The sequence below is a fragment of the Marinoscillum sp. genome, assembly GCF_040222955.1.
In the GTDB taxonomy this organism is placed as follows: Bacteria; Bacteroidota; Bacteroidia; order Cytophagales; family Cyclobacteriaceae; genus Marinoscillum.
The window spans coordinates 230687-344725 of the sequence record NZ_JAVKCA010000011.1 but is presented as its reverse complement, the minus strand read 5'-3'; the positions used below and the strand labels follow the sequence as shown (position 1 = coordinate 344725).

110 protein-coding genes and 1 tRNA gene (1 of these 111 running past the window's edge) are annotated in these 114039 nt (G+C 47.0%); 62 read left to right on the top strand and 49 right to left on the bottom strand.

Features of this window, described 5'->3' with window-relative positions:
* Positions 1–462 precede the first annotated feature (462 nt).
* Positions 463–849: an endonuclease domain-containing protein gene (locus RIH33_RS11395; protein ID WP_406654866.1), complete on the bottom strand. Its 387-nt coding sequence runs from the start codon at positions 847–849 to the stop codon at positions 463–465.
* A gap of 262 nt (positions 850–1111) precedes the next feature.
* Between RIH33_RS11395 and RIH33_RS11390 the strand changes: the two genes are divergently transcribed.
* From RIH33_RS11390 to RIH33_RS11380, 3 genes are all read left to right on the top strand, one after another.
* Positions 1112–2197 carry a mechanosensitive ion channel family protein gene (locus RIH33_RS11390; RefSeq protein ID WP_406654865.1) on the top strand — a complete coding sequence of 362 codons (1086 nt, stop codon included), beginning with the start codon at positions 1112–1114 and terminating at the stop codon, positions 2195–2197.
* 53 nt (positions 2198–2250) lie between these two features.
* Positions 2251–3021 (top strand): DUF3667 domain-containing protein, encoded by a 771-nt coding sequence (locus RIH33_RS11385; protein ID WP_406654864.1) that lies wholly within the window; start codon positions 2251–2253, stop codon positions 3019–3021.
* A gap of 108 nt (positions 3022–3129) precedes the next feature.
* Complete coding sequence (locus RIH33_RS11380; protein ID WP_406654863.1) at positions 3130–3411, top strand: hypothetical protein; 282 nt, start codon at positions 3130–3132, stop codon at positions 3409–3411.
* A 3-nt stretch (positions 3412–3414) separates the two neighbouring features.
* On the opposite strand, the gene RIH33_RS11375 is transcribed toward RIH33_RS11380, so the two are convergent.
* The 3 genes from RIH33_RS11375 to RIH33_RS11365 form a co-directional block, all read right to left on the bottom strand.
* Complete coding sequence (locus RIH33_RS11375; RefSeq protein WP_406654862.1) at positions 3415–4140, bottom strand: HisA/HisF-related TIM barrel protein; 726 nt, start codon at positions 4138–4140, stop codon at positions 3415–3417.
* Positions 4141–4216: 76 nt separating this feature from the next.
* On the bottom strand, positions 4217–4912 hold the full coding sequence (locus RIH33_RS11370; protein WP_406654861.1) for a response regulator transcription factor: 696 nt from the start codon (positions 4910–4912) through the stop codon (positions 4217–4219).
* Positions 4899–6467 (bottom strand): sensor histidine kinase, encoded by a 1569-nt coding sequence (locus RIH33_RS11365; protein ID WP_406654860.1) that lies wholly within the window; start codon positions 6465–6467, stop codon positions 4899–4901. The genes RIH33_RS11370 and RIH33_RS11365 overlap by 14 nt, the downstream gene beginning before the upstream one ends.
* Before the next feature lie 136 nt (positions 6468–6603).
* On the opposite strand from RIH33_RS11365, the gene RIH33_RS11360 reads away from it, so the two are divergent.
* The gene (locus tag RIH33_RS11360; protein WP_406654859.1) at positions 6604–7533 is read left to right on the top strand and encodes a T9SS type A sorting domain-containing protein; all 930 of its coding nucleotides are present in this window, start codon (positions 6604–6606) and stop codon (positions 7531–7533) included.
* On the opposite strand, the gene RIH33_RS11355 is transcribed toward RIH33_RS11360, so the two are convergent.
* Both RIH33_RS11355 and RIH33_RS11350 read right to left on the bottom strand, forming a co-directional pair.
* On the bottom strand, positions 7507–8205 hold the full coding sequence (locus tag RIH33_RS11355) for a response regulator transcription factor (protein ID WP_406654858.1): 699 nt from the start codon (positions 8203–8205) through the stop codon (positions 7507–7509). The genes RIH33_RS11360 and RIH33_RS11355 overlap by 27 nt on opposite strands.
* Entirely contained in the window at positions 8202–9446 is a 1245-nt protein-coding gene (locus RIH33_RS11350) for a sensor histidine kinase (RefSeq protein WP_406654857.1), read from the bottom strand. Before RIH33_RS11350 ends, RIH33_RS11355 begins: the two co-directional genes overlap by 4 nt.
* 131 nt (positions 9447–9577) lie before the next feature.
* On the opposite strand from RIH33_RS11350, the gene RIH33_RS11345 reads away from it, so the two are divergent.
* Positions 9578–9943 carry a DUF1573 domain-containing protein gene (locus RIH33_RS11345; protein ID WP_406654856.1) on the top strand — a complete coding sequence of 122 codons (366 nt, stop codon included), beginning with the start codon at positions 9578–9580 and terminating at the stop codon, positions 9941–9943.
* 83 nt (positions 9944–10026) lie between these two features.
* Positions 10027–10101, top strand: a tRNA-Val gene (locus RIH33_RS11340).
* A gap of 10 nt (positions 10102–10111) precedes the next feature.
* Here RIH33_RS11340 and RIH33_RS11335 read toward each other — a convergent pair.
* Together RIH33_RS11335 and RIH33_RS11330 are read right to left on the bottom strand one after the other, a co-directional pair.
* The gene (locus RIH33_RS11335; protein WP_406654855.1) at positions 10112–10618 is read right to left on the bottom strand and encodes a ferritin-like domain-containing protein; all 507 of its coding nucleotides are present in this window, start codon (positions 10616–10618) and stop codon (positions 10112–10114) included.
* 78 nt (positions 10619–10696) lie between these two features.
* Entirely contained in the window at positions 10697–11158 is a 462-nt protein-coding gene (locus tag RIH33_RS11330) for a MaoC family dehydratase (RefSeq protein WP_406654854.1), read from the bottom strand.
* Between the two features lie 190 nt (positions 11159–11348).
* Here RIH33_RS11330 and RIH33_RS11325 point away from each other — a divergent pair, with 190 nt between their 5' ends.
* From RIH33_RS11325 to RIH33_RS11315, 3 genes are read left to right on the top strand one after another with little or no spacing between them, the layout of a single operon-like run.
* Positions 11349–12182 (top strand): universal stress protein, encoded by an 834-nt coding sequence (locus tag RIH33_RS11325; RefSeq protein ID WP_406654853.1) that lies wholly within the window; start codon positions 11349–11351, stop codon positions 12180–12182.
* A 5-nt stretch (positions 12183–12187) separates the two neighbouring features.
* Entirely contained in the window at positions 12188–13039 is an 852-nt protein-coding gene (locus tag RIH33_RS11320; RefSeq protein ID WP_406654852.1) for a GNAT family N-acetyltransferase, read from the top strand.
* Positions 13040–13042: 3 nt separating this feature from the next.
* Entirely contained in the window at positions 13043–15460 is a 2418-nt protein-coding gene (locus RIH33_RS11315; protein ID WP_406654851.1) for a bifunctional UDP-N-acetylmuramoyl-tripeptide:D-alanyl-D-alanine ligase/alanine racemase, read from the top strand.
* An 87-nt stretch (positions 15461–15547) separates the two neighbouring features.
* Here the strand turns inward: RIH33_RS11315 and RIH33_RS11310 are convergent, their stop codons facing one another.
* The 5 genes from RIH33_RS11310 to RIH33_RS11290 all read right to left on the bottom strand — a co-directional run bounded on the left by RIH33_RS11310 (position 15548) and on the right by RIH33_RS11290 (position 17911).
* Complete coding sequence (locus tag RIH33_RS11310) at positions 15548–15958, bottom strand: DUF6326 family protein (RefSeq protein WP_406654850.1); 411 nt, start codon at positions 15956–15958, stop codon at positions 15548–15550.
* Between the two features lie 82 nt (positions 15959–16040).
* On the bottom strand, positions 16041–16676 hold the full coding sequence (locus RIH33_RS11305; protein WP_406654849.1) for a hypothetical protein: 636 nt from the start codon (positions 16674–16676) through the stop codon (positions 16041–16043).
* Positions 16660–17151, bottom strand: coding sequence for an RNA polymerase sigma factor (locus RIH33_RS11300; protein ID WP_406654848.1), 492 nt, complete (start codon positions 17149–17151; stop codon positions 16660–16662). The genes RIH33_RS11305 and RIH33_RS11300 overlap by 17 nt, the downstream gene beginning before the upstream one ends.
* A 31-nt stretch (positions 17152–17182) precedes the next feature.
* The gene (locus RIH33_RS11295) at positions 17183–17635 is read right to left on the bottom strand and encodes a hypothetical protein (protein ID WP_406654847.1); all 453 of its coding nucleotides are present in this window, start codon (positions 17633–17635) and stop codon (positions 17183–17185) included.
* 123 nt (positions 17636–17758) lie between these two features.
* Positions 17759–17911, bottom strand: coding sequence for a hypothetical protein (locus RIH33_RS11290; RefSeq protein WP_406654846.1), 153 nt, complete (start codon positions 17909–17911; stop codon positions 17759–17761).
* 80 nt (positions 17912–17991) lie between these two features.
* Between RIH33_RS11290 and RIH33_RS11285 the strand changes: the two genes are divergently transcribed.
* Together RIH33_RS11285 and purE are read left to right on the top strand one after the other, a co-directional pair.
* Positions 17992–19131 carry a 5-(carboxyamino)imidazole ribonucleotide synthase gene (locus RIH33_RS11285; RefSeq protein WP_406654845.1) on the top strand — a complete coding sequence of 380 codons (1140 nt, stop codon included), beginning with the start codon at positions 17992–17994 and terminating at the stop codon, positions 19129–19131.
* The gene (gene purE, locus RIH33_RS11280) at positions 19128–19649 is read left to right on the top strand and encodes a 5-(carboxyamino)imidazole ribonucleotide mutase (RefSeq protein ID WP_406654844.1); all 522 of its coding nucleotides are present in this window, start codon (positions 19128–19130) and stop codon (positions 19647–19649) included. Before RIH33_RS11285 ends, purE begins: the two co-directional genes overlap by 4 nt.
* Before the next feature lie 9 nt (positions 19650–19658).
* On the opposite strand, the gene RIH33_RS11275 is transcribed toward purE, so the two are convergent.
* Positions 19659–20663 (bottom strand): TerC family protein, encoded by a 1005-nt coding sequence (locus tag RIH33_RS11275; protein ID WP_406654843.1) that lies wholly within the window; start codon positions 20661–20663, stop codon positions 19659–19661.
* A 379-nt stretch (positions 20664–21042) separates the two neighbouring features.
* On the opposite strand from RIH33_RS11275, the gene corA reads away from it, so the two are divergent.
* Complete coding sequence (gene corA, locus RIH33_RS11270; protein ID WP_406654842.1) at positions 21043–22158, top strand: magnesium/cobalt transporter CorA; 1116 nt, start codon at positions 21043–21045, stop codon at positions 22156–22158.
* Here the strand turns inward: corA and RIH33_RS11265 are convergent.
* Genes RIH33_RS11265 through gpmI form a run of 3 tightly spaced genes read right to left on the bottom strand, consistent with a single transcriptional unit; the run spans position 22155 to position 25997 of the window.
* Positions 22155–23927, bottom strand: coding sequence for an ABC transporter ATP-binding protein (locus RIH33_RS11265; RefSeq protein WP_406654841.1), 1773 nt, complete (start codon positions 23925–23927; stop codon positions 22155–22157). The two genes, corA and RIH33_RS11265, sit on opposite strands and share 4 nt — an antisense overlap.
* Positions 23924–24475 (bottom strand): hypothetical protein, encoded by a 552-nt coding sequence (locus RIH33_RS11260; protein ID WP_406654840.1) that lies wholly within the window; start codon positions 24473–24475, stop codon positions 23924–23926. The genes RIH33_RS11265 and RIH33_RS11260 overlap by 4 nt, the downstream gene beginning before the upstream one ends.
* 1 nt (position 24476) lies before the next feature.
* Positions 24477–25997, bottom strand: a complete 1521-nt coding sequence (gene gpmI, locus RIH33_RS11255) for a 2,3-bisphosphoglycerate-independent phosphoglycerate mutase (protein WP_406654839.1) — start codon at positions 25995–25997, stop codon at positions 24477–24479.
* A gap of 98 nt (positions 25998–26095) precedes the next feature.
* On the opposite strand from gpmI, the gene RIH33_RS11250 reads away from it, so the two are divergent.
* From RIH33_RS11250 to RIH33_RS11215, 8 genes are read left to right on the top strand one after another with little or no spacing between them, the layout of a single operon-like run.
* Positions 26096–26482, top strand: coding sequence for a DUF4783 domain-containing protein (locus RIH33_RS11250; protein ID WP_406654838.1), 387 nt, complete (start codon positions 26096–26098; stop codon positions 26480–26482).
* 51 nt (positions 26483–26533) lie between these two features.
* Complete coding sequence (gene nadC, locus RIH33_RS11245) at positions 26534–27394, top strand: carboxylating nicotinate-nucleotide diphosphorylase (protein WP_406654837.1); 861 nt, start codon at positions 26534–26536, stop codon at positions 27392–27394.
* 2 nt (positions 27395–27396) lie between these two features.
* Entirely contained in the window at positions 27397–27870 is a 474-nt protein-coding gene (locus RIH33_RS11240; protein WP_406654836.1) for a YcxB family protein, read from the top strand.
* 2 nt (positions 27871–27872) lie between these two features.
* Positions 27873–28346 carry a regulatory protein RecX gene (locus RIH33_RS11235; RefSeq protein WP_406654835.1) on the top strand — a complete coding sequence of 158 codons (474 nt, stop codon included), beginning with the start codon at positions 27873–27875 and terminating at the stop codon, positions 28344–28346.
* A gap of 57 nt (positions 28347–28403) precedes the next feature.
* Positions 28404–28841 carry a YHS domain-containing (seleno)protein gene (locus RIH33_RS11230; protein ID WP_406654834.1) on the top strand — a complete coding sequence of 146 codons (438 nt, stop codon included), beginning with the start codon at positions 28404–28406 and terminating at the stop codon, positions 28839–28841.
* A gap of 14 nt (positions 28842–28855) precedes the next feature.
* On the top strand, positions 28856–29365 hold the full coding sequence (locus RIH33_RS11225; protein WP_406654833.1) for a hypothetical protein: 510 nt from the start codon (positions 28856–28858) through the stop codon (positions 29363–29365).
* Positions 29365–30414, top strand: a complete 1050-nt coding sequence (locus RIH33_RS11220) for a hypothetical protein (RefSeq protein ID WP_406654832.1) — start codon at positions 29365–29367, stop codon at positions 30412–30414. Before RIH33_RS11225 ends, RIH33_RS11220 begins: the two co-directional genes overlap by 1 nt.
* Positions 30411–31028: a LysE family transporter gene (locus RIH33_RS11215; protein WP_406654831.1), complete on the top strand. Its 618-nt coding sequence runs from the start codon at positions 30411–30413 to the stop codon at positions 31026–31028. The genes RIH33_RS11220 and RIH33_RS11215 overlap by 4 nt, the downstream gene beginning before the upstream one ends.
* Here the strand turns inward: RIH33_RS11215 and RIH33_RS11210 are convergent.
* Positions 31009–32226: a DUF4105 domain-containing protein gene (locus RIH33_RS11210; protein WP_406654830.1), complete on the bottom strand. Its 1218-nt coding sequence runs from the start codon at positions 32224–32226 to the stop codon at positions 31009–31011. The two genes, RIH33_RS11215 and RIH33_RS11210, sit on opposite strands and share 20 nt — an antisense overlap.
* An 11-nt stretch (positions 32227–32237) precedes the next feature.
* Between RIH33_RS11210 and RIH33_RS11205 the strand changes: the two genes are divergently transcribed.
* On the top strand, positions 32238–33260 hold the full coding sequence (locus tag RIH33_RS11205) for an SPASM domain-containing protein (protein ID WP_406654829.1): 1023 nt from the start codon (positions 32238–32240) through the stop codon (positions 33258–33260).
* Here the strand turns inward: RIH33_RS11205 and RIH33_RS11200 are convergent.
* From RIH33_RS11200 to RIH33_RS11150, 11 genes are all read right to left on the bottom strand, one after another.
* Positions 33257–34054 carry an inositol monophosphatase family protein gene (locus RIH33_RS11200; protein ID WP_406654828.1) on the bottom strand — a complete coding sequence of 266 codons (798 nt, stop codon included), beginning with the start codon at positions 34052–34054 and terminating at the stop codon, positions 33257–33259. The two genes, RIH33_RS11205 and RIH33_RS11200, sit on opposite strands and share 4 nt — an antisense overlap.
* Positions 34051–34734, bottom strand: a complete 684-nt coding sequence (gene rsmI, locus RIH33_RS11195; RefSeq protein WP_406654827.1) for a 16S rRNA (cytidine(1402)-2'-O)-methyltransferase — start codon at positions 34732–34734, stop codon at positions 34051–34053. Before rsmI ends, RIH33_RS11200 begins: the two co-directional genes overlap by 4 nt.
* A gap of 2 nt (positions 34735–34736) precedes the next feature.
* A complete protein-coding gene (locus tag RIH33_RS11190; RefSeq protein ID WP_406654826.1) occupies positions 34737–34970 on the bottom strand; it encodes a 4a-hydroxytetrahydrobiopterin dehydratase in 234 nt (77 codons plus the stop codon).
* 14 nt (positions 34971–34984) lie between these two features.
* Entirely contained in the window at positions 34985–35245 is a 261-nt protein-coding gene (locus RIH33_RS11185; protein ID WP_406654825.1) for a DUF493 domain-containing protein, read from the bottom strand.
* Between the two features lie 49 nt (positions 35246–35294).
* A complete protein-coding gene (locus RIH33_RS11180; RefSeq protein ID WP_406654824.1) occupies positions 35295–37445 on the bottom strand; it encodes a peptidylprolyl isomerase in 2151 nt (716 codons plus the stop codon).
* 81 nt (positions 37446–37526) lie between these two features.
* Positions 37527–38813, bottom strand: a complete 1287-nt coding sequence (locus tag RIH33_RS11175; protein WP_406654823.1) for a hemolysin family protein — start codon at positions 38811–38813, stop codon at positions 37527–37529.
* A gap of 14 nt (positions 38814–38827) precedes the next feature.
* Positions 38828–38998, bottom strand: a complete 171-nt coding sequence (locus RIH33_RS11170) for a hypothetical protein (protein ID WP_406654822.1) — start codon at positions 38996–38998, stop codon at positions 38828–38830.
* Positions 38998–39546, bottom strand: coding sequence for an LPS export ABC transporter periplasmic protein LptC (gene lptC, locus RIH33_RS11165; protein ID WP_406654821.1), 549 nt, complete (start codon positions 39544–39546; stop codon positions 38998–39000). The genes RIH33_RS11170 and lptC overlap by 1 nt, the downstream gene beginning before the upstream one ends.
* A gap of 28 nt (positions 39547–39574) precedes the next feature.
* A complete protein-coding gene (locus RIH33_RS11160; protein WP_406654820.1) occupies positions 39575–40885 on the bottom strand; it encodes a tetratricopeptide repeat protein in 1311 nt (436 codons plus the stop codon).
* Between the two features lie 11 nt (positions 40886–40896).
* Complete coding sequence (locus RIH33_RS11155) at positions 40897–42156, bottom strand: hypothetical protein (RefSeq protein ID WP_406654819.1); 1260 nt, start codon at positions 42154–42156, stop codon at positions 40897–40899.
* Positions 42153–42878: a type III pantothenate kinase gene (locus tag RIH33_RS11150; protein WP_406654818.1), complete on the bottom strand. Its 726-nt coding sequence runs from the start codon at positions 42876–42878 to the stop codon at positions 42153–42155. Before RIH33_RS11150 ends, RIH33_RS11155 begins: the two co-directional genes overlap by 4 nt.
* 39 nt (positions 42879–42917) lie before the next feature.
* Between RIH33_RS11150 and RIH33_RS11145 the strand changes: the two genes are divergently transcribed.
* The 3 genes from RIH33_RS11145 (at position 42918) to RIH33_RS11135 (ending at position 46817) form a co-directional block, all read left to right on the top strand.
* Positions 42918–43964, top strand: a complete 1047-nt coding sequence (locus tag RIH33_RS11145) for an anhydro-N-acetylmuramic acid kinase (protein WP_406654817.1) — start codon at positions 42918–42920, stop codon at positions 43962–43964.
* A 63-nt stretch (positions 43965–44027) separates the two neighbouring features.
* Entirely contained in the window at positions 44028–45260 is a 1233-nt protein-coding gene (locus RIH33_RS11140; RefSeq protein WP_406654816.1) for a Glu/Leu/Phe/Val dehydrogenase dimerization domain-containing protein, read from the top strand.
* A 66-nt stretch (positions 45261–45326) separates the two neighbouring features.
* Positions 45327–46817, top strand: coding sequence for a sodium:proton antiporter (locus RIH33_RS11135; RefSeq protein WP_406654815.1), 1491 nt, complete (start codon positions 45327–45329; stop codon positions 46815–46817).
* 13 nt (positions 46818–46830) lie between these two features.
* Here RIH33_RS11135 and RIH33_RS11130 read toward each other — a convergent pair whose 3' ends face one another.
* From RIH33_RS11130 to pdhA, 4 genes are all read right to left on the bottom strand, one after another.
* Positions 46831–48141, bottom strand: coding sequence for an aspartate kinase (locus RIH33_RS11130; RefSeq protein ID WP_406654814.1), 1311 nt, complete (start codon positions 48139–48141; stop codon positions 46831–46833).
* 15 nt (positions 48142–48156) lie between these two features.
* On the bottom strand, positions 48157–48636 hold the full coding sequence (gene ribH / locus RIH33_RS11125) for a 6,7-dimethyl-8-ribityllumazine synthase (protein WP_406654813.1): 480 nt from the start codon (positions 48634–48636) through the stop codon (positions 48157–48159).
* Positions 48637–48703: 67 nt separating this feature from the next.
* Positions 48704–49405 carry a tetratricopeptide repeat protein gene (locus tag RIH33_RS11120; RefSeq protein ID WP_406654812.1) on the bottom strand — a complete coding sequence of 234 codons (702 nt, stop codon included), beginning with the start codon at positions 49403–49405 and terminating at the stop codon, positions 48704–48706.
* A 54-nt stretch (positions 49406–49459) separates the two neighbouring features.
* On the bottom strand, positions 49460–50473 hold the full coding sequence (gene pdhA / locus RIH33_RS11115; RefSeq protein ID WP_406654811.1) for a pyruvate dehydrogenase (acetyl-transferring) E1 component subunit alpha: 1014 nt from the start codon (positions 50471–50473) through the stop codon (positions 49460–49462).
* 93 nt (positions 50474–50566) lie between these two features.
* Between pdhA and recF the strand changes: the two genes are divergently transcribed.
* A complete protein-coding gene (recF, locus tag RIH33_RS11110) occupies positions 50567–51667 on the top strand; it encodes a DNA replication/repair protein RecF (protein WP_406654810.1) in 1101 nt (366 codons plus the stop codon).
* Positions 51664–51951, top strand: coding sequence for a DUF721 domain-containing protein (locus RIH33_RS11105; protein WP_406654809.1), 288 nt, complete (start codon positions 51664–51666; stop codon positions 51949–51951). Before recF ends, RIH33_RS11105 begins: the two co-directional genes overlap by 4 nt.
* On the opposite strand, the gene RIH33_RS11100 is transcribed toward RIH33_RS11105, so the two are convergent.
* Together RIH33_RS11100 and RIH33_RS11095 are read right to left on the bottom strand one after the other, a co-directional pair.
* Entirely contained in the window at positions 51948–52730 is a 783-nt protein-coding gene (locus RIH33_RS11100; RefSeq protein ID WP_406654808.1) for a DUF6048 family protein, read from the bottom strand. The genes RIH33_RS11105 and RIH33_RS11100 overlap by 4 nt on opposite strands.
* Positions 52730–53200, bottom strand: a complete 471-nt coding sequence (locus RIH33_RS11095) for a hypothetical protein (protein WP_406654807.1) — start codon at positions 53198–53200, stop codon at positions 52730–52732. Before RIH33_RS11095 ends, RIH33_RS11100 begins: the two co-directional genes overlap by 1 nt.
* 97 nt (positions 53201–53297) lie before the next feature.
* On the opposite strand from RIH33_RS11095, the gene rimO reads away from it, so the two are divergent.
* The 8 genes from rimO to RIH33_RS11055 all read left to right on the top strand — a co-directional run bounded on the left by rimO (position 53298) and on the right by RIH33_RS11055 (position 62977).
* Complete coding sequence (gene rimO, locus RIH33_RS11090) at positions 53298–54611, top strand: 30S ribosomal protein S12 methylthiotransferase RimO (RefSeq protein WP_406654806.1); 1314 nt, start codon at positions 53298–53300, stop codon at positions 54609–54611.
* Between the two features lie 3 nt (positions 54612–54614).
* Positions 54615–56174, top strand: a complete 1560-nt coding sequence (bshC, locus tag RIH33_RS11085) for a bacillithiol biosynthesis cysteine-adding enzyme BshC (protein ID WP_406654805.1) — start codon at positions 54615–54617, stop codon at positions 56172–56174.
* Positions 56175–56753: a 5-formyltetrahydrofolate cyclo-ligase gene (locus tag RIH33_RS11080; RefSeq protein WP_406654804.1), complete on the top strand. Its 579-nt coding sequence runs from the start codon at positions 56175–56177 to the stop codon at positions 56751–56753. It begins immediately after the preceding gene.
* The gene (locus RIH33_RS11075) at positions 56746–57720 is read left to right on the top strand and encodes a YpdA family putative bacillithiol disulfide reductase (protein ID WP_406654803.1); all 975 of its coding nucleotides are present in this window, start codon (positions 56746–56748) and stop codon (positions 57718–57720) included. Before RIH33_RS11080 ends, RIH33_RS11075 begins: the two co-directional genes overlap by 8 nt.
* 111 nt (positions 57721–57831) lie before the next feature.
* Positions 57832–60207: a TonB-dependent receptor gene (locus RIH33_RS11070; protein WP_406654802.1), complete on the top strand. Its 2376-nt coding sequence runs from the start codon at positions 57832–57834 to the stop codon at positions 60205–60207.
* Positions 60208–60212: 5 nt separating this feature from the next.
* The gene (locus RIH33_RS11065; protein WP_406654801.1) at positions 60213–61139 is read left to right on the top strand and encodes a DUF4249 family protein; all 927 of its coding nucleotides are present in this window, start codon (positions 60213–60215) and stop codon (positions 61137–61139) included.
* Positions 61139–62380 (top strand): MFS transporter, encoded by a 1242-nt coding sequence (locus RIH33_RS11060; protein ID WP_406654800.1) that lies wholly within the window; start codon positions 61139–61141, stop codon positions 62378–62380. Before RIH33_RS11065 ends, RIH33_RS11060 begins: the two co-directional genes overlap by 1 nt.
* A 60-nt stretch (positions 62381–62440) precedes the next feature.
* Positions 62441–62977 carry a Uma2 family endonuclease gene (locus RIH33_RS11055; protein WP_406654799.1) on the top strand — a complete coding sequence of 179 codons (537 nt, stop codon included), beginning with the start codon at positions 62441–62443 and terminating at the stop codon, positions 62975–62977.
* Here the strand turns inward: RIH33_RS11055 and mnmD are convergent.
* Entirely contained in the window at positions 62974–63648 is a 675-nt protein-coding gene (gene mnmD / locus RIH33_RS11050; RefSeq protein ID WP_406654798.1) for a tRNA (5-methylaminomethyl-2-thiouridine)(34)-methyltransferase MnmD, read from the bottom strand. The genes RIH33_RS11055 and mnmD overlap by 4 nt on opposite strands.
* Before the next feature lie 95 nt (positions 63649–63743).
* Here mnmD and RIH33_RS11045 point away from each other — a divergent pair, with 95 nt between their 5' ends.
* The 5 genes from RIH33_RS11045 to RIH33_RS11025 are packed head-to-tail and all read left to right on the top strand — an operon-like array spanning position 63744 to position 71378.
* Positions 63744–64304, top strand: a complete 561-nt coding sequence (locus tag RIH33_RS11045; protein ID WP_406654797.1) for a hypothetical protein — start codon at positions 63744–63746, stop codon at positions 64302–64304.
* Between the two features lie 19 nt (positions 64305–64323).
* Positions 64324–67632: a SusC/RagA family TonB-linked outer membrane protein gene (locus RIH33_RS11040; protein WP_406654796.1), complete on the top strand. Its 3309-nt coding sequence runs from the start codon at positions 64324–64326 to the stop codon at positions 67630–67632.
* The gene (locus RIH33_RS11035; RefSeq protein ID WP_406654795.1) at positions 67632–69128 is read left to right on the top strand and encodes a RagB/SusD family nutrient uptake outer membrane protein; all 1497 of its coding nucleotides are present in this window, start codon (positions 67632–67634) and stop codon (positions 69126–69128) included. Before RIH33_RS11040 ends, RIH33_RS11035 begins: the two co-directional genes overlap by 1 nt.
* Entirely contained in the window at positions 69125–70000 is an 876-nt protein-coding gene (locus tag RIH33_RS11030) for a substrate import-associated zinc metallohydrolase lipoprotein (protein ID WP_406654794.1), read from the top strand. Before RIH33_RS11035 ends, RIH33_RS11030 begins: the two co-directional genes overlap by 4 nt.
* A 4-nt stretch (positions 70001–70004) precedes the next feature.
* Positions 70005–71378 carry a DUF4302 domain-containing protein gene (locus tag RIH33_RS11025; protein ID WP_406654793.1) on the top strand — a complete coding sequence of 458 codons (1374 nt, stop codon included), beginning with the start codon at positions 70005–70007 and terminating at the stop codon, positions 71376–71378.
* Here the strand turns inward: RIH33_RS11025 and ispF are convergent, their stop codons facing one another.
* Together ispF and RIH33_RS11015 are read right to left on the bottom strand one after the other, a co-directional pair.
* A complete protein-coding gene (gene ispF, locus RIH33_RS11020; protein ID WP_406654792.1) occupies positions 71379–71864 on the bottom strand; it encodes a 2-C-methyl-D-erythritol 2,4-cyclodiphosphate synthase in 486 nt (161 codons plus the stop codon).
* Positions 71861–73099: a M16 family metallopeptidase gene (locus tag RIH33_RS11015; protein ID WP_406654791.1), complete on the bottom strand. Its 1239-nt coding sequence runs from the start codon at positions 73097–73099 to the stop codon at positions 71861–71863. The genes ispF and RIH33_RS11015 overlap by 4 nt, the downstream gene beginning before the upstream one ends.
* A 79-nt stretch (positions 73100–73178) precedes the next feature.
* Here RIH33_RS11015 and RIH33_RS11010 point away from each other — a divergent pair, with 79 nt between their 5' ends.
* From RIH33_RS11010 to RIH33_RS10985, 6 genes are all read left to right on the top strand, one after another.
* Complete coding sequence (locus tag RIH33_RS11010) at positions 73179–75152, top strand: thiamine pyrophosphate-dependent enzyme (protein ID WP_406654790.1); 1974 nt, start codon at positions 73179–73181, stop codon at positions 75150–75152.
* Positions 75153–75225: 73 nt separating this feature from the next.
* Entirely contained in the window at positions 75226–76722 is a 1497-nt protein-coding gene (locus RIH33_RS11005; RefSeq protein ID WP_406654789.1) for a hypothetical protein, read from the top strand.
* On the top strand, positions 76715–77074 hold the full coding sequence (gene ytxJ / locus RIH33_RS11000; protein ID WP_406654788.1) for a bacillithiol system redox-active protein YtxJ: 360 nt from the start codon (positions 76715–76717) through the stop codon (positions 77072–77074). Before RIH33_RS11005 ends, ytxJ begins: the two co-directional genes overlap by 8 nt.
* A gap of 57 nt (positions 77075–77131) precedes the next feature.
* Positions 77132–77833, top strand: a complete 702-nt coding sequence (locus RIH33_RS10995) for a hypothetical protein (protein ID WP_406654787.1) — start codon at positions 77132–77134, stop codon at positions 77831–77833.
* A 58-nt stretch (positions 77834–77891) separates the two neighbouring features.
* The gene (lipA, locus tag RIH33_RS10990; RefSeq protein ID WP_406654786.1) at positions 77892–78779 is read left to right on the top strand and encodes a lipoyl synthase; all 888 of its coding nucleotides are present in this window, start codon (positions 77892–77894) and stop codon (positions 78777–78779) included.
* Positions 78780–78932: 153 nt separating this feature from the next.
* A complete protein-coding gene (locus tag RIH33_RS10985) occupies positions 78933–81362 on the top strand; it encodes an ABC transporter permease (protein ID WP_406654785.1) in 2430 nt (809 codons plus the stop codon).
* Here RIH33_RS10985 and RIH33_RS10980 read toward each other — a convergent pair.
* The 4 genes from RIH33_RS10980 to RIH33_RS10965 are packed head-to-tail and all read right to left on the bottom strand — an operon-like array spanning position 81359 to position 85807.
* Complete coding sequence (locus RIH33_RS10980) at positions 81359–82231, bottom strand: bestrophin family protein (protein ID WP_406654784.1); 873 nt, start codon at positions 82229–82231, stop codon at positions 81359–81361. The two genes, RIH33_RS10985 and RIH33_RS10980, sit on opposite strands and share 4 nt — an antisense overlap.
* Before the next feature lie 27 nt (positions 82232–82258).
* Positions 82259–83377 (bottom strand): glycoside hydrolase family 3 protein, encoded by a 1119-nt coding sequence (locus tag RIH33_RS10975; RefSeq protein WP_406654783.1) that lies wholly within the window; start codon positions 83375–83377, stop codon positions 82259–82261.
* The gene (locus RIH33_RS10970) at positions 83374–84459 is read right to left on the bottom strand and encodes an alanine racemase (protein WP_406654782.1); all 1086 of its coding nucleotides are present in this window, start codon (positions 84457–84459) and stop codon (positions 83374–83376) included. Before RIH33_RS10970 ends, RIH33_RS10975 begins: the two co-directional genes overlap by 4 nt.
* A complete protein-coding gene (locus RIH33_RS10965; protein WP_406654781.1) occupies positions 84425–85807 on the bottom strand; it encodes a neutral/alkaline non-lysosomal ceramidase N-terminal domain-containing protein in 1383 nt (460 codons plus the stop codon). The genes RIH33_RS10970 and RIH33_RS10965 overlap by 35 nt, the downstream gene beginning before the upstream one ends.
* 116 nt (positions 85808–85923) lie before the next feature.
* On the opposite strand from RIH33_RS10965, the gene RIH33_RS10960 reads away from it, so the two are divergent.
* The 3 genes from RIH33_RS10960 to RIH33_RS10950 all read left to right on the top strand — a co-directional run bounded on the left by RIH33_RS10960 (position 85924) and on the right by RIH33_RS10950 (position 90277).
* A complete protein-coding gene (locus RIH33_RS10960; RefSeq protein ID WP_406654780.1) occupies positions 85924–86574 on the top strand; it encodes a DUF6962 family protein in 651 nt (216 codons plus the stop codon).
* Between the two features lie 73 nt (positions 86575–86647).
* Positions 86648–89650 carry a class I SAM-dependent DNA methyltransferase gene (locus tag RIH33_RS10955; RefSeq protein ID WP_406654779.1) on the top strand — a complete coding sequence of 1001 codons (3003 nt, stop codon included), beginning with the start codon at positions 86648–86650 and terminating at the stop codon, positions 89648–89650.
* Positions 89651–89653: 3 nt separating this feature from the next.
* Positions 89654–90277 carry a hypothetical protein gene (locus tag RIH33_RS10950; protein WP_406654778.1) on the top strand — a complete coding sequence of 208 codons (624 nt, stop codon included), beginning with the start codon at positions 89654–89656 and terminating at the stop codon, positions 90275–90277.
* A 2-nt stretch (positions 90278–90279) separates the two neighbouring features.
* Here RIH33_RS10950 and RIH33_RS10945 read toward each other — a convergent pair whose 3' ends face one another.
* From RIH33_RS10945 to RIH33_RS10930, 4 genes are all read right to left on the bottom strand, one after another.
* Positions 90280–91818: a YifB family Mg chelatase-like AAA ATPase gene (locus RIH33_RS10945; RefSeq protein ID WP_406654777.1), complete on the bottom strand. Its 1539-nt coding sequence runs from the start codon at positions 91816–91818 to the stop codon at positions 90280–90282.
* A gap of 65 nt (positions 91819–91883) precedes the next feature.
* The gene (locus tag RIH33_RS10940; protein ID WP_406654776.1) at positions 91884–92255 is read right to left on the bottom strand and encodes a hypothetical protein; all 372 of its coding nucleotides are present in this window, start codon (positions 92253–92255) and stop codon (positions 91884–91886) included.
* 72 nt (positions 92256–92327) lie between these two features.
* On the bottom strand, positions 92328–94151 hold the full coding sequence (locus tag RIH33_RS10935) for an ABC transporter ATP-binding protein (RefSeq protein WP_406654775.1): 1824 nt from the start codon (positions 94149–94151) through the stop codon (positions 92328–92330).
* Positions 94151–95806 carry a hypothetical protein gene (locus tag RIH33_RS10930; protein ID WP_406654774.1) on the bottom strand — a complete coding sequence of 552 codons (1656 nt, stop codon included), beginning with the start codon at positions 95804–95806 and terminating at the stop codon, positions 94151–94153. The genes RIH33_RS10935 and RIH33_RS10930 overlap by 1 nt, the downstream gene beginning before the upstream one ends.
* A gap of 91 nt (positions 95807–95897) precedes the next feature.
* Here RIH33_RS10930 and RIH33_RS10925 point away from each other — a divergent pair, with 91 nt between their 5' ends.
* The 14 genes from RIH33_RS10925 to RIH33_RS10860 all read left to right on the top strand — a co-directional run bounded on the left by RIH33_RS10925 (position 95898) and on the right by RIH33_RS10860 (position 109748).
* Positions 95898–96146 (top strand): type B 50S ribosomal protein L31, encoded by a 249-nt coding sequence (locus RIH33_RS10925; RefSeq protein WP_406654773.1) that lies wholly within the window; start codon positions 95898–95900, stop codon positions 96144–96146.
* Between the two features lie 68 nt (positions 96147–96214).
* Positions 96215–97405, top strand: a complete 1191-nt coding sequence (locus RIH33_RS10920; protein WP_406654772.1) for a GlmU family protein — start codon at positions 96215–96217, stop codon at positions 97403–97405.
* A gap of 3 nt (positions 97406–97408) precedes the next feature.
* The gene (locus tag RIH33_RS10915; RefSeq protein WP_406654771.1) at positions 97409–98533 is read left to right on the top strand and encodes an ATP-binding protein; all 1125 of its coding nucleotides are present in this window, start codon (positions 97409–97411) and stop codon (positions 98531–98533) included.
* On the top strand, positions 98533–98967 hold the full coding sequence (locus RIH33_RS10910; protein WP_406654770.1) for an ATP-dependent zinc protease: 435 nt from the start codon (positions 98533–98535) through the stop codon (positions 98965–98967). The genes RIH33_RS10915 and RIH33_RS10910 overlap by 1 nt, the downstream gene beginning before the upstream one ends.
* Positions 98964–99866: a 30S ribosomal protein S6--L-glutamate ligase gene (rimK, locus tag RIH33_RS10905; RefSeq protein WP_406654769.1), complete on the top strand. Its 903-nt coding sequence runs from the start codon at positions 98964–98966 to the stop codon at positions 99864–99866. Before RIH33_RS10910 ends, rimK begins: the two co-directional genes overlap by 4 nt.
* Complete coding sequence (hemC, locus tag RIH33_RS10900) at positions 99866–100777, top strand: hydroxymethylbilane synthase (RefSeq protein WP_406654768.1); 912 nt, start codon at positions 99866–99868, stop codon at positions 100775–100777. The genes rimK and hemC overlap by 1 nt, the downstream gene beginning before the upstream one ends.
* 35 nt (positions 100778–100812) lie before the next feature.
* Entirely contained in the window at positions 100813–101655 is an 843-nt protein-coding gene (locus RIH33_RS10895) for a peptidylprolyl isomerase (protein WP_406654767.1), read from the top strand.
* Between the two features lies 1 nt (position 101656).
* Positions 101657–102547 carry an SDR family oxidoreductase gene (locus tag RIH33_RS10890; RefSeq protein ID WP_406654766.1) on the top strand — a complete coding sequence of 297 codons (891 nt, stop codon included), beginning with the start codon at positions 101657–101659 and terminating at the stop codon, positions 102545–102547.
* Between the two features lie 85 nt (positions 102548–102632).
* Positions 102633–103076, top strand: a complete 444-nt coding sequence (locus RIH33_RS10885; RefSeq protein WP_406654765.1) for a DUF6265 family protein — start codon at positions 102633–102635, stop codon at positions 103074–103076.
* Between the two features lie 103 nt (positions 103077–103179).
* Entirely contained in the window at positions 103180–104130 is a 951-nt protein-coding gene (locus RIH33_RS10880; protein ID WP_406654764.1) for an aldo/keto reductase, read from the top strand.
* 21 nt (positions 104131–104151) lie between these two features.
* A complete protein-coding gene (locus RIH33_RS10875; RefSeq protein ID WP_406654763.1) occupies positions 104152–104727 on the top strand; it encodes an RNA polymerase sigma-70 factor in 576 nt (191 codons plus the stop codon).
* 6 nt (positions 104728–104733) lie between these two features.
* The gene (locus RIH33_RS10870) at positions 104734–105720 is read left to right on the top strand and encodes a FecR family protein (RefSeq protein WP_406654762.1); all 987 of its coding nucleotides are present in this window, start codon (positions 104734–104736) and stop codon (positions 105718–105720) included.
* Positions 105708–107339: a hypothetical protein gene (locus RIH33_RS10865; protein WP_406654761.1), complete on the top strand. Its 1632-nt coding sequence runs from the start codon at positions 105708–105710 to the stop codon at positions 107337–107339. Before RIH33_RS10870 ends, RIH33_RS10865 begins: the two co-directional genes overlap by 13 nt.
* A gap of 69 nt (positions 107340–107408) precedes the next feature.
* Positions 107409–109748 carry a TonB-dependent receptor gene (locus RIH33_RS10860; protein WP_406654760.1) on the top strand — a complete coding sequence of 780 codons (2340 nt, stop codon included), beginning with the start codon at positions 107409–107411 and terminating at the stop codon, positions 109746–109748.
* A 50-nt stretch (positions 109749–109798) separates the two neighbouring features.
* Here the strand turns inward: RIH33_RS10860 and RIH33_RS10855 are convergent, their stop codons facing one another.
* From RIH33_RS10855 to RIH33_RS10845, 3 genes are all read right to left on the bottom strand, one after another.
* Positions 109799–112453 (bottom strand): AsmA-like C-terminal region-containing protein, encoded by a 2655-nt coding sequence (locus tag RIH33_RS10855; RefSeq protein WP_406654759.1) that lies wholly within the window; start codon positions 112451–112453, stop codon positions 109799–109801.
* A 114-nt stretch (positions 112454–112567) separates the two neighbouring features.
* Positions 112568–112960 carry a hypothetical protein gene (locus RIH33_RS10850; RefSeq protein ID WP_406654758.1) on the bottom strand — a complete coding sequence of 131 codons (393 nt, stop codon included), beginning with the start codon at positions 112958–112960 and terminating at the stop codon, positions 112568–112570.
* A 17-nt stretch (positions 112961–112977) separates the two neighbouring features.
* Positions 112978–114039 carry the 3' portion of an aldehyde dehydrogenase family protein gene (locus tag RIH33_RS10845; RefSeq protein ID WP_406654757.1) on the bottom strand. Its footprint extends 342 nt past the window's final position, so only the last 1062 of its 1404 coding nucleotides appear in the window; the start codon falls outside the window, past its right edge — the gene reads right to left on this strand; it ends in the stop codon at positions 112978–112980.

Below are 114039 nucleotides of genomic sequence, written 5' to 3'. Positions count from 1 at the left end.
CATTTGTAGCTGCTTTTTTGTTTAAAAGACATCTAACTCCCCTCTTGAGTGGGGTCGGGGGTGTGTCCTTATTTTTAAGGTCATCTCCACAAAATAGGACTTGATTAAATAAGATCAAGTCAGATCGCCGGCCAAAGGTTGGCCCCGCCGAGTCCGGTCTTCCACCCTTATCAAAAGCAGTTACATTCATTTGTAGCTGCTTTTTTGTTTAAAAGACATCTAACTCCCCTCTTGAGAGGGGTCGGGGGTGTGTCCTTATTTTCTACACAATTTTTTAAAGGGCATCTCCAAAAAAATGGGACTCAATTAAATAAGATTAAGTCAGGTCGCCGGCCAAAGGTTGGCCCCGTCGTGTCCGGTCTTCCACCCTTTTCAAAAGCAGTTGCATTTATTTGTAACTGCTTTTTTTGTTTAAAGGACATCTAACTCCCCTCTTGAGAGGGGTCGGGGGTGTGTCCTTCTCTATCTGGGGGTGTGTTCTTCTCTATCCAAAATATAATTTTCTATCGTCCTCAGCACATTGTTAATGTCATGTAGTACCTCTGGATCCGCAAACCTTATTATAGTCAGCCCAAGGTTTTCCAGTGCCTTCTGTTTTGTTTCATCCCTGGCCAAGACCTCTTCAAAATTGTGGGTATAGCCATCCAACTCAATCACCAACTCCAGTTCGTAGCAATAGAAATCAGCAATATATTCTAACAACGGTTTTTGTCTGTGAAAATCATAGCCCATCATTTGTTTGCCTTTCAGGTATTGCCAAAGCCTGATCTCGCTTTTGGTGCTATTGTTTCGTAGTTGACGTGCAAGCTCTTTGAGCTTCGGGTTATATGGAATGATTTTTCGCTTCACACGCTCAAATATATCTTTATTTAGAACACACCCCTTAATCCCCTCTCAAGAGGGGAACGTCTCATATCATAGTCCTAACCTCTTGTTACCAAAGACATCTCCTAACATGACTTCTGAATGTCTGGTCCGAGTACTACTTAATCCCACGCTTACGAGCATATGGCTAGGGGTGTCTTCCTCCTGTCTCCCCTCTTGAGAGGGGGAAGCTTCTCTTACCAATTAGCTCTGTACCTCCAAAAAACCTTCCTCCATTTGATTTTTGATGACTCAACAGTACCTTGTCGGTATGTTGAAAGACCTGATTGAAAATGTATCCAACCTGTCATTTCCTGTCGTGCACCTCGTCATAGGCCTCGTGGTGGGGGTGATCATCAACTGGCTGGTCGCTATCAGTCTTACCCTCACCGTAAAAAAATCCAAATCCAATGACCTGCTGATCTTCAGGAAGAGGTGCAAAAACGCCTTCAACACGCTGGTGCCCGTGGCCTCCATTTTCATTGTCCTGAACTATGCCGAGGACACCGACACCAACCGGATCCTCATAAAAACCTTTCTCATTCTGCTCATCATCGCCTCCGTTCATTTCCTGATTCGGGTGGTATATGCCATGGAGGATATCTTCCTGGACCGATACGACATTGACAAAGAAGACAACCGCAAAGAGCGGAAGATCCTCACTCAGATCAATTTTCTCAAGAAGGTTTTCATAGTGGTCATTGTCCTTATTGGATTCGCCCTGATCCTTCTGAGCTTTGAGGAGGGCCGCAAATACGGTCAAACCCTCCTCACCACTGCGGGTGTAGCCAGTGTTATCCTCGGGTTTGCCGCACAAAAATCGATTTCCAATTTTCTGGCCGGCATCCAAATTGCCTTTACTCAGCCCATTAAAATAGATGATGCGGTGGTGGTAGAAGGTGAGTGGGGCTGGGTAGAGGAGATCAATCTTACTTACGTGGTAGTGCGAATCTGGGACTGGCGCCGGCTCATTCTCCCCATCACCTATTTTGTGGAGAAGCCATTCCAAAACTGGACAAGAAACAAAGGCGAGATCATCGGATCAGTGATTCTCCACCTGGACTATCGCACACCAGTGGAAAAGCTCCGCAGCAAGCTGGAAGAAATCCTGAAAACTGAATCCAACTGGGACGGTCAGGTGAAATCACTCCAAATCACAGACACCAAAGAATTTACCATGACTGTGAGGGCACTCATGTCTGCCAAAAATTCGCCCATGGCCTGGGACCTGAGATGCAGCGTACGCGAAAAACTCCTCACTTTCCTTCAGGAGGAATACCCGGAAAGCCTCCCGGTCCAGCGACTGGACGTTCACACTTCAGAAAAAAGATAAATTCATTCCATTCGATTTTATTTTTAGCTTTAGAGGATTGAATGCCCTCTGAAATGGAAAAATGCATCAACTGTAGCCTGGAATCGGGCGGAAACTACTGTCCCAATTGCGGTCAAAAACTCCATCTGAAGAAACTCACCCTCAGGTACATTTCTTCTGAATTCACAGATCGGTGGCTGGGGCTCGACACCAAATTTAGCCGATCTGCCTGGGGGCTGTTTTTGCATCCCGAACGGGTGATCACGGCCTATCTGAACAGAAACAGCGTCCGGTACATAGGCCCCCTTGGGTATTACATTGTGATGACCGCCCTGATGCTCATCACCTTTGAACTATTGGGTCTGGAGGTTGCGGATTTTCTCAAGTCGACCAATGAAAACCTGGGACTTCCTTCAGGCTCCGGCAGTGCCCGGCAGCTTGCTTTACAGGAAAGCATCTCCGGCTGGGTTTCGAGAAACTTTCGATTTGTGTCAGCACTTCTGATCCCGTTTCTGACCCTTGGTGTTCAGTGGTTATATCGGAAGAAAAGGAGCTTTCTGGAAAACCTGGTGATGATCACCTACCTCCAGACCCATACCATTTGGTTTCTTATAGTTGGTCTTTTCACTTTCAAGTGGACGGGATTCTGGGTGAGTCAATATATGACCATTATTTCTTTGATCTATTTTGGTTGGGCCCTGGGTCGCTTCAATGATGGGAAAATCACTTTCCGAAAGTTCCTGAAGGCACTGCTCACGTGGATCGTGAGTTACATTCTCTTTATTCTTACACTTTCCCTGATGGCCATTGTACTCGTCGTTTTCATAGGAGCTTTTAAAAAATAATCGGTTAAATCTTGCTAACCTCTAACCCAGAGCATAGATATTTCGTATTTTTACCTAAATTTCCGTGTTCTGAGAAAACTCGCTTCCATATCACTAACCGTTTTCTGTATGCTTTTGGCAAACTATGCCGACGCGAGCACTAATGAAGAAGCAAGCAAAAGCAAGAAATCCACTGAAGCGACAGCCGGAAACAATGCCGCTGAAAAGTCGGAGGAAACCACCACGGTTTCCGAAAGCACCAGCACCGGTGGTGGAATGTACCTCAATCAGAACCAGGACTCCACCAACCTCAATTCCGTTTGTAAATTCAATTTCATCTTTTACTTTATTTACAAACTAAAGTACGACGAGGAGCCTCCTGGCAACGAATACCTGAATTACGAATTTTAAGATTCAGGCTGTTTGTATAAAACCCTCCAGCTCTTTGAGTGTGATTCTGCCCTCATAGAAAGCCTTTCCAAAAATTACCCCGTAAATCCCAATGTCACGGAGCTTTTTCATGTCATCAATGTTCCGGACCCCACCACTTGCAAAAATGCACAGCTCGGGGAACTTGCGGGTGAGGTGTTCATACACTTCGAACGAAGGACCTTCCAAAGCCCCATCTTTAGAAATATCTGTGGTCTTCAGGTATTTCAGACCACGGTCATAGAAGTATTCTATGTGGGTATCTAGTGAGATTTGCGTTGCTTCCTGCCAGCCACCAATCCTGATGAGGCCATTGAGGGCATCCGCACTCAGCGAGATTTTCTCCCGGCCGTAGGACATAATCCAGTTGGCAAAAAGTTCTTTATTATTGGCAGCAATGGTAGCTGCCGCGATGCTCTCCGCACCAAACTCGAAGGCCTTAATGATATCACCATCAGTATGTAGTCCGCCGGCAAAGTTGACCTTAAGGTCGGTATGTCCTGAAATGAGCTCCAAAGTAGGATAGTTAACAGGTGAGCCCTTCTTGGCTCCTTCCAGATCTATCAGGTGTATCCGGTTTATCCCATGATCTGCAAACTGCTCTGCCACGTCCAGGGGACTAACATCATAAACTTTTTCATTGGCGTAATCACCTTGGGTGAGGCGGGTCGTCCTGCCTTTGATCACAGAGATAGAGGGTACCAGTAGCATATACCAGATAGGGGTTTTGGGTCTAAAAAAGGTGACTGATGCCGGAGCCCAGCTTAGCAAATATACAAGATGACTGCTAATTCAAATGCACCATTTTGAATCCTTCCCCATGCACAGTCAGCAACTTGAGGGAATCTTCCTCCTTGAGGTATTTTCGGAGTTTGGTGATGTAGACATCCATGCTTCGGGCATTGAAGTAGGAGTCATCTTTCCAAATTCTTTTGAGCGCCACCGTACGGGTAACCGTCTGATTGAGGTTTTCCAAAAACAGTTTCATCAGCTCATTCTCTTTGGTAGTGAGCTTCACCGGGCCGGATGGCAAATGCAGCATGTTACTCGCATACTGATACCTGAGCGCACCCACGGTAACTTCCTCTGGCAACTCACGGTCCGCATTGCTTTTGAGGGTACGATGCAGTACAGCCTTTATCCTCATCAGCAGCACTTCCATGCTAAAGGGTTTGGTGATGTAATCATCCGCACCGATTTTAAATCCTTCCAGAATATCCTCTTTCATGGACTTGGCCGTCAGGAAAATAATGGGAATTTCAGGATCTATCTCCTTGATTTCACCAGCCAGCTGAAACCCGTCCTTTTTAGGCATCATCAGGTCCAGAATGCAAAGGTCAAAGTTCCCCGGCCTGAAAATAGCAGCTCCCTCTTCCCCATCCCGGCAAAGTGTGGTTTTAAACCCCTTCAGGTTCAGGTATTCACTGAGGATCTGTCCCAGGTTTTCATCGTCTTCTGCTAAGAGTATTTTAGGTGTTTCCATGTTCGTTAGGTAAGGTGATGGTAAACTTGCTGCCCTTCCCGGGCTCACTCTCTACAGAGATGGTGCCTTGGTGAAGTTCCACCATATTTTTCACATAAGCCAGGCCAAGGCCAAAGCCCTTAACATTGTGGATATTACCGGTAGGCACCCGATAAAATTTCTGAAATATATGCGTGGTGGCTTCTTTGGTCATGCCTATGCCCCGGTCTTGTACCGCCACAGCAATGTCTCCGGCCTTATTGTAGAGGCGAATCATGATTTCTGGCGCTGCGTCTGAATACTTGTTGGCGTTGTCCAGTAGGTTCACGAGTATGTTCGTGAGGTGTGTTTTATCACCAAAAACCAATTTATTGTCGGCATTATCAATGACTTTGATTTGACCGGATCTGGCTTCCACCTGAAGTGCTGTTTTCTCTACAGCACGCTCTACCAGCTCCAGAAGGTTGAGTGATTCGCTTTTGAGCTCTATGTCGTTTCTGTCAAGGGCTGCCATTTGAAGCACCCGCTCTACCTGCTCGCCGAGCCGCTTGTTTTCATCACTTATCATGGCCAGGTACCTGTCCTGCATGCCCTGCATCTGATTGATCTCTTTGTCGCTCAACGCCTCACAGGCCAGCGAGATGGTGGCGATTGGTGTTTTGAGCTCATGGGTCATGTTATTGATGAAGTCATTTTTCATCTCCGAAAGCTTTTTCTGTCGAAGAATGGTGCGGATGGAGTAGCCAAAGGATCCCACGATGACCATGATCAAAAAGCCCGAACTCGCCATAGTCAGCCAAATCTTGCGCAACAGGAATTGCTGTTTCTCGGGAAAATCCACCACCAACCAGTTTTGTTCTCCCACCAGATCATTGGGGAAAAGGCTCGCTTTGAGCTCGCTTTTTTCAAGGGCTTTTTTAGAGGCCCGATTGTCCACCAGGAGAAATCGCTCACTGATTGGAGAGACTATGGCATAGTCAAAACTAATGTCGATCCCCCGTTCAGCAAATTCACTGGACAACAACGAATCGAGCTGCTGGGGATTAAACCTGGCCATAATAGACCGATCCGGCACCAGCATATTCTCCAGCACCTGAAAAACCATCTCTGATTTCCTGGTGGCTCTCTCCAGGCGCTCCTCCAGGAGTTGGCGCTCGGCATCCTTCATTTCCGCCTGGTGTTGCCACACCTGATGTTTGCGGTCTGACATATCCGGTATGTCACGTCCGTCAGAAGAACCTACCTGAAAGTCAAAAATAATGTCAAACCCCATGGCATCATTTCGCAGGGTATCCTTGATTACCACCGCGTCTGTGCCCTGTGGCGCGGCGCGAAACTGGTAGCTCTGAGTGCCGCCATAGGTTCTGGAGAAATAAACCGATTGATTAAAGGCATATAAGGCCTCCTGCTTTTCAAGTTTTTCAGAGACAGTGTGCAGGGCCTCAATCACATCCTTTTTGAAGCGCTCCTCATTGGCACGAATCACAGAGTCTATCCAGTACCACTGAAAGCCAATAAGGCCTAGAAGTGCCAGACTCATTAAAGTAACTACCCACCGCAACGTCGATCGCTTCATGCCTCAAATTTACGCTAAATGTGGCCGTACAGTTCGCCATTAACCATTTTTAACATTGATTAACCCCCTTTTAACAGTTGTGCACAGGCCTGCTCCGTACATTAGCCCAAGGATCAAACACATAAAGAATTCAATCATGAAACCAATCTTTACAAAACCAATGCTGGGATTTTTGCTGATGGTATTGCTCGGGCTCTATTCATCGGCACAGGAAAAAAATGATCAGGTGAAAGTGAAAATCACCAAGGATATTGAGGGCGAGACTCAGACATTTGAAAAAACTTATGCCTCTGAGGAAGAAATGAAAACGGATAAGGAATTCAAGGAATTTATGGGCGATGATGACGAGATGCGTGTCTGGTTTTCTGAAGATGCCCATGGACCCAAAATTATTGAACTGGAAAAAATGGGTGATGACCCACATCGGTTCTACTTTAAGTTTGGGGATGAGGACATGGCCCGAAACTTTCATTTTTTCGAACCGGGAGACTCTGCCACGGCCTTTGACTTTCAAATGGAAGCACTGGGAGATGAGTTGAGAACCATGGAAAAAACCATCCGAAAGCACTTCGAATCCGCAGATGGGCATCCCTCCATGGCCTTTAGTTTCGGAGATGAAGATGGTGAGTTTGACTGGCATTTTTCAGATTCTCTTTCAGCTGAAATGCGCGAAAAAATGGACAAGCTCCGCGATGAGCATCGAATTTTTTCGAGGGATATAGAGGTTCACGTACTTAAAAAAGTACAGATCAGCGGCGATGTAGATGACTTTGGTAAGAAAGGAGTCGTGAAAAGCAGCGAGCAATTGCGGCTGGATGACCTGCGCTATTTCCCCAATCCCGCTCCTGATGGAAGGTTTCACCTGCAGTTTGACACACCCCAGCCCGGTGAGCTGGCCATCAAAATTTACAACATCAATGGCAAGGAAGTATTCAACCGGTATTTTGAAAAGTATGGCGGGCGCTACTCAGAGATGATTGACCTTTCTCAGCAAAGTGAGGGCATCTACCTTCTGGAAATTAACCTGGATGGTAAGCGGCTAACCCGAAAAATTGCGATCGACTAGCGAAAATCCTACCCCATGGTGATTTCTGATCTCCAGATCGGGGTCCTCCTTCAGGTATTTGCGAAGCCTGGATATGAACACATCCAGGCTTCTTCCTTTGAAGTAATCGTTTTCACCCCATATTTCCACGAGAATGGTTTCCCGTTTTACCAGTTGATTTCTATGCTGAAGAAGCAACTTGAGCAAGTCTGCCTCCATTTGGGTAAGCTGGGCCGTGGATTGCGGACCGATTACCAACAGATTGAGCTCATCAAATCGCAAGGCCCCAAGCGCCAGATTTTTTTCCGAAACCCCTGCAGTAGTCACGGATCTTCTCAGGAAGACCCTGATTCGCTGAGTAAGTTCGGCAATGGAAAAAGGCTTGGTGATATAGTCATCCCCTCCGATCTCGAAACCCTTCAGGCGATCCTGTTCCATTGATCGGGCAGTGAGAAATAAGATTGGCACCAGGTCATTCACTTTTCTGATCTCCGTGGCCAATGAGAATCCATCCATCTTCGGCATCATCACATCTATCAGACAGAGATCCACTGATTGATTACGAAAATGTCTGAGGGCTTCATGCCCATTGGCCGCTGCCACTACAGTGAACCCCTCAGAGATGAGGTGGTCTTCGATCACAAAAGAGAGGTTAGGATCATCTTCCGCTAATAATATTCTGGGTTCACTCATGATACATTTGGAAAGGTGAGCGTGAAGGTGGTGAGATCAGGACTGCTGACTACAGTAACTTTTCCGTGCATAGATCTGGCTCCCTGGCGCACAAAATATAGCCCAAGGCCAAATCCCTTCACGTCGTGCAAGTCACCCTGATGGATTCTATAAAACTTTCTGAAAATTCTTGATCGCTCTTTGTGGGGAATTTCCCGGCCATCGTTGCTCACCTTTACCTCCAGACAACCCGCCACCTCACAAGCGTTAAACCTGACTAGCGACTCCCCATATTTAGCTGCATTGTCCACCAAATTGAAAACAATGGTCTCAAAAATCGCCGGATCCCCCAAAATAGTGCTGTCATCAGTCAGATCGATCTCCTCTATCCATCGGATAGCCGGCAGGGTGCGGAAGGGCTCCGCCACCCGGTCCAGTACTTCTTTCACCCGAACCGGCACCACAGTTTTCTCCTTCTCATAGTCCAGTACTGAAGTTTCCAACAGCTGATGTACATGCTTGTCCAGTCTGGCCAGCTCTGATCGAATGATGCGCGCATATTTTTTCTGGCGTTCTCCACTCGCTTCATTTTCCAGCACCTCCGCAGAAACCTGAAGCGTGGCTAATGGTGTTTTGAACTCGTGCGTCATGTTATTGATGAAATCCCGCTGGATTTCACTCAGCCGCTTTTGTTTGAGAATGACAAACAGTGCGTAGGTAAAAAAGATCAGGATCAGTAAAGTAAGCAATGATGTCAACTGCCATATGCCCAGGCTACTGACTATACCGGCTGTTTTCCCGGGAAAATAAATGCCAAAGTAATATTCATCATTGACCAGCTTCGGTAGTTTCCCCGTAGGCCTGGTCTTGCCGTTTTGATCCTGCATGGAGACAAAATCCCCATACACCATGCGATCTGTCTGACAATCGTACACGCCATACTCATAGTCCTGGGCGATGCTTCTTTTTTGCAGTTCTGCCTTCAGCAAATAGTCCAGTGACGAGAGATCAATCTTATAGTTGGTACGGGCTATAAAGTAATTATTGGAAAGTTGGTCGATGGGGTCGCTGGATGGAATATCGTTGCCGTTTAGCTCACAGAGAGACTCCACCACATTCCGTAGGGCCATTTGCACAGATCTGTTGAACTGTTCTTCCTGTTTGTTGATGGCCACGCTCACCCAATAAACCTGTACGATCAGTATGGCCACCATGGACAGGGTACCTAAAACCACTAAAAACCGGATTGGGGTGTTCTTCATCAACCATAAAATAACGGGATTCAGTCGGTATTAGGAAATCCTTAACAACTCATTAACAATCATTAGGAATCCATTAACAGCATTTTAAGCAGGGACCATAGACTTTTGATCAAACCAAAAAAAGTAAAATTATGAGAAAAATTACGCTCACCATTATGCTCGGAATTGCAGTAGCTGCGATTGCCTCAGTAAGTCCGCTCACCTGGAAATCAACTACCCTGGACCTGGGAACGGTGAAAGCCGGCACGTCACAGGCCATCGCCTTTGAGTTTACCAATGAGTCTGAAAGCCCCGTATATATCCAGGAAGCCAAGGGTTCGTGCGGATGTACCAAAGTGGAGTATCCCAGGGAAGCCATCGCTCCGGGGTCCACAGCCTCTATTACAGCCTCCTTTCAGTCCTCTAAGGTGGGGATGTTCAAAAAGAACATCAAAATCAAAACCTCAACTTCTGATGAGTATACCTATTTGTACTTTTCGGGAGAGGTAGTGCTCTAAGGCCAAATAATTAAAAACCGGGCGGGTGCCCGGTTTTTTTATACCAGTTCTTATTCTATTTTTGTCCCCACGGTTTTCTACCCGGGAAGTTAGCTCAGTTGGTTTAGAGCATCGCCTTGACAGGGCGGGGGTCGCTGGTTCGAATCCAGTACTTCCCACTACATTTCTTTAGTTCAGTTGGTAGTTGTAGGCTTTTCTGTCCACCTCACCATCTGCCAGCATGGCCAACTGCCGGTCTATCTTTTTTTCCAGCTCCACCAGCAAATGCAATTTGGAAGCATCGCCATACAGCCCCATAATGTTGGCATAAGTGGCCACAGCTCCATAGGAAGCAATTTTGAAGTGAATAATATGTTGCAGGCTAATGATGATGGCGGCATCCTTCACCTCAGGCGTAGCACATCGCTCCACAATGTCCAGGGTCTGCTCCTCCATGAGCCGTATGGTCTCATTTTTTTCACCCCGCTTTTGCATAAAGAGGTCATTGAATACCTGCTTCAGCACCCAGTGGTTGTCATCTGTGGTACGCTGATATTTGGTAATTAGCTTGACGAGCAAGTGATTGCTTGCCTGTAGTCGCATCTGCTCCAGAAAACTGACAAGCTGTATTTCTGCATCGTAGAGCTCTCTGAGTTGCTCTATCATCAGGTCGTTGAGGTCTAGTATCTTCTTCATGTTTTCCCTTATTTTGATAGGGTGAAGATAGACCCGGGTGTCCTGCGATAATATGACGAATGTTAGCTCAGGAAATGATTAAGCTTCAAAGTGATATAGCAAAACCATTGTGGCAGTATATGCCGGTTTTGGATTGCCCTCAATTTCCATTCTTGCACCAATTTCGGCTTTGGTGATCCCGCGTAAGTTGGTAAGGCTCTCCAGGTGCGCTTTCAAAATCAACTTACTCCCCACGGGCACCGGCTGATTAAACTTCAGGTTGTTCAGGCCATAGTTCACCATCATTTTCAAATTCTTTGCCGTAAGAATCTGAGCCCACATATGAGGAACCAGTGATAGCGTCAGGTAACCATGGGCAATAGTCTGGCCAAATGGACCGGCCTTAGCTTTTTCTTCATCCACATGGATCCATTGATGATCTAATGTCGCATCGGCAAACTTATTGATCTGCTCCTGGGTAACCTCCAGAGCCTCAGACTCCCCCAAGTCTTTGCCAATGTATTCTGTGAACTCTTCGTAACTTCCTATTTCTATCGCCATATTAAAAAAGTAGATGATTTCGACGGGTGAAGTTAATAATCTTGGGATTATGTAAAAAATAAGGAGACAAAACATGTGAATTTGGGTTACGTTAATTAACACAGGGGCATCTGAACATACTCACCAGATATTTTGGGTTATTGAGCAGGAGCCATTAGATTTATTGATGATCAACCTTACTCCTAAAATTATGAAAATCAAGAACATACTCGTCCCCATAGATTTCTCAGAATGTTCCAAAAACGCTTTGAAAATTGCCATTGGTCTGGCCAAAGATTTCGGAGCTAAAATACACATGGTCAATGCCGTGCATGTACATCATCCACATCCGGACTTTATAGGAGGATCTCTGATGGACTCTATCATGGCTGATTATGAAAATCAGGTGAAAGAGAGTTTCGAAGAGCTGGAATCTGAGATTATAGAACTCAAAGATGTGCCCCACGAAGCTGACCGCTTTATCTCCTATCTCACGGACGCCATTTATTCCGAATCCGAAAGAAAAAACATCGATCTGATCGTAATGGGAACCCGGGCACACCATGACAAAATAGAACACCTCATAGGTACCAGAGCTACGGACATCATCGAATCTTCCAAAGTTCCGGTCATTGTCATTCCTGAGAATGTGACCAGCTTCAAGCTGAAAAAGATTGGTTTCGCCTCAGACCTCTCGGAGGTGAAAAACTTTGAAAAGCTAAAACTAATCGGCACACTCGCCAGGCATTTTGATGCCAGCGTATTGATCTTCTCCATTGTGGACGACCCTGAAAAACTGACTGCCCGGGATCAGAAGCTGATGCAGGAAATTTCCGAGCGGTTTAAAGATGTCAATTGCTCCGCACGAACCGTACAGGCAGATTCTATCAAAGACGGTATTGTTAACTTTGCAGCATTCCATGAGCTGGATTTATTGGCAATGATCCCGCGACACAGGTCCTTTTTTGAGCGAATTTTCCGTAGCTCTATGACCAAAAACATTGCCATTGACGCCAACATTCCGTTGCTTAGCTTTCACGAATAGTTTTTATGAATTATGCGTTCAGGGATTTTGATGAGTCCCAATTCATCAAGCTCCACCAGGCATTTATTGGTGCTTTTTCAGAATATTTTGTGACTTTTCAGCCTCCCCTGGAGCAGTTTAGAAATCGCATTTTCAACAAGCTTCATCTCTTGCCCAGCCTAAGTCTGATGGCGTGGCATAAAGACGAAATGGTGGGGTTCATGCTACATACCGTCAACGTCTATCAGGGAAAAGTAACCGCCTACAATGGAGGCACGGGTGTTATTCCCTCGCATCAAAGAAGCCACATTGCCACTCAGCTCTATGAAATCCTCCTTGGTCGAATGCGCGATCAGGGTACCATCACCAGGGTGTTATTGGAGGTGGTGGAGCAAAACACCAAAGCCGCCCGATTTTATGAATCATTGGGGTTTCAATTTACCCGGGTACTCAGGTGTTTTAGCTTGCAGGGAGAACTCCCGAAGATCAGCCCTGATATTGAAGTGAAAAAGTCTGATCTCCTCAAGACGGAGTACCTGACCCACCTCAGCTTTCAGCCTTCCTTTCTCGACAGCACCAGTCAGCTTCCTCACAACCTGGCCAATGAAATCATACTGGAAGCCCGGATAGGTGAATCCCTGGCGGGTCACCTTGTCTTCCAACCACAAAATGGCCGAATAAGTCGGGTGGCAGTACACAAAGATTTTCGTCAACAGGGTGTGGCGTCTGCACTCATCCAAAACGCACTGATGCGCTCCGGTGACCCAAAGCTCACCGTGATGAATATTCCTGAAGATGAGCATCCCACTATTGAAGCGCTCAAGGCTATGGGTTTTCACAATGAATTGAACCAATTTGAATTGGAATTGATAATTTAGGGCATGCTGATAAGTGAGCTTGCTTCCATTCTCCCTGCCGAATTCATTGGCCAATCCCACGATCATGAAGTAGATACCCTGGTATATGACTCCCGGAGAGCCTCCAGCAGCACCCGCGAACTATTCATTGCGCTACCGGGTACACACCACGATGGGCACGACTTTATCCCTTCACTCTACCAACTGGGGGTCAGAAATTTTCTTGTTTCCCGACAGATCAAGGCTGAAAACTACCCAGAAGCTACATTCCTGGTGGTAAAAGACACTTTGGTGGCACTCCAAAGCCTCTCCACCCATCACCGGAAACAGTTTGACCTTCCCGTGGTGGGCATCACGGGGAGCAATGGCAAGACCATCGTGAAAGAGTGGCTCGCTACCATTCTGGAACAACAGTGGAATGTCGTCAAAAGTCCAAAAAGCTACAATTCACAGCTCGGAGTACCCATGTCAGTGTGGAACCTGGAAAAGACCCACGAAGTGGCCGTGTTTGAAGCCGGGATTTCCAAAACAGGAGAAATGGAAGCCCTGGAAAGAATCATTCAGCCAACGTTGGGGATTTTTACCAACATCGGAAATGCGCATGCCTCCGGCTTTCAAAGCCTGAAAGGAAAGGTTACCGAGAAGGCACTTCTTTTTGCCCACTGTGAAAAAATTATCTGTCGGTTGGACCACACCTCCATCGTGGAGCAGCTAAGAAACCTCCCGGCAACCCTGATCACATGGGGAATCAACCAGCCTGATGCGGCGATCAATATCATTCCCTCAGGATCGGATTTTGATTTCCATTACCATGGAGCACATTCTACTTTCAGCATTCGTTTTGACAATCCATTCGACCTGGAGAATATTTTCCACGCCATCACCGCAGCGCTGGTACTAGGAGAAACCAACACCAACATTCAAAAGGCGATCGACAAGCTGAAGCCAGTGCCCATGCGCCTGGAACTGAAACGAGGCAATAACAACACCCACATACTTGACGACAGTTACAACAATGATTTCATGGGACTGAGCATTGCGCTGGACTACCTGCGACAACAACCCCAAAAGCTACGTAAAACTGTCATCCTTTCTGACATGCTTCAGTCTGGCAAAGACCCCAAAGCACTCTATGGCGACATCAATGGCCTTTTAGAAAAACACAGCATCGACCACCTGATAGGAATAGGCCCGGGGATGGTACAAAACCAGGCGGTCTTCTCTATGCCGTTTGAAGGGTACCTCAGTACTAACGATTTTCTCAGGAGCGTTCCCTCTTTCAGTAATGAAACCATACTGGTAAAGGGCGCCCGCGACTTTGAACTGGAGCGGGTGGTCCACTTCCTGGAAGAAAAAAACCACGGCACCATACTGGAGGTCAACTATGAGTCCATCACCCACAACCTGAACGTCTATCGCCAGATCCTGAAACCACGAGTAAAACTGATGGTGATGGTGAAAGCCTTTGCCTATGGGGTGGGAGTAGAAGAAATCGCCCACCTGCTGCAATATCACAAAGTGGACTATCTGGGGGTAGCCTATCTGGATGAAGCGGTGACACTCCGGCGCAAAGGCATCACCCTTCCAATCATGATCATGAATGTGGATTGGAGCAGTTTTGACCTACTGGAGACTTTTGATCTGGAACCGGAAATCTATAGCCTTTCCATGCTCCGACATTTTCTGGAGGTGACGGACAATCCTCCGCCTATCCACCTGAAAATAGAAACCGGCATGAACCGCCTGGGCTTCCAGGTGGAAGACCTGGAAAAGCTGACTGCCATGCTTTTGCAAAACCCACAACTGAAAGTGGCGGGCATTTTCACTCATTTCTCCAGCTCGGACGCCGCAGAGGAAGATGCATTCACCCGTAAGCAAGCAGCAGCATTCGACCAAGCCTATGACAGACTAGCCACCGCACTTGGCTACTTCCCCATTCAACATGCCCTCAACTCCGCGGGCATCATGCGCTGGCCCGCATTTCAGTTCGACATGGTGCGGTTGGGCATCGGCCTGTACGGGTTTGACAGTTCCAGCACCACTAATCAGTTAAAGCCCATCAGCACGCTGAAAACGAAAATCTCACAGATCAAGCCGGTCAAACAAGGTGACAGCATAGGCTACTCCCGGATGGGCAGAGTGGATCGGGAAGGAAAGATCGCTACCATTGCCATCGGTTATGCTGATGGCTATAGCAGGTTATTTGGCAACGGCAACGCCTACGTACTGGTGAATGGGCAGAAGGCACCGACCATTGGCAACATCTGCATGGACATGACTATGATCGATGTGACAGGGCTGGATGCTAAAGAAGGCGATGAAGTGATCGTATTTGGCGAGCAGCCCAACATCCGGGAGCTGGCCAAATGGGCGCAGACCATCCCATATGAGATTTTGACCAACGTAAGTCAGCGGGTGAAGCGGGTGTTTGTGAGTGAGTGAGGGGAAGAATGTCATCGTATTGCCATCCGCACCTGATGGATTAAGGGATAAAAGTCAGCGCTCCTTTTTTGACCTACCTATTCACAGTTAGTCTGTTCCAGTCTTTGGCCATGTCCAGGCAAACCAAACAATTAAAATGGTGATAAAACTTTCCAGAAACGCAAGAAACACGTAGAAGCCGTACCATGGAGTTAAAGAATTGATCCCTATTAACAGCATCATGAGTGTAAATAAGGTTCCGAAAAAAACATTCAGAAATCTATTCACTTTTGGATTGAGCAGGATTGACAATGCAACCATAAGAGAAGGAATGGCCAGAATAATGGAGGCCATTAATAATTTGGACGGACTGTCCAGCACGTTGGCTCCGGTTACAAGGCTATCTACTTTTTCAGGCACATACAGCTCGAAATAGTCTCCATATAAGTAGCAAAACACTACCGATGTCCATAAGGCCGAAAGCTTAATTTTGATATTCACTTTTGGGTTGTCTAGCATTTTTTAGTGTTTTGTCTTCTTTGCCTATAGATGTTCAAACTCTGAAAAGGGTTGCTTATGGTAAAACAGTGAATTGGAGAGATCAACCTCTCAATTCTTCCATTTCAGCAAGGGCCAAATCGAGTTTCTTCATGATTCTCCCATAAACAGTTTTTACATCTATGCGATGAATTGTCTTACTGAAAAGACTCATCAGGGCGGCCACAGTCATGATAGCAATAGTAGTATAGATATGAAGGCCAAAAAACAGATTATTCGAGTTCTCGGCTACTATTTGTCGCTTGCCTGCAAAGACATCAGAAAACCAAATCCCAAAGTAGAAAGCAAGAATAAAGACGGGGTATACCACTCTGTACATTTTTCCATAGCGCTCGATGGAGCTGGAAATCCAATCTTGAAGAGATTTCAAAAAAATATAGCTGCTTTGTCCTTTATCTATCTTTTCTAAGGCCTTCAGTTCATGGTGTGCCGTATATGCCACGTATAACATCATCATAAATATCAGACTGCCAGCCAACAAAGCTCCGGCGAAGTAAGAACCGATCAAGAGTAATGTAGCGCCAATCACAATACCCCATATGTTCATCCTAAACATCCTTTCGAATTTTTCGATAATGTGGATCGACTTCCTGCTGTCAATGTTATTCACTCTGGGGGCACTTAATGTCTCGTTATGTAGAAAGCCTTCTTTCCACATGGTTTCAATTGATTTTTCCATCCAATAATTTTTTTAGCCGCTCTTTAATTCGTTTTATGCGCACCCCAATGTTATTGGGGTTGGTACCAATGATCTCTGCAATTTCCTGATAGGACTTTTCCTCCAGGTAGAGCAGGATCACTCCTCTGTCAACTTCGGATAGCTGTCGAATGGCCGTATACAGTTGTTCGAGAGATTCATCAGCAAAAGTTCTGGACTCATCGGATACTTCTGCCGGCAAATAGTCAGAATCTAAATACTCAGGGTTGTTTTTCTGCTTCTTCAGCAGTGTCATACTTACATTCAGGGATAGTCTATATATCCAGGTAGACCATTCGGAATGCCCCCGAAAGTTGTTTCTGCTTTTCCAAATCTGGAAGCACACCTCCTGATAGTAGTCTTCGAAATCTTCCTGTGTATTCGTATATGCCCGGCATATCTTAATGATCATGGCGGCATAAGGCAAAATGGATGATGTATAAAAATCGTTGCTCACGCTCTTGGGTTTGCTGGCAATGTATGATGAATTAAATCACCCTACCTGAAGCCATCGCCCGTGCGTCCAGGTTGCGCCCTATGAGCAGGCCGACGACCATCCCTATGGCAATGCCGTATGATATGCCCAGAGACCGCTCCAAACCTGATAAAACTGTGACACCAAAAACAACTCCAAATGTCGCACCTAATCCCAAACCCAGATTGGTGTAATATCCTTTAGTTGTCAGCGAAAAAGTATCTTTCAAAAACTTTTGAAACTGCCGGAATGCTTTATCCCAATGTTTTTGAGTGTGTCTGGTCGTTGATTTTAAATCAAAAGCATCAAGCGCCTCCTCTATAGATTGAACTTCATCGCCAGACAAGTCTCTGCGCTCTAAACGGGTTAAAAGCTGTATGAACCTTTGGTAAATCTTCATTTCAGATTTTTTCGTTGCTTCAGCTTCCAGGTTTTTGAAATCCGTAAGTGCCTCTTTTATTGTCATAATTTTTAATCTTTTCTTGTTTAGTGGCTCAAGTCAAAGATTATTACACCCTGCTGAAATATTTTTTTTGAAACAGTGTGCTGGTCAGGTTTCTAAAACCTGCCAAAAGAAGAAAGGGTCAGTTCACCCCCCACAGCCCAGATTCTTCCTGAATGCCTCACGAGGCACCTCCCCCTTGTCCTCCTCCTTATGCTCCGAATTCTTCTCTTCCTGCTGAGCCTTCTTCTTCAGCTCCTCCAGACGTTTCTTCGCTTTCTCTTCCTTTTCTCTATCCATATGCTTTTAAAACCGTCCATAGAACAATCCGGTTTCCCCCATTCACGGAATTTAAAGCAAAATCTTCACATCTTTGCGGCATGAAGCGAGACATAACAGACCTTAGGATCGGTGTTTTGGGTGGCGGCCAGCTAGGCCGGATGATGCTCCAGTCGGCCACAGATTTCAACCTGGAGATCCACATGATCGACCCTGACCCCAATGCTCCCTGTGCCAAAATCGCCCATAGCTTCGTACAGGGTGACCTGCAGGATTATGATGCCGTCATGGCCTTTGGAAAACACATGGACCTCCTCACCATTGAAATAGAGGCCGTGAATACAGAAGCGCTGAAGGCGCTACAGGCCCAGGGGAAAAAAGTCTTTCCGCAGCCTGAAATCATCGAACTCATTCAGGACAAGCGGAAGCAAAAAACCTTTTATAAAGCCAACCGGATTCCCACAGCAGATTTCGTTCTCACAGAAAATAAAGCCGAAGTAGCGCAGCACAGGGACTTCCTCCCTGCTGTGAACAAACTGGGCAGGGGTGGCTACGACGGTCGTGGTGTACAGGTACTCAGGAGCGAAAAGGATCTGGAAAAGGCTTTCGAAGCACCCTCCCTGATGGAAAAGCTTATTGATTTCAAGAAGGAACTGAGTGTGATCGTCGCGCGCAGTGCTTCCGGCGAGGTAAAATGCTTTCCATTGGTAGAGTTGGTCTTTCACCCACAAGCCAATCTCGTTGAGTTTTTATTTGCGCCTGCAGAAGTCTCCGCAGAGATAGAAGCAGAAGCTCAGCAACTGGCTGAAGACGTGATCACCAAACTAGACATGGTGGGGCTGCTGGCCGTAGAGATGTTTCTCACACAAGATGACCAACTTCTGGTCAATGAGATTGCACCGCGCACACACAACAGCGGACATCACACCATAGAGGCCAACATAACTTCACAGTTTGAGCAGCACCTCAGGGCGATTCTGGATCTTCCATTAGGAGCCACGGACCTGATCAAGCCTGCCGCCATGGTGAATGTGCTCGGTGAAGATGACTACACCGGCCCCGCCCGCTACGAGGGCTTGCATGAGCTGATGGCCTTGCCGGGTGTACACCTGCACCTGTACGGAAAAAAGATCACCAAGCCCTTCCGTAAAATGGGACACATTACCATCACAGACGAAAACACCATAACTTTAAAGAAGAAAGCCCTTCAGGTAAAAGAAATTTTAAAAGTAAAAGCATGAGCAATCCACAGGTAGGCATCATCATGGGCAGCCAGTCAGACCTTCCGGTCATGTCTGAGGCCGCTGAAATATTAGAAGAACTGGGCATCGAGGTAGAAGTAACCATCGTCTCTGCCCACCGGACGCCTCACCGCATGCTCGAATATGCCGAAAATGCAGCTGATCGGGGCTTGAAAGTCATTGTGGCGGGTGCCGGAGGCGCGGCTCACCTGCCTGGTATGGTGGCCTCTCTGACCACTCTTCCGGTGATCGGGGTACCTGTGAAATCCAGAAATTCCATTGATGGCTGGGATTCTGTACTCTCTATCCTGCAAATGCCAGGAGGGATTCCTGTAGCTACCGTGGCCCTGGATGGTGCCAAAAACGCTGGTATCCTGGCCGCTGAAATCATCGGGGCATTTGTTCCTGAAGTATCCAAAAAACTCACAGACTACAAGCGCTCGCTCAAAGAGAAAGTACTCGAATCTGCCCAGTCCCTGGAGACCAGGGGCTGGAAATCAAAGAAGATTGGGTTCTAACAAGTCTGCTTAGTGCTCGCTCTCTACCAGCTCCGGCTTCTTAGGGAAGATCAGTGAAAGTACAATAGAAGCAAACAACAGGAATATGATCACCCCAAACGACAGGAAGATGGGGATGCTGATGTGCTCCACCCCGAAAATTGTGCCCAGGGCATCCTGCAAAATCTCCATCTCCAGCATCATTTTGGCTCCTATGAAGATCAAAACAACCGAGAGTCCTTTTTGAAGCAGATAGAATTTGTCCAAAACATTGGCCAGAAGGAAAAACATAGCCCTCAGCCCCATCACCGCAAAGATGTTGGAAGTATAGATCACAAATTCATTCTGAGAAATGGCAAATGCCGCAGGAATGGAGTCCACCGCAAAAATTAAATCCGTAGACTCAATCAGGATGATCACCAAAAACAATGGTGTGAATAGCCTTTTCCCGTTTTCTTTGACCCAGAATTTACCATCCGCAGTGTTGGTAGTAAATGGAAATATTTTCTTGGCCCATTTCATGACGGGATTTTTCTCAGGTTCTATTTCCATATCCCCCTCTTCGCTGAAGATCTTCACACCCGAGTAAATCAGGAATGCTCCGAAGATGTATAGTATCCAATGAAACTGTGCGATAAGGAATGCCCCCACAAATATGAAAATGGCCCGGAATACAATGGCTCCCAGTATCCCCCAAAAAAGGATATTGTGGTAGTATTCTTCCTTCACATTGAAATACCGGAGGATGAGCAATATCACAAAGATATTGTCAATAGACAGGGCCTTTTCGGTAACGTAGGCGGAGAAAAACTCAAACGAGGCAGTAGGGCCTTCACCGTAAAAGTAGATCACCATACCATAACAAACAGATACGGCCACCCAGAACAAACTCTGTAGGAGGGCTTCACGTTGTGATACTTTTTGATGTGCCTTGTGGAAAAATCCTAAATCCACCAGAAGGAACAAGATGATGATGACGCCAAACACTCCAAAGAGCAGGCCTTCATTTTCACCAGAGAATAAGGTTAACAGCATAAGTCACGATAATAATATTTTAGGGCGCCCCAAAGCTGGATTTTTGGTTTCACAAAGTAAGTAAATATTGCGCAATAAGGCACAATCTCGTTAACAAAGTATCGTTGTGCCCGTTTTTTAGTTAACTTATATGAAATACTCGTTCAACGAAGCCATTACCAGGTATGATTATAGACATTGTCCTATGTGTGGTCCTATATTGTGTGTTGCTGGTTTTCATTTTTTGGAAAAATAACCACAACAAAAACAACGATTCGGACGGAGACGATGAGGGTGGCCTGCCAGTAAGTCTCCCACCTGATATAGATTTGCCCCCGGGAATCTGCCTGCCTGATGATCTCCCAAAAAAAAGTATCCCTGAGACAGAAGAAGTATTTGCATGAACAACCCGCTGAACGACCTTAAGAAATTAAATCCAATTAAATACAGTCCAATCTCTTTCAGCCGAAAAAGGCCAAAAACAGGGCTGGCACCCGGTAGTCTCATTTACACGGGCAAAGTATACAGTGACCATATAAATATCCATGTGATTGACTACACGGATGAGCGGATTGATGAAGTCACCATAAAAGATGTCAATGAACTTCAAAAGTATAATAATCCCAACTCCGTCACCTGGATCAATATACAGGGCCTGCATGATGTGGACATTATTTCAAAAATAGGGGAAATGATGGGGCTACACCCGCTGACACTTGAGGACATTCTGGACACCAACCAGCGGCCTAAGGTGGAGGAGTTTGATGAGCACCTGTACATCTCCCTGAAGATGATCAATCATATGGAAAACCTCAATAAGATTGACATTGAGCAGGTGAGCCTGGTCATCCATGAAAACTTTGTGATCTGCTTCCAGGAAAAACCCGGAGATGTATTCAATGACATCCGAAGCAGACTCAAAAACGGAAAGGGCCGGGCCAGAAAACGTGGCGCTGATTACCTGGCCTACATGCTCCTGGACATCATCATTGACTACTACTATGAAACCCTGGACCAGGTTTGGGCACGGATAGAGGTGCTTGAAAACTTCGTAGTACGGCGACCACAGCGCATAGAGCTGAAGGACATTCAGCTACTCAGAAAAGACCTCATCCAGCTCCGCAGGTTCATGTATCCGGTACGTGATGTGGTCCATGCATTGTCCAGCAGAAGTTCCTCTTACTTCTCTGATAACACCTTGATGTTCATCAGGGATACTTACGACCATTCCGTGCAGGTGGTAGAGAACCTGGACACCTACCGGGAAATCCTCACGAGTGTAATGGACCTTTACCTTTCGCAGCTCAGCATCAAAATGAACGAGGTGATGAAAGTGCTGACCATTATTGCCACCATTTTTATTCCGCTCACTTTTATCGCGGGGATATACGGGATGAATTTTGAGCAAATGCCTGAACTCAGCTGGGCCATCAGCTATCCTGTGGGCTTCTATAGCCTGATAGGTGTGGTCACACTGGTGATGATCATCTATATGAAAAGCCGTCGCTGGCTCTAGTTTTGAAGTAACTGAAGGTCAATAAAGTTCTTATAGGCGCCCTTTTCAGTGAGCAGCTCGGAATGTGTCCCTGACTCGATCACCTGACCATTTTCTAATACGTAAATCTTATCTACCTCACGGATAGTGGCTAGTCGGTGAGCTATAATGATAGTGGTTCTGTCCTTCATCAGCAGATCCAATGCCTGCTGCACCAGGTGCTCAGACTCAGAGTCCAGCGAACTGGTGGCTTCATCCAGCACCAGGATGGACGGGTTTTTCAGCACGGCCCTGGCGATGGCAATCCGCTGGCGCTGTCCCCCGGATAGTTTGACTCCCCGCTCCCCCACCAGGGTATCAAAGCCCTCCGGAAAAGATTGGATAAACTCCAGCGCATTAGCCTGCTGGGCGGCCGCTATGATTTCCTGATCAGTAGCCTCAGGTTTTCCGTACCGGATGTTTTCCCCAATGGTGCCCCCAAAAAGAATGACCTCCTGAGGCACTATACCGATGTGTGCCCGCAGTGCGGTTAAATCTATTTCGTTAATATCCTTACCTCCAATGGAGATGGCTCCGGAAGAAACTCCGTAAAAACGCATGAGCAGCTGCACTATGGTAGACTTACCTGCCCCACTATGCCCTACCAGGGCAATTTTCTCCCCCGCGTTGATCCTGAGGTTGATCCCTTTCAGTACTGGCAGCTCGCTGCGTGTGGGGTAGCTGAACGCCACCTGACTGAATTGGATGTCTCCATGCAAATTTTCCTCACTTTTTGGCTTAGATAAGTCCTGCTCAGGCTCTTCATTCTGAATCTCCAAAATACGCTCTGAAGCACCTACTGCCTTCTGCACCTGCCCAAAAAGATCTCCAATACCGGCAATGGAAGCTCCTATGAAGGTGGTGTAAAGCACAAATGAAAGCAAATCACCCACCGACATATCACCGGACTGTACCAGTGTGGCGCCATACCACATCACTGCCACGATGCCCCCGAAGATCATAAATATGATAAAAGAGATAAACGCTGCTCTGTATTTAGCCACACGCAGGGCGGTTTTTACCACCCCGCTCATAGACTTTCGGTATCTCAGTATTTCAAAGAGCTCTGAGGTAAACGACTTCACAGAGCTGATGCTTTGGATGGTTTCATCCACGATTACATTGGCATCTGCCAGCTGATCTTGTGTCTTTTTAGAAAGTTTGCGAATGAATTTTCCGAATACAAATGCCAGTACTACTATGACCGGGAAGGTCGCCAGCATAAAAATACTGAGTGCCGGAGTGGTGTAAAAAATCAGCCCGATTCCTGCAATCAAAATGATTGTCTGCCTGATGAGTTCAGCCAGGGTGACGGAAAACGTATTTTGCAATAATGACACATCATTGGAAATCCGGCTGACCAATTCCCCTGCACGGTTCTGATCAAAAAAGGCCATGGGCAGTGTCATCATCCGTTGGTATAGGTCTGTGCGAATGTTGGCCATGGCATTTTCAGTTACAATAGCAAACAGATACACCCGGAAAAAGGACACAATGCTCTGAAAGAGGAGTACCCCCAGCAGCAGCAAGGCTGCCGTACCAATATTTTGAATAAACCAATCCTGCTTACCAGAAGCAATGTCGATGAGCTTCCCGGCCACAAAAGGGAATACCATAAAAAGACTACTGGAAATCACCAGCAGGACAAGCCCCGTAACAAACGGCACCTTGTAGGGCCACATGTAGCTAAATATTCCGCTCAGGTTTTTCAGGCCCTCGCGGTTTAGCTTTTTCCTCTCTTCCTTACTCATTGGGTTATTTTTCCTGAGATGGTATATTGGATGGTGTCTTTGAGAATCATTTTCTGAAACCCTTTGATCTGATAAGCACTGAGCTGCCCGTTTTCAAACGTTAACTCAAGGTTTCTCCGGTGCTGATAGATGGATTTGTCTTCGTAGTAATTGCTCACGATCCGCTCCACCTGACCCTCAGGTCTGAACACTTCGAAGACCTTCACCGGAGCATTTATGTCGTCTTCAAGCGTATATTTGATATAGTCTGAGCCTGAAGTAGTACCATAGGCACCCACATAATGTGATTTGTTCAGATTGAAATCCCTGATGATCACGAATTCTGACTCCCACTGGGCACTGTCCGGTTGTTGGGCCAGGGTTTCCTTCTGACCATCCATTTCCACTCTTTTGGTAAGGATCGCCTCTTTTTTGGAGAGTATTTCCACCTGCCGATCCAATAGGGAATCCAGATCAAAATAAACCTTTAGTGCTACCGCCGACTGGCGGTTTTCACCACAGGCCAGTAACAGCATCAATACTATAACCGAAAGAAAGAAGTTTTTCATATCAAAGTAATTCCTCACCGGTCATTTCAGCAGGTTTGGGCACGCCCATCAACTTCAGAATGGTAGGTGCCAGATCCCCCAGCTTACCAGGCTTCAAGGTGCCTTTGAATTCTTTATCTACCAAAATAAAAGGCACGAGGTTGGTGGTGTGTGCAGTATTGGGTGATCCATCAGGATTGATCATCATGTCGGAGTTGCCATGATCGGCAATAATAATACTGGAATAACCATGCGCAAGGGCCGTTTCCACCACCTCACTGGCGCAAGCGTCCACCGTTTCGCAGGCTTTCACAGCGGCCTCAAAAACGCCCGTGTGCCCCACCATGTCAGGATTGGCAAAATTCAGACAAACAAAATCCACTTCCTCTTTCTTCAACTCAACGATGATCTTATCCTTGATGTCATTGGCGCTCATCTCAGGCTGCAGGTCGTAGGTGGCCACCTTTGGAGACGGACAAAGTAGTCTGGTCTCGCCCACAAATTCCTTTTCCCGTCCTCCGGAAAAGAAGAAGGTTACGTGAGGATATTTTTCTGTTTCGGCAATTCGGATCTGCTTTTTTCCATGTGCTTCCAGCACCTCTCCCAGCGTCTGCTTCAGGTTGTCCTTGTCAAAAACCACTTTGATCCCTTTGAAGGTATCGTCATAGTTGGTCATGGTCAGGTAATAAAGATCAAGGGTTTTCATGCCATGATCCGGCAGGTCATTCTGTGTGAGCACTTCCGTGATCTCACGCCCCCTATCTGTTCTGAAATTAAAGCACATGACCACATCGCCCTCAGCTATGTGTCCCACAGGCGCACCGTTCTCTGTATGAATGATCGGTTTGATAAACTCATCCGTCACACCAGCATCATAAGAGGCCTGGATGGCTGATAGTACATCCCCTGTTTCCACTTCGCCTTTGGCATTCACCATGGCATCATAGGCCAGCTTCACCCGTTCCCATCTCTTGTCCCTGTCCATGGCAAAATAACGACCTGTGATGGAAGCGATTTTCCCTGTGGTTTTGCCCATATGGTTTTGTACTTCTTCCATGAAGCCTTTGCCACTTTTGGGGTCACAGTCCCGGCCATCTGTAAAGGCATGTACAAACACGTCCTTACATCCGTTGGCATCTGCAGCGGTCAGGAGACCTTTGAGGTGATTGATGTGCGAGTGCACTCCGCCATCAGACACCAACCCTATAAAATGTATTTTCTTTCCTTCTTTTTTGGCATAGTCAAACGCAGCCACCAGTTCCTCTTCCTTAGCCAGTGTGCCTTCTTCGGCAGCTTTATTGATTTTCACCAGGTCCTGATAGACCACCCTGCCAGCACCAATATTCATGTGCCCCACTTCCGAGTTGCCCATTTGCCCCTCAGGCAAACCCACCGCCAGGCCTGAAGCCTCCAGTGTACTATTTGCGTATTTCCCATATAGACTATCCATAAAAGGTGTCTTGGCTTTGTCAACAGCCGAAACACTCTTATCTGTAGCGATTCCCCAGCCGTCTAGTATAATCAGGATTACTTTTTTATTCATGGCGCAAATATAATATCCACAAGCCAAGGGAATCTACCAATTTGGCCTAATCCTGACGGATTAATTAATTGTGGCATAATTTTCGATAACTTTAGGGTATGATAAAAATAGGCTTCTTACTGAGCTCGCTGCTATTTACTTTCTTCACCCCCACTCAGGAAGACATTCTGGCAAGTATTGCTGTGGCCATGAAAGCAGGTAGCTCTAAAGAATTGATCAAATTCTGCAATACCAACATTGAAATCAAAGTAGATGGCAAGGCTTCGAACTATAGCATTGCACAGGCTGAAGTGGTATTGAAGGACTTTTTTCTCAAAAATCCACCCAAAGGTTTTCAGTACATTCACCAGGGATCTTCGCCGGAGGGACTGAAGTACACCATAGGCACCTATTCGCTTGAGGAGGGCAGCTATCGGGTGGTGATGGTAGTGAAAAAAGTAAAAAATGAGTTCAAAATAGATACCATCAACTTTAGCCGCGAATAATTGGCTTTCAATAGTCGCAGAAAGGGTCAGCTTTCCTAATTTTGCGGTCTTATGTCAGCACCCTATCTCACTGAGCAAAATATTCGGTATTTCATCAAGACGGCTTTGTCTGAGGACATTGGTGATGGGGATCATAGCTCTCTGGGGAGCATCCCTAAAAATCAGGTAAGCCATGCGCGTCTGTTGATCAAAGATCACGGGATCATAGCGGGCCTCACTTTAGCTGAGCGAATCTTTCACTATGTAGACAAGTCCATCAAAATTGATTTCAAGAAAAAAGATGGGGATTTTGTCAGCAATGGAGACATTGGTTTTACCGTGGAGGGCAAGGCACAGGCTATACTGAGCGCAGAGCGACTGGTGCTCAACTGTCTGCAGCGCATGAGTGGCATAGCCACCTACACCCATCGGATGAACCTCCTCATCAGAGGATCAAGGGCTCGTCTGCTGGATACCCGGAAGACCACCCCCAACTTTCGCTTGCCTGAAAAATGGGCGGTGTTAATAGGCGGAGGCGTCAACCACCGGTTTGGCCTGTATGATATGGTGATGTTGAAGGACAACCACATAGACTATGCGGGGGGCGTAAAGGCTGCCATTACGGAAACCGTGGCATACCTAAAAGCCAACAACCTCGACCTCAAAATAGAGGTAGAAGTACGCAACCTTGAAGAACTGGAGCAGGTGCTGGAAGTGGGTCAGGTACACAGAGTACTACTGGACAATATGCTACCCTCCGCTATACGGGAGGCCATTCGCATGATCAGGGGCCGAATGGAAACAGAAGCTTCCGGCGGCATCAATGAAAAAAATATTGGGGATATTGCCGAAACCGGGGTGGACTTCATCTCCGTGGGTGCACTGACCCATTCCTATAAAAGTCTTGATATCAGCTTAAAAGCGATAAAATAATTATGATTGTAAGAACAAAGAAATATCAGTTGGCCACCGGCACGTATATCAAAACAGCCCTTGTATCTGTGCTGAAAGAACAATGGTGGGTAGGACTCATTTATCTGGCGATCTGCGCAGGTTACCTTTGGATTCCTAACTGGTGGTGGATCATCGGTGCAACCATTGGCCTTACGCTTTATCTACTCTTCTGGCTGATCCAATTTGCCGGAGTAACTCAGCTGGAGCAAGGAAAATTCATGTTCCAAAAGTTGTCTTACGAAATCACCAGCCAGCAAATTCTCCTAAAACTGAACCCCAAGCAAGGCATGCCCATGAAATGGGAGCAAATCAAAAGGGTGAAGAAAGGCAAAGACCATTTCGTGCTGTTTCTGAGTAAGGCACAGCTGCTATACTTCCCTTTCAAGATTTTCAATAACGAAAACGAAATCAAGTTCATTGAGACCGTTCTGAAAAGAAAAGGTTTTATCAAGTAAGCATGGACCGCAAGGCTTTACTCAAGCAGGCCAAAGCCAAAGCTGCCAAATACTGCTCCTCAAAAGAGCGTGCGCCTTTTCAGGTATATGAAAAACTCATGGCCTGGGAGCTGAGTGAGGATGAAGCACAGCACATTTTAGCGGAACTCACCGAGGATCGCTTTGTAGATGAGCGCCGATTTTGCAAGGCCTTCTGCCATGACAAGTTTGCGTTTAACCATTGGGGCAAAAACCGGATACAGCAGGAGCTTTTTCGCTTTCGCCTATCTGAAGAGGTGATCACGGAGGGACTGAACTACATAGACCCAGACAAGTACCAAAAGACACTGGAGACCCTGGCCATAAAAAAATGGAGCAGCCTCATGGATGAACCTTGGCCTAAAAAACAAAAAACCATGGCCTACCTGATCGGGAAAGGTTATGAAATAGACCTGGTCATTGAGACGGTCAACCAAGTGTCGCTCAGCCAACAATAAGACGTTACATTTTTATTAATTTTAATCCTTCTACAGGATGCAGCGTTTTAGATCACTATGATTCAATTTTTTAGCCTCATTACGTTGGTTTTCCTCATGCAAGAAGGCTATCTCAACCTTGACAGGCAAGGGGTAGCCATCGGAGGATACGATCCTGTAAGTTATTTTGCCGGCAAGCCCACAGCGGGTCGAAGCGAATACTCCTTTCGGTTTCAGGGAGCCAGTTATTACTTTTCTTCCTCAAAAAATCTGGAAATTTTTAAATTAACCCCAGAAAAGTATGTGCCCCAGTATGGTGGCTGGTGTGCTTACGCCATGGGTGAAACCGGAGATCAGGTGAAAATAGATCCGGAAACATTCAAAATCACCAACGGTAAGCTCTATTTGTTCTACAATTTCCGGGGTAATAATACCCTGATCCCATGGGAACAAAGCGAACTACCGCTGATGGAAAAAGCCGACGAAAATTGGAAGACAAAATACCTTTCTGATTAATTTAGACTTAACATATGCCTATTAATCAATCTGCTATCAACCTGCTGGATCAGGTCAAGTATATTATTCGCCAGATGACGAGCGAGCAGTACACCCTACCGATCTCCACACTGAGCAATGCCACCATCGGTCAGCATGTGCGGCATTTACTTGAGTTTTTTCTCTGTCTTCAGGATGCCCAGATGACCAGCACTTTGGACTATGACGATCGCAAGCACGATCAATATCTGCAAACTGATGTGAAGCTGGCCCTGAGTGTGACCAATGCGCTACAGGATTCGCTAAAGAGACAGAACAAAGATTTTGCCATCGCTATGCGGGTCAACTACGACATAGAAGCTAAAAGCACCATTGACATCTCCACCTCGTTTTTTCGTGAACTGGCCTACAATATTGAACATGCCATTCACCACATGGCGCTGATCAAAATTGGTCTGAAAGTGGCTTTTCCAGAGGTGGATATTCCGGAGCATTTTGGTGTAGCCAGTTCTACAGTACGCTATCAAAAATCACAAAACACCTGATGCATCGGGTGGTCTCGCGTGTAAAATCCCTCTGGTATAAAATCACGCACTGGGAATTCTGGCCGTTTGCAGTACTCTATTTCCCAGTCAACTTTTACTACCCGTGGCTGGCCTTCAAATGTAGGTCCCTCTTCTTTTTTACCGCAGCCAATCCGAGCATCGATTTTGGGGGAATGCTTGGCGAGAGCAAGTCTGCCATTTTTGAGCTCATCCCCCGTAAATACCTTCCGGACTATCAACTGATTGCCCCGGGAGATGGCGTCTCCGCAAAGGATTTTGCGAAACAAATAGGCTATCCACTCATCGCCAAACCGGACATAGGAGAGCGCGGCAGACTGGTGGAGAAAATCATTGATGAGCAGGCTTTGGAAAAATACCTGGTCAAATGCCCCGTATCTTTCCTGATGCAAAAATTTGTGCCTTACCCTCTGGAATTGGGTGTGTTCTTCGTGAAAAACCCTGATGAAAGCGAAGGCAGGATCACCTCTATTGTAGAGAAAGATTTCCTGTCGGTGATTGGAAATGGGCATGACACCATCAGACAGCTGCTCCAAAATGACCCCCGGGCTCGACTACAAATAAACTTTAGTCACCAGCGCTTTCAAGACATATTAGAAGAAATACCAGGAAAATCAGAAAAAATCATGGTGGAAGGCATCGGCAATCACTGCCGCGGCACCACTTTTCTAAACGCCAACAGCCGTATCTCTGAGCAGCTCAATCGTACCTTCAACACCATCGCCGGAGACATCCAAGATTTTCATTTTGGCCGCTTTGACCTGCGGTGTACCTCCTGGAGTGATCTCGAACAAGGGAAAAATATAATGATCCTTGAGCTGAATGGGGCGGGTGCAGAACCGGGACACATTTACCAGCCGGGCTTCTCTCTTTGGCAAGGTTACCAGTCCATATTTTGGCATTTGTCTACCTTGGCAAAAATAAGCAAGGCCAATCATGAGCAAGGCGTCCCCTATTGGACGTTCGCTCAAGGCTGGAAAAAAATGAAAATGATCAGGGCGTATAACAGGATAATAGAAAGCGTATTGTGAGTACACAGGTGATGATCATCGCTTTTGTGGTAAGCTACCTGGGATCCATCCCTCCGGGCACCATCAACATCACGAGCATGCAACTCTCCGTGCAAAAACATGGGCGTGCGGCCTTCTTTTTTGCCTTGGCAGCATCCATCACAGAGTTTGTCTATGCCGGAGTGACCGTTCGCTTTCAGATTTTTTTAAGCGAAAAACCTTACTTCACAGAGAATTTTCAGATCATCACAGCACTGGCGATGCTGGTTCTGGGCATTGCCAACCTCCTAACGAAAACAAACAGCCAGTCCCTGCTCTCCAAAAGCACAGCGCTCAAAGGCCGAAATGGCTTTAAACGTGGCGTAATCCTGGGTGTGCTGAACCCATTGACCATCCCCTTCTGGTTGACGGTCACGGCATATCTCCAGAACCATCGGCTTATCTCTCTGTCAGGTGCGCACTTCTGGCTGTACCTCTGTGGCATCTCCCTGGGGACATTTGCACTGCTCCTCACCGTGAACCGACTGGGTGCGCGGTTTACGAACATTGCCGACAATCAGTTACTCGTCCATCGGCTACCCGGGATTGTCTTCATCCTATTGGGTCTGTACAACTTTATCGATTGGCTTTTCTGAGCTGCTTCTGAAGGTCAGAGTGGATGTAAAATCCACGCAGCATCATCGTCAGGATCAATGGAATCAGGGCCATGTGCAGAGGTTGAGGCAGAGCTGACCAAATGACCAGCAAAATCAAATACCATCCCGAGATCACTAGAAAATATTTGCTGAGGAAAGGCTGAAATTTTTTCACCCCCAACAGATACGCAAATGGAATATGAAGGGGCATGGCCCAGAGAAGGTTGAGGTTGTCCTTGGAAAGATGCTCTGTACCCCACCACAAAAACACCAGCCACCAGCCAATGAGTCCCGCAAGCGTAAAAACCATAGGATCTAACCACTTCGTGCGTTTCTCTTTCTTAAAATCCCGATTGGTGATAAACCCAACCACAAAAAACACAAGCACAAAGAAGTTGAAGGGAGTGAAAAACTTACCCTCCTTTTGCTCCTCCGGAGTAGGCACGTACACATTCACCGTTTCGGCGACCAGCGGCACCTCCAGGGAATCCCGCCTGAGTGTGGCAGTGGACAAGGAGGCCTGTATGTAGTCCGGCAAAAACATATACTCCCGGGGAGTGGCGTCCTTATCTATCTGCATCCCCAAACCGATATCGATAATCCAGTCTCCCCAGGGCTGATCTGCCAGGTAGTCGTCCATCAGGTCACGTATGGTCTTGTCCTCCTCCACATAGTCTGCATTGAATGTGATCTGTTCCGGAAAAACCGCAACCAGCACATCATACATTTTTGTGGCACAATTGTCATATACATAATTGTAATAGTAGTCCCTGTTTTCCGGTTTGTAATTATTGGTCAGGAAATCGACCATGGCCTGTTTCTCAGCAAGGGTGAGGTTCAGCCGCTGCTCTATGATGTATCGGTTTTCTCTTTCGTAGTGGTTTTTAAAAGCCGTATACCTGGAAAGGCCCAACTTGTACAGCATTTTGCCCCGTGCAAAATTCCAATAGAAATTCTCCTGATCGAAATCAAAAACACCATAGTTGAACACCCAATCGATGTTGCGCTCAGGATCAGAAAAGTGAATGGCGCTGTGCCCAAAAGCAGAATACAACTCCTCCTGATAGGGGCCGAGGGTCATAATGCTGATTTCTGCCTGGTCGGATACTTCCACCTCCCGGCATTCACTTTTAAAAAAGAACAAAACAAGAAGGGAAAAAACCAGCAGTCTCCAATACATATCCGGGGAATGATTCATAAGTTTAAACTATGTATATCAGCATCAATGATAGCATACAATTGGCCTCAAAGCTAACCCTTAAACGGCTAATTAATGCTTTTCAAGTGTATACCTCCTTCCAGAGATCCCGCAAGACCGGCACTCCAAATATCAAGGGCCTGCCGATCAGCCTGTCCATAGAACCCACCACGGCATGCAACCTCCGGTGCCCCGAATGTCCAAGTGGTTTGCGCTCATTTACCCGCCCCACAGGGAAACTGGACCAACAACTCTTCACAAAGCTGATCGATGAAATCGGGGACACACTGGCCTATCTCATCTTCTACTTTCAGGGAGAGCCCTATCTTCATCCTCAGCTCCTGGAAATGGTGAAATATGCCTCGAACAAAAAAATTTATACGGCCACTTCAACCAACGCTCACTTCCTCACCGACGAGATCGCCAGGCAAACGGTGGAATCTGGCCTTGATCGGATGATCATTTCGATAGATGGAGCCACCCAGGAAACCTACGAGGCATACCGCAAAACCGGTGAGCTCAAAAAAGTGCTGGAGGGTACTGAGAACATTCTGAAATGGAAAAAAGCGCTGAAATCCCGTACTCCATTTGTTGTCTGGCAATTTCTGGTAGTCCGACCGAATGAACACGAAATCCCGGAAATCAAGAAAATGGCCAGAGCCTACGGCGTGGATCAGGTAGCCTTCAAAACCGCCCAAATCTATGACTATGCCCAGGGAAATGAATTAATTCCTACACAGGACAAATATTCCAGATATGCCCCGCAACCAGACGGCACCTATCAGCTCAAAAACAAGCTTCTGAACGAATGCTGGAAAATGTGGCACTCCTGTGTGGTCACGTGGGACGGTAAAGTGGTCCCTTGTTGCTTTGATAAGGATGCACATCATGTATTGGGAAATGCCGCCAATCAGCCGTTTGCACACATCTGGAATTCCGATGACTATGCCTCTTTCAGAAAAACGCTGCTCACTTCAAGGGATGAGATAGAGATGTGCAAAAACTGCACGGAAGGCGGAAAAGTCTGGGCTTAAGCGTGCCAGTGTTTTTGGATCACCTGTAGCAACTCCTGATGCACCGGGCCGGCAGCCACCATTTCACGGCCAAATAAAAATTCACTGCCCCCGTGAAAATCAGTAACCGTGCCCCCTGCTTCCTGTACAATGATCACTCCGGCAGCTACATCCCAGGGGTTGAGGTTATACTCAAAGAAGGCCTCATATCGACCACAAGCCACGTAGGCCATGTCTACCGCAGCACTCCCCACTCTTCTGAGACCGTGCGCATTTTTCATGAGCTCGTTTAAAATGGCCAGGTAAGCATCCAGTTTCTCAAAATTATAAACAGGAAAGCCTGTAGCGAATAAACTATCACCGATGGCATTGGCCTGTGTGACTGAAATTTTTTGATCATTCAGAAAACAACCGCCCCCTTTCCAGGCCACAAAACATTCATCCCGGTTGATCTCATAGATCACTCCGGCCACCACGTCATCCCCCTCCATCAGTCCTATACTTATGGCATACGTTGGCAATCCATGTACAAAATTGGTCGTACCATCCAGGGGATCAATGACCCAGGTATGTGCCTTCCTGTCCTGAACAATGGTGTTTTCTTCAGTGATGTATCCGGCTTCTGGTAAAATCTGCTTCAGACCCGTAACAAGCTTCCTCTCGGTCTCTTTGTCCACATAAGACACCAGATCACTTTTTCCTTTCAGCTCCACATGCTCCATAGAGAACCCAGCTGCCTCCTGCCTGATGAATGCTCCGGTATCTCTGGCGAGCCGGGCAACAAGATGAGCGATATGTTCCAGGTCGATACTCATTTCGATTTTCCTTCTAAGATAAGCACAAACTCACCTTTGATGCTTCTTGACTCGAAATACCCGATCACTTCCTCAAGGGTACCATTGACCGTCTCTTCAAACTTTTTGGTGAGTTCTCTCGAGACTGATACGTTCCGATCTGGCCCCATGACTTCAGCAAACTGACCTAAGGTTTTCATCAGTCGATGGGGTGACTCATAGAAGATCATCGTCCGTGGCTCTTCCTTCAGGTACTCCAACCGCGTTTGTCTCCCCTTTTTATGAGGAAGAAATCCTTCAAAGACAAATTTATCAGAAGGCAAACCCGACTTTACCAGGGCTGGCACAAAAGCCGTGGCACCTGGCAGGCACTCTACCTTGATCCCCTCATCAGCAGCGGCACGGGCCAGCATGAATCCGGGATCCGAAATGCCCGGAGTACCCGCATCAGTAATTAACGCCAGTATCTCTCCGGATTTTATCCTGGAAATGATTGTCTCCGTTCGCTTGTGTTCATTAAAGGAGTGAAAGCTTTCTGTGGGCGTGGTGATGCCGTAGTGCTTCAGCAATACCCCTGATGTGCGGGTATCTTCCGCCAGGATTCTATCCACACCCTTTAAAACTTCAACGGCCCTGAAGGTGATGTCTCCAAGGTTTCCGATTGGTGTGGGAACCAGGTATAACCGTGTGGATGACTCCATGTTCAGGCCAGCAAATCGTCTATCGCTTTAGCCAGGGAACGGTCTTTCTCTGTCACCGTGTTTCCGGCATCATGGGTGGTGAGCTCAAAAGAAACTTTATTATACACGTTAGACCAGTTAGGATGATGATTCATCTTCTCCGCCACAATGGCCACCTTAGCCATGAAGCCAAATGCCGACACAAAATCCTTAAACTCGATGGTTCTCGTAAGCTTATTGTCTTGTTCTTTCCACATCTCCTTTTTGATTTTTATAGTGCGATACAGCCTTCTACCTGATTGGCAGCTATATATACATCCAGTACGGCCTGGCTTGTTTGCAGTTTCGTTTTGGCAGTGATGCTGATGTAATTTTTGCCGGAGCTTTCCTTAAAGGAAATCTCTCCCGGCGGTATCACCTCCAATAGCTCGCTTTTCTTGTCCACGGGTATTATGAACTTAAAAGTATAATATCCTGGAAAACTATGCTGAAGTTCAACCTTCTCTCTGAACGACTCTACATCCCAACTCATACCTAAAAGATAAAAAAAAGCCAGTGAAATTCACTGGCTTTGGAAGTCTTTAAAAGAATTTGTATCGTTTATCCTCAATCTCAGCGAACTCTTTAATGGCATTGTCCAGTGATTGTGAAACAAATACCGGAGAGAATGAGAGCGGGAAATTAGCAATCACTGCCTTTCTACCCTGTCTTTCAGTCGCTATCTGAGTTTTGTAAGAAAGATATTCATCCAATGGCTCAGGTGTGCTCTTAGCTGTGGCACTCACCACCAATACTCCATTAGAAGTTTCGAATGGTGCTGTTTTCTCACCCTCGTCCAGAGAGAACGCGACACCAACTGCCTCAGGCGCAAACCCGACACTTGGGAAAGAGTTGCTATTCAGAGTAAGGTCTGCGGATCCGGACCTGGCTTTGTCACCATACTCGGCTTTCATCCCCTCAAAGTCTGATGCTGAAAGGCCGGCAATTTTATCCTTGATGTATTGAGCTTTTTTCTCGTTCAGCACTTTTGTCCTGATCTCATTTTCTACCTGAGCTAAAGTCGCAGTCCCTTTTGGCTGTCTGGCGGTCATCACTGCTACCACGTACTGATCATCAAATTCCTTTACATCAGATACCTTATTCACAGAAGCATCATTGTATAACCACAATACGATGTTTCTGGCATCTGTGAGCACACCTACTCGTGAGTCGTTTTTACCAATGGCACTTGCAGAGCGAACGTTGAGACCGGCCTCTTTTGCATTTTCTTCCAGAGAAGCTGCATCGGAGCTATTTGCTGCCAGCAGATCCGCTTGTCTGTAGATTTCATTGAGGGTGGCATCACTTTCGAACAATTCTTTCTCGATAGTAGCCACTTTGTATACCGTATTGGTTTTTGGCTCGTCTATCTGAATGATGTGATAGCCAAAAGAAGTTTCCACAGGATTTGGCAACAAGCCTGTTCCTCTATGAGCAAACACCGCATCCTTGAAAGGCTGCACAAAGTTGCCATTCTCACCAAACCATCCCAGATCGCCACCATTGTTGGCATTGCTCTTATCGGCACTGTTGATGGCAGCAAGCTCTGCAAAGTCAGCACCCTTTTTCAGTTGACTGATGATGTCATTGGCTTTCCCTCTGGCCTCAGCTTTTGCTGATTCAGAGTTTCCGTCCATTTCTATCAGGATATGTCTTGCTTTCACGAAAGCCTCATCACCTTCCGTGATGGCAGACAGTTTGCTGATGGCATATTTGTCACCCACTAGTGTAGGTTCTGTCACGGTGCCCACTTCGGCGCCTATTAGTCCAACTGGGATAAGACCTGGATCGCTTATGGATTGGAATGAGTTCAGGCCATCTGAATTCATCAATGCAAAGGTAGAATCATTCTTGCTGCCAATGAGACCATTTCTTAGTCTGGCAATCTCCTCCTTCACAAAGGCTGTATCATCGGCCGATGGCTGAATAGGAAACACCACGTAGTTAAGGCTTCTTGATTCTTCGCGCTGATACTGCTCAGCGTTAGCAGACAGGTAGCTTTTCAATTCAGACTCTGAAATAGTAAACAAACTATCGGCCACACTGAAGAAAGGCACATAGAAGTAATCCACTGACATATTGCTGCCCTGGGCTTCATATTTGCTCTTAGCCTCGGCGGTGGTCACATAGTTCGTGAGGGCCAAAAGGTTCTCGTATTTCTTTACCATGCGGTTTGGCTTCAGCCTGTCTTCGAAAGAAAGCCATGAGGCACGCTGCTGAGCAGGTGCGCTGTTGAGCTGCTGGAGGAAAGCTACTACATTCTCCCTGCTAAACTCACCCGTGTTGGGATCTGAAAAGAACTGCTTGATCTGTGGGTCGATGTTATTTCCCTGAACCATATCCACCACCTCAGAGTTGGTGACGGTGATTCCAAGTTCATCATATTGACTTTTGTAAGCGTAGTCCAGAATCAGGGCATTCCATGCCTGTACCCGAATCGTTTCGATCTCATCCGATGAGGGCTCCCGCTGATTGTTGATTGCAAAAATGTATGAGAGTTCACTGACCTTGGCCTGGAATTGCTCATAGGAAATGTCTTTACCGGCTATTTCAGCAATGGTAGTATCATTTCCTCCCAGCAAAACGGAGTTGGATTGGAACAGGTCCGTCAGGATAAATGCGAACATAGAGAAAGCCACAAAGCCTACAACGACCTTGCCCATTCTCTTTCTTAAAGTATTAATCAGCGCCATATTTTTCTGTGCGTGTTTTTTTTAAAGACGGCAAAAATAACCACATGTACACTAATTAAAAAATGAATCTAAACCTTTGATTTACAAGGATTCTTCCTTGTTCAGAAGTGTAAGTTTCACTTTGTCAATGCGGTTTTCCTCCATCGTGAAAACTGTAAAATGAAAAGGTGGAATTAAAATGGTCTCATTGACTGTAGGGATGTCTTCATGAAAAGCGAGGATAAGCCCCCCCAGTGTATCATACTCGCCCACAGGCAGTCCCCAGTTGTATTTGTCATTGAGGTAATCTACCTCATGCCGGGCACTTAGAATGAAATTATATTCATCAATTTTTTCCTCTACCAGGTATTCGTCATCGTGTTCATCGCGGATTTCTCCAAAAATTTCCTCAATCACATCTTCCATGGTCACTATGCCGGAGGTACCTCCGTATTCGTCCACCACCAGTGCGATGCTCTTGCGCTCCGTGATAAACTGAATGAGTAACTCATTGGCAAGCATCGTTTCCGGTACAATGATGATGGGGGTAAGTATGTCCTTGATCTTTTCAGGCTTTTTGAACATCTCCACTGAGTGGCAATAACCAATCACATCATCTATAGACTCCTTGTATACCAAAATTTTTGAATGCCCGGTATCAATAAAAGCGCTTTTGAGCTCTTCGATCTTGTCACTCACGTCCACGGCTTGTATTTCCGTACGTGGTATCATGCACTCTCGTACCCGAATGGTCTTAAACTCTATGGCGTTGTTGAAAATCTTGGCGTCTATTTCGGCATCCTCTTCCTTTTCTATGTTCAGGATGTTTTTCTTCACATAGTTATTGAGGTCAGTCAGACCAAACACCGGCTTATCCTCAGAGTATTCAAACCTCAGGATCTTGGTGATGATAAATCTGGAGATGAAAACAATCAGCAAAACCACCGGATACAGGGCATAATAGATGAGGGCCATAGGCAGCGCAAACACCGTTAGCATGGTATCCGGATTCAGCATAAACAGGCTCTTAGGAAGAAATTCTGCGGTGATCAGGACAATGAGGGTGGAAATAAGTGACTGCAAAACAAGGACTACAATGTCCTCACTGAGGGCTTCAGGCAGCACAGTATACAGCCAAGGTTCTATAAACTTGGCCATCAGGATGCCATAAAGGACAATACTCAGGTTGTTACCTACCAGCATCGTGGCCAAGAAAGAAGACCTTCTGGCGACGATCTCTGAGAGGACCCGTCCGGTGAAGCTTCCCTTTTTGCTCATCACCTCTATGTGAAGCTTGTCCGCGGAAATAAATGCAATCTCAATACCGGAGAAAAAGGCAGAGAACAAAAGGCAGGTTAAAATTCCTAAATAAAGGGAAGGGTCTTCCATTGGTGGTAAAAATACTATTTCTCTTGTTTGCGCTGACTTTTTCTGTAACCGAATAAAAATAACAATCCTAAGCTAAGCATAAAAATGCCATATGCATGGCCAATTCCTAAAACCATGGTTTCATAGATACCAATCACAAAAAAGGCGACAGCAGATGAAAACAGAATGTAGTCCAGTAGTTTCATTATTCTTCTATGAGGAGAGTGCCCTGGGGTTTCAAAATTTTGTAGGTGGAAAAGTCCTGGTCTGCTGTGAGTCCTTCTCCTGTATGAACCTCGTCATCAGACTGGATGGTAACGAACCGATCCGTATAGAACTGCTCTTCCTTGGGGCTCCAATATAACTCCTCTGTATTGAGCTCATCCCCCTCCTCAATATTTTTGACCACCACGTTTCCTTCTGCCCGATAGAGATTGTCTTTAGCTGTATAGTACACATAGTCCGCTCTGAAAGTGGAAACCACACGACCGTCATCGTCCAGGTACTCGAGGTAGAGGGCTTCCGGCCATTCTCGGTCTCCACCCTCATAGTTGAGCTGCTTGGCAGCCTTGAGTTTTAAAATCACCTTGGCCGAGTCGCTCATTTTGGTATTGATGCTATCCATGATGACCAAAGGACCATCATATAATGGCTCATCAATGAGCTCTTTGCGGTTCTGACAGGCACCCAAGACCACTAATATCGCCACCAGTGCAATGCCCCAAACAAAAAAACGGTCATGGGTTATCACCATGACCGTTTGATCGTATTTTTTTAAAGAATTAATTCGCTGGTCTTCTTTCAATTTGAACTGATTCGTTTATCCAACAATCTACCGTGATCGACTGTCCTTCTTCTTTTCCTTCGCTGAAAATCTCCTCTATGGAAGGAAACTGTGCTTTAGCACTGGTCATTTTCTCACTGTCTCCAGCCTTCTGGTACATCTCGTAAGCGGCAATAAAAATCGCCCTATCCTTCACTTTACTCTCTCCAGCCTTACAGTCGTTGAAGCTATTCATATAAAGGTCGCCAATGAAAGCATAGGCATCTTTATTTGACGGATCAAAAGCAAGTGCCTTTCTGGCGTTGGATCTGGCCGCCGCTTTACCGCCCTGAGAAGCAACTGTTCTGGCCAGACTCAGGTAAACTTCTGATTTTTTTACATTGTCGTCAGTCAGCTCTACAGCCTTCTCATAGTATTTTTTGGCTCGGTCCAAATCTCCTTCAGAAGCTGCCTTCACTCCGATGAACTTGGCAATCCCAAAATTGGGTTCTACCTCGTTGACAGCTATGGCTACTTCCATTGCCAAAGGACTGTCTGTACACTTCTGCTGCAGCATCAAGCCAAAAATCTTTTTGGCAAGATTGATGTCTTTGGTTTGTCTGAATTTTGGCCCAAGCTTCTCTTCGATGAAATCACAGTCCACATCCACAGTGGCTGTCAGCAGCTTATCCACGTAGTCTGCCTGCTTCTCCAGACTGCTGGCTTTACCGCCCTCCGCTATCTTCACTTCGATGATGTCTTTGATCCTGGTATACTTTTCAAAAACCTCCTCGTCAGTGATTGTACCTCCAGACAGTTTGTATCTTCTGATCACGTCCATGTAAGCGGTCAGGTTGTTGATCAGTACATCATTGCCATTTAACTCAAATGCCTTGTTAAACAGGTCGTAAAGTTCTTTGTACTTTGGCTGATCGTCCCGGTAATACTTGTAAGCAACATAGGCCTTTCGGTTCAGCACATCCGCTTCACTATTGAAGTATTTGATTCGCAAATCATACATTTCAAGGGCCTTCCCCTGGTATTCAAGGGTTTTAGCCTTGTCATCCGTATTGTCGGCAAGCCCTTCATATATTTTAGCACCATTGATGTAAATGGAAGCATTTAGGTCCGGGGTATTCTTCAGTAGCCAGGAGTGAGGTCCCAGGGCAGCCTTCCAGTTTTCTGCTCTCACAAAATCAGTATAGAGAGCATTTTTTTCTTTTGCCTTATCCACTGAGTCGCCCCAGTTCCAGCCTGGCTGAGCAATTGCCATGGAGGCCAACCCAACGATAAAAGCTAAACTCAAAAGGTGCTTAGTAATAGAATTCATAAGCTGTTTTTTTAATCGTATCTTCTTTTTACAAACCAGCGGTCATTAATCGTTGCTCCGATCACTACCTGAAAATAATTCTCTTTTATGAGACTGTTATCTGTGGTACCCCTGGTGCCAAACTTAAAGGCGGCATCCAAACTGGAAAAACCACTCACAGGAAAAGAGGCACCAAAATTAATACCAAAATCATTAATTTCTCTATTATTTACCAGATAAGGTAGTTGCTTCATGTTCATTCCCATGCGATAGGTAGTCCGCTTCAGGTAGCTGTTTACACTTTGGTAGTCAGGTGTCCATGATACCCCTAAGGCTACATTTTGGGTGTTTCTCAAGCTCACAGCCGTTGTTTTCTCGTTTGCAGTTTTCCAGTTTTGCGTTTTCACATCTACCCCTACCTGAAAAGTATTGAGCAATTCATAGGATACTCCCAGCCCGAAAGTTTTTGGCAAAGTGAACTCGGTTTTGATGTTTTCTTTAATGATTTGCGTCTGAACCGTAGTTCCTGTCAGTCTCAACCGCTGAAATATCTGGTTTTCGGTACCCTCCAGGGTGTTGGAAAGATCGTATGTAGCTCCAAAGTTGAGAAATTTCTTCTCCTGCAAAATCCATCGGTAGGAAAGGCCAAGTGAAAAATTGAAATCGGAGTAGGCCGTAGATTCCAGGTAGGCGATGGCGTAGTTAGAACTGAAATCTTCACTAAAAATCTGAACCCGCGATTGTCGGTCCACAGTGCCAAAAACATAAGAGGCCTTCACCCCCAAAGCCAGGGCCTTGTAGATCCGAAAACCATTGGCCCAAATAAGCTGAGAGAGCCCTCCGTCTCCCTGAAACTGGGTAACACCCAAGACACCCGTATCAATGCTATCCGCACTGTAAGTATTGTACTTCACCGAACTCAACGGCAGCAGGGCAAAGCTGGAGGTCCAGCGATTTCTCACCACCGGGAAACTCATCGCCATAAAGCGCAGACTGGCTCCGCTGTCTTTATCCTTTCCGACGGTGCTCTCATAATTTCTAAAGTCCCCGATCAAGCCAACCTGAAAGGAACTGAAGGTATTGTGGGTCAGCAGCGCCGGGTTTTGCAAATTGATGTGCCAGGGTGTAGGCGAGCCTATCCCTACCTCGCCCATGCCGTAGTTATTAGGCATGCCCTGAAAAAGGACCTCACCCAATCCATTGTTGGAATACGGTGATGCGATGAATTGTGCAGACGCACTTGCACCCATCAGGAGGGCAAAAACAATGATCCCTGTTTTGTGGAAATTCATTTATTATAGTTCAGTATTGTATTCAAGCCTGTCAGGACCAAATCAAAGTCTGCAAAGATGGGTGCTTTTAGCTTGGATTCAAAGTAGTTAGCATCTCCGCCGGTGAGGATAACGGCCAAATCCTTATATTCTTTTAGGAAAGCTTCAATAAAGCCATCCATTTCATGCACCACTCCGTCAAAAGCTCCTGTGACTAAACACTCCCGGGTCGTTTTTCCCTGAGTCCTGATGGGAATTTCCTCCCATTCTGTGCTCACATCCGGAAGTCGCCTGGTAAAATGTGCCATAGCTTTCATTCGCATCCTCAGACCAGGAGCTATGGCCCCACCTCTATACACGCCTGTCTTATCCACCAAATCATAAGTAATGCAGGTACCTGCATCAATCACCAGACAGTCTTTCTTGTAAAGATGAAATGCCCCAACTGAAGCTGCTATTCGGTCTACCCCCAGCGTTTCAGGCGTGTGATAATCCAAAACGATGGGCAGGGGGGTGTCTTGTGTAAGTATCAGGTGATCGGGCAGTGCGCTGATCTGACTGTGCACTGTGGGATCCTCCCCTACGGAACTAAAGATCCACCGATAGCCTGGTTTATCATACTGCTGAAAAACTTCTTCCAGTTGGTTGGCAGTATACCGCGCAACAAGCCGCTCCCCTTCGAAAATCGCTGTTTTAATTTTCGAATTTCCAATGTCTACCACTACATTACCTTCGTTTTTCAAAATTCCTGGCTCAAATCAAAAACTCAAAAGTAACTACCCTTGACGGAATATTATGCAATCGGAGTAATGTCGGGTTCGTCTCTGGACGGACTGGATGTATGTTTATGCAGATTCACCAAGGGACAAAACTGGTCATTTGACCTGATTAAGGGCGAAACCATCACCATCCCGGAGGAAATCACCCCACAACTCAAGCAAGCCGATCAATTGGATGGCCTGGACCTTGCCCTACTGGATATCAGGTATGGCCAGTGGATTGGAAACCAAATCAAGGCCTTCCAGAAGGATTCATCGTTCCCGATATCGGTGATCGGTGTACATGGACATACGGTATTTCATCTGCCTCAGGAGCACCTATCGGTACAGATAGGAAATGCAGAAGCGGTATGCGTTTCCACCCAAATCCCAACAGTTGGTGGTTTCAGGGGTATGGACGTCCTAATGGGTGGGCAGGGAGCTCCATTGGTCCCTTTCGGTGAAAATCAACTCTTGCGTGATTATAGTGCATTTGTGAACCTGGGGGGGATTGCCAATGTCTCTGTGCACACTGAGCAAATCAGTGCATGGGATGTAGCCCCTTGCAATCAAATCCTCAATCACTTCGCAAAGCAGCTGGGCCATGACTTTGACCATGGTGGTCAGCTGGCAGCATCGGGCCGAATAGACGAACAATGGCTTACCTACCTGAGAGGCCTTGCGTACTTTCAGCTGTCCCCCCCTAAGTCACTGAGTAACCAATGGTCGGCCGAGGTTCTTAAAAAGACACCCCAAAACCCTGTAGATGGCCTGTACACATATTCTCATTTTCTGGCCGAGCAGCTGGCCAATAACCTGAGCAAGGTGAACGGCAAAGTCATGATAACGGGAGGCGGAGCCTACAATCATTTTTTGATCCAACTCCTCAAGGAAAAAGTGGCCCTTGAATTGGAAATGATCATACCCTCCCCCGAACTCATTAACTTCAAAGAGGCCCTTATTTTTGCCTTTCTGGGACTAATGAGGGCGCTTCATTTGCCCAACGTGTTCGCTTCGGTCACTGGTTCTCAGAAAGATACTGTTTCGGGCACCTTACATCTGCCCGGTTAAGTACCACGGGTCATTTATTTGTTTAAATTTGGCACCCGATTCAAAAACCCCAAAACCCCAAAAATGAAAGATCTACTTAAGAAGTTTGAGAACAAGAAACCCGAAATCGTTTTCGAATGGTCAGACCCCGAAACTGAAGCAGAAGGCTGGGCTGTCATCAATTCCCTCAGAGGTGGGGCTGCCGGTGGTGGCACACGTATGCGGGTAGGCCTGGATAAGCGCGAAGTGGAATCATTGGCCAAAACCATGGAAATTAAGTTTACCGTTTCGGGCCCCCAGATAGGTGGTGCCAAATCGGGAATCAACTTTGACCCCAATGATCCAAGAAAAAATGAGGTCTTGAAAAGGTGGTATAAAGCAGTATACCCACTTCTCAAAAATTACTATGGTACCGGTGGAGATCTTAATGTGGATGAAATACATGAGGTGATCCCTATTACAGAAGGCTTTGGACTATGGCACCCGCAGGAAGGGGTGGTCAATGGCCACTTTAACCCGCCGAAACCTCAGAAAATTCATATGATTGGCCGCCTGAGACAAGGTGTTTCAAAAATTCTGGAAGATCAAAATTACATTCCCACTTCGGATAAAAAGTACACCGTTTCGGATATGATCACCGGGTTTGGTGTAGCCGAGTCCGTGCGGCATTACTACAGCCTTTGGGGGGGAGATATCACCCAAAAGAGAGCCATCATCCAGGGCTGGGGCAACGTAGGCGCCACTGCTGCGTTGTATCTATCTTATTATGGAGCCAAAATAGTAGGGATTATAGACCGAGATGGCGGCATTATCAACGAGAAGGGCCTTGGTTTGGAAGAAATCAAGAAGCTATTCTATGACCGCCAGGGAAATAAACTCATTGCTGACAATCAGCTCTCTTTTGCTGAGTGCAATGAAAAAATCTGGAACATAGGTGGGGAAATCTTCATCCCGGCCGCTGCTTCCAGACTCGTCTCTCAGGATCAGGTGGAGGGACTCATCGCTCACGGATTGGAAGTGGTGGCTTGTGGTGCCAATGTCCCGTTTAAGGATGATGCCATCTTTTATGGGCCCATTGCTGAATATGTGGACGAGCGGGCAGCATTGATTACGGATTTTATATCCAACTGTGGAATGGCCAGGACTTTTGCCTACCTGATGGATCCAAAAAACGACAAAAAAATAACCGATGACGAAATCTTTACTGACATCTCTAAAACAATTGCCACTGCTTTGGATAAGGTTTATCAGCAAAATCCGGGAAAAACTGGCCTCGGGAGAACAGCTTTCGAAATTGCTCTATCCCAACTTATTTAAAACCAGGCTTGCTTTTCAGTTGGCAAATGATAATTTTAGGGCCGAAGAAAAGACCCAAACGCCTCGATGAATAAATATCTAAAACTTTTCCTGTTTGCTTTTGCCATTTCGGGAAGCATAATTGGATATGAGGCGTCAGCATCGGATCTTTCCCAGGATCATCAGGAAGTGACCAATGAGGGCACTACCGAAACGGTAGGTGACCATGCGGAAGAAGCGCATCACGGTCCAGCGGGCTGGAGCGTGATCCCTTTCGCCGTATTACTCCTGATGATTGCTACCGGCCCGCTTTTTTACGAGCACTTCTGGCACAAAAATTATCCCAAAGTTGCGGTGGCCTTGGCGGTGGTTGTGGTGGCCTATTATCTTTTTAGTCTGGGCAATCATCACAGTCCGGTACATGCGCTGTTTGAGTATGTACAGTTCATTGCCTTGCTTACAGGACTTTTTGTGGCATCAGGTGGCATCATGATCATCGTGGACAAGAAAGCCGCACCCCTTACCAATGTTGCGCTGCTGGCCTTTGGTGCGGTCATTGCCAACATCATTGGTACCACTGGTGCTTCCATGCTTCTGATCCGGCCTTTTATACGACTGAATAAAAACAGGATCAAGTCTTACCACATCATCTTCTTCATCTTTGTCATCAGCAATATTGGGGGCTCACTCACTCCTATTGGTGATCCGCCGCTCTTCCTTGGTTTTTTGAAAGGGATTCCTTTTTTCTGGACACTCTCTCATAACCTTTTGCCATGGGTTTTTGCCATTATCATCTTGCTGATCGTTTTCTATTTTATGGATAAAGGAAATAAGGCGGATTACTCCTTTGGGGAGGAAATAGCCACTCCTACCGGAAAGATCGGTCTACGGGGATCAAGAAACTTCATCTGGCTGGCTGTAGTTGTGGGGGCGGTTTTTCTGGATCCCAATGTGTTTCCCTGGGTGCCGGGCATTCATTACGAAGGTCAGAAGTTTTCTTATATCCGTGAAATCATCATGCTGGCAGCCGCATATCTTTCCTACCGGTTTGCAGACAAACAAGCACTCAGTGGCAATGATTTCAGCTTTGAGCCCATTCGTGAAGTGGCCTTCATCTTTGTAGGAATTTTCGGCACGATGATGCCTGCACTGGAGCTGGTAGGAAATTTTGCCAAATCGCCGGAGGGCGCGGCGCTTATCACACACAACACACTGTATTGGGGTACCGGATTGCTTTCCGGGTTTTTGGACAATGCCCCAACTTATGTGAACTTCCTTACCGCGGGAATGGCGGCAGATGGCGCCAGTATCAACAAGGTCTCTGAGGTAATCGGTTATGCCCAGGGGGGATATGCCAATTCTATACTGGAGCTCAAAGCGATCTCTATCGCAGCGGTATTCTTTGGAGCCATGACCTATATAGGCAACGGTCCAAATTTTATGGTGAAGTCCATTGCAGAGCAGGTGGGTATCAAAATGCCTTCGTTTTTCGGATACATCCTTCGTTTCTCGATCCCTTTTCTGGTCCCTCTGCTGGTGATCGTTTGGTTAGTTTTCTTCTACTTCGAATGGATCTAGCTCCACTGAAGCCTTAAAACAAGGCTTCGTGAAGTTTGATCAGTGCTTCTCTCTTATATTCCTCAGCCACCAGCAATGAAATATTATTTCGGCTACCGCCGTAGGAGATCATTCTGAGTGGCACTTCATCCAGCGCATTGAAGATAGCACTGCCCACTCCTTTGCGTTCAGCAATGAGGTCGCCTACGATGCATATGATCGTCTGATTCTTATCAATCTCTACTGTCCCGTATTTTGAAATTTCGGCCTTGATCTCTTTAAGAAACTCCGAATTGTCAATGGTGAGCGACACGGCAATCTCAGAAGTAGTGATCATGTCTATTGGCGTCTTGTACCTTTCGAAAACCTCGAAGATTTTCTTCAGGAAACCATAGGCCATCACCATGCGACTCGATTTGATTTTGATAGCCGTAATGTGATCTTTGGCCGCAATGGCCTTCACCGCCTCAGGCTCCTGCTCTGCTGATATCAGCGTGCCATGGGCAGCAGGGTCCATGGTATTTTTGATCCGCACCGGCACTTCATGCATCTGAGCCGGAACGATACAATGCGGATGCAGCACTTTAGCGCCAAAATAGGCCAACTCACTAGCTTCCTCAAAACTCAATCGGGCAATGGGATGAGTGGTCTTGATAATCCGGGGGTCGTTATTGTGCATCCCGTCTATGTCCGTCCAGATCTGAACTTCTTCGGCACCTAAAATGGCCCCAATAATGGTAGCAGAATAATCACTCCCCCCTCTTCTAAGATTGTCTATTCCTCCGGCCGCATTCCGGGCGATATACCCCTGGGTGATGATGATGTTTTCCTTTTGGCCAGCCAATAAATGGTCTAGTTTGACCTTGGTGGTTTTCAAATCCGGTTCGGCTTCTTTATCGAGGGTCATGAAATCCTGCGCCATGATCATCTCGCAACGCTTACCCGTCATTTTGAGGTAGTCGGTGAAAAACCGTGTGGAGAGGATCTCGCCCTGAGCGACCAACATCTTGGCTACCTGATCAGAATATTTCTGATGGGTCAGCTGCTCAATGTTATCAAAAATCTCATCCACAAAAGCAGTATTGGCAGAAGCAAAGTCCTCCTTTGGGAAGAGTGTTCGTACAAAGTCGTAATATTTTTTCCTCAGCTCTTTAGCCACTGAAATGGCTTCCTCACGTTGATCATTGGCACAGAACTCGCCAATGGAAACAAGGATATTGGTAGTGCCTGATACCGCGGATAACACCACGATTTTCTTACCAGAAACCCCTGTAATGATCTCCGCGACCTCTTGCATTCTTTCCGGGGAGCCTACTGAGGTCCCACCAAACTTTAAAACTTTCATCCCTAAAACCTTGATTTATTTTACACTCAACATTTTCACTGCTGTGGCAGCAGCTTCATCTCCTTTATTGCCATGTCTGCCTCCGGCACGATCCATGGCTTGTTTTTGGGTTTCTGTTGTCAGCACTCCGAAGATCACAGGCTTGTCATATTTCAATCCTACTTCTGTGATCCCATTGGCACAAGCCTGACAGATAAAATCAAAGTGTCGGGTTTCACCTTGAATGACGCAGCCAAGGGTGATCACTGCATCAATATCGTTTCTTTTGGCCATCCACTGCGCTCCCAGACTGAGCTCAAAGCTTCCGGGTACATTCATCCGCTCTATGTGCTCACGGGTAGCACCCAATGCTATGAGGGTCTCAAACGCTCCGGAGTAAAGGGCCTCTGTGACCTCTTCGTTCCACTCGGAAACCACTATACCAAACTTAGCTCCGGAGATATCCCTGATCCCTGAAGTCTTATTGTCACTGAGATTTTTTAACGCTGTAGCCATAAAGCAAAAAAAGGGATAAAGCTAGCTGCCTTATCCCTTAGATTTCATGTTTTGAAATTCTAAAATATTAATTGGCAGCCAGTCCCTGTAATCTGGCCTTCTGTTTCTTGGCTTCCTGCACTAATGAAGAATTCGGAAACTCATCTACAATCTTACCATAAGACTTGGCCGCAGCGGCAAAGTCGCCATTGTTTTCCTGTGCGATGGCTGCTTTCTGCAGGTATATCGGAGAATACTGCTCATTTGACTTATAGTCAGCAGCCTTCTGATAAGCAGACGATGCTGAAGCATAATCTTCCAACTCCATGTGCGCATCTCCTATCAGCGCATACGCTCTGGCTTGCACCAGGTAGTCTCCACTGCTGAAATCAGAAAGATATCGGAGCGCAGAAGAATAATCACCCATTTTCAAATAGGTAGCACCAGTGTAAAAGCTGGAAAGGTTCGCAGCATCTGTACCTGAATAGTCTTCGATGATGTCAAGGAAACCGTAGTTGATCCCGTCGCCATTCAGTGCTTTACCGAGGCTATCTGCTTCGAAGTAATAAACCGCCTGGAACATTTCTTCCTGGGCTTCCAGGTTTTGGTTGGTGATATAGAACCTGTAAATCAGAAATACAGCCACCAAAGCAGCCAACACTCCTCCTACACCAAAAACAAGGGTTTTATTCCGCTTGCTGTTAAAAAATTCCTCAGCCTTGCTCGCCAGTACATCAGGATCTTCCAGGAATTCAATCCCCTCTTCCTTCTTGGTTTTAGTTTTAGCCATTAGTCAATTCAAAATTTTAAGGACGCAAAGATATACTTTTTTATACTTTTTGTATTAATCCATTATAAATGGATAATTATCTTCAGCATACACGTCTGTGTAGGCCTCTGACGCATCTGGAAATTCGGAGTTTTCTGCAAAATCCACGCATTCCTGCACCCTTTCTTTGATGTTGTTATCGATTTCTTTCAGATCGGCTTCTGTAGCGTATTTCCTCTTAAGGATTACGTCGCGCACCTGCTCGATCGGATCTTTCTTCTTGTATTCCTCCAGTTCCTCTTTGGTTCGGTACTTAGCCGGGTCAGACATGGAGTGTCCTTTGTATCGGTAGGTTCTAAACTCGAGGAGGGTGGGGCCGTTGCCTTTTCTGGCACGCTCTGCTGCCTCGGCCACCGCATGGTGAACAGCTTCTACAGACATGGCGTCCACAGCACTGGATGGCATGTCATAGGCTTCACCCAATTTATATAGTTCGGTTACGTTGGAGGTCCTTTGTACTGAGGTCCCCATGGCATAACCATTGTTTTCGATCACAAAAATAACAGGAAGCTTCATGGTCATGGCGATGTTGAGGGCCTCATGAAAGGCTCCCTGACGTACTGCTCCATCTCCCATGAAGGTCATGCAGAGGTTATCTGTGCCGTTGTATTTTTCAGCAAAAGCGATACCTGCTCCCAGCGGAACCTGAGCACCTACGATACCGTGACCTCCAAAAAAGCCATTCTCTTTGTCAAACATGTGCATGGAGCCGCCTTTTCCTTTCGAAATACCGGTGGCTTTTCCGTAAAGCTCAGCCATGATGGTGCGGGGATCACTTCCCAAAGCAATCGGGTGGGCATGGTCTCTGTAAGCGGTGATGTATTTATCCCCTTTTTGCAAAGCAGATACTGCACCTGCCATACAAGCCTCCTGCCCGATGTACAAATGACAGAACCCACGGATTTTTTGCTGCCCGTATAGCTGCCCTGATTTCTCTTCGAATCTTCGCATAAACTGCATAGACTCAAACCACTCCATGTATTGTTCCTTACTGAATTCTTCCTTTTTTGACTTTGATTTGGCTGCCATGTCCCTTAAGGTTTGTCTATATGATTAGTTTTGTGCCTTCCGTACCCTTCAAGCTGTGCGAAATTAACCGAAAAAGGCCTTGCTGCAAAATGTATGAAGCTCAATAGCCTCAAACTCTCTCAATTTAAGAATTACCAGGAGGTGAAAATCAGCTTTTCTGAAGGAATTAACTGCATTCTGGGTAAAAATGGAATGGGAAAAACCAATCTTCTGGATGCCATCCACTACCTATCCATGACCCGCAGTGCGCTAAACAGCATTGACCAGCAAAATATTTCACATGGAGAAAAATACTTTGCCATCAACAGTGAGTTCACTTTGCAAGGCAAGCAGGTAGGAATCAACTGCTACTTTGAGCAAGGGAAGAAAAAAGTCTTCAAAGTGGATGGCAAGGAAATGGAAAAACTGAGTGACCACATCGGAAATGTACCAAGCGTGCTCATTTTGCCAGACGACACAGAGATCATCAAAGAAGGCAGTGAAGTTCGCAGGAAGTTTTTTGACAGTGTGATCTCCCAGCACGACCGGACATACCTGGAGCTACTCATGAATATGCAGCGATTGCTCAAGCAGCGTAATAGTTTCCTGAAAAGCAACGATGGCAACCTCAAAATCAATTACAACCTGATCAATGTCTATGACGAAGCGCTCCTCCCCATATTTAGATCTATAGTGGATAAGCGAACCGCCTTCATCGAGCATTTTGCTCCATTTTTCTCAGAAAATTATGCGTTGATCTTCGAAGGGGAAGAGGTCCCGAACATCATCTACAAGTCAGAAGTGACGGAGGACCATTTTGAGGAGAGTTACCAAAAGGGTTTACAGAAAGACATTGTGCTACAGAGAACCAACAAGGGCGCCCACAAGGATGATTACGCATTCAAACTCAATGACCGCCCGATCAAAAAATTCGGATCTCAGGGTCAGCAAAAGTCATTTATCATTGCGCTGAAGCTGGCTGAGTACGATTACCTAAAGGCTCAGAAAGGATTTGAGCCGCTCCTCCTCCTGGATGATATTTTTGACAAACTGGACGATGACAGGATAGAGCGTTTGATTACCTTGCTCACTGATTCGGGGCGTTTTTCACAAATCTTCATGACAGATGCACGAGCGGAACGCTCGCGGGCGTTTTTCAAAGCTCATGATGACCGAATTTCATTTTACGACATTGCCAACGGAGCTATTCAATGACCAAAGACAACTCTCATACATTCACCAGTGCCTTCAGGAAGTTTCTCACCCACGAAAAACTGGATGTGCGCTATCGGGAGAAATTGCTTGTAGAATCCTGGGAAACAATCATGGGTAAGCCCATAGCTTCCCGAACTACCAGCTTGTTTTTAAGGGAGCGCATTTTGTTTGTGAAGTTTTCCTCAGCTCCACTTAAGCAGGAGATGGTCAACAACAAAGAGCGGGTAAAAAGCCTGATCGAAAAGGATTTTGGGGATTTGGTGGACGATATTCGTTTCCTCTAATTTTCCAGCGCAGGTTCGGGGAATTTCTCCCTTAAAGGAATGGCCCAGCCCACATAAAAATTGAACTGCACGCCGGTGTTGTCTTCGTACAAACCAAAGCCCGGCACATCGTAGGGTGCCATAGTGCCGATGTTGTCCACTTGCCTGAGCACCTTGTACCGAATGGTGTAGCCCAGATAGAGGTTGCTCCATACATTGGCATTGAGGCCCACCGTCAGTTCCAACCACCGGGCTTTCAGGTCCGGATTGGCATCTTCCACCTGCAGGTCACCAAAGAACCCCCCGGTTTTAAGATAAGAAAGTTCATCGCTGAACTGCGCCTGCCCATATCTGAGCCCAAAAGTGAGTGAATTCCCTTTGGCATTGTTTTTCAAAAAATTAACCTCCGGACCAAAGCTGAAATAGGATCCTTCATTTTTATAGCTATAGAGCTCCCCTCTGCTGGTCTTCTGTGTGCCGTACTCCGCCGCAAAGAAAAACTGATCAAAATCGATGAGCGCCTGATAGCCCGAGCCACTTCTATCTGCGCCAAAAAGGGATATTCCGACAGGAACGGCATCTACACTCAACTTGAGCATGGAAGGCCTGAAATCCCGGGGCTCTTTGGGAAGCTGGCTGTTGGTCTTTTGAGTGTTACCGGATGGTTGTGGACGCTGACCAGCCGGACGCTGTGCAAATACTATGGTTGTAGAAAATAAAATGCTCCCAAGTACCACCGCAGCCATTTTGAATCCGCAAGCTAAACTCCATTGCTCTTGTCCTCTCCGTCTCTCTTCCATCACAAATAAATCTCAAGATTGGTGGTCACCACCTTGTCCAACACATTATTGACCATGGCCACCGAATCAAAATTGGGGCTGTAGGCGGTATCCAGTTTGTAAGAATAAACAGGATCGCACTCGTCATAGTATATTCTCAAATGGGGCTTGTATTCCATCGTCAGCTCATAATCGATCGAGTCTGTTTCAAACAGATAGGTCACCCTGGTATCCGCCGGGTTCAAAAAAAGGCCGGTAACCACGATGGTGTCATCGTCTATGTTGTCCTCCATGGTGGAGATATTGTAATTAGAGACATCCGGCTCGTAAATTCTCATAAAGGCCACTTCTTTCACTGTTTTGACTGTGGTATCGGCCCTGTAAAACCGGACTACAGAATAATCGGTACTCGTCTCCAGCGTACAGTCCTTGATCTCCTGGCAACTTACTGCCAGCCAAACACCCAACATTAGTACAATTCCTGACCTCATATTTTCTCGAAACGCGTAAAGTTATAATAACCAATAGGTAATGAACTTATTATAGGGGCCATTTTGTATTAGCTTTGCAGTTTTATTTGGAAGAGACGTGAAGACTAAAGGACTAAAGAAAGATAAGGTAAACATTGTCACATTGGGATGCTCCAAGAATCTGGTGGATTCGGAGGTGATGCTTACTCAGCTGAAAGGCAACAGTATCAACGCCTCACATGAGTCGGTAAAAGATGACGCCAACATCGTGATCATCAACACCTGTGGGTTCATTGACAATGCTAAACAAGAATCCATAGACACCATTCTCCGGTATGTGGATGCCAAAGAAGAAGGAATCGTGGAGAAGGTTTATGTGACGGGCTGTCTTTCTCAGCGCTACCGCGACGATCTCCAAAATGAAATTCCTGAAGTGGATGCCTGGTTTGGCACCATGGAGTTACCACTTCTGCTAAAGAAATTCAACGCTGATTATAAGCACGAGCTCATCGGTGAGCGAATCACTACCACTGATCGCCACTATGCATACCTCAAAATTTCCGAGGGATGTGATCGACCCTGTAGTTTTTGTGCCATCCCCATCATGCGGGGTAAGCACGTTTCCAAACCCATAGAGCAGATCATCAAAGAAGCTCAGTCCCTGGTGAAAAACGGCACCAAAGAAATCCTCCTCATTGCACAGGACTCTACTTACTATGGCCTGGACATTTACAAAAAACGTAACCTGGCTGAGCTTTTGGATAAACTCGCTGACGTAGAAGGCCTGGAGTGGATTCGTCTTCACTATGCATTCCCGACCGGTTTTCCTGAAGATGTACTGGATGTGATGGCCAAGCGAAGCAACATCTGCAAATACCTGGACATTCCGCTGCAGCACGGCAGCACAGAGATGCTCAAAATCATGCGACGTGGTACCACGCGTGAAAAAACCGAGCAGCTCCTCAAGACCATTAGGGAAAAAGTACCGGGTATTGCCATCCGGACGACATTGATAGCAGGTCACCCTGGAGAAACCGAGGCTGAATTCGAGGATATGCTTGATTTCGTTCAAAAATCAAGGTTTGAGCGGCTGGGAATATTCCCTTATTCGCACGAAGACAATACCCATGCCTACTCCATGGAAGACAATGTGCCAGAAAATGTAAAACTTGAACGCGCCGAGCGCGTTATGGAGTTACAAGAATCTATTTCTGAGGAGATCAACAGTGAAAAAGTGGGCAAAACCCTACGGGTGCTCATCGACAGAAAAGAAGGTGGTCAGTTTATCGGCCGCACCGAGCACGACTCCCCGGAGGTAGATAACGAAGTGCTGGTCGATGCCAGCGAGCATTATCTGAGGGTTGGTGATTTTGCCAACATCCTCATCGAAAAAGCTACCGCATTTGATCTCTACGGAAAACCGGTAAACTAACGCATGAAATTAGAGCAAGTCAATCTGGAAGAAACGGAGTGTTTTTCCTCGATATTTATTGATTACATCCAGCAAAAAGAGGCCCTGAAGCCTTTTTACGACACCTTCCCCACTGTCCAAAACTTCGAATCACTCATAGAAAAGAGGCAACTGCCTATGAGCCACCGCACCACCCTGGTGTCGCTGCTCGCCGAGCAATATGGCCCCCTTCCGCACTCAGAAACGGTGGAGTTTAACATTCACAGCCTCACCAATGAGAAAACCTTCACAGTCACCACAGGACATCAGCTGAACATTTTCACCGGTCCGCTCTACTTCATCTACAAGATCGTGACGGTGATCAACGCCTGCAAGCAACTAAAAGCAGCTTATCCGAAATATCATTTTGTGCCCGTATACTGGATGGCCACAGAAGATCACGACCTGGCAGAGATCAACCATTTCAATCTCTTCGGTAAGAAATATGAATGGGACACCCCGCAAACAGGTCCGGTGGGCAAAATGAAGCCCCACTCTCTCAATGCGCTCATCGACTCGTTGCCGGAGGCCGTTCCTCTTTTTGAGAAGGCCTACCTGGACCATGACCGACTGGCCGATGCTGTCCGATTTTACGTCAATGAACTCTTCGGGGATCAGGGACTGATCGTGGTAGATGCCGATCACAAAAAACTCAAACACCTTTTTGCTCCTGTCATCAAAAAGGAATTGTTTGAAAACACCTCTAATGAACTTGTGAGTGCCACCTCTCAAAAGCTGGAGGCTGCCGGTTATAAAAACCAGGCCTTTTCCCGAGAGATCAACTTTTTCTATATGGAAAATGGCCTCAGGGAACGAATAGTGCGAGAGGGTGAGCAATTCAAAGTGCTCAACACAGATAAAGTGTTTTCCGAAACTGAAATGATTGACTTGCTCGATAAACACCCGGAGCATTTCAGTCCCAATGTGATCATGCGACCCCTGTATCAGGAGGTGATTTTACCTAACCTGGCCTATGTGGGTGGGCCTGCCGAAATCGCCTATTGGCTTCAGCTAAAAGATGTTTTCGACCATCACGAAGTATTCTTCCCGGCGCTAATGCCGCGAGTGTTCGGCCTCATTGTGAACAAGGCCAACGAGAAAAAAGTCCAGAAATTGAAACTTACGGGAAAACAGCTTTTTCAGTCTGCTCATAAGCTCAAGGAAATGTACCTCCAAAAACATGGAGAAAACGGCTATGAGTTGACCGATGAGCGAAAGGTGATGGACATGGTGTTTAACCGGATAAAAGCCAAAGCAGAGGAAATCGATGGCTCGCTCACGGGCTTCATCGGAGCGGAGGGGGCCAAAACCTTCAAAACACTGGAGAATATAGCCAAACGTCTGAAAAAAGCCGAAGAGCAAAATAACGAAACGGCAATGTCTCAGATCGATAACATCAAAGAGAAGCTTTTTCCTGGCAACGGGCTACAGGAGCGTCATGATAATTTTCTTAACTTTTCCCTGAACAATCCCGGATTTATTCCGGAGCTGCTGGAGAAATTTGATGCTTTCTCTTATCGCTTTCATATACTCCACGATGTGTAAATGGCCAATGAGAAAGCACAAATAAGACGAGGCGTCCTGCACAACAGGCGCATGCTGGTTTCGGAGGTTTTTTCCAAAAGAAACATGGAGGTGGTCACGGCCGCCTCACAGCTTATCTCCCAAAAAGGCGCTCGATGTGTCCATTGCTTTCTTCCCATTGCCCGTAACAAAGAGGTGAACACCTGGCCGCTGATTGCGTTGCTCTCTAAAGCAAAAACTGAGGTCGTGGTCTCCGCCACAGATTTTGAACGCCAAACGATGAGTCACTTTGTCTATACCAGGGACCTTTTGTTCGAGGACGATCAATTTGGGATTCCCACCCCCATGGAAGGGACTCCGGCAAACCTGGATGAGATAGACCTGGTACTGATCCCTATGCTGGCCGCTGATAAGCTGGGCAACAGAATAGGATATGGCAAGGGCTATTATGACCGCCTGTTGACCGAAATGGCTCCCGGTGTGTTAAAAGTGGGACTTACCCTGGGGCCACTGTTTGATCAGTTTGATTTTGCAGAAGCCCACGACATTCGCCTGGATTACTGCATCACACCCCAACAAACTTTGAAATGCCATGAGTGAAAACACGGATATACTGATCATAGGAGCCGGCCCGATTGGCCTGGCCTGCGGGATCGCCGCACAGGACGCCGGGCTGAGCCATACCATTATTGATAAGGGGTGCCTGGTTAACTCTATTTATAACTATCCGCACAACATGACTTTCTTTTCCACCTCTGACCGGTTGGAAATTGGTAATGTGCCTTTCATCTCTCATAACCCCAAACCCACACGTCCTGAGGCGCTGGAATATTACCGAAGAGTGGCCACTTCTCGTCAGCTCAATACGCGCCTTTATGAAAATGTACTGGAGGTGAAGAAGGAGAAAAACAACTTCCGTGTAAACACCTCCAAGCAGACTTACTCCGCCAGGGCCATCATCATCGCCACAGGATTTTACGACTTACCTTATCTGCTCAACATTCCCGGTGAGGAACTCCCCAAAGTAAAACATTACTATGATGAGCCTCATCCTTATTTTGACATGCGGGTAGCAGTGGTTGGAGCCGCCAATTCGTCAGTGGACGTGGCGCTGGAAACTTTTCGAAAAGGAGCCAAAGAGGTAGTCATGGTCGTACGTGAAAAAGAAATCAATCCCCGGGTGAAGTATTGGGTGCGACCCGACATTGAGAACCGAATCAAAGAAGGGTCAATTAAAGCCTATTTTGAATCTCAGATTACGAGAATAGATGAAAAATCCATTGAGGTGAAAACCCCGGAAGGCGACATCACCCTGCAAAATGATTTTGTTCTGGCCATGACCGGATATCAGCCTGATTTCACCTTCCTGAAGAATATAGGGATCAGCATCGGAAAGGATGAATATATGACCCCTGCATACAATGCGAACACCATGGAAACCAATGTGGAAAATGTCTACCTGGCGGGTGTCATCTGTGGTGGGCTGAAGACCAATGCCTGGTTTATAGAAAACTCCCGGGTGCATGCGGAGATGATTGTGAATGACCTGCGATCCAAAATCAGCTAATCTTTCGGAGATTAACCCCCTTTTCGACGGCAGACTGAAAATTTAACCGGGTTTTCTGAACAACTTTAAGAACAAACCGTTTTTATCCAAGGTCAAAAAACTCAATCTGCCTTGAAAAAACTAATACTCACCCTCCTGAGCGGCCTCTTTTTATTCTCCGCTTCAGGTCAGGAAAAATTTACCATCAGTGGCTACGTCAGGGATCAGTCAGATGGCGAAACGCTCATCGGTGCCACCGTACTCATTCGAGAGCTCAGCAGCGGCAATATCACCAATGTCTATGGATTCTATTCCATCACCATTCCTCCGGGGGAGTACTCCGTAGAGTACCGGTATATCGGCTACCAGCCCATTCAAAAATCGGTCTCCTTAAATCAGAATGTGCGCCTGGATGTGGAGCTCATTTCCACCGAACAGAAGCTGCAGGAAGTAGTGGTCACCGCCAAGCCAGAAGACGAAAATGTGTCCAGCATGGAAATGAGCACCGCAGAACTGGATATCACCACTATTCAGAAGATTCCCGCCTTTCTGGGTGAGGTGGACGTGGTGAAAAGCTTACAGCTGCTCCCGGGAGTCACCACCGTAGGTGAAGGGGCCTCCGGCTTCAATGTGCGTGGCGGAAGTGTGGGCCAGAATCTCATTCTTCTGGACGAAGCACCTGTTTACAACTCCTCCCACATGTTTGGGTTCTTTTCGGTGTTTAACCCGGATGCGGTAAAGGATGTAAAGCTCTACAAAGGTGGTATTCCTGCGGAGTATGGCGGCAGACTCTCCTCTATTCTGGATGTACGAATGAAAGAAGGGAACATCAAAAACTATGAAGTAAACGGCGGCATAGGCACCATCTTTAGTCGCTTTGCTGTGGAAGGGCCCATTGCCAGGAATAAGTCTTCCTTCATTTTGGCAGGCCGCAGGTCATACATCGATGTACTGGCGCAGCCTTTTCTCAAAAACAACGATCTGGATGGTGTAGGGCTTCGCTTTTATGACCTTACGGGAAAAACCAACTACTATATTTCCGATAAAGACCGGGTATACCTTTCCGGTTATTTGGGTCGGGACGTCTTTAAATTTGATGCCAACCAGGGCTTTGACTGGGGGAATAAAACCGCCAGTCTGCGATGGAACCATTTGTTCAACGACCGGATTTTTTCGAACACTACGCTTTTCCTGAGTGACTATGACTACTCCTTTCAGGTGGGCGAAACGAAAGATGACCTCTTTAGCTGGAAGTCAAGAATCCTGACATACAATTTCAAAGAACAATTTTCCTATTTCATCAACACCTCCAATGAGCTCTCCTTTGGTGCAGAAGCAATTCTCTACAGGTTCAAACCTGCTGAGGTTTTGGGGGTAAGCGATGGTGAAGAAAGTGACATCAGCCTGGACGAACGTAAGAGTGTGGAAACGGCCATCTATCTGGGGAATACCCAAAAGATAAGTGATCGGCTTTCCCTGCAGTATGGGGTTCGCCTCTCAGGGTTTCAGTACCTTGGTGAGGGGTCCATTTATTACTATGAGGACACTGAAGAGAAAGGGGAAAGAAGACCGGTCTCTGATATAGGAGAAGCTGATAATTGGGAGACCATCCAGTTCTATTCAAACCTGGAACCTCGTTTTTCCTTTAAGTACAGTGTGAACCCATCCACTTCTATCAAGGGTAGCTACAACCGGATGAGCCAGTACATTCACCTGGTCTCCAACACCACGGCTTCTCTACCTACAGATGTCTGGACGCCAAGCACAAACAACATAAAGCCGCAGCTGGCCGATCAGGTGGCACTGGGAGTCTTTAAAAATTTCCTTAATAACCAGCTGGAAACGTCCATTGAAGTCTACTATAAAGAATCGCAAAACCAGGTGGACTACATAGATGGAGCGGAAATTCTGATCAACAGGTTTCTGGAAGGCGATCTGCTTTCCGGTGAAGGAAGAGCCTATGGTGCCGAGTTTTTTGTGAAGAAAAACTCGGGCAAGATTAACGGCTGGATCAGCTACACACTAGCCCGCACAGAGCTGAAGGTAGAGGGGATCAATGAAGGAAACTGGTACCCCACCCGATTTGATCAGACACATAACCTCAAAGTAACTGCTAACTATGACTGGAGTGAAAAATGGTCGCTTTCGGCTAATTTCACTTTTATCACCGGCACACCCAATACGCTACCCTCCTACCGATATGAAAATCAGGGTTACACCATACCGGGTGTTCTGGGTAGAAATAACGGGCGCATTCCAGACTATCACCGACTGGACCTCTCAGCTACCTGGTACATGCGCACCATCAAGTCTGACGGTTCACCCAAAAAGCTGCGGGATCACTGGGTCTTCACTGTCTATAATGTATACGCCCGTAGAAATCCCTTCTCTATCTACTTTGCGCAGACAGACGATCTGAGTGTGGCCGGTCAGTCCGTCACACAGGCCAATCAGGTTTCTATATTGGGGACATTCGTACCTGCTGTTTCTTATAATTTTAAATTTTAATCAGGATGAAAAAGCTTTTATTCTTACTCGTTATAGCGCTTGGAACATCATCTTGTGATGACGAAGTGGATATTCCACTCAAAGACACCACTCCCTTCCTGAATGTGGATGCCTGGTTAACCCACACGGGTGAGACACAGGAAATCGTATTGAACTATACAAGACCGTATTTTGATAATGGAGCACCAGAACCCGCTCTGGAAGCCGAAGTGGTGGTGATAGATATAGAAACAGAGACTCCTTATTTCTTCACCGATGAGGATGATGACGGCACCTACATATGGGTGCCTGCAGATGGGGAAGTCTTTGGACAACTGGGGCATTCCTACGGGCTTCAGATTTCTGTGGATGGCAATGTGTATCAGTCATTTTCTATGCTCACTGCCGCTCCTCCAATTGACAGCATCACTTTTGAGTACAATAAAAAAGATGCGTTTATCGAAGAGGATTATTACTATGCCGAATTCTGGGCCAGAGATTTTGAAGGTCCGGGCAACACCTATTGGGTAAAGTCTTTTGTGAATGACTCCTATCTGGGCAAGCCCGAGCAGATCAATATCGCCTATGATGCTGGTTTTTCTGCAGGTGGTGAAGTGGATAGTTTGATTTTCATTCAGCCCATCCGAACGGCCATCACTCCATTTCCTACAGAAACTCCCGCGGTATCACCTTTCAAGCGCGGGGACAAGCTACGGGTAGAGCTACACGCCATTCCTATAGAAGCATGGTTTTTTCTCTACAGGGTGCAGGATGAAACTGTCCGGCAGCCTGGTTTTGCGCAACTCTTTGCCAACCCACTCGCCAACTCTCCCAGCAACATCGTTCCTACCAATGATGATGTCTCTGTAGTTGGGTTCTTCTCTGTAGCAGATGTATCGGCATTGGAGGTGATCATGTCTGATGAAAATATTGTGGATCGGGTGCCTGACTGATGAAATCTGTACTTTCACTTTACAAAAATGCTTTTGGCGGCCTGTCTCCTGCAGCCTGGATGCTGGCGTTGGTGATTCTCATCAATAGAAGCGGAACCATGGTGATCCCATTTCTCAGTGTCTACCTCACCAGCTCCCTGGGCTTTTCGTTGGTAGAAACCGGCTGGATCATGAGCATGTTCGGTCTTGGAGCCATTGGCGGATCGTTCCTGGGAGGCTGGCTCACAGATAAAATTGGCCCCTTCAAGGTACAGCTCATCAGCCTGCTGGGTGGAGGAATGATGTTTTTGGCACTGTCCCAGGTCAAGAGTTTTTACCCCCTCGCTGCCTTCATCTTCTTTGTGAGTCTGGTCTCGGAGATGTTGCGTCCGGCCAATCAGATCGCCGTGTCATACTATGCCAAACCTGAGAATGTGACCAGAGCCTTCAGTCTCAACAGGATGGCCATCAACCTTGGGTTTTCCTTCGGTCCGGCACTGGGTGGGCTACTGGCAGCCATTTCCTATCAGTGGCTCTTCATTGCAGATGCCATTACCTGTGCCGGTGCTGGTGTGATCTTTTTCCTTTATTTCTATGGGAAACAGGGGAAAGAAAAAGAACCCCAACCGGACATTAACACCCCGTTAATTCCTGACAAGAGCGTATGGAGTGACGGGCTTTTCCTCGGATTCATCCTGCTGGTTATTTGCTTCTCCACCCTGTTTTTTCAATTGTTTAGTACCTGGCCGATCTACCATCGTCAGGTATACCAGCTTCCCGAGCAGGAAATAGGTCTTTTACTTGGATTAAATGGGCTGATTGTCTTTCTGTTTGAGATGGTGCTGGTCTATAAAATTGGAGACCGGTTACCGATACGGCGCCTCATTGCCTTTGGCTGTTTTCTCATGGCGTTGGCATTTTTGGCACTTTTCGGCATGGAATCCAAAACCGCACTTTATCTGGCCTGCATTTTTATCAGTTTTGCGGAGATCTTCGCCATGCCCTTTATGGCCACCTATACGGTACAGAGAAGCGGAAAACGAAATCGGGGAGCCTATATGGGCTTGTATTCGGTAGCCTTTGCCAGTGCATTTGTGCTCGCTCCGCTCATTGGCACTAACCTGGTGGATGCACTGGGATTTCAAAGCTGGTGGCTGATCGCGGGGGTCTTTGCCTTGGCTACAGGAGTATTCTTCTATTGGATTCTTTTGGAGAAAAGAGGAGTCAACCCTTTAGAGGTCAGGAAAAACGCCGCCGCCTGATCCCTCTGTTAAGAAACATTAATATCCATTAATTTGTATCTTTATGTAAAGTCTCAATAAATGCGGAATACGTTAGAGCGTCCACCAAAAACAGTCATGGAGGTTTATCAAAACCTCCCTGAGGGGACTTTGGCCGAATTAATTAACAATGCCCTCTATTTGTCCCCGTCGCCTACCTCCGGACATCAAGTAGTCCTGAATGACATTAACTATGAATTAATGTCGCACTTTAAAGAAACCAAAGCCGGAATGGTGCTGATCGCTCCATTGGATGTCTATCTCGATGAAGAAAATAATGCCGTTCAACCAGACATTACAGTCATTCTTAACCATAACCTTTCCATTATCAACGAATCAGGACACATTCATGGAGTTCCTGATATGTTGATCGAAGTGCTCTCTCCTGGCAATCGGGATCATGACCTGATTCGAAAAAAAGACCTTTATGAAAGCTTCGGAGTAAAAGAGTATTGGATCGTGGATCCTGAAAACAAACACACGTTGGGGTATTCTTTTAATAAGTCCAACTATGAACTCATTGGAGATACTATCGGTTCGATCGACTCTCCTTTATTGAAGCTTAGGTTTACTTTCTAGTTTTTCACCCCCCTCACCATTTCCTTCTTTCCCATGGCACCTTTGAGGGTTTGTACTTCAAAGCCGGCGGCTGCCAGGTTGCGCTTAAACTGCCCCTGGGCACAGTAGGTAGTGAGAATTCCTCCTGGTTGTAACAGGTCAAAACACTTTTTCAGATTGGTCAGCTCCCATACCTCTGCCTGCTTGGAGGGAGCAAATGCATCAAAAAAGATCATGTCAAAATCCCGGGTCGCCGAGAAATCCTCCAGGGTGGTTTCATATTTAACCAATGAAAAACGGCTGGTGATTGACCGGGGGCTTTCCCAGCCTGATTCATGGAGTGCATTGAGCAGGGATCTCTCCTCCTCTGATTGACCAAAGTTCAATTGCCGATAGATGTCCGGCTTTACCGGAAAGGGCTCCACTGTGTGAAACTCCAGAGACAACTGGTGCTCCGCTGCATAAGCGGCCGCCAAAAAGGCATTCAACCCCGTTCCAAAACCCACCTCGAAGATACGTATTGGTCCCTTTTTGGTATGTTCCGCATAGTAGTGAAGACACTGCTCGATAAAGACATAGGCCGACTCTGACCGTGCACCATGGAAGGAATGGTAGGTCTCGTTGAGGTCCTCCCGGAGCAAACTATGTGAGCCATCTTCAGTAGTTATGAGCTTAAGCCTGTGATTAGTCATTGCCAGTGATTATTTTTAGATACATAAGGGAATTCAAATTTTGTATTGCTTCATAAAAGTGATCTAACCTAAAGTTTTAACATAAAGACCAATCTATGAAAAATCGTCTACTCCTACTTGCTATTGCCCCCTTGCTGTTTATGGTCTCCTGCAAAGATAAGGAGGAGCCAGCTCCCCCACACGAAGTGGGTGTCTGGGCACTGGATAGCTACCTCTTTATTAATTTTCCCTCGGAGTTTCAGGGTTATGAGGGTATCGCATATGACATTGACGAGTTGAGCTTTGGCAATGGCGTGGTATATGATGACTATACCCTCGTATTGGAGAAGGATGGCACCTATAGTTTAGAAATTGGAATCACCGGCCCCGACATCAACGATGTAGGGACGTGGGAGATAGACGATGATGAGCTCAAGTTAGAGTCAACCGAAGACAATGACGACCAGGACTGGACGATCGAGAAAAATGAGAATGACGACCTTTGGCTCAGCTTCGAAACCCAGAGTGCGTTTATTCCGGATATTTACTTTGATACGGTCACACAACAATACAGAGACTATCTGGCCACATTGACCGACGAGCAGCTGGACTCTGTAAGTATGGCCCTCAGCAGGGTGGTGTCATTTGATTTGGTATACGTTTTCGAAAGAGACTAATACTGAACCACCCAAATGAATGAGGTTTCTATTTGCTCTACTTTTCGCCCTTTTTAGTTTCGTTTCACTTCGGGTAAGTGCCCAATCCATTGCCCTTACCGGGAAAATTCTGGATCAAAACGGAGAAGGCCTCATTGGCGCGACCGTGCAGGTCAAAGGGGAGACTGCCGGTACTGTCACAGACCTGGATGGCGCCTTTCGGCTTACCGTGGAACAGGGACAAACCATCGTCATCAGTATGATCGGGATGGAAAGCGAAGAATACCTGGTGAAAAGCAACCGTCCTGTCACGATCCAACTGAAAGAAGCCACCGCGGTTTTGGGCGAGGTAGTGATCACCGGATTTCAGGAGGTAGACCGCAAACTTTTTACCGGAGCATCCGAAAGCCTGCAAATGGATGACATCAAAGTCAATGGGCTCACGGATGTGAGTCGGGCTTTGGAGGGGCAGGTGGCCGGAGTGAATGTAGACAATGTCTCCGGCACATTTGGGACCAGTCCAAAAATCAGAATCCGGGGCAATGCCTCTATTAATGGCAACAATCAGCCACTTTTCGTCATCGATGGGGTAATCCTGGAAGACCTGGCCAATGTCAATACGGATGATTTTATCTCAGGCAATGCCAATACCCTCATCAGCTCCTCCATCGCCAACCTCAACCCCAACGACATAGAATCCTTCCAGATCCTGAAGGATGCATCCGCCACTGCCATCTACGGAGCCCGGGCCGCCAATGGGGTCATTGTGATTACGACTAAAAGAGGGAAAAGTGGCAAACTGCGGGTCAACTATTCTGGTAACTATTCTTTTAAACTTAGACCTACCTACAACCAATTCAACCTGATGAACTCTGCTCAGGAGATGTCGGTATACCGGGAGCTGTATGAAAAAGGGCTGGTGGATATCACCACTTCGGTACGTGCGCAGAACTATGGCGCTATGGGCAAGATGTTTACCCAAATCGCCAATCATGAACTGGAGTGGGGACCGGGAGGCACTCTGAATGAGGAGTTTCTCAATGTTTATGAAAATGCCAACACGGATTGGTTTGAGGTGCTTTTCCGTGAGGCGGCTCTGCAGCAGCAACACTCCGTGAGTTTTACTGCGGGTAGCGATAAATCAAACAGCTACTACTCCATCAGCTTCCTGAATGATCAGGGCCAGACCATTGCCGACAATGTGCAGCGAGTGACGGCCTCCTCCCGAAATACTTACTTTCTTTCTGACATCTTCACTTTTGGCCTGAAGCTCTCTGCCAACTATCGGGATCAGCGAGTGCCAGGAACCAGAAACCGGGAGTTTGACCCCATTACCGGGCGCTTTAGCAGAAACTTCGACATCAACCCTTTTAGCTACGCCCTGAACACCGCCAGGTCCATTCGCCCGTATGACGAGGATGGCAACCTGGAATATTTCAGAAGAAATTATGCGCCATTCAACATACTGGAAGAGCTACAGCTGAACTACATCGACATTACGGTATCTGACTTCTCAGCGCAAACAGACTTTGAAGTCAACCCGAGCAAAAACCTGTCTTTCAAAGGTGTGCTACAAGCCAGGTATGCCAATACCGTGCGAGACCATACGGTTCATGAAAACTCCAATCAGGCTGAAGCCTACCGGGCCAATGGCACACAGTTTATCCAGGATGCCAACAATCTCCTATACCGCGATCCGGACAACCCCGGCCTCAACCCAGTGGTGGTCTTACCTCAGGGTGGTTTTAACTACCTCGATCAAAGTGAACTACTAAACTTCTACGCCAGGATCAGCGCAGATTGGAACCGAACGTTTGCTGAAGCACATGAGATCAACGTATTGGCCGGTCAGGAAATCCGTTTTTCCAACCGAACTGAGTCCAGCACCACAGGCATGGGAGTGATCTATGAAAGTGGAGGGATCGTGATCACAGACCCTAACATTATAGAGTTCTTCAACCTGCAAAACATCGATTATTACCGACTTTCCTCCTCGAAGGACAGGTTTCTGGGACTTTTCGTCAACGGAGGTTATGCCTATAAATCAAGGTACATCGCCAACTTCACCGTGCGCTACGATGGCTCCAACCAACTGGGCGAAAGCAAGGCGGCCCGTTACCTGCCTACGTGGAATATAAGTGGCGCCTGGAATGTCACCAATGAATCCTTTTTCAATGTGCCATTTATCGATAACCTAAAACTAAGGGGCACCTACGGCATCTCCGGGAACCTACCCCCCAATGCCAGTGCCTTACTCAATCTGCAAGCCGATGTGACCGTGCGACCTACAGATGTGGAGCCCTACCTCTACATTCAGGACCTTACCAACACCGAACTCACCTGGGAGAAGCTTAAAGAACTCAATGTGGGCATGGACATTGCTGTTTTGAAAAACAGGATCAGCGGTTCGTTTAATTACTACAGAAGAAATGCCTACGACCTCATCGGCACCGTGCAAACCAGCGGTATCGGTGGACAAGGACTAAAGGCAGGAAACTTTGCGGATATGGATGCGGATGGATTTGAAGCATCTATTTCTACCGAAAACCTCAAAGGCCGTGATTTTACCTGGCGTACGAACTTCAACGTAGGTTATACCATCGATAAGATCACCCGGCTTGATTTTGGACCCCGCATTGCGGATGCCATCGGTCAAAATGGTGCGGCCGTATTGGGTGGTCCGCGTCGGGGCCTTTTTTCAACCAAATTTGCAGGGCTGAACGAAGAGGGGGTGCCCACCTTTTATGATGAAAACAATGAAATCGTCTATCAGTACGACCTTCAGGATCGGGCTAGCCTGACTTCCACGCTCCAATATGAAGGCCCCGTAGAGCCTCGCGGGGCGGGTGGATTAACCAACACCTTTGGATACAAAGGGTTCTCCCTCATGGTCTTGCTATCTTATAAGTTTGATTATAAAATTCGGCTCAATGACGCTTTCTATGCCACCTATACTGACTTTGATGCCCTCCCTGCAGAGCTCATCAATCGCTGGGCGGTACCAGGTGATGAGGAGCTGACTGACTACCCGGTGATCCTGGACCGGGGTGTGGCCCAAAGCAATGGAAATGTGGTGCTGGCCTATCAGCTCTATAACAAAAGCACCGCCCGGGTTGCCAATGGGGACTACCTGCGCCTGAGAACAGTGCGCCTCTCTTATGCCATCCCTCCGGCGCTCATCGGGCGCATGGGCTTGTCGAGTGCATCTCTCAGTCTGGAGGGACAAAACATTACCCTTTTATATTCCGATAAAAAACTCAAAGGTCAGGATCCTGAGTTCTTCAGCAGTGGTGGAGTTTCCCTCCCCCAGCCCAAGACCATCACTTTTTCACTTAATGTAGGATTCTGATGAAAAAGCGCGAAACATATCGATTCAAAAACATCCTGGTGAGCGGTCTACTGATTGGATCACTCTTTAGCTGCGATAACTTTCTGGACGAAGTGCCGGACAACCGGGTGAACCTTAACTCCCTGGACAAAAGTGCCCAGCTCCTGACCAACGCCTATTCTGTGGCCAGTCCGGCATTTACAGAATGGATGACCGACAATGTGGGCTTCACCACCGGGGTAACCATCAGGCAGAGCCAGGAACAAGCCTACTATTGGGAAGACATCACCAGTGGGCCCACCGAGCAGGATACACCTGATTTTTTCTGGCATGAAACTTATAACGCCATTGCGCATGCCAATGAGGTACTGGCTGTGCTGGATGACTTTGAGGTGACCTCTGAGGAAGAAGAAGCCAGAAAAGATGCCATTGAGGCAGAAGCCAAGCTGACCCGGGCCTATGGACATTTTATGTTGGTCAATCTTTTTGGAGAGCACTACACCGTGGAGTCTTCCGGTGATGGCGTGCCGTATGTGAAAACACCTGAAACGGTCTTCATAGAAACGTATGAGCGCGAATCCGTGAAAAAAGTTTACAATGAAGTGGAGGATGACCTGCTCGACGGTCTGGATAAAGTGAATGACAGCTACTTTGGCAATTCAGGAAAATATCATTTCAATACCAATGCCGCACTGGCATTCGCATCACGGTTTTACCTGTTCAAGGGGGATGTGACCCGCTGCATTCAGTATAGCACGGAGTTGCTGGGTGCTAATCCGGGAAATTTTATCCGGGACCTTACCTCCGAGGAGTTTCAAAACGCCAAGTCCTCCATTACGGGCTATCCGCAGCTTTATACTTCTCCTGAGCTCCCGGGAAATTTTTTGCTTATGCGAAAAATCTCGCTGGTGCAGCGTCCCGATTTCGGTCACGGTCCTCTCTCAGAGTTTTATTCGGATCTTTTCGCAGCGTCTCCATTCCCCGGCACCACAGATGAGCGCGAAAACCCCGCTTTCGTGAAAGGGGACAATGCTTTGTTGCCCGTACGATTCCAAAACCTCTTTGAGCGGAGCAGCCTCAACTCCAATGTAGGACTGCCCTACCACATCGCCATTTCGTTCAGCGGCGAGGAAGTCCTCCTCAACAGAGCAGAAGCCTACACCATTCAAAATGACCTGAACGGGGCATTGGCAGACCTGAATGTATTTGTGGCTAGGCGCTACAGCGGCGGAAATACTACCCTGACCTTTGAAAACCTACGGGCATTCTTTGGTGCGAATAATGATCCCTCATTTACTGATCAGTTGATATTACTCAACTATATCCTGTTCGAACGACGAAAGGAGTTTATCATCCAGGGACTCCGGTGGTTTGACATCAAACGATATGGCATCTCGGTGACACATGATTTGTCCGATGGCTCCACCATATCGCTGGCTGGCGACGACCTTAGAAGAATTTTACAAATCCCACAATCAGCCATTGAGGTGGGCGGACTAGAACCCAACGAACGATGAGGAAAGTGCTAAACATACCGAAACGGTGGGGACTGATGATCATGCTGATCTTGGGACTGTCTGCGTGCTATCCCGATGAAAGCCTGAAAGTCCCGGAGAAAGACAACGATGTAACCCTTACTGAGCTGGATCAATACATTGAAGAGCACTTTACGGAAGAGTATGACATGGCCATACGCTACCGGTATGTGGACCGCTACGTGGCCCCCGGGGAGCGGGTAACTCCCCCAAGACTAGAGGTGGTTCGCCCCATGTTGGATTTTATTGAAAAATTCTGGATAGATCCCTATCTGGAAGTCACCAATGGCGAAGGCTTTTTCCGTGGCCATGTGCCTCCGGAAATTATTTTCCTGGGTGGGTTTATCTACAACCCAGATGGCACGGTAACCCTCGGGTCTGCCGATGCGGGTTCCAGGATCACTTTCACCAATGTGAATGCCATAGATCCTGAAGACCTTGACTGGCGGGAGCTCCAGCTACAGACGGTTTACCATGAGTTTGCCCATACCGTGCACCAGCGCTATAAGCTACCAGCCTCATTCGAGACCATCACCACAGCAGGATACACCAGTGCCGGATCCTGGTATAACCTCACGAACGATGAGGCCCTGCTCAGGGGTTTTGTGTCACCATACGCGACCAGCTCGCCCAACGAAGACTTTGCCGAAACGGTGGCTTTTTACCTCTTCGACCCGGAATTTGATGCGCACTTCATTACACTGGAAGCAGATTGTGGCACAGCAGAGTGTGAAGCCCAAAACACAGGCAAGGAATTTATTGCTGAAAAACTGGCAGCAATAAACAGCCATTATAAGAAAGTAACCGGAATAGATTTGACTGAACTGCGGAATGTGATTCAGTCTAAACTGTAAACGAATGAAGAAGATTCTACTGAGCCTTTTGATCTTGAGTCTGTTCACTGCCTGCCAGGAGGATGAAAAAGGACTGCCCTCTGTGGAAGATCGGGTATCAACGGCTGTAGAGGCGCTCCGCGAAGACCTCATGGATCCTGCCAATGGCTGGAAGGTCTTCTACCAGCCAACTACCACCTCCGGTTCGTTCTTTATGATCATGAAGTTTAAGGATGATGGGACAGTCACTATCTCCACAGACCTGGCAGCCAACGCCGGAGAGTTTCATGAGCAAACCATTCCCTACCGGATAGATGCTGGTCAGGGGCTTGAGTTGATTTTTGAAACCTATGGTGCCCTCCATTATCTTTTCGAGCTCGATCAGGCCAGTTTTGGTGCCGAGTTTGAGTTTGTCTATGAAGAAAAAGACGATGGTGATCTTTACTTCAGGAGTAAATCCGACCTCAATGATCCGACCTCCATTGTTTTCTCTGAGGCCAATGCCACAGACCAATCCGCCTTTTCGCGGGAGATCGCAGCAAATTTTGACCTCTATGCAGGACAGTCCCCAAGACTTTTCGGGGGTGCCAGCCCTACCCAGCAGCTTTATCTCAGTGACCTGGATATTTCCGTATTCTGGTCCATAAACCTGGCCAAACGAATGGTCCTTTTTGACCTGGCCGGATCGGGAAGTAGCCTGGAGGAAGTACTGTCGGGAACCAGCGTGAGCCTGAATCAATCCAGTGGCTATACATTTTTGGATGGAAAAATTATTTTCAATGACCCTGTTCAATTTAATGTGGGAGCCAAGAGTGTTGAGCTGAGTGAACTGACGCTGGGCGACTTTTCGGAAACAGGAAGTCCACTGTGCGAGACTTCTGCTGTCAATACGCCGGTTTATACGGTAGCTGGTGGAGGAACCCTCACCAAGAACCTTTTCAACAGCAGTGGACTGGGGTTTGAGCCACAAGCTGGCAGCCTGTACAGTGTGAACATTCCCTTCATTTTTGACGACAGTCTCCGCTCGTTGGCTGAAGAAGGAAGTATCAAGCAAAAACTTCCCAATGCGATCGCCTTTATCATGACCTATGGGTTTGAGTCAGACAGTATTCCCGCCAACGCTGCAGGTTTTTTGGTGGAAGATGAGGACGAAAACTCTTCATTCTACCTCCGGTCTTTCACTCCTACTGCCGTGGGTAATCGATTGGAAATGGAATGGCAGGATGAATATTACTACTCCACCACAACCACACCGGAGGAAGAAGCGGCTCTCACTGAGATTTTGGATGAAGTCTTTGAAGGCGGCTCGGTGTACGCCTATGACTTACCCATTCGCGGACTCACCGTTTTTCAGTTTTACAATCCCTGCAATGGCTATGAGTTTGTGCTGGTGAAGTAATTACTTTCTATAAATCAGCACCACTGCATGGGCGGCCACGCCTTCCTCTTTGCCCACAAAACCCAGTTTTTCCGTAGTGGTCGCTTTGACTGAGACATCCTCCACCGGTAGCCCCATGACCTCTGCCAGTTTGGTTTTCATGGGTTCTATGTAAGGACTGAGTTTGGGTTGCTGCAGACAGACAGTAGTATCCACATTCACGATCCCAAAACCAGCCTCATCCAACAGGTCCACCACCCTTTTCAAAAGTATTTTGCTGTCAATGCCTTTATACTGGGGATCCTTGTCAGAAAAGTGAAATCCGATATCACGCATATTGGCAGCACCCAGCAAGGCATCACATATGACATGTATGAGCACATCAGCATCCGAATGACCATAAGCACCATGGGTGTGTGGTACTTTGATCCCTCCAATCCAAAAATCCACGCCTTCTGCCAGGGCGTGAACGTCATATCCGTACCCTACTCTGATGTTTGGTTTCATTGTGCTCTTTTTTGATAATACATGGTGGTACAGTTGTCCTCTCTCAGGATCATTCTGGCTGATTCCAATATGTCCTCGGCCTTAAGAGACTTAATCTGGTCCAGTTCTTCATTAATCAGGTTGACATTGCCCAGGAAGGCCGCATAGGCCAGCCCCATGGCCCGGTTCAGCAAATCCACCTCCGCGAATACGGTGGTGGCCTCTGCCTGGTTTTTTACCTTTTGTAGCAGCTCCGCATCCATACTTTGCTTCATTGGTTCCAAATGCTTCTGAATAGCCTGATCGGCTTCCTTCAGGTCTACACCTGGCAACAACCTCCCGGAAATGACCAACAGGCCCGGGTCATAACTCCCCGTGACGTGGGCAGATAAGCTGGAAAACAGGGGTCTTTTCTTCACCAACTCATTGAAAAGAATGGCTGACTTACCTCTGCCGAGGATGTCACTTAGGAGATCCGCCGCATGATAGGGTTTGCCTAATCGATTGGGCATATGATAGGTTTTATAAATCGCATCGGCAGGTACGTTGTCCTCCACCACCATAAATCGAGGTGCGGTCTGAGGAGGTTCCGCCTCAATCATGCCATTGCTTGCCGCCTTTCCCGGTATTTCTCCAAACCACTTATTGGTCAACTCAAGGGCTTTTTTCTCCGAAATATCCCCGGCCACTACCAGCACAGCATTGCCCGGATGATAATGCGCATTGAAAAAGCTCTTCACGTCCTCCATCGTCGCTTCCTCTATGTGGCTGATTTCCTTCCCGATCGTCGGCCACTGGTAGGGGTGCTTCTGATAAGCCAGCGGCCTCAACTTCAGCCAAACGTCCCCATAAGGTTGATTGAGGTAGCGCTGCTTAAACTCCTCAATCACCACTTTGCGCTGCACCTCCAGCACCTCCGGATCAAAAGAAAGGCTCAGCATCCGGTCAGACTCCAGCCAAAAAGCGGTTTCTACATTGGCAGATGGAATGGTGATGTAATAATTAGTGATGTCTGTGTTGGTAAAGGCGTTGTTGTCTCCACCCACTGCCTGAAGTGGCTCATCAAAATTTTTCACATTTTTAGAGCCCCCAAACATAAGGTGTTCAAAAAGATGGGCAAAGCCTGTTTTGTGTGGCAACTCATTCCGGGAGCCTACTTTGTAAAGGATGTTGAGACAAACCACCGGGCTACTGTGATCCTCGTGTACGATCAGTTGTAGTCCGTTGGGGAGTGTGTGTTCTTTGTATGCTACCATGTTGGGCGCCAAAATTAAATAATCCCTGGTGGATTACTTGATAGGATAAATTTTACCTTTGGGCAAATTTTTTAGCCCCATGAAATTTGATCGTAAAAAAAGGTCCGATAAACAACTCCTGGCCATTTACTCCGAACTGGTCACTCCCCGATTAATAGAAGAAAAAATGCTCATCCTGCTCCGTCAGGGGAAAATCAGCAAATGGTTTTCCGGTATCGGTCAGGAAGCCATCTCCGTGGGGGCCGCGCTGGCCCTTGAAAAAGATGAATACATATTGCCCATGCATCGAAACCTGGGGGTTTTTACATCCAGAGGCGTGGAACTCACACAGCTTTTTGAGCAGTTTCAGGGCAAGGCGAATGGATTTACCAAAGGGCGGGATCGTTCTTTCCACTTTGGGTCCAAAGCTCATAACATCGTGGGGATGATTTCCCACCTCGGCCCACAATTAGGGGTAGCAGACGGCATTGCGCTGTCCAGGTTATTGCGGAAAGAGCCAAAGGCAACCATCGTGTTTACTGGGGATGGTGGTTCTTCGGAGGGGGATTTTCATGAAGCGCTCAATGTGGCTTCTGTATGGAGCCTCCCAGTCATTTTCATCATTGAGAACAATGGCTATGGCCTCTCCACCCCAAGTTCTGAGCAGTTCAATTTTGACTCCTTTGTGGTCAAAGGACCTGCCTACGGGATAGAGGCCCACAGTGTGGAAGGCAATAATATTCTGGAAGTACTCAATGAACTGGAGCCCCTGGTAGAAAGCATCAGGAAAAAGCCACGCCCGATCATTTTTGAAGCCAAAACCTTTCGAATGCGCGGGCACGAAGAAGCTTCTGGCACCAAGTATGTCCCTAAGGAACTCATGGAGCATTGGGCTCAGAAAGACCCGATCGAAAATTTTGAGCGCTATCTCCTGAAAGAGCAAGTGGTGACTTCAGATGAGCTGGAAAAGATAAAGGCCAAAATCCGTGCTGAGGTGAATAATTCGGTAAAGAAGGCTTTTGCACAGCCTGCTATTGAAAGTGATACACAAGCTGAATTTGCCGACCTGTTTGCGCCCTTTGATCAGGAAATAGTGCCCGCTGGCTCCCACACTTCCGAAAAAAGGTTAGTGGATGCCATCTCCGACGGACTGCGGGAGAGTATGGAAAAATATCCTGAAATGGTGATCATGGGTCAGGATGTGGCTGATTATGGTGGGGTATTTAAAATCACGGAAGGGTTTGTTGAGCAATTTGGCAAAGCCCGCGTGCGAAACACTCCGCTTTGCGAATCAGCCATTGTAGGCACAGGACTTGGACTCTCCATTGCCGGGATCAAAAGTGTGGTGGAAATGCAGTTTGCTGATTTTGTAACCTGTGGGTTTAACCAGATCATCAACAACCTGGCAAAAACCCACTACAGATGGGGACAAAATGCCGATGTGGTAGTGCGCATGCCCACGGGGGCGGGAGTAGGTGCCGGCCCTTTTCATTCCCAGTCTAACGAAGCCTGGTTTGTTCATACTCCGGGATTGAAAGTGGTATACCCCTCCAATCCGGCAGATGCCAAAGGACTGCTCAACGCCGCCATTGAAGATCCTAACCCGTATCTCTACTTTGAGCACAAATACTTGTACAGATCACTGAGTGGAGAGGTACCGGACGGCTACTATACCACCGAAGTGGGCAAAGCGGCACTGGCCCGTGAAGGGAATCAGCTCTCAATCATCACCTACGGACTGGGTGTGCACTGGGCGCTGGAGGCCATTGATGAAATGGGCCTTTCTGCAGATGTTCTGGATTTGCGCACCCTCCTCCCATGGGACAAAGAGGCTGTGGCAGCGACCACCAGAAAAACCAATCGGGTACTTGTCTTGCATGAGGATTGTCTCACCGGAGGTATAGGCGGCGAAATCGCCGCCTGGATAGGCGAGCACTGTTTTGAGCACCTGGATGCTCCGGTCATGCGTGAAGCCAGCCTGGACACACCTGTTCCCTTCGCCAAAGCACTTGAAGAAAATTTCTTGCCCAAATCAAGGTTAAAGACTAAAATACAGGCCCTAATGGGCTATTAATTGCCGATATACGGTTAATTGATTGGGATTGCGCGGGAAAATTCAAATCTTTGGTTAAGTACACGAACAGGTTTTGAAGCGACTTATCTTTATTTTTTCTTTTTCATTGTTCCTTTCTGCTTATCTGAGCAATGATGGTCGTGCGCAGCTCATCACCGACTCAGAAAACCGGCTGAAAACGCAAAAGCAGAAGGGCAAAGGGGATGGATTCTCCCTTTTCAAAAAGAAAAAGGGTTCTTCGAGTCATGGGCCTCAGAAACACGAACCACTCGGTGGAGCTCCCAGGTACTCTTCAGGGTCACCCTTTGCCTCGTTTAACAAACGAAAATCAGTCACTCCACGCAGCAGTAGCTCCAGCCGAGGCAGACTCTTTAAAAGCTACGAACACAAGGCGCCAAGGTATTCTTCCTCCGGAATCGCAGGCATTATGTCTGGCAAGAAATCCTCAACCAGATATTCACCAGGATCACCTTTTACCAAAAAGGACAAGTTTGTCACTCCCAGGTATTCGGCGGGGGACCCCTTTAAGCAATCCTTTTTATCCCGGATTTTTGATCCGCGCTATGGGCCAAGGTACTCGTCAGGATCACCGTACTCCAAAAAAGATAAAATGGTCAGCCCCAGGTACTCTGCCGGTGACCCATTCCAAAAGCAATTTTCCCTTTCCGGACTATTCGGCAAAGATTCAGGGCCCAGGTATTCCGCCGGATCGCCATTTACCAAAAAAGACAAAATGGTCAGCCCGAGATACTCTACCGGAAGGGATTTCTGGGCCAAGAAAAAGCCAGTGAGTCCGAGGTATTCTGCTGGTGATCCATTCCAAAAGGAATTCTCCCTTTCAGGGCTTTTCAGCAAAGATTCAGGACCCCGGTACTCTGCCGGATCTCCCTATACTAAAAAAGATAAGATGGTCAGTCCGCGATATTCTGCGGGCAATGTCTTCACCACCAGGGAGAAAAGTGTCAGCCCCAGGTACTCAGCAGGCTCACCTTTCACTGCCAAAGACAAGAGCGTGAATCCGAGGTATTCGGCCGGGTCTCCTTTCACCAAAAAGGATAAGGGCGTGGACACGAGGTACTCGGAGGGCTCACCTTATGACAACATGCGATGGGGCTGGATATCACCCGCCTATTCCACAGGCAAACACCGCTTTGATGTAAATGAAAAACTGAAAAAATCCCGTGTGTATGACTATGCAGCCACCGAGTATAAGGGAACCGACAGTAAAAAGACCAAGTGGTATTATGACCTGGATAACCTGATTGCCTCCGGGGTAACGGGGGCTTTTGAAAGTCGTAAAAAAGCAGAGCGGTATGACCCTCAGCAAAACAAAGAGGCAGCGGGCTACACTGGCAGCTATAAGAAAAAGTGGATTACAGAAAATAATATGCACCCAAGTGCTAATTATACCAAAGCAAATCAGGATAGCGAAATGATCAGAAATAGTATGAGAAAGTGGAATTTGTTCTGGACGAGAGTAAACCGGAACAAACAACAGCCTAATGCTGTTACAGATACTACTTTAAAACCTAAGTTTGATCGCAAAGAAGCACAAATCTGGAATGACTGAAATTAATTGGAATCCCCTTACGAGTATTGATCAACTGGAAGAAATCAATACTCTTTCACACACACACCCTGTTGTCATCTTTAAACACAGCACAAGATGCTCCATCAGCGCCGCCTCCCTTAGCCGCCTGGAGCGTAAATGGGATAACCAAAAAGTAGGTGAGCTAAAGCCCTACTTTCTTGACCTAATAGCCTATCGGGAGCTTTCAAACCAGATTGCCGAGAGGTTTGCCGTGGATCACCAATCTCCGCAGGTACTCATCATACAAAACGGAAAATCCATCTACGACAATTCACACTTTGGCATTTCATTTGACGAAATCGTCGAGAATATTAAACCCATATCTGCATAGAATCAGGGGAATCTCTTTTTACATTTGTTATAGTGTCCTAGTATATCTTCATTCTGTATGAGAAAAGTCATTTTGATCATGGTGCTTATTTCCGCCTGCCTGCTGGCAGTGGCTCAGCCTGATCGCAATGAATATGACACGGAGATCACCTGGGGGCTCAACAAAAACACCAGGGGCGGCCTCATTGGAGGGGTGGTTTTCAAGCTGGCCAAACAAAAAAAAGAAGACCTTTTTGCTGTTTACGGGATTGAGATCATGAACGTAAAGCACCGCCAGGAGCAGCGTTATCTCTCTCCCACGTCCGGTACCTCTTTCGTCTGGGGCAAACAGAATTTTCTTTATTCCATCAGAGGCCTCTACGGCCGGGAGGCATTGCTGTTCAAAAAAGCCCCCCAGCAGGGCGTACAGATCAGTGGTATAGTAGCGGGAGGCCCCACCATAGGCGTTATAGCCCCTTACTATATCCTTTACAATGGCAATTATGTTCCTTTTGACTCTGAGGTACACCGAAATTTCAACAGCATTCAGGGATCTGGAAAACTCTTTCAGGGGCTTGGAGAATCCGAGCTTACCTTTGGACTCAATGCCAAAGCCGGCCTTTCATTTGAGTTTGGTGCCTTCAAAAACAATGTAGCCGGTGTGGAAATGGGGGTGACAATGGAAGCCTTCCCGAAAGAAATCATACTGATTCCGACCCAGAAAAACTCGGCAGTCTTTTCTGCCTTGTATTTTACCATGTACTGGGGAACAAGGAGGTAAAATCCCTTGTTTGGAACTTTGACCTGCCCAAGCTTTCTTTGCATTACATTTTACAAGCATGATAGAACTACCCACAGTATCTCAGGATAAAGCTCAAAAAGTAAAAAAACCTAACTGGCTACGCGTAAAGCTGCCCGTAGGACGTGAGTACGCCAACGTGCGGAAAATCGTTGATGAGCACAAGCTCCACACCATTTGTGAGAGTGGAAACTGCCCCAATATGGGCGAATGCTGGGGAGCGGGTACGGCTACTTTCATGATTTTGGGGAATGTTTGCACGCGTAGTTGTACTTTCTGTGCGGTGGCTACCGGCCGACCACCAGAATATGACGAAGCAGAACCCAAACGTGTGGCAGAAGCCATCAAAACCATGGGTGTAAAACATGCGGTGATTACCTCGGTAAACCGTGATGAACTGAAGGACAAAGGCGCTGAAATCTGGTATCAGACAGTGAAACAAGTCAAAGAGCTCAGCCCCTCCACCACCATAGAAACGCTCATACCAGATGTGAAAAGCAACTGGGATGCCCTCTACAGAATGATCGAACCAGGCCAGGAAGTCGTTTCTCATAACATGGAAACAGTCGAAAGGCTCTACAGAAGAGTCCGTCCACAAGCCAAATATGCGAGAAGCCTGGAGCAAACCAGACTGACCAAAGAGGCTGGCAAAAGAACCAAATCGGGCATCATGCTGGGCCTGGGAGAAACCATAGATGAAGTGCACAAGGCCATGGATGACCTGGCGGCCAATGGCCTGGATATTCTCACGCTGGGTCAGTACCTGCAACCTACCAAAATGCACATCGAGGTGGCTGAATTTATCCACCCGGATCAATTTGAAGCCTACAAGGAAGAAGGGCTTAAAAGAGGCCTGAAGTATGTGGAATCCGGACCGTTGGTGCGGTCTTCTTATCATGCGGAGCGGCACGTAAATGTGCCCATTTAAATCCGACCCTTTTTGTACACCACCGGACAGTTTAATGTACGGTTTGCAGATAGTGTTGAAACAAAATATTCATTGAAGGGGGCTGATGGCCCCTTTTTCAATTGGCACTATATTGGCGCACAAAAATCGGCACCATTTTAATGCAGATTGAGCATGTTTAGAAATTACCTCATCACAGCACTCAGAAACCTTAAGCGCAACAAGGTTTATACCTTTCTCAATATGTCTGGACTGGCCCTCGGCATTGGCTGTGCGCTGGTCGTTTACAAAGTCATTCAGTTCGAAACCAGTTTTGACAAGCATCAGGAAAATTATGAATCCCTATATCGGGTAGTCAATCAGAACATCTATCCTGATCGCGTGGAAAAAGGCATGGGCACGCCGCATCCATTGGGGCCTGCCCTTAAAGCTGACTTTCCGGAAATCAGCCATGTGGTGCGCACCCAATATCAGTATGGCAGCCAACTCAACACCTATGATGAAAATGGAGAAATGCACAAATTTCTCATTGATGAAGGCATCGCCTTCACCGAACCTTCGTTTTTCGACCTCTTTACTGTGGAGTGGGTGGCCGGTGATCAGGCCCAGGCTCTGACCGCTCCCGGGTCAGTGGTCATTTCCCGCTCAGAGGCCCGAAAATTATTTGGTCTGAAAGAGGGTGAAGAGCACCTGGCCCTTACGAAGCTGATCAACTATGGCAATGTAATGGACTTCAAAGTGGTCGGGATCATTGGTGACCCGCCCTCCACCACTTCATTGCCTTTTTCCTACCTCTTTGACTATGGAAGTCAGGGGGGTGAAATCAACCCATACTTTCGTGAGGGCACCAGCTGGAACTCCACCAGTTCCAATACCAACACCTATTTCCTCCCGGCAGCAGGTTTTGACCGGGTGGCTTTTGATCAGAAAATGATCGGTTTTGTGGAAAAATATCGGGGAGAAGGAGAGTCAGAAGAAACGCGCTACGTTGCTCAGCCTTTTGCTGAAATCCATTTTGATAAAGAGTACGACTCCTTCGCGGGAACTTCCTCCATCGAGTTTCTGATTGCTTTAGGCCTCATCGGTGTTTTCCTGGTACTGACGGCCTGTATCAATTTTATTAACCTGGCCACAGCCCAGGCTGCCAACAGGGCCAAAGAAATTGGGATCAGAAAAGCCATTGGTAGCATGAGCCGTCAGCTGGTCTTTCAGTTTCTGGCAGAAATAGCCATGATCACGTGCTTTGCCCTCCTATTGGCTCTGGCCATTGCTGAGGTCATGTTCAACCTACTCCGAGACATTATAGGCCACCAGCTGACCGTGGGGCTCCTCCAGTCACCTGACACGCTCGCTTTCCTATTGGTTCTTTTTACGGTGGTCACTTTTCTGTCGGGCCTCTATCCGTCCATGCTCCTTTCCAGGATGAACGCAGTGGATGCGCTCAAGAAAAAAATCACCAACAGTACGCACTCCGGAGGGCTCTCTTTGAGAAAAGGACTGGTAACACTTCAGTTTGCTATTTCCCAGTTTCTGATCATCGGCACGCTCATTGTGTCGTCACAAACAGACTTTTTCCTTAACAAAGACCTGGGCTTTCAAACCAAAGCCATTCTCTCCTCTTATGTGCCTGAACGCGATGCGGTGAAACTGGAACGCTTCCGGCAAATGATGCTGAGCTCGCCTGCCATCGAATCCGTCTCCTTTTCTCTGAGTGAACCCACAGGAAACTCCAACTCCAAAAGTAACTTCAACTATGCCCCATTGGAATCTCCAAAGGCCTATCATGGTAACTTCAAAGCGGTAGACCCCCACTATATTTCATTGTTCGAAATAGAGCTGCTGGCTGGCAGAGATATTCGTGAAGGTGACAGTACCAATGTGGTGATCAACCAGAAGGTAGCAGATTTGATGGGATTCAAAGACCGATATGACCAGGCCGTGGGTGAGACGCTGAGTACCGGCTGGGGTGGCGACAAAAAGGTGGTCGGAGTAGTGAAAGATTTCCATGCCTACTCATTGGCAGAGGATCTCGACTACATTTTGTTTATTCATGCACCACATATGTTTTACACACTTTCATTCAAAACCACCTCCCCTGCCGCCATCACTGAGGCAAAAGCTCATTTTGAGCAAACCTGGGAGCATATCTTCCCGCAATACGTCAGGGAATATGATTTCTATGACAAAACACTCGCCGAGGAATATGAAGATGTCATGAAAATTACCGCATTGATGAAAGTATTTGCAGGCATCTCCATACTTATCGGGTGTCTGGGACTTTATGGTCTGATCTCTTTCATCGCCATGAATAAAACCAAGGAAATAGGCGTTCGGAAAGTTTTGGGTGCTTCAGTCTTCAGCATTCTCAGCATGTTCTCCAGAGAGGTAATCATCCTGATGACCATTGCCTTTAGCATCACCACACCCCTGGCGTTCTACTTTCTCAGTGAGTGGCTGAATACCTTTGCTTTTAGCATTAGCATCGGCCCAGGGTTCTTTATTGTTTCATTTGTAGTAACCATGCTCATCGCCATTGTGACCATCAGTCATAAAACCATCAGTACGGCTCTCATCAACCCCGCAGAAACTCTTAAGGATGACTAATTGTGTAAAATTTCTGAAACGTTACGCTTGATCTTGAGGGCAATCTCATTCAGTGGCAGGTCATTGATGTCTGTGCCAAAGGGATCTTCTATTTCTTCTGAGATCAGTTCGATGCTCACCAGAAAGTAGAAGGCCAGCATGACGATAAAGACTGTCCAGTAACCAAAGTCCCACATAAAGCTGATGGGCAGGGTAATGGCATAAATGAACAGAAATTTCTTAATAAACATACTGTATGAATAGGGTATAGGGGTGGACTTGATCCGCTCACAGGCTCCAACTATGTCCGTAAACCCTTTGAGTTCCTTGTCGAGAATGAACAACTGCTCAGCGGTAATTGTCCCTTCTTTCACGCATTTCATTACCCGGTCGTAGAGCAGGCGATTGACCATGTTTGGGCGATGTTTACTCTTGATAATCCTACTTTTGATCTCATCATTGATGGTGTCCATTTCGCCTACGAGGATGCTGTCTCTCAGGTGTTCTTTGATGGCAAAGGCGGCATTGGGGATCATTCTCCTGAAAAACTCCCGATCCTCGGTCGCTTCCTTCGGCAGGAATGCATCTATTTTAATGGCTATTTGACGGCTGTCATTGACCAGCTGACCCCAAAGCTTACGCCCTTCCCACCAGCGGTCATAGGCTGTATTGGTACGGAGCACCAGAAAAAGACCCAGAATCACCCCCAGAATGGAGTGAAAGGCAATGGTCCCGCCATAGTGCAGATTCAACACATCTATGACCAGGAAACACAGCAGCAGGGTGAAAACGCCCACGAAAAGGAGCAGGGGAAAGAGTAACTTGATGACGTACCGGCTGTAAACATCAAAGATGAGAGAGAACCAGGATCTTGGGTTGTATTGAATCATTTACCTATTTGACTTGATGTTTATATTTTATTTAGTGCTTGTCAGTCCCATTTTCTCCTTCAAAATCATAATTCGCTGGTATGATTTAGCAATTTGCTCTTCACTAATATCTCCATTTTTAATGAATTTCTTAATGATTGAGTGAATTTGCTCCGCAGTGACCAGGTCATAGTCCGGCACATTATTGGCAAAAAGGAGGATGTCCACGCCTGCATTAATGGCCATTTTGATGGCATCTTCCTGTCCATACTGAGCACTAATGGCCCGCATCTGCATATCGTCTGAGATCACCACCCCGTCATATTCCAGAAACCCTCTCAGCACATCTGATATCACTTTGTCAGACAGGGTGGCAGGGAGTTTCCGGTCGTCCAGTACGGCATTCACAATATGAGCGGTCATCACAGCATCCACTTTTCCGGAATCCAGTAAAGCTTTGTAAGGTAGCAGCTCCTCAAACCTCCAGGTATCAGAGACGTCTGCCAGACCCAAATGAGAATCGTCTCGTGAGCTGCCATGGCCTGGAAAATGCTTAAGAACAGTGGCGATCCCGAAGAGATCATGTGCTTCAACAGTGAGCTGGGCATGTCTGGCCACCACAGTCGGGTCCGAAGAATAAGACCTCCCGATTTTACCAATGACCGGATTGGAGGGGTTAACATTCACATCCACCGATGGGGCAAAGTTCATGTTGACACCCAGTTGATACAAAATAGAAGCGGTTTGTTTTGCATAGAAACTTGTGGAGTCCGGATTATTGAGGGTGCCGAGATATTGAGCCGTCACCGTCCTTGGAAAACCATATTTCGTTTTGAGCCTGTTTACCCTACCACCTTCCTCATCTATGCTCACCAGCAAAGGTATCCCCGTCTGGGCCTGGGCATAGCTGAGGATTTCCTGTATATTCTCCTCCGTATTTTTACTGTTCAGGTTTTTCTCAAAAAGAATAACACCACCCACCTTGCCGGCTCTGATCGCCTCAAAGACGGGTGCTCCCCTGTCCAGCTCATTAAAGTCACCCAGTCCGGTCATAATCATCTGCCCGATCATCAGATCCAGAGAATCTGTTACAGGCAAATTCCCCTGAGCCAAAAGGTTTTGGGATACTCCAAGTAGGAGCATTCCAGCTATCAATGCTTTTCTCATAAAGTGGCTTTATTAAATTTTTCTATTCGGTGGCCGGCCAAAGATACATAGTAACCCTGAAGGTCAGCAGCCATGCAGCTATGCACAGGCAAAATCCCTACCAGATCTCCAATCCTGACCGAATGAATAAAGGCAGACGACCCCCGAATGATCCCGTGCTCTTGTGAAAGCCGATCTACTGTAGCCAGGGGCGTGGTTTCCCAACCCGTGCCATCAGTAGAAACCACCGTGCCAAACACTCGCCGGTCACCCACCTGTATGAAATCCTTGGAGAGGTGCACTCCTCCTCCATATACAACCACCTCGCTGCGCTCCGGGTGGATAGAAACCACCGGGCAGGCCATGCACACCGCCACATCATCGAGCAAGCAAGACCCAAAATGATGCTGCATCACATCGTAGAAAGCAAAATTACCCGGACGAAGCTCCTGCACCTCAGAAAAATCATCCAACAATGAACAGGACGGGGTGTCTCCATACGAATAAATCAAATCGTCTTTGCCAATGGCCTGACTCACATTGTCAAAAGCAGCCAATGAACCACGGTAGATCTCACCAGCCTCCGCTTTGGTCAAAGGTTTATAAGTATGGCCTGCATGAGCCAGTAATCCCTTCAAGTGATGGTTTGGGTGTTTACTATGGGCTATGTTGTGGATTTCGTTGAGGTTTTCCGGCATTACACCCGTCCGATGAGTACCTACGTCCAGTTTGATGAAATATCCCAAAGGAGCATCCACATGTTGGTTGAGGTGATCAAGCGCCTCTTTCGACACGATTAAAACATTGAGATGGATTTCACTGGCCAGCTTTTGTATCATATCGGCCTCCAACGGGTTATAGGGAAAGGCGATGGTAAGGTCCTTCCATCCCGCATCTGCGAAGTACCTGGCCATGTCCACCGAAGAAACGGTGGCACAGGTAATTCCTTCCTCAGCAAACCACTGGCCAATGGTCGCTGATTGGTGGGTTTTAAAATGAGGACGAAGCACCACATTACTCTTGCGGGCCTTTTCGGCCATCATTTTAATGTTTTTTCTGACTTTGGTCTCATCTATCAGGAGTGTCGGTCTGGTAATTTTCATCTATAGTGTCTATTATACGATTGATTATTTCTGTAAAATACTGCCCTGCATACGGACCATACCAGCTCATGGTTCGGGCCTCATATTTAGGTAAATCATACCACTCATCTCTGATCACATAGCCGGCATAGTCTCCATTGAAAGAAGTAATGATGAGCTGGTAGCCCAAATTCCTGGCTTTTTCATAAAGTGGCACGGCCAGCTCACCTGAAAAATCACAGGGCATGCCAACAAAGATGGTTTCTCCTACGATCATCACCGACACATAGTGAGGATAGTCCCCAAAAGCCCATTTGAACAGGTAAGGTCTGAGTGCCAGGTGTTTTGATATCTTGAAGGCCGGGTCTGGCAGGGAGACACTCAGTCGAAACGACGAGAGGGCAGGTACCTCGCGGTAGCCCGCACCAAGGAGACTAAAGAGCGTTACCTGCTGCCTGAGTTCCTGCGCTATTTTTTCTGCGTTCTGCCCCTGATCGGTACCCACTACCTCTGGCCCCATGCTCCCTACTGCACTGGCACCATAAGCCGAGAAGGTAATGGCACTGTCAGACTCCATCAATAGGTTAAACCTGGCCGGAAAATCCCCCGACAGCAGGCTGAAATCCTGACCAAAACAGGTGGCGTGAGCACTGTAAAAGACAAGAATCCCTTTTTCCGCACCCTTTCGAAGCTGGATTACTTTCATCCATGGGTCCTCGATTCCCTTTTCTTTGGCCAATCTGTTCTTCACCAGATCATCTACAGACAGTTCACCCACTGATATTTCGCCGGGCCTGAGCGAATCACCGGCTTTTTGAATGGACTCGATCATTTTAAGAGCGAGGAAGCCTATTCGGGCGGCATCAAAATCCCCGGCAAACAAACCACCAACTATTCCCGGAGCCCAGCCCCCCTGTCCCGAATGAGTGTGTGAGGCAGTAAAATATATTTGCTCCGCTGACCAGCCCGCAGGCAGACCACTCAGTACCGCCCTTGACAACTCCGGGTGGATGATGAGCAGATCAGCGGTGACTACTGCTATTTTTTCTTCCCCTTTTTGGAAAATCACCGTACGGACATAACTGGAGTCATGGATTCCGGTCATTTCCTTGGGGTCACGGGCTCCATATCCCGCCAGTGGGACTTTCTGCGCTGGGGTAATATTTACCCTTGACCAGCCGATCTGCAAAGAATCCGCATTTGGCTGAAGCTCAAAGGCTCGGGCGAGAGAGTCCAGCCTGAGGTTCATTTCCTGATAAAAAGCCCTGTTCTGGTAGTGATTTCTATCTACCACCGTCAGGGTAGTAATGGCCAATGAGCCAACCAGCACCAGTAAAATTGCAAATAGTTTGAGGGTCATCCGGATCATGAACCAAAATTAGCTTCTGGAAGTAATGGCCAATTTAAGGAATATCTTAGGACTAACTTATTTAGTTTCGCCTCTCCAAAACGTTTTAACCAATTTCTCACCAACGATAAAAGCTATTGGAAAAGGTCACTTTTGAGCTGTTTGGGCTCTCCCTGCTGGAACCACTCAGCACACTGATGAACTGGGTGCTGGCTTCACTTTGCGGAATTCTCTATGTCCGCCTCAAGGGGTCAGAAGAACCCTTCAAGAAATACTGGTCCTGGTTTTTCCTGGCCTATTCCATTTCCCTTGTTTTCGGAGGTTTCTCCCACCTGTTGTTTGGGTATGTGGGCATTCTTGGGAAAATTCCCGGTTGGTCGATCGCCATTCTGGGGGGTGTATCCGCTGAGTATGCCATGACTCTGGACGTCACTGACAGCAAAAAACGGCAAATGCTCATCACAGTGATCCGAAGCAAACTTTTCGCCACGCTGGTACTACTGGTGATGGACTTTTCCTTCAAATGGGTAATGGTGCACACTGCGGGATTTTTCGTTCTTGTGGGTGTGCTCTCCTATCAGCGGATGAAAGCCGGGGCTCCTAATTATAAGTACTTCCTGCAGGGGATGGTCTTTCTCTTTGTGATGGCCGGGGTGAAAGTGGCCAAGCTGGATATCCACCCATCGTGGTTTACTCGGGATGACATAGCACACTTCCTGATGCTGGCGATGTACTGGCTGTTTTACCAGGGGGTGAAAAACTATCAGGGGGGTCCCTCCTCCAAGTAGTTAAACCAGCGCTCCCAAATTGATCCTAGTTCTCTATCGATTATGTAGGTTAATTCTCCTATTTTTGGGTTAAATGCAGCCACAAATCCTTGATTTTAGTGAAGAAAATGGACTTGTTCTGTGCAATCGACCCGATAGCATAAAGAATGGGTACGAACGCTTGTATATCTCGGAAGTGAGCAAGCTCAATGCCTATGCGGTTTTCTTTAGACGTCATTTTAAGAATCAGGAGGATTCAAAAGCATACAAGTCCGAGCCATCGGTTTGTATTTTCAAAGTAGAGGATGTTCCACTGAATAGTCAGAAACACAAAGACATTCACGCAGCATTGTGGAGTGAAGGAAAAATTGATATTTACATTATTATTCACTCCAATACACGATTGGATATCTACAATGTAAGACAACCCGCAGCGGTCAAGAAAGGAGAAAATGGGCTTTCTGTCGACAGTCTGAAATTTACCTCACAAGCTCTTGAGGAACTTGAGAAGAAACAAAGTGCGGCACATCTATTCGGGACAGGCACTTTTTGGGAAGAGACAGAAAAACTGAACTCTATCAATATTGATAGAAGTCCATACCAGCACCTCATTGATTATCTAATGGAGGTAAGGGTTGGCTTCTATGAAAACAGTAAGAATCAGCTTCAATTAGATACCATAGACAAAATGCTTGTGTTAAGTATTTTGGTGAAATTTCTGGAAGAAAAAAAAGATTCGGGGACTGATCGATCAACACTTGATGACATATATGTTAAACTTCAAGTAGAAAATTTGATTGATGCAGTAGAGAAAGGACGATTTCTAGCTGTTCTTAGTGCTCTTTCTACCGAGTTTAATGGAAAGGTCTTTGATCAATTTTCTCCAGAAGAGGAAAAACAAGTTCAGGAAACAGACTTGACGTTATTAGCTCAATTTTTACGAGCTGATATTGACATAGCGACCAAACAGCTTTTTTTATGGGAGCAGTATAGTTTCCAACACCTTCCTGCCGAAGTGATTAGTTCGATTTACGAAGACTTTATTCAAAAAGAAGCCAATTTGGATGGAAAGGGACCAGAAAAGGGGGTTGTTTATACGCCCATTCATTTGGTCAACTTTATGGTGGATGAAGTGATGCCCTTGGATAATCCACCTCTATCTTTTATTGAGAATGGGCTCTACAAAATACTGGACCCTACATGTGGCTCCGGAATTTTTCTAGTTGCTGCCTACAAAAGATTGCTTCAATGGTGGGCAATTGCTGAAAGTGAAAGAACCGGAGAAATTCGGTATCCAGATGTGCTAACTGCGCAGAAGATATTGGAAGACAATATTTTCGGAGTAGATGTAAAAAAGACAGCAGTGTTAGTAACCATCTTTGGACTTACAACTGCTTTATTGGATGTTTTAACACCGAAAGAGGTTTGGGAAAACTTAAAATTTCAAGATTTAAGCAAAAAGAACATCATCAAATGGAAAGACAAAACAGGTTTTTTTGGATGGGCGCTCGATGCGAAGCGTAATAATGATCGATTCTCACTTGTTCTTGGAAATCCACCCTTTAACGAAGAAAAAGGAACAACCAAAAAAGAAGTCTTAAAGAAAGAGGTTCTTGACTCATTGGAGTTGAGGCATGCAATCCCAAGCGGTAATTTTGCACTTCATTTCTTTGAAACTTCAATGTTGTTGGCAGATCGTATTTGCATGATCATTCCTTCTAATGTCCTCTTATATACCAAATCCGATCCAGCCAAAAATTACAGAGAGCAACTATTTACCAATTATTATGTCTCGGATATATATGATTTTACACACTTGAGAGAAACTCTTTTTGTAAAAAAAAGAAGTAAGAAAAAGCTAGGAAGAACTCCTGTGGTTGCGCTTTTTGCTGAAAACAAACCCTCTGAGTTTAAAGCCATCAACCATATCGTGGTTAAAAGAACGATTTCCGTAGATCAGAAAATCCGATTTGAAATTGATGACTATGATCGGCATCTGGTAAAATGGGATTGGGCAGTTGATCCAGACAAGCAGTTCGTTTGGAAAACTAATCTACTTGGTGGAGGAAGGTTGTTTCACTTCATTTATAGACTCAGTCTGATGTCTACTTTGAAAGATTATATTGAAAAAAGACAGGAAAAGAATCCAAATTGGAAATATAGTTCAGGCTATAAAGTTGGAGGCAGTAATACAAAAAAATACCCTGCTCCCTATTTAACTGGGAAACAAACATTGGACACAAAAACAAGGTTTAGCCAAAATAATGGTTTCTACTTTGTAAAAGAGGTGAACGAGGGATTTGAAGCTCCTAGACCCAAGGAACTTTACGAACCACCACTTCTGGTTTTGGCTGAAATTCTTGGTAAAGAATCAATCCCAATGCAATTATTTGAACATCCTCAACCCTTTAATATAAGCTTTATTGGTATTCATGCACCTTCAAAATTAGACTTGAGTACAATTGAAAATTACCTAAAAGATAATTATCAGATTTTGAAAGGGTATATGTTGGCTACCAGTGCAAAGCTTCTTATTAACAAGGAGACAACATTTGTAAAGGAGGATTTGGATTTGCTTCCCTACACTGAAAAACGAGACTCACTGCTGTTGTCCAATTCCATGAAATTCCTTTTGGATGACCTGTTAAAATATGGAATTCATCTCGGGAAGCAAATTACCAAAAAATCCGCCGGTGCTATTCTCCATTACCCAGTAACGGTACCACAACTTAACGAATATGGAGAAGTCCTCTGCGCTGAACTCAATGACATCTATGCAAAAAATGGCAATAGCTGGCAGTCAGGCAAAATTTACAGAATGCCTTCTTATACAGTCTATCAAATTGGGTTTGGTGTAGATGGTAAGTTGAAGCAAGAATTTATCAGTAACGAACTAGATGACACTATTAAAAATCTGATAAACAATAACGCCAACAGAGGAGCGGCCTACAAGCGAATCGTCAGACTTTACGATCATGTAGATGGCTTTGATTGTGTCTACTTTATCAAGCCGAATGCTCTACGCTACTGGCTGAAATCAATTGCTTTGCGAGATGCCGATGAAACATTTGTTGATCTAAATAACAATGATTATTGATAGATGAGTACAAGTGGAATCAAATCATTTCGGAATTTAGAGCCAAATAACTTAATCGGTCAGTTAATCGGCTATATAGATACTCAATTACCATATTTCACTTCTTCTGATGAGTTTGTTGAAATACTTGCCTTAAGAAAAAATGAAAACCAATATTCAACAGCATTTTGTGTTTTCATGAAGTCAAGATGTGATCAAAAGTTCAGTTTTGAAAGAGAAAATCCTCAACAAGGCAGAAATACTATAGATATAGGCGTTTATCATGGTGCAATTTTATTCTTTACCATTGAGGCCAAAGTCCTCCCCACACCATTGACTGGTGATAGAAAAGAATATGAGTATGTATATGGAAAAGGTGGAGGTATTCAACGCTTCAAGGACGAGAATCACGGTGTAGATAACCAAAGAAGGTTACTTCCAGAAAATGCCATGATTGCTTACGTGAAAGAACAAAGTTTTGATCATTGGTTTTCCACAATTAATCAATGGGTATTGGATGCTTCTTGGTCTGAAAATGAAAAACTGGAAAAATTACATTTTGATCGAATTGCTAGATTAACTTCTGTACATCCAAGAATCCAAGGAACAGAGGTGACTCTTCACCATTTCTGGGTTTACGTTCACTAAGCCTACCCCGCCCAACCTTCCCGGTCCAGGCTTCGGTACTGAATGGCCTCTGCCAGGTGCTCTATCTTGATGTCCTCACTGGCCGCCAGGTCGGCAATGGTTCGGGACACCTTCAGGATGCGGTCATAGGCCCGGGCTGAGAGCCCAAGCTTTTCCATGGCCGTTTTCAGGAGTACTTTTCCACCCTCGTTGATTTTACAAAGTTCCTTGGTGGTACTGGAGCCCATCATGGCGTTATTAAAAACCTCCGGAGTATCCTTAAATCTATCTTTTTGAATTTCGCGTGCCTGGATCACACGTGCTCTGATCTCCAGACTGGACTCCGCTTTTCGGTCAGCCGTCATTTGATCAAATGATACGGGAGTAACCTCCACGTGCAGGTCGATGCGATCCAGCAGGGGGCCACTTACTTTATTGAGGTAGCGCTGGACCACTCCCGGACCACACACACATTCTTTCTCCGGGTGGTTATAATACCCGCATGGGCAGGGGTTCATGCTGGCCACCAGCATGAAGTTGGCCGGGTAGTCAATGGAAACTTTGGCTCTGGAGATGGTCACCCGTCGCTCTTCCAGCGGCTGACGCATCACCTCAAGGGCAGTGCGTTTAAACTCAGGTAATTCGTCCAGAAAAAGTACGCCATTATTGGCCAGCGAAATTTCCCCGGGCTGTGGAATGCCTCCACCCCCGACCAGTGCCACATCGGATATGGTGTGGTGAGGGGAGCGGAATGGCCTGTTGGCAATCAGCTTACCATTGCCGCCCAGTTTTCCGGCCACTGAATGAATTTTAGTGGTTTCCAGGGCTTCATGCAGTGACAAGGGAGGCAAAATGGAAGAAAGTCGTTTCGCCAGCATGGTTTTCCCTGCTCCGGGCGGACCGATCATGATCACGTTGTGACCTCCGGCCGCAGCTATTTCCATGGCTCGCTTAATGTTTTCCTGACCCTGCACATCGGCAAAGTCTGCATCTACCTGATCCAGGTCGTAAAAGAAAACGTCGCGGGTATCATAATGCAATGGTTCTATTGGGGCAGTACCATCCAGGTGCTCAATGGCTTCCTTGATCGTCTCCACACCAATGACTTCTATATCGTCTACGATGGCAGCCTCAGAGGCATTTTCCTTTGGTAAAATAAATCCTTTGAACCCCTTTTTACGTGCCTCTATGGCTATAGGAAGGGCTCCTTTGATGGGACGAAGCATGCCGTCCAAGGACAGCTCGCCCATGATCACGTACTTTTCAAGGTCCGGGAAGCTCACCTGCTCCGAACCCTGCAAAATCCCCAGGGCAATAGGCAGGTCATAAGCCGAACCTTCCTTTTTGATATCGGCGGGAGCCAGGTTCACCACCACCTTTTGGCGGGGCATGCGATAGCCATGGTATTTGATGGAGGATTCTACACGTTGTTCGCTCTCCTTCACGGCAGAGTCCGGCAGACCAACCATATAAAATCTGGTTCCCTGACCAACGTTCACTTCTATTGTAATGGTGTAGGCATTGACGCCATATACGGCACTTCCATACGTCTTTGCGAGCATGGTTCTAATATACCGTATTCTCGATTAACTGTGCAAGAGGCAACTTTCTTTTTGATAATCTGAAATCAGTCATCATCGTCATCATCATCGTCTTCTTCACCCAGGTCTATTTTGAAAGGCTTACTCTCTTCCTCCTCATCCTCCTGGGACTGGTCATAGAGCTTTGCTTTGTATTTCAAAACCTCTTCCTCGGCTTTTTTCACTCGTCTTTTTAAATCCAATATCTGAAAGTTTTCAGCGATAAGCTCTACGAGCATAAGCACTCCCAATAAGATAAATGCACTCATTAAGTATACAGGAAGCTTCCTGAGGGCAAAAGTCATATCGATCTTTTCCTTATAATTATCCATATGAGCCAGGATGTCCATACTGAAGTAAAGCACCAAAAAAATGGCGATCAAATAGACAGGGTAAAAAAACAACTTGAACTTTCTCATCTGATTTCTTAGAGTGTACCTGAAAATTAGATAAATATTCTGTTTCCCCCCCAAGCAGATCGGCTGAACGGGTCAAAAAGACTGCAATTCGGTCAGTTGTTGATATAGACCGGATGTGGTCTTCAGCTGATCATGGGTGCCACGCTCCATGATGCGCCCGTTATTGATAACGAGAATTTCATCAGCATGTTGAATTGTGCTCAGTCTATGCGCAATCACCAGGGTGGTGCGGTCCTTCATCAATGCAGATAAAGCCTGCTGCACCTGTTCCTCAGATTGTGCATCCAATGAAGAAGTAGCTTCATCCAAAATAAGGATTGGCGGATTCTGCAAGATGGCCCGGGCAATGGTCAGGCGTTGTCTCTCGCCACCCGAGAGCTTATTGCCCATTTCTCCAATGATGGTATCATACCCCAAAGGAAGAGCTTCAATAAACCCATCCGCATTGGCAGCCTCCGCAGCTTTTTTGATTTGGGCCAAGGAAATCTCCTCCCGACCGAATGCAATGTTATGGGCAATGGTGTCATGAAAAAGAAGCGGCTGCTGTGAAACGAGCCCGATTAATCCTCTCCATTGGTCCAGGGCAAGTGATCTCAGGTCCACACCATCTACCTGAATGCTCCCATGAGTGGGATCATAAAACCTGCACAAAAGGTCGGCAATGGTTGATTTTCCTCCACCTGAAGGCCCCACCAAAGCAATAATTTTGCCTTTCGGGATCGTCATGTTCAACTGATCAATCACATCTTGCTCCTCATAGGCAAAGCTCACTCCCTTGAAGACAATTTCGAGCCGGAGGGAGCTGACCGGACTTGCCTCATCGGATTCCACAATCTCCGGATGGCTGTCCACCAACTCAAAGACCCGGCGAGCGGAAACAATCCCTCTGTTGACCTCACTGAAAACCACAGAAATGGCCTTGGCGGGAACGAGCACCTGTGAGAAAATGACCAAAAACCCGATAAACTCAGCCGGACTCAGTTCCGGAGCAGGAGAAAGCACCATCTTTCCCCCCATGATCAGCACCACACTGAGCACCGCCACACCAATCACTTCAGAGATGGGAGACGCGAGATTTGCCTTTCTGGAAATATTGTAAGACTGGGCGGCATAAGCCTTCACTTCTTTGACAAACCGCTCTCGGATGTAAGACTGGGCGGCAAGCGACTTGATAATTCGGATGCCGGTGATGGTTTCATCCAGGGTACTATTCATCTGACCCAGGGACTCCTGGGATTGACGGGCCCATTTGCGGATTCTCCGGGCCACTATGGATACTGCCATTCCGGCTAAAGGCACCAGTGTAAGGGTATATAGTGTGAGTTCCGTGGAAATGGTAAAAAGCACAACAAAATAGCCAACAATCAGAAAAGGCTCCTTGACCATAATTTTGAGCGCGCTTACGGCAGACTGTTCCACCTCCTGCACATCCGTACTCACCCTTGAAATAAGGTCTCCTTTCTTTCGCAAAGCAAAATAGCCCACATCCGAATTGGTAATCGCTTTAAAAGCTGCATTTCTCAGGTTTTGAATCACCCGTACCCGCACCCTGGCCAGAATGAGCTGAGACAGGTACCGAAAAAAATTGGCCAGCAGCACCGAAGCGACCATGAGGAGACAGATATAATATAAGGCCGAAAACCGGCCACTGACTGCTACAACCTCATTGAGACGATAATAGAACAAGCCCCGGAGGTAGCCAATGGTCAAAGAAAATGGTGGCTGAACCATCGCCTGACTGCTTTCCACTTCATTGAAAAGTACCTGCAACAAGGGAATCAGTGCGGTGAGGTTGATCACACTAAATACCGTGGCCAGCGTGATGAGCACCAGATATTGCGGTACTACCAGCCCCAATGGCCGTGCAAAACCCAATATTCTCCAAAAAACAGGCATCAAAAAAGATAACTTCTGGATGGAAAATTCCACCGAAAGGTGGTGGCCACTATGGTGGTCTCCTGCTCATCCAAATCTGATGTCTCTCTGCGCCAGATTACATCCAGGTCCAAAAGCATGTTGTGATAGACCTGGTATGAAATTTTAGCCTGTCCCATCAATAGCCTGGTGTCTACTCCCTGATACATTTGGTTATCATAGTCACCTGGTCTTTTGGCCGGGAGGTAGGTCTTCAGAACATCTCTGCCATAATTGAGGTTTCCCAGATCATCGCCATAGCGTGCGGTGAGCAGGTCCCCTTGCAGTTTGAGCTTTGGCAAAGGCCGAAAGTTCAGGGAGAATAATACCTCCTGAAAATTGGCTCCCATAGGATGTGCCAATGCCATGTTATAATGGCTATAGGAGGTAAAATTGGTCTCATGACCGTATACATATGGTCTTACTCTGTTGAGCTCCACCTGCCCATTCAGGTTTTGAATCCCGAAAACATCAAAATACTTGGCCCCAAGCTGGAAGCCCTGTTTGTTTCCCCACCAACCACTTTTGCTGAACACCTCACTCACGATGAGTTCATCAATGACCAGCTGCCCATATAGTGAAATCCGCTGCCAGAGGTTCCATTTAAAATCCAGCCCCAATAACACATTATCTGAGCTGCCATCCTGCTGTTCCAGTGCTCTGTAGAATATGAGCGGATTCAGGTAATCTATTTTGAGTGTGCCGGATGAGTCTCCATACACCACCGATTCAAAAAGCCCGACCGTCAGGTTAGGTGCTGCGTTGAAACTCAAGTGGTGGCTGGCCAGATATTTTCTGGAAAAGGCTCCGATTCCATCCAGCCCATAGGTGCCGCCGGTGGTTTCACCTACCAACTGCGCAAAAATATTGGTGTATTGTACTTTCCATATTCGGGTGTTGATCCTCAGGTACGGATAATTGTTGCCCACATCCGAGAGAATAAGTGATCTCCTGCCATCCCCAATGAAGTGCTTTCCATACCCAAATTGCGCGCTGATATGCTTTGATACATTAAAATCAATATAGGCCTGTGCCCGGAGAAAATCGACTCCCGTATCATTGTGAGCCTTCCAGAAGCCTTCATAGGGCACGGCGATTGTGGAGTCAGTCACCTGCTGCACATAGTATGGGTACCGGGCCTGATTTTCTGTGAGTAGGGTGTAAAAACTCACTTTGTTGTCAATGGTGCCCCTAAGCTCAAGTCCGCGATAATTCTCAAAAAGCACCTTGTCAAAGCGAGAATCAGTCTCTTTCCCTACCCCCAATACCACTACGGGGCTTACATGCAAATCAAAATCGTCCTGACTAACCGCAAAAAGATCCGCCGGATACTCAAAAAATCGCCCGAAGAGAGGCTTTTGATTTCTTGCTGTACTGTCCCGATACTCCCTGGTCTCCTGGATGATGTATGTTTTGTCCCAGACATCTGCACGGGATTTCCCAACAGTCACTGCCTCTATATTCTCTGCAAAGTATCTTCTGGAAACCGGCTTTATGGTAGTAAAAAGGCTCTTTTCCGCCTTCACGTCCCACTCGTCCAGAATGTGATAGGCAGGTCCGTTTAATGGGATATCAGTACTTTGCGCACTTAAGTAACTGATGCTCAGGGTTAGTAAAACAGAAAAGGTATATCTCACGTGGTAAAAATATTAAAAAAGTAGCTTTTGATTCTCGTGGAATTTACTCTATCTTTGCAATCCTTTTTAAGAAAAGCATCAGAAAAGAATTATGAAAAAGGACATCCATCCAGAATACAAAGAAGTAGTCTTTTTAGATACCACTAGTGAATTCAAATTCATTACCAAGTCTACAATGACTAGTAGCGAAACCATCAAATGGGAAGACGGAAACGAATACCCATTGGTGAAGATAGAGGTTAGTTCTGCTTCTCACCCGTTTTACACAGGTAAGAAAATCTTCTTGGATACTGCCGGTAGAGTTGAGAAATTCAATAAGAAGTACAAGAAAAGTAAGTAATTTCTTATAGACATAAGTAATTGAAGTCTTCGGGCATTTGTCCTGAAGACTTTTTTATTTTTGCCCCTATGAGCATACTTTTTGCTGAACACCCGGAAGCCCATCAGCAGCTTCTTCCCCTTACCTATACCCGACCCATTGCTAATTTGCGCGTGGGTATTCTTACTATCGCTGAAAAGTGGGCCCGACGATTCGATTCCGTAGATTTTGGGTTTGATACACTCCCTTACCTTCAGGAGAAATTTACTGGGGTTACCGCTGAGGAAAATACCCTCTGGATTGTGGACGGTCTTTTGCCTGACCGCTCCCTCGTACAGGCCGTCAAAACACTGAAGCCCGGTCAGGTACTCAGGCATGGAGAGCGGCCCCTTGCTGCCCGGGGCAAACACAACCCCCTTTTGCATGATGGTTATCAGACGGTTCCTTTCGAGGAGTCTTATGACCAGGTTTCCTATACGTGGGACATCTTTCGGCTAAACGGTGCTGAGATCAGAAAAGATTTTGAGCTCCTCACCAGGGGAAGAACCAGCCAACCCATCACAGATGCTCACACTGTCAGTTATGGTTCGGACATCTTTCTGGAGGAAGGCGCTCAGGTTCGTGCCGCCGTTCTCAATGCAGAAAATGGCCCCATTTATCTGGGTAAGCATAGTGAAGTACAGGAGGGGGCCATCATTCGGGGGCCTTTTGGAATGGGCGAAGGCAGCATAGTGGCCATGGGCGCCAAACTGCGTGGCGATACATCCGCGGGACCACAGTGCAAAATGGGAGGTGAAATCTCCAACAGTGTTTTCTGGGGCCGAAGCAACAAAGGCCATGACGGCTTTCTTGGCAACTCCGTGCTGGGTGAGTGGTGCAATCTTGGGGCAGCCACTAACAATTCCAACCTGAAAAATAACTACGATCCTGTGCGCATGTGGGACTTTGCCTCTGGTCGGTTCGTTCATACCGGCCTCCAGTTTTGTGGGTTGATCATGGGTGACCACAGTAAAACAGCCATTGGCACACTCTTCAACACCGGAACTACGGTCGGGGTGGCGGCCAATATCTTTGGGGAAGGTTTTCCACGCAACATTATTCCGTCCTTTTCATGGGGTGGAGCCAAGGGGTTCGTGACCCACCAACCTCGCAAAGCTTTCATCACTGCGCAGGTGGTCATGAAAAGAAGAAATTTAGAACTGACCGAACAGGATAAAAACATCCTAAATCATATCTTTGAGGCCTCTGCCCAGTATCGGGTCTGGGAAAAAACAGATTAGTCTATGCGCTTTGCCGACATCCCTGGTTTGGAAGGTTTAAAGGAGTCATTAGTGGCCTCCTACAAAAACAATCACATTGCGCACGCCCAGCTTTTCAATGGTCCGGTAGGTGGTGGTGGCTTATCCATGGCCCTGGCCTTTGCGGCCTATCTCCTATGTGAAAACAAGCAGGAACAGGATGCCTGTGGGGAATGCGCCAACTGCCACAAAATGGAGCGGATGATCCACCCGGATGTCCACTATATTTATCCCAAACCATCCGCGTCCAAAGCCACTGAGTACGACAAACTGCAAAGTGATACCCTGAAAAAGTGGCGAACTTTTGCACACGAGCAGCCCTACGCGGACATTGAGGACTGGGTAACCTACAATGGTTACGAAAATAAAAATGTGCTCATTTCCAAGGAAGACAGTCGCAACATCATCAAGACGGTGAGCATGAAGTCTTTTGAGGGAGACTTTAAGATCCTGATCATCTGGTACCCGGAGTACATGCATCCGGCAGCTGCCAATGGCATCCTGAAAGTGCTGGAGGAACCACCCACCCAGACGATCTACCTGCTGGTGAGCTATGCCTATGATACCCTGCTTGCCACCATCAAATCCCGAACACAGATTTTTAACGTGGCCCCTTTTCAGGAATCAGTCATCGCTGAGCACCTCGTCAGCCAGCGCGGGGCAGACCCACAGGTAGCCGATAAGATTGCCCGCCTCGCATCAGGCAGCATGGGTAAGGCTTTCTATGAGCTGGAGCATGCCGGCTCTATCGCCTATGAATCATTCAGAAACTGGATGCAGATCTGCCTTAAAGGAGATTATACAGCCATGGTGCAAAACACAGAATCCTTCCTGCAAAGCTCCAAACCACAGCAGCGAAATCAGCTGGAATTTGCCATTGCTCTCATCAGAGATGCCATATTGTCCAAAGCAGAGAATGATCAGCTCCTCCAGCGTGAGGGTGCCGAAGGAGAGTTCATCAAGAAATTTGGAGGTTTTGCTTCTTTGGAGGTGCTGGAAAACATTTACATGAACATTAGCAACAGTCTTAACCACTTGCAGAGAAACGCAAGTCCGCGCATTACGTATATGAACCTTTCATTGCAATGTAGTAAACTGCTTAGGTCTTAGTGAAAACAAAAAAAACCATTGGAAGAGCGGACATAGTGGATTTTCCCGATCTCGGTATTGAAAATGTAAAAGCCAAAATTGATACCGGGGCATTTACTTCCTCTATCCATTGTAAAAAAATAGCCGTGAAAGATGGTGTGCTGAGTTTTCATGTATCCATCGATCAGGATGGCACCTCCATCAGCAAGAGGTTCGAAACCACTGACTATACACAAAAGAAGATCAAAAGCTCTAATGGCGTGGCCCAGCTTCGGTATGTGATCAAAACCAAAATTGTCCTTTTCGGCAAGGCATATCCTGCGCAGTTCTCTCTATCTGACAGGAGCCGAATGAAAAACCCAGTACTCCTCGGAAGAAAGCTTTTGAAAGGTCGCTTTCTCGTAGATGTATCCGAAAAAAACCTTTCCTTTGACTTAAAGAAAACTCAAAAATGAAATTAGCGATACTTTCCAGAAAATCGGATCTGTATTCCACCCGCAGACTGAAAGAAGCTGGAGAAGAAAGAGGCCACGAAGTACACATCATCGACCATTTACAGTGTGACATCATGATTGAACAAAATGCGCTGGCCATGTATTATCAGGGCCAGAAGCTCACAGATTATGATGCCGTCATCCCCCGAATAGGAGCGTCAGTCACCTTTTATGGAACTGCCGTGCTCCGTCAGTTCGAAATGATGGACGTATTCAGTGCCAACCGATCCATAGCCATCACCCGGTCAAGGGATAAACTCCGCAGCCTCCAGATGCTGGCCGCGGCAGGACTGGATTTACCTAAAACCGCTTTTACCAACTACTCCAAAGAAGAGAAACAAATCATCCAAAACCTGGGTGGGGCGCCTCTTATCGTAAAGCTACTGGAGGGTACGCAGGGACTTGGTGTGGTACTGGCTGAAACCATCAAAGCTGCCAAGTCGGTGATTGAGGCATTTCATGGACTCAAAGCCCGAATTATCGTCCAGGAATTTATCAAAGAAGCCAAAGCCTCAGATATTCGTGCCTTTATTGTGGATGGTGAGGTCGTTGGCGCGATGAAGCGCACCGGCAAAGAAGGAGAGTTCAGGTCTAACCTCCACAGGGGTGGGTCAGCAGAACTCATTCGCCTAAAGAGATCTGAAAAAGCCGCTGCCATCAAAGCTGCGACTGCCATGGGGCTTCATATCGCAGGAGTAGACATGCTCCAGTCTGATCGCGGGCCACTTATCCTGGAAGTAAACAGTTCTCCGGGACTGGAAGGGATCGAGAGTGCTACAGATAAAGACATTGCTGGCAAAATCATAGAATTTGTGGAGCGCAACTATCAAAATAAACGCGGAAGAAAGAAGAACGCCTAGTGGAAACCATCAGGATAGGAACCCGAAAGAGCAAGCTTGCCCTCTGGCAGGCAGAGAATGTGGCTGATCAGCTACAGCAAGCAGGATACCCAACAGAACTGGTACTGAAGGAAACCAAAGGTGACAAGGTGCTGGACGTCTCCATTGCCAAAATAGGGAGCAAGGGTGTTTTTACGGAAGAGCTGGAAGAACAACTCGCATCGGGTGCCGTGGACATAGCCGTCCACAGCGCGAAGGACATGCAGTCCAGGTTGCCTTCAGGTTTTGAAATCATCGCCTTTGGTGCGCGCGAAAAGATCAACGATGTGATTGTCTCGGAAAAATCAATTGACCTGAGCAAGAACCTCGTCCTGGGCACCTCCTCTACCCGGAGAGTAGCTTTGTTCAGACATTTCTATCCCAATGTGGAAACCGTGGATGTGCGGGGAAATCTCCAGACGCGCCTGGAAAAAATGAAGTCCGGACTTTGTGATGGGCTTGTGCTGGCCTATGCGGGAGTCCACCGCATGGGTTACGATCCCATGATCAGGTATGAGCTGGCTTCAGATGAATTTATCCCAGCTGTGGGGCAGGGCAGCATTGCCATAGAGGCACATGATTCACTTTCGCAGGAGAAGAAAGACGCCATCCGGTCAGTGCTTAATCACCCGTCTACTGAAAGCCGCTTGCTGGCGGAGCGGGCCTATTTAGCCCGGTTGGAAGGCGGATGCAGCATTCCTGTATTTGCCCTTGCTAATTGGTCCGGTGATCAACTAGTCATTTCAGGTGGCATTGTAAGCCTGGACGGCACTCAGAGAATTGTGAAAACCCTGCGTGGCAATGAGCCCATTTCTCTGGGTAATGAGCTCGCCGAAGAAATCCTGAAAGCCGGTGGGGATAAAATTCTGGCGGAAATACGTAATCAACTTTGATTTTTTATCTTTGAAACTGATCTAAACTCCCAATTATGAAAAAATTACTGCTGGCCTTCGTTGTTCTGGCCATTGCGCTTTCGGCATGTGACAAAAACAAGGATTACCTCATCACCATTCATACCGAATATGGGGATATGAAAGCCATTCTCTATGATGAGACCCCTTTACATAAGAAAAATTTCATTGAATTGGCCAAGGCCGGAAGGTATGACAGCACGATCTGGCACCGGGTAATCGAAGGGTTCATGATTCAGGGTGGAGATGTACAGACGAAAGAAGGCATCAGAGAAACGGAAGACCAGAGGATCCCTGCAGAAATAGTAGCGGGATTCAAACACACCAAGGGGGCTATAGCCGCAGCACGTCAGGGTGACCAGGTGAACCCAAAGAAAATGTCCTCAAGTTCTCAGTTCTACATCGTGGATGGTCGCAAGTACTCCGAAGCAGAGCTTACCACCGATCAGATGAAACTCAACCAGGGGGTGAGCCAAATGCTTCGCGATGATCAATACGACAGCCTCAGACAGCTGTTTACAGCACTACAGCAAAAAGGTGATTTCGAAGGAATGAATCAACTGGCCCTGGATTGTAAGGACTACGTATCCAAAGAATTAGGCATTAGTTTGGATAGTGATATAGATCCTGAAACGGTCACCACTTACACCACCACGGAAGGGGCGCCACACCTGGACGATGAATACACCATTTTTGGTCGGGTGGTAGAAGGCCTGGAGGTCATTGACAAAATAGCTGCCGTGAAGACCGCAAGAGGTGACAAGCCTGAAAAAGACACCTACATGACCATAGAACTAGAAATGGTTCCTAAAAAAGAAATCACCAAAAAATACGGGTACGAATACCCTAAAGAAAAATAGCATGCGTGTGCTCGTCACCGGTGCCAATGGACTTCTGGGTCAGAAACTCATAAGTCTGCTATCCGGGATGCCAGACATTACCACAATAGCTACCGGCCGGGGGCCTAATAGAAACCCCACCGGTAGCTATTCTTATTTATCGGCTGATCTCAGCTCACAAAAAGAAGTTCAGAAACTTATTCAGGACGCACACCCGGAAGCCATCATCCACTGCGGTGCAATGACTCAGGTAGATGACTGTGAGCTTCACCCGGAGGCTTGCTGGCAGGCCAATGTCAACGCTACCGCGTACCTGCTGGCGGCTGCTCAAACTGTCAACGCCTATTTTTCATACGTTTCTACGGATTTTGTCTTTGACGGAGAAAATGGCCCTTATGAAGAAGATGACCTCCCCAACCCCATCAGCCACTATGGCCGCAGCAAGCTGGAAGCAGAGTTACTGGTTTCCAGAAGTGGTTTAACAACTTCGATCGTGCGAACGGTTTTAGTCTATGGCGTGGCCCACGACCTGAGCAGATCTAATATCGTGCTGTGGGTCAAAAAGAATCTCGAGCAACAAAAATCTATCAAAGTTGTCAATGACCAGTGGCGCACTCCCACACTCGCGGAGGATCTGGCCCTGGGGTGCTGGTTGATAACCAAAAATCAACATCAGGGTGTTTTTCATATCTCTGGTGAAGAGATGCTCACTCCATATTCCCTGGCGCTTCAGGTAGCAGATTTCTTTGGGTTGGACCCCTCATTGATCTGCCCGGTAGATGCCTCCACTTTTACCCAGCCTGGCAAGCGCCCTCCCAGAACCGGATTTCTCATCGAAAAAGCAAAGGGCATCGGGTTTCAACCCAGATCCATTACTGAAGGTCTGGCTATCGTGAAAAGCCAGCTTTCCTGATTGGTTTTATTCGCACTTTTTAAGTGTAAAATTCATACCTTTTTGTCCAGTTTAAACCACCTCGCTCGTCTCAACCAAAACGCTTATGAAAAATCTCTTCTTTACTTCATTCTTTCTTCTCTCACTCATGGCCTCTGGGCAGACTCCCGATTTCTCCTGGCTTACCGGCACCTGGACCGGACCAGGATTTGGAGGCACCTTCGAAGAAGTGTGGTCAGATCCCTCGGAAGACGGCACCATGATGGGCATGTTTCGTCATTTTGGTGAAGACGGCACGGTCAGCTTTTATGAGTTTTGGGTTTTGGATAGCACCGGTATGAAACTCCGTCATTTCAATGAAGATTTTACCGCATGGGAAACCAAAGAAGAATACGTGTCTTTCGAAAAGGTGGAATTCGCACCCGGAAAAGTGATACTGAAGGGCCTGACCTACGAGCAAACCGCGCCCGATAAAATGGTCATTTCCCTGAAAATGACCCATGAAGGAGTGACGCGAACGGAGGTTTTCAATATGACCCGAAACCAATAAGATAAGCCACACGCTTGTGGAAATGGCGGCTGAGAAAGTTCACAAAGACCGTGAAGGTATTGTGAACTTTCTTAAATTTGATAGACGCCATAATCTATCGCCAGTGAAATACTTGAAATTCAGCAATGGAGATGAAATGCCCATCATTGGGCTTGGGACTTCCGGTATCCCCGCCACCCAGGCCTACGACGTGATTCGCAAAGCTATTCAAATCGGATATCGCCATTTTGATTGTGCCCCTATCTACAAAAATCAGGCTGAAATAGGTCAGGCGCTCAATGATGCCATAGCAGATGGCGAGGTAACGCGGAAAGAACTCTGGATTACCTCCAAACTTTGGAATTCAGACCATCGGTACAATGACGTGGAACCCGCTTGTGAAAAAACCCTGGCGGAATTGAAGTTGGACTATCTGGACCTATATCTGATCCACTGGCCAGTCGCCAGTGAGCGGGGTGTCGAGTACCCACAGGCTGAGGAAGATTATCTGGCCGAAGAAGAAGCGCCACTGGAAGACACCTGGACTGGCATGGAAGACTGTCAGGATTCTGAGCTAACCAGACACATTGGGGTAAGTAATTTCAACATTGAGAAACTCAAACTGGTGCTGGAGGACTGTATGATGCCTCCTGAGGTCAATCAGTGCGAACTTCACCCCTACCTGCCCCAGCAAACGCTTTACGATTACTGCAGAAGCAATAAAATCCATATGACTGCCTATGCGCCTCTAGGGTCTCCGGGCAGGCCGGAAGACCAAACCCTGGACAATGAACCCTTCCTCCTCACGGAGCCTGCCATTACAGAGATTGCCCAAAAGCAGGGCTGCACTGAGGCACAGGCGCTACTCGCATATGGCGTCAAACGCAAAACAGCCGTGATCCCCAGGTCTACCAACCCGGACAGACTCAAAGAAAACCTCGAGTCTATCAATTTTTCTGTGGATCGAGAGGACCTCAGATCACTCATCGTGCTCACCAAATACCGGTATTTTAAAGGAGAAGAATATACCATTCATGGCTCTCCCTACAAGCTCACGGACATCTGGGAATACTAAGAACTGATGACTGGTGGCACCATGCATAACACGGTAAAGATTCCGACCGATGAAGTAGAATTCCAAAAACTCTTTGAAGAATACTATGCTTCGCTCGTGCTATTTGCCTACAATTATGTGAAAGATCAGGATGAAGCCGAAGAAATGGTGCAAGAGGTATTTACCAACGTTTGGATCAAAGCCGAAACCATTGCCATCACCAGTTCTGTGAGGTCCTACCTGTATGGCTGTGTCAGAAATGCCAGCCTGAATCACCTCAAACATCAGAAAATCGTCAATCAGTATCAGTCCCATCAGCTGGCTACAGCATCTGATTCCTTCGAGGAGACACCATTAGAGCTGGAAGAATTGCAGCAAAAACTTCGGGCGGCCCTTGACAAAATACCTGCCAAATGTCGTGAGGTGTTTGAACTGAACCGTTTTGAAGGCCTACGCTATAAAGAAATTGCAGCTCAGCTAAACCTCTCGCTAAAAACCGTGGAGAATCAAATGGGCAAAGCCCTCAAAATCCTGCGTGAAGAGCTGGGGGATTATATGAGCCTGGTGATTTGGACTACCTGTGACATGGGGGTAATTTTTGAATTAATTGTCAGATAGATAGACATGGAGAAAAAGCAACCATATCACCCCGATCACGAAGCACTGGCCAGGTATTTCTCTGGGGAGATCAGTGACGATGAGCAACTCACCATTGAGCAATGGCGTGACGCTTCTCCGGAACATTTGGACTCTTTCCTCACCTACCAAACCATTTGGGCGGATCTGGGAACACTCTCGGGTTCAGAGCATCTTACCGTCGATACCGGTATGGCGTGGCAAAAGGTGAAAGCCAAAAAGGCGGACCATAACACCCGCAAGATTTCCACTATTCAATGGTGGTGGAAAGTGGCAGCGGCACTGGTTCTGACCTCAGGGATGACTTTTCTCTACCAAAGTATTTTTTCCGAAACTGATAGGGTCACTTTCCATGCCGATGGCATTGAAAACATCAAGCTCCCGGACGGATCAGACATTACCCTCAATGCCCAGGCCAGCCTCACGTATCCCGAGCAGATGGATGCGTCCCGGACAGTGCAGCTGGACGGAGAGGCTTTTTTTGAAGTGATTCATAACGCGGATAATCCTTTTGTAATCACCACAGGGGCTGCTACCATCACTGTACTCGGTACTTCCTTCAATGTGAAATCCACGGGTGAAAAAGTAGAAGTGCAGGTAAAAACCGGGCGCGTCTCGCTGGCAGCTTCCGGGCAAGAGGCGATCCTAACAGCTGGAATGAAAGGTGTTTTTGAAATGAATACCCGGCAAATTTCCAGTGCCCCCTCTGATCAAACCGGGCAGGCCCTTTTTTGGAAAACCAGAACCCTAACATTTGAAGGAGAAACCCTGCAAAGTGTGATTGAAGCATTGGAAACCACCTATGGTGCTACCATAAGTATGGATAATGACAATCTTGGCGCCTGTCGCCTGAGTGCCGTCTTTGACGATGAGGACATCAGCACCATCCTTCAAGTCATTTCGCTCAGCCTGAACCTGGAGGTGAACAAAACAGACAATGGCTACTTAATCTCGGGAACAGGGTGCGACATGTAATGCTCTTGTTTTCCTTCCTTCTGCTCGGGCTTTCCGTGAGGGCACAGACAAACGATGTTGTGACATTGAATATGGAAAACGCCTCCTATCAGCGTGTATTCCAGGCATTGACAGAGCTCACGGGGAAAAAATTTGCCTACAACAGTGACTTAATCCCTGAGCAGCCGGTCAACGTGGCAGTGGAGCAAGAGGCGCTTCCGGTGGTTTTAAAACAAATTCTGGGCAGCAAACTTTCCTATGTGGAACGAGGCCAGTACATCATCATTGTCCCGGCCGAAAAACCCAAAAAACAGCTTTCTATTTCCACCCGGGGTGAAATCCTGGATGCCAATACCCATAAGGAATTGCCAGAAGTAAGCGTCTACGAGGTAAACCGCCTCACCTCCGCCATGACCGACCATTTCGGCCAGTACACACTAACTGCCTCTGTGCCTGACGAGGTAGCATTCATCGCCATTAGTAAAGCCAACTATCAGGATACCGTGATCCAGGTGACACCAAAAGACCGCTTCTTTACCGTATTGCTCAAACCGATACAGGAAATCCAGCAACAGAACCCAACAGATACGCTGAAATTGGTGCGTTTTTTCACACGCAGCAAAGTCAGAAAACACGCCAGCAACGTAAGCCTCACAGAACGCCGACTGGCCCAGGTATCACTTCTCCCAGGACTTAGTTCCAATGGATTCATTTCCGGCAAGATCTCTAATGTATTTTCATTCAATATCATTGCCGGATACGCACATTCGCTCCACGGCGTGGAGTTAGGCGGATTTTTAAATATGGAGCGCATGGAAGGTTCCGGCCTGCAGATGGCCGGAGCCATCAACATTGTTGGAAGTTACTTCCATGGCAACCAATGGGCAGGAATCTCCAACATCACCTTGCAAGACTTTTCCGGATTTCAGGCGGCTGGCTTCTCCAATCATGCAAGGAAAGTAGTAGGTCTCCAGCTGGCTGGAGGCCTCAATACTGCCACAGAAACCCACGGTATGCAATTGTCCGGTTTTGCCAATCATAATTCAGGTACGTTGAGTGGTGTACAGCTGTCCGGCTTTATCAACAGAACGGAAACACTGAAAGGCATGCAAATCGGCATTATAAACCTTGCCAGGGAAGTGGAAAGCGGGTTTTCCATTGGTCTGATCAATCTTTTTAAAGATGAACTTCATCAGCTGGAAGCCAGCACCAATGACATTACACCTTACAACCTGTCCTTCAAGTCGGGCTTAAATGGCTTCTATAGTGTAATCTCAGCAGGTATCGACCCACATGCCGGACAGCTGTGGAGTTACGGACTGGGCTTTGGCTCGCAATGGGCCCTTAATAAATCCCTGATCGCCTCCACAGAATTGACCATGAACACACTACAGCCACTAAACAGTGCCTTTATGGATGGGTTCAACAGTGACCTCCGTTGGAGTATTCGCATGGGCGGTCAGCTCACTAAGAAGATTTCAATCCACGGAGGCCCAGTCTTTCATTACTATTTCTTTGGCAGGCATGGCCAAAACCCTCAGTTCTCAGATCGATTTGGAACCAACACCCTCTATCATCATATCCGGGGAAATGCCCTTACCAAGACCTGGATAGGTTATGAGGCCGCCATTCGGTTTTAATGGACTTACCGCGTGGGGGTAAAATCCACTTTGGTTTTCATCAGTGTATAATCGTCAAAAAACGCACTTATGAAAACAAAATTTTTAGTCCTTACTGCTATTTTTTTTCTCATGCTCTCAGCCGCTTATAGTCAAACACAAGTGATCAGGGGCAAACTAATTGACACAGATTCCAAGAGTCCCCTGATCGGAGCAACGATCAGAGTGCTGGATAGTGATCCGGTCCTCGGGAATGTGACCGATATCAATGGAGAATTCCGAATAGATCGGGTGCCCCTTGGTCGAGTCAACCTGTTGGTGACCTACATTGGCTATGAGGATCGGATGATCCCGAATGTGTTGGTGACAGCCGCCAAGGAAGTGATTGTTAATGTCTCCATGATAGAATCTGTGGAAAAACTTGCCGAGGTGGTAGTGACCGCCGACCTCAACAAAGGTGAAGTGCGCAATGAAATGGCCCTGGTAAGCGCCCGTTCCTTTTCTGTGGAAGAAACACAGCGCTACGCCGGTGCCTTTAGCGATCCTGCCCGAATGGTCTCAACCTTTGCCGGTGTGGCCGGTGACGCAGAGGGAGATAATAACATTGTGGTGAGGGGAAATTCCCCCAAGGGACTTTTGTGGAAACTGGAAGGAGTGGAAATACCGAACCCTAATCACTTTGCGAATGAAGGCTCCACAGGAGGGCCGGTAAATGCCCTGAATAGCAATATGCTGGACAATTCTGATTTTTATTCAGGAGCCTTTGCCCCTGAGTATGGCAACGCTCTCTCCGGTATCATGGATATCCGATTTAAGAAAGGAAATAACCAAACGCGCGAATATACGGCTGGTGCCAGTACACTGGGTCTGGATTTTACGGCCGAAGGACCGTTTAAAAAAGGATACAACGGCTCATACATTGCCAACTACAGATACAGCTCGCTTCAGCTGCTCTCAGACCTGGGTATCCTGGATTTTGGGGGTGTTCCAAAATACCAGGATGCCTCATTCAATGTAAACTTACCAATCAACCGAAGACACACGCTGGCGCTTTTTGGACTGGGTGGCAAAAGCAAGATTCAAAGTGAAGAAGAACTGGACAACGGGGATCCCGCCTACAGGGGGGAATTCAATTCTGACCTGGGTATTTTGGGGGTCTCGCATGTCTTCTTTCTATCCGATAGAGCCTACCTGAAAAATATTGCGACCGTTTCTGCCACAAGCCTACACTCCGTAGATGACCTTGTGGATGACAATCAGCAGTTTTACAATGCCTACAACTCAGACATTGCCAAAACGACCGTCAGAACAGTCTCTACTTTCAATTACAAAATCAGTGCTCAGCACAAAGTTGAAACAGGAGTTATCTTCAGTGATCTGAGCTATGACGCCACGGCCAATGAATATAACCATGATCATCAGGCACTGGAAAATGTGCTTTCGGACAAGGGCGGATCACAAACCATTCAGGCTTTTACCAGCTGGAAATACCGAATGAATGAAGACTGGACCATCACCTCCGGGGTCCATTACCTTTATTTTGACCTCAGCAATGCCCACGCTGTAGAGCCGCGGGCGGCGATTAAGTGGCAGATGACCCCTCGTCAGTCACTGAATGCAGGCTATGGTTTGCACAGCAAAGTGGAGAGCATTTCCACCTACCTGTCCAAAACCACAGATGATCAGGGAATGTCTATTCAGCCGAACAAAGCGTTGACTCCCTCCAAAGCGCACCATTGGGTGCTGGGTTATGACCTCATCATTAACCCGCAAACGCACCTGAAAGCGGAAGTGTATTATCAGCATTTGTTTGACATTCCGATCGAAAATCTGCCTGGCAGCACCTTCTCTCTGCTGAACGCATCAGATTCTTACATTAACCGTCCTTTAATCAATGACGGGACCGGAAGGAATTATGGACTGGAATTGACGTATGAGCGGTTCTTCCATCGGGGCCTCTACTACATGGGCACCTTGTCACTATTCCAGTCGCTCTATACAGCTATTGATGGAGTGGAGCGGTCAACGGCCTTCAACGGCAATTATATGGCCAATTTCATTGGAGGGAAAGAGTTTAAGGTCGGCGGTTCGGAAAAGAATAAAGTGTTTTTTGTCAATGCCAAATTGGCCTTACTGGGTGGTGGAAAATATACACCTCTCGACCTGGAAAGCTCACGCGAACAAGGGCATGCAGTATATCATGAGGATAGGCCCTACTCACAAAAGGGGGATGATGTGTTCTTTGTGAACCTGGCGGTGGGGACCAGAAAGAATAAGAAAAACACCACCCGTGAATTCAAAATAGATGTGCAGAATGTGACCAACAACCAGGCGGTGATCCGGGAATACTATCTGGAGCCCACCGGAGAGATCGAGCGCGGCACTCAGCTCTCACTGATTCCCAACATTGTATATTCGATCAAATTCTAACGAAAAAGGGGGCTGTGCACAGCCCCCTTAACTTTCAATGGCTTCTGGTATTACCTGCCTCCATCTCCCTTTTTCTTTTTGCCGAAAATATCCTTCACGGCATCTTTAGCTTTATCCTTCACTTCTTCCTTAGTCTCTTCTACTTCCTGCTTGATCTCCTCTTTGGCGGCATCCACTTTCTCCTTCACTTCGGTCGTTACAGAATCCTTTTTAGCTTCCAGTTCCTGCTTGATCTCTTCTTTCTTAGCATCCACCTTTTCTTTGGCCTGAGCCTGAAGGGCTGCCTTCACTCCTGAACTACCACCACTCGTTCCAGGCTGAGCGCTGAGTAATTTCACTTTTGGGTCATCATAAGTCCCTTCAATCCCAAGGTTCAATGTGATGTCTTTTCCAATGGCGTTATCCAAACCGGCAAAAGAAGAAATCGCGCTATTGAGTGCCTGACCTACCTGGCCCGAAGGCACGTCCATAGACATCAGGTAATCCAGACTACCATCCACCCCTGTGCTACCTCCGACGGTGGCCTTTCTTCCACCGATCGTCAGGTCAAATGGCTCCACATATAAGCGTCCGTTTTTTATTTCTGTTGCCAGCAACACATCTTTCAGGGAGACTTCTCCATCCTGCTGATTCAGCTTGCTCACATTGGAGACTGCAGACAACAGCTTCACGTCCTTAAGGGTAGCCTGAGCTATCTCCATCAGTCCGGCTCCTTGCATGTCTTCATAAATGGGCATCATATCTGCGCCCAGACTTCCCCCTATTTTGAAATCTGTAGAAAACTTACCAGTCATTTTTTCAGCTACCGGAGCCAGTTTCTGCACTGTCACAAACGACTCAAATGCGGAAGAGATCGACAGGTCCTTGATCTTAAAGTCAAAGTCGTACAGTGGTTTGTCCAGCGCCATGGCCGACTCATACGCACCATTCAATTCGAAATAACCATCCAAAAGGTTGAATCCTGCCTTTTCTAATCTCAGCGCACCATCCCGCACAATCACCTTTCCACCAAAATCTTTTAATTCCAGGTCGTCATACTTAATCAGATCTATCTTGGACGTCAGCACAAAATCGATGTTTTCCGGAATACGCACGGTTTCCAGAGCCGCTGTGTCCACAGGTTCCTCAGTAGTCGTTTCCTCTGTCATCCATTCGTTGGCATCCACCAGCGCCGAGCTGAAGTTCAGTTTACCATATAGTTTGGCGCTATCGGCCAGGGCATATTGTAAATAGTTGGTAATCTCCCCGTCCATGTTGAGGTCAGTCTTACCGGCGTTCCCTTTGAAGTTAGTCAGCGCTATACGGGCAGGATCAAAGGTCATTCGGGTGTTCATAATGCCAAAACCCTGTGGCAAATCAGGACTTTCATAATAAAAATTATCCATGCCAAAGCTGCCCGAAGTGGGTAACGAAGCGTACCTTCCGGCATCCAGGTCAGACATCCGGCCCTTGGTAGCCAGATCTGCGGTCACAAGCCCCCTCAGGGTCATATCCTCCAGCTTCACTACCTTGGTTAACTTCTCCAGGTCCAGATTGCCTTTCATATTAAAATCCCAGAAATAATCTTCCAGGTCTTTGAAATACAGATAGGCCGAAACCTCCTCACCATCCAACTTCATGTGAAACTTGTCCATCACAAAACTGGTCTCTCTCAAATCAGCGGAGGGGTAATCGAACTTGGCGCTCACCTGGATATCCTCCATAGGGATGGGATACTCCGCATAAGACACTTTACCATCGACAATGGCAAAGTTGGCGGTGACCTTGGGCATCGACTCCTCATTGTACACCCCTGAAACCGATCCGTCAAAATTCACCGAGCCTCCGGCAGACACTCCATCCAGATACTCCTGATATACTCCGGGAATCAGTGACAACACGCTCAGCAGGTTGATGTCCTTTCCTCCATAAGTGATCGCCATCTCAATATCATCTCCCGGCATACTCACGTAGCCATCAAAACCAAACCCAAAGTCATTCAGACTGGCCCTGTTTTCTTTGAAGGTAAACTTCATATTGGCCAAATCCATGGCCATTACAATATCTGCCACCAACTGCTTGTTGCTGATGTACTCTACCCCATCGTAACTAAGTGAAAATGCTTCTACCGTAGTGGTGGTAGACATATCAAAGACATCTTGTGAAAAATCACCTGAGCCGCTGTGATTCATCCCGCCAATACTGGTCACCATTGGTAAGGTGGCATCGTCATAAATCAAGCTGGCATTGGTAATCTCCCAGCCCTGTATCTGAATACTAATAGGCTCGGATGCCGTCTCGGCCTCCGCAGTGGTTTCTTCAGAAGGCTTCGCTATGTCATAGTTGGCTGTACCGTCCTCGAGTACCAATACCTTGATATTTGGGTTGATCAGCGATACATTCACTATTTTGATCTGATCCCCACTGATCACAGACATGATGTCCAGCGTAAGACCAAACTCTCCCACCGACACCAATGTGTCCTGATCAAAGGGAGCCTGGCCTACTATACCAAAATTCCCAACCGTAACGGAAAGGTCAGGGAAACTCTTAAAAAGGGAGAGACTGAAGGCCTCGGTATCGTAATAAATTTTAGCATTGAGACTGTTATCGAGTTCCTTGTCGATAGCGGCCCGAATGTCCTCCTTAAAAATGATAGGAACCGCGACAGCCGCGATCAAAACCAGGCCAATAAGCACGGCAAGAATGATGAGAACTTTTTTCATAATCCGAAAATTTAAATATCACTACCAAATTACGGATTAAACCAATAGATGCCATAGCTGTTCAGAGAATTAACTAATCCTTTACCTGAAGCTATGAAAAGCTATTCTAAAAGCTTACTTCTCCAGGGTAAGAAAAATGTCCTCCATCAATTGCAGGCGTATAAGATCCGTGGTTTTCTCCTTAATCTGATAGACCATACCGGGGGTATCTTCATCATTGATCAGAATAAGGGAATCATTACTCACTTTCCACCTCAAAGAATGATCCAGGGTGTCTTTGCTAAAAACACAGCCCTCAAAACCATAGGCTTTGATATTAACCATCTCGGGTCCAAAAATGACCATGCCAGGCATGGTGTAATCCGAAATACCATCTATACCTTCGAAAGACGCAGGGTCTGTTTCCCAGGTAGCTGTCCATTCGCCCTCCCATCCCGATGGTTTTTCCTCTCCACCGGAACAAGCGGCCAAAAATGCTAAAAGTGTAATTGCCAAAACTCTTTTCATAACGCGCTAAAATAATGCTAAAAATACTTAAGCATCAATTCTATCAGTTTCTTTTTGATGGAACTATAGGGTGGGTACACGGTGCGTGCCACTGTAAAGCCGACCCTTTGCTTCAATACGGCCTTTCCATGACTAAAAACCAAAAAGCCCGCCTTGCCATGTGATTTCCCAAGGCCACTGTTACCCACCCCTCCCATAGGAAGATGCGGGTGCCCAAATTGCAATACACCGTCATTGATCACCACCGACCCTGAACTGGTACACTTCAACACCTTCTCCTTATTGGCCCGGCTCTTACTGTAAAGGTAAAGGGCAAGCGGCTTGGGCCGATCGTTGATATACCGGATCACTTCCTCCAGGTCATCAAAAACCATCAACGGCAGCAGTGGCCCAAAAATCTCCTCCTGCATCAGGAGCATCTCATCTGATACCTCCGTAAGTACCGTCGGCTGAATGAAATGGCTAGCAGTGTCCATACTTCCACCGAATTCAACCTGTGCACCCCTCTCCTGAGCATCTTTCAGAAGACTCGAAAGGCGCCCGTGGTGCCGCTCATTAATAATGGAAGCGTAGTTACGCCTCTCGTGATAACGCTTTTCAACCTCCGACCGTAACCCGTCCAGTAGTGCCTGCAATCGGGACCTGTGTATAAAAACATAATCCGGTGCCACGCAGGTCTGGCCGGCATTGGTCCATTTCCCCCAGGTAATTTTTCGGGCAGCATCCGCTATGTTGGCGGTTTCATCCACTATGGTGGGGGATTTGCCTCCTAGCTCCAGTGTTACAGAGGTAAGGTTTTTGGCTGCGGCATTCATCACCACCTTGCCTACAGCCGGACTTCCTGTGAAAAATATATGGTCATAAGGCAAGCTCAGTAACTCAGTAGCCATTGCTGCATCGCCCTCCAGAACCGCCACCTGATCAGCAGGAAAGAGCGACTCGATCATCTTCCGGATCACCCCGTTGGTGGCCGGGGTAAATTCTGAGGGTTTCAAAACGATGGTATTGCCCGCCGCAATAGAAGAAATCATGGGACCTACAGCCAGCAGAACCGGGTAGTTCCAGGGTGAAATAATCAG

Coding starts and splice junctions, on each gene's coding strand:
- RIH33_RS11390 (WP_406654865.1), top strand. CDS start 1,112: ATGACTCAACAGTACCTTGTCGGTATGTTGAAAGACCTGATTGAAAAT.
- RIH33_RS11385 (WP_406654864.1), top strand. CDS start 2,251: ATGGAAAAATGCATCAACTGTAGCCTGGAATCGGGCGGAAACTACTGT.
- RIH33_RS11380 (WP_406654863.1), top strand. CDS start 3,130: ATGCTTTTGGCAAACTATGCCGACGCGAGCACTAATGAAGAAGCAAGC.
- RIH33_RS11375 (WP_406654862.1), bottom strand. CDS start 4,140: ATGCTACTGGTACCCTCTATCTCTGTGATCAAAGGCAGGACGACCCGC.
- RIH33_RS11370 (WP_406654861.1), bottom strand. CDS start 4,912: ATGGAAACACCTAAAATACTCTTAGCAGAAGACGATGAAAACCTGGGA.
- RIH33_RS11365 (WP_406654860.1), bottom strand. CDS start 6,467: ATGAAGCGATCGACGTTGCGGTGGGTAGTTACTTTAATGAGTCTGGCA.
- RIH33_RS11360 (WP_406654859.1), top strand. CDS start 6,604: ATGAAACCAATCTTTACAAAACCAATGCTGGGATTTTTGCTGATGGTA.
- RIH33_RS11355 (WP_406654858.1), bottom strand. CDS start 8,205: ATGAGTGAACCCAGAATATTATTAGCGGAAGATGATCCTAACCTCTCT.
- RIH33_RS11350 (WP_406654857.1), bottom strand. CDS start 9,446: ATGAAGAACACCCCAATCCGGTTTTTAGTGGTTTTAGGTACCCTGTCC.
- RIH33_RS11345 (WP_406654856.1), top strand. CDS start 9,578: ATGAGAAAAATTACGCTCACCATTATGCTCGGAATTGCAGTAGCTGCG.
- RIH33_RS11335 (WP_406654855.1), bottom strand. CDS start 10,618: ATGAAGAAGATACTAGACCTCAACGACCTGATGATAGAGCAACTCAGA.
- RIH33_RS11330 (WP_406654854.1), bottom strand. CDS start 11,158: ATGGCGATAGAAATAGGAAGTTACGAAGAGTTCACAGAATACATTGGC.
- RIH33_RS11325 (WP_406654853.1), top strand. CDS start 11,349: ATGAAAATCAAGAACATACTCGTCCCCATAGATTTCTCAGAATGTTCC.
- RIH33_RS11320 (WP_406654852.1), top strand. CDS start 12,188: ATGAATTATGCGTTCAGGGATTTTGATGAGTCCCAATTCATCAAGCTC.
- RIH33_RS11315 (WP_406654851.1), top strand. CDS start 13,043: ATGCTGATAAGTGAGCTTGCTTCCATTCTCCCTGCCGAATTCATTGGC.
- RIH33_RS11310 (WP_406654850.1), bottom strand. CDS start 15,958: ATGCTAGACAACCCAAAAGTGAATATCAAAATTAAGCTTTCGGCCTTA.
- RIH33_RS11305 (WP_406654849.1), bottom strand. CDS start 16,676: ATGGAAAAATCAATTGAAACCATGTGGAAAGAAGGCTTTCTACATAAC.
- RIH33_RS11295 (WP_406654847.1), bottom strand. CDS start 17,635: ATGACAATAAAAGAGGCACTTACGGATTTCAAAAACCTGGAAGCTGAA.
- RIH33_RS11290 (WP_406654846.1), bottom strand. CDS start 17,911: ATGGATAGAGAAAAGGAAGAGAAAGCGAAGAAACGTCTGGAGGAGCTG.
- RIH33_RS11285 (WP_406654845.1), top strand. CDS start 17,992: ATGAAGCGAGACATAACAGACCTTAGGATCGGTGTTTTGGGTGGCGGC.
- purE (WP_406654844.1), top strand. CDS start 19,128: ATGAGCAATCCACAGGTAGGCATCATCATGGGCAGCCAGTCAGACCTT.
- RIH33_RS11275 (WP_406654843.1), bottom strand. CDS start 20,663: ATGCTGTTAACCTTATTCTCTGGTGAAAATGAAGGCCTGCTCTTTGGA.
- corA (WP_406654842.1), top strand. CDS start 21,043: ATGAACAACCCGCTGAACGACCTTAAGAAATTAAATCCAATTAAATAC.
- RIH33_RS11265 (WP_406654841.1), bottom strand. CDS start 23,927: ATGAGTAAGGAAGAGAGGAAAAAGCTAAACCGCGAGGGCCTGAAAAAC.
- RIH33_RS11260 (WP_406654840.1), bottom strand. CDS start 24,475: ATGAAAAACTTCTTTCTTTCGGTTATAGTATTGATGCTGTTACTGGCC.
- gpmI (WP_406654839.1), bottom strand. CDS start 25,997: ATGAATAAAAAAGTAATCCTGATTATACTAGACGGCTGGGGAATCGCT.
- RIH33_RS11250 (WP_406654838.1), top strand. CDS start 26,096: ATGATAAAAATAGGCTTCTTACTGAGCTCGCTGCTATTTACTTTCTTC.
- nadC (WP_406654837.1), top strand. CDS start 26,534: ATGTCAGCACCCTATCTCACTGAGCAAAATATTCGGTATTTCATCAAG.
- RIH33_RS11240 (WP_406654836.1), top strand. CDS start 27,397: ATGATTGTAAGAACAAAGAAATATCAGTTGGCCACCGGCACGTATATC.
- RIH33_RS11235 (WP_406654835.1), top strand. CDS start 27,873: ATGGACCGCAAGGCTTTACTCAAGCAGGCCAAAGCCAAAGCTGCCAAA.
- RIH33_RS11230 (WP_406654834.1), top strand. CDS start 28,404: ATGATTCAATTTTTTAGCCTCATTACGTTGGTTTTCCTCATGCAAGAA.
- RIH33_RS11225 (WP_406654833.1), top strand. CDS start 28,856: ATGCCTATTAATCAATCTGCTATCAACCTGCTGGATCAGGTCAAGTAT.
- RIH33_RS11220 (WP_406654832.1), top strand. CDS start 29,365: ATGCATCGGGTGGTCTCGCGTGTAAAATCCCTCTGGTATAAAATCACG.
- RIH33_RS11210 (WP_406654830.1), bottom strand. CDS start 32,226: ATGAATCATTCCCCGGATATGTATTGGAGACTGCTGGTTTTTTCCCTT.
- RIH33_RS11205 (WP_406654829.1), top strand. CDS start 32,238: ATGTATATCAGCATCAATGATAGCATACAATTGGCCTCAAAGCTAACC.
- RIH33_RS11200 (WP_406654828.1), bottom strand. CDS start 34,054: ATGAGTATCGACCTGGAACATATCGCTCATCTTGTTGCCCGGCTCGCC.
- rsmI (WP_406654827.1), bottom strand. CDS start 34,734: ATGGAGTCATCCACACGGTTATACCTGGTTCCCACACCAATCGGAAAC.
- RIH33_RS11190 (WP_406654826.1), bottom strand. CDS start 34,970: ATGTGGAAAGAACAAGACAATAAGCTTACGAGAACCATCGAGTTTAAG.
- RIH33_RS11185 (WP_406654825.1), bottom strand. CDS start 35,245: ATGAGTTGGGATGTAGAGTCGTTCAGAGAGAAGGTTGAACTTCAGCAT.
- RIH33_RS11180 (WP_406654824.1), bottom strand. CDS start 37,445: ATGGCGCTGATTAATACTTTAAGAAAGAGAATGGGCAAGGTCGTTGTA.
- RIH33_RS11175 (WP_406654823.1), bottom strand. CDS start 38,813: ATGGAAGACCCTTCCCTTTATTTAGGAATTTTAACCTGCCTTTTGTTC.
- RIH33_RS11170 (WP_406654822.1), bottom strand. CDS start 38,998: ATGAAACTACTGGACTACATTCTGTTTTCATCTGCTGTCGCCTTTTTT.
- lptC (WP_406654821.1), bottom strand. CDS start 39,546: ATGGTGATAACCCATGACCGTTTTTTTGTTTGGGGCATTGCACTGGTG.
- RIH33_RS11160 (WP_406654820.1), bottom strand. CDS start 40,885: ATGAATTCTATTACTAAGCACCTTTTGAGTTTAGCTTTTATCGTTGGG.
- RIH33_RS11155 (WP_406654819.1), bottom strand. CDS start 42,156: ATGAATTTCCACAAAACAGGGATCATTGTTTTTGCCCTCCTGATGGGT.
- RIH33_RS11140 (WP_406654816.1), top strand. CDS start 44,028: ATGAAAGATCTACTTAAGAAGTTTGAGAACAAGAAACCCGAAATCGTT.
- RIH33_RS11135 (WP_406654815.1), top strand. CDS start 45,327: ATGAATAAATATCTAAAACTTTTCCTGTTTGCTTTTGCCATTTCGGGA.
- RIH33_RS11130 (WP_406654814.1), bottom strand. CDS start 48,141: ATGAAAGTTTTAAAGTTTGGTGGGACCTCAGTAGGCTCCCCGGAAAGA.
- ribH (WP_406654813.1), bottom strand. CDS start 48,636: ATGGCTACAGCGTTAAAAAATCTCAGTGACAATAAGACTTCAGGGATC.
- RIH33_RS11120 (WP_406654812.1), bottom strand. CDS start 49,405: ATGGCTAAAACTAAAACCAAGAAGGAAGAGGGGATTGAATTCCTGGAA.
- pdhA (WP_406654811.1), bottom strand. CDS start 50,473: ATGGCAGCCAAATCAAAGTCAAAAAAGGAAGAATTCAGTAAGGAACAA.
- recF (WP_406654810.1), top strand. CDS start 50,567: ATGAAGCTCAATAGCCTCAAACTCTCTCAATTTAAGAATTACCAGGAG.
- RIH33_RS11105 (WP_406654809.1), top strand. CDS start 51,664: ATGACCAAAGACAACTCTCATACATTCACCAGTGCCTTCAGGAAGTTT.
- RIH33_RS11100 (WP_406654808.1), bottom strand. CDS start 52,730: ATGGAAGAGAGACGGAGAGGACAAGAGCAATGGAGTTTAGCTTGCGGA.
- RIH33_RS11095 (WP_406654807.1), bottom strand. CDS start 53,200: ATGAGGTCAGGAATTGTACTAATGTTGGGTGTTTGGCTGGCAGTAAGT.
- bshC (WP_406654805.1), top strand. CDS start 54,615: ATGAAATTAGAGCAAGTCAATCTGGAAGAAACGGAGTGTTTTTCCTCG.
- RIH33_RS11080 (WP_406654804.1), top strand. CDS start 56,175: ATGGCCAATGAGAAAGCACAAATAAGACGAGGCGTCCTGCACAACAGG.
- RIH33_RS11075 (WP_406654803.1), top strand. CDS start 56,746: ATGAGTGAAAACACGGATATACTGATCATAGGAGCCGGCCCGATTGGC.
- RIH33_RS11065 (WP_406654801.1), top strand. CDS start 60,213: ATGAAAAAGCTTTTATTCTTACTCGTTATAGCGCTTGGAACATCATCT.
- RIH33_RS11060 (WP_406654800.1), top strand. CDS start 61,139: ATGAAATCTGTACTTTCACTTTACAAAAATGCTTTTGGCGGCCTGTCT.
- RIH33_RS11055 (WP_406654799.1), top strand. CDS start 62,441: ATGCGGAATACGTTAGAGCGTCCACCAAAAACAGTCATGGAGGTTTAT.
- mnmD (WP_406654798.1), bottom strand. CDS start 63,648: ATGACTAATCACAGGCTTAAGCTCATAACTACTGAAGATGGCTCACAT.
- RIH33_RS11045 (WP_406654797.1), top strand. CDS start 63,744: ATGAAAAATCGTCTACTCCTACTTGCTATTGCCCCCTTGCTGTTTATG.
- RIH33_RS11040 (WP_406654796.1), top strand. CDS start 64,324: ATGAGGTTTCTATTTGCTCTACTTTTCGCCCTTTTTAGTTTCGTTTCA.
- RIH33_RS11035 (WP_406654795.1), top strand. CDS start 67,632: ATGAAAAAGCGCGAAACATATCGATTCAAAAACATCCTGGTGAGCGGT.
- RIH33_RS11030 (WP_406654794.1), top strand. CDS start 69,125: ATGAGGAAAGTGCTAAACATACCGAAACGGTGGGGACTGATGATCATG.
- RIH33_RS11025 (WP_406654793.1), top strand. CDS start 70,005: ATGAAGAAGATTCTACTGAGCCTTTTGATCTTGAGTCTGTTCACTGCC.
- ispF (WP_406654792.1), bottom strand. CDS start 71,864: ATGAAACCAAACATCAGAGTAGGGTACGGATATGACGTTCACGCCCTG.
- RIH33_RS11015 (WP_406654791.1), bottom strand. CDS start 73,099: ATGGTAGCATACAAAGAACACACACTCCCCAACGGACTACAACTGATC.
- RIH33_RS11010 (WP_406654790.1), top strand. CDS start 73,179: ATGAAATTTGATCGTAAAAAAAGGTCCGATAAACAACTCCTGGCCATT.
- ytxJ (WP_406654788.1), top strand. CDS start 76,715: ATGACTGAAATTAATTGGAATCCCCTTACGAGTATTGATCAACTGGAA.
- RIH33_RS10995 (WP_406654787.1), top strand. CDS start 77,132: ATGAGAAAAGTCATTTTGATCATGGTGCTTATTTCCGCCTGCCTGCTG.
- lipA (WP_406654786.1), top strand. CDS start 77,892: ATGATAGAACTACCCACAGTATCTCAGGATAAAGCTCAAAAAGTAAAA.
- RIH33_RS10985 (WP_406654785.1), top strand. CDS start 78,933: ATGTTTAGAAATTACCTCATCACAGCACTCAGAAACCTTAAGCGCAAC.
- RIH33_RS10980 (WP_406654784.1), bottom strand. CDS start 82,231: ATGATTCAATACAACCCAAGATCCTGGTTCTCTCTCATCTTTGATGTT.
- RIH33_RS10975 (WP_406654783.1), bottom strand. CDS start 83,377: ATGAGAAAAGCATTGATAGCTGGAATGCTCCTACTTGGAGTATCCCAA.
- RIH33_RS10970 (WP_406654782.1), bottom strand. CDS start 84,459: ATGAAAATTACCAGACCGACACTCCTGATAGATGAGACCAAAGTCAGA.
- RIH33_RS10965 (WP_406654781.1), bottom strand. CDS start 85,807: ATGATCCGGATGACCCTCAAACTATTTGCAATTTTACTGGTGCTGGTT.
- RIH33_RS10955 (WP_406654779.1), top strand. CDS start 86,648: ATGCAGCCACAAATCCTTGATTTTAGTGAAGAAAATGGACTTGTTCTG.
- RIH33_RS10950 (WP_406654778.1), top strand. CDS start 89,654: ATGAGTACAAGTGGAATCAAATCATTTCGGAATTTAGAGCCAAATAAC.
- RIH33_RS10945 (WP_406654777.1), bottom strand. CDS start 91,818: ATGCTCGCAAAGACGTATGGAAGTGCCGTATATGGCGTCAATGCCTAC.
- RIH33_RS10940 (WP_406654776.1), bottom strand. CDS start 92,255: ATGAGAAAGTTCAAGTTGTTTTTTTACCCTGTCTATTTGATCGCCATT.
- RIH33_RS10935 (WP_406654775.1), bottom strand. CDS start 94,151: ATGCCTGTTTTTTGGAGAATATTGGGTTTTGCACGGCCATTGGGGCTG.
- RIH33_RS10925 (WP_406654773.1), top strand. CDS start 95,898: ATGAAAAAGGACATCCATCCAGAATACAAAGAAGTAGTCTTTTTAGAT.
- RIH33_RS10920 (WP_406654772.1), top strand. CDS start 96,215: ATGAGCATACTTTTTGCTGAACACCCGGAAGCCCATCAGCAGCTTCTT.
- RIH33_RS10915 (WP_406654771.1), top strand. CDS start 97,409: ATGCGCTTTGCCGACATCCCTGGTTTGGAAGGTTTAAAGGAGTCATTA.
- rimK (WP_406654769.1), top strand. CDS start 98,964: ATGAAATTAGCGATACTTTCCAGAAAATCGGATCTGTATTCCACCCGC.
- RIH33_RS10895 (WP_406654767.1), top strand. CDS start 100,813: ATGAAAAAATTACTGCTGGCCTTCGTTGTTCTGGCCATTGCGCTTTCG.
- RIH33_RS10890 (WP_406654766.1), top strand. CDS start 101,657: ATGCGTGTGCTCGTCACCGGTGCCAATGGACTTCTGGGTCAGAAACTC.
- RIH33_RS10885 (WP_406654765.1), top strand. CDS start 102,633: ATGAAAAATCTCTTCTTTACTTCATTCTTTCTTCTCTCACTCATGGCC.
- RIH33_RS10875 (WP_406654763.1), top strand. CDS start 104,152: ATGCATAACACGGTAAAGATTCCGACCGATGAAGTAGAATTCCAAAAA.
- RIH33_RS10870 (WP_406654762.1), top strand. CDS start 104,734: ATGGAGAAAAAGCAACCATATCACCCCGATCACGAAGCACTGGCCAGG.
- RIH33_RS10860 (WP_406654760.1), top strand. CDS start 107,409: ATGAAAACAAAATTTTTAGTCCTTACTGCTATTTTTTTTCTCATGCTC.
- RIH33_RS10855 (WP_406654759.1), bottom strand. CDS start 112,453: ATGAAAAAAGTTCTCATCATTCTTGCCGTGCTTATTGGCCTGGTTTTG.
- RIH33_RS10850 (WP_406654758.1), bottom strand. CDS start 112,960: ATGAAAAGAGTTTTGGCAATTACACTTTTAGCATTTTTGGCCGCTTGT.